Annotated in this window: 75 protein-coding genes (1 of these 75 only partly in view); 27 read left to right on the forward strand and 48 right to left on the reverse strand. The window is 70.2% G+C overall.

Annotation, left to right across the window (positions count from 1 at the left end; all coding sequences use genetic code 11):
* Window positions 1–546: the end of a transketolase-like TK C-terminal-containing protein gene (locus tag ABD156_RS23395; RefSeq protein ID WP_425546110.1), read on the forward strand. It extends 1,728 nt beyond the left edge of the window; 546 of the gene's 2,274 nt are visible here — the last part of the coding sequence; the start codon falls outside the window, past its left edge; its stop codon occupies window positions 544–546.
* A 41-nt stretch (window positions 547–587) separates the two neighbouring features.
* Here the strand turns inward: ABD156_RS23395 and ABD156_RS23400 are convergent, their stop codons facing one another.
* The 3 genes from ABD156_RS23400 to ABD156_RS23410 all read right to left on the reverse strand — a co-directional run bounded on the left by ABD156_RS23400 (window position 588) and on the right by ABD156_RS23410 (window position 3,841).
* Window positions 588–1,670, reverse strand: coding sequence for an alcohol dehydrogenase catalytic domain-containing protein (locus tag ABD156_RS23400; protein ID WP_344277395.1), 1,083 nt, complete (start codon window positions 1,668–1,670; stop codon window positions 588–590).
* Window positions 1,671–1,692: 22 nt separating this feature from the next.
* A complete protein-coding gene (locus ABD156_RS23405; RefSeq protein WP_344277398.1) occupies window positions 1,693–3,105 on the reverse strand; it encodes an aldehyde dehydrogenase family protein in 1,413 nt (470 codons plus the stop codon).
* A gap of 64 nt (window positions 3,106–3,169) precedes the next feature.
* The gene (locus tag ABD156_RS23410) at window positions 3,170–3,841 is read right to left on the reverse strand and encodes a GntR family transcriptional regulator (protein WP_344277400.1); all 672 of its coding nucleotides are present in this window, start codon (window positions 3,839–3,841) and stop codon (window positions 3,170–3,172) included.
* 183 nt (window positions 3,842–4,024) lie between these two features.
* Here ABD156_RS23410 and ABD156_RS23415 point away from each other — a divergent pair, with 183 nt between their 5' ends.
* Window positions 4,025–4,507 carry a hypothetical protein gene (locus ABD156_RS23415; protein WP_344277402.1) on the forward strand — a complete coding sequence of 161 codons (483 nt, stop codon included), beginning with the start codon at window positions 4,025–4,027 and terminating at the stop codon, window positions 4,505–4,507.
* Between the two features lie 1,240 nt (window positions 4,508–5,747).
* On the forward strand, window positions 5,748–6,662 hold the full coding sequence (locus tag ABD156_RS23420) for a trypsin-like serine peptidase (protein ID WP_344277404.1): 915 nt from the start codon (window positions 5,748–5,750) through the stop codon (window positions 6,660–6,662).
* 119 nt (window positions 6,663–6,781) lie between these two features.
* Here the strand turns inward: ABD156_RS23420 and ABD156_RS23425 are convergent, their stop codons facing one another.
* From ABD156_RS23425 to ABD156_RS23445, 5 genes are all read right to left on the reverse strand, one after another.
* A complete protein-coding gene (locus ABD156_RS23425; RefSeq protein ID WP_344277407.1) occupies window positions 6,782–7,342 on the reverse strand; it encodes a DUF3558 family protein in 561 nt (186 codons plus the stop codon).
* Between the two features lie 565 nt (window positions 7,343–7,907).
* Window positions 7,908–8,723: a hypothetical protein gene (locus ABD156_RS23430; protein WP_344277410.1), complete on the reverse strand. Its 816-nt coding sequence runs from the start codon at window positions 8,721–8,723 to the stop codon at window positions 7,908–7,910.
* Between the two features lie 95 nt (window positions 8,724–8,818).
* Window positions 8,819–10,345, reverse strand: coding sequence for a CehA/McbA family metallohydrolase (locus tag ABD156_RS23435; protein WP_344277412.1), 1,527 nt, complete (start codon window positions 10,343–10,345; stop codon window positions 8,819–8,821).
* A gap of 447 nt (window positions 10,346–10,792) precedes the next feature.
* On the reverse strand, window positions 10,793–11,593 hold the full coding sequence (locus ABD156_RS23440) for an alpha/beta fold hydrolase (RefSeq protein ID WP_344277415.1): 801 nt from the start codon (window positions 11,591–11,593) through the stop codon (window positions 10,793–10,795).
* 124 nt (window positions 11,594–11,717) lie between these two features.
* Window positions 11,718–11,879, reverse strand: coding sequence for a hypothetical protein (locus ABD156_RS23445; protein ID WP_167756662.1), 162 nt, complete (start codon window positions 11,877–11,879; stop codon window positions 11,718–11,720).
* Window positions 11,880–12,050: 171 nt separating this feature from the next.
* Between ABD156_RS23445 and ABD156_RS23450 the strand changes: the two genes are divergently transcribed.
* On the forward strand, window positions 12,051–12,572 hold the full coding sequence (locus ABD156_RS23450; RefSeq protein WP_344277419.1) for a 2'-5' RNA ligase family protein: 522 nt from the start codon (window positions 12,051–12,053) through the stop codon (window positions 12,570–12,572).
* Here ABD156_RS23450 and ABD156_RS23455 read toward each other — a convergent pair.
* The 3 genes from ABD156_RS23455 to ABD156_RS23465 are packed head-to-tail and all read right to left on the reverse strand — an operon-like array spanning window position 12,514 to window position 14,646.
* The gene (locus ABD156_RS23455; protein ID WP_344277422.1) at window positions 12,514–13,590 is read right to left on the reverse strand and encodes an MAB_1171c family putative transporter; all 1,077 of its coding nucleotides are present in this window, start codon (window positions 13,588–13,590) and stop codon (window positions 12,514–12,516) included. The genes ABD156_RS23450 and ABD156_RS23455 overlap by 59 nt on opposite strands.
* A 7-nt stretch (window positions 13,591–13,597) precedes the next feature.
* On the reverse strand, window positions 13,598–14,206 hold the full coding sequence (locus ABD156_RS23460; protein ID WP_344277425.1) for a hypothetical protein: 609 nt from the start codon (window positions 14,204–14,206) through the stop codon (window positions 13,598–13,600).
* On the reverse strand, window positions 14,203–14,646 hold the full coding sequence (locus ABD156_RS23465) for an XRE family transcriptional regulator (protein ID WP_344277428.1): 444 nt from the start codon (window positions 14,644–14,646) through the stop codon (window positions 14,203–14,205). Before ABD156_RS23465 ends, ABD156_RS23460 begins: the two co-directional genes overlap by 4 nt.
* A gap of 234 nt (window positions 14,647–14,880) precedes the next feature.
* On the opposite strand from ABD156_RS23465, the gene ABD156_RS23470 reads away from it, so the two are divergent.
* Complete coding sequence (locus ABD156_RS23470; RefSeq protein ID WP_344277431.1) at window positions 14,881–15,825, forward strand: NAD-dependent epimerase/dehydratase family protein; 945 nt, start codon at window positions 14,881–14,883, stop codon at window positions 15,823–15,825.
* The gene (locus ABD156_RS23475) at window positions 15,822–17,996 is read left to right on the forward strand and encodes a glycosyltransferase family 2 protein (protein ID WP_344277434.1); all 2,175 of its coding nucleotides are present in this window, start codon (window positions 15,822–15,824) and stop codon (window positions 17,994–17,996) included. Before ABD156_RS23470 ends, ABD156_RS23475 begins: the two co-directional genes overlap by 4 nt.
* Here the strand turns inward: ABD156_RS23475 and ABD156_RS23480 are convergent.
* A complete protein-coding gene (locus ABD156_RS23480; RefSeq protein ID WP_344277437.1) occupies window positions 17,926–18,432 on the reverse strand; it encodes a GtrA family protein in 507 nt (168 codons plus the stop codon). The two genes, ABD156_RS23475 and ABD156_RS23480, sit on opposite strands and share 71 nt — an antisense overlap.
* A gap of 186 nt (window positions 18,433–18,618) precedes the next feature.
* Here ABD156_RS23480 and ABD156_RS23485 point away from each other — a divergent pair, with 186 nt between their 5' ends.
* The 8 genes from ABD156_RS23485 to ABD156_RS23520 all read left to right on the forward strand — a co-directional run bounded on the left by ABD156_RS23485 (window position 18,619) and on the right by ABD156_RS23520 (window position 28,726).
* On the forward strand, window positions 18,619–19,776 hold the full coding sequence (locus ABD156_RS23485) for an NAD-dependent epimerase/dehydratase family protein (protein ID WP_344277440.1): 1,158 nt from the start codon (window positions 18,619–18,621) through the stop codon (window positions 19,774–19,776).
* A gap of 135 nt (window positions 19,777–19,911) precedes the next feature.
* Complete coding sequence (locus tag ABD156_RS23490) at window positions 19,912–21,225, forward strand: SWIM zinc finger family protein (RefSeq protein ID WP_344277443.1); 1,314 nt, start codon at window positions 19,912–19,914, stop codon at window positions 21,223–21,225.
* A gap of 70 nt (window positions 21,226–21,295) precedes the next feature.
* Window positions 21,296–22,738, forward strand: a complete 1,443-nt coding sequence (locus ABD156_RS23495; protein WP_344277446.1) for a DUF5691 domain-containing protein — start codon at window positions 21,296–21,298, stop codon at window positions 22,736–22,738.
* Window positions 22,735–23,820, forward strand: coding sequence for an ATP-binding protein (locus ABD156_RS23500; RefSeq protein ID WP_344277450.1), 1,086 nt, complete (start codon window positions 22,735–22,737; stop codon window positions 23,818–23,820). Before ABD156_RS23495 ends, ABD156_RS23500 begins: the two co-directional genes overlap by 4 nt.
* Entirely contained in the window at window positions 23,817–25,997 is a 2,181-nt protein-coding gene (locus ABD156_RS23505; RefSeq protein WP_344277453.1) for a DUF5682 family protein, read from the forward strand. Before ABD156_RS23500 ends, ABD156_RS23505 begins: the two co-directional genes overlap by 4 nt.
* Window positions 25,994–27,154, forward strand: coding sequence for a VWA domain-containing protein (locus ABD156_RS23510; protein WP_344277456.1), 1,161 nt, complete (start codon window positions 25,994–25,996; stop codon window positions 27,152–27,154). Before ABD156_RS23505 ends, ABD156_RS23510 begins: the two co-directional genes overlap by 4 nt.
* A gap of 86 nt (window positions 27,155–27,240) precedes the next feature.
* Complete coding sequence (locus ABD156_RS23515) at window positions 27,241–27,696, forward strand: helix-turn-helix transcriptional regulator (protein ID WP_344277459.1); 456 nt, start codon at window positions 27,241–27,243, stop codon at window positions 27,694–27,696.
* Between the two features lie 586 nt (window positions 27,697–28,282).
* On the forward strand, window positions 28,283–28,726 hold the full coding sequence (locus tag ABD156_RS23520) for a VOC family protein (protein WP_344277462.1): 444 nt from the start codon (window positions 28,283–28,285) through the stop codon (window positions 28,724–28,726).
* Window positions 28,727–29,457: 731 nt separating this feature from the next.
* On the opposite strand, the gene ABD156_RS23525 is transcribed toward ABD156_RS23520, so the two are convergent.
* From ABD156_RS23525 to ABD156_RS23550, 6 genes are all read right to left on the reverse strand, one after another.
* Window positions 29,458–30,924, reverse strand: coding sequence for a flavin-containing monooxygenase (locus ABD156_RS23525; RefSeq protein WP_344277639.1), 1,467 nt, complete (start codon window positions 30,922–30,924; stop codon window positions 29,458–29,460).
* Between the two features lie 106 nt (window positions 30,925–31,030).
* The gene (locus ABD156_RS23530) at window positions 31,031–33,349 is read right to left on the reverse strand and encodes a polysaccharide lyase 8 family protein (RefSeq protein WP_344277464.1); all 2,319 of its coding nucleotides are present in this window, start codon (window positions 33,347–33,349) and stop codon (window positions 31,031–31,033) included.
* A gap of 78 nt (window positions 33,350–33,427) precedes the next feature.
* Window positions 33,428–34,882: an aldehyde dehydrogenase (NADP(+)) gene (locus tag ABD156_RS23535; RefSeq protein WP_344277467.1), complete on the reverse strand. Its 1,455-nt coding sequence runs from the start codon at window positions 34,880–34,882 to the stop codon at window positions 33,428–33,430.
* Between the two features lie 649 nt (window positions 34,883–35,531).
* Window positions 35,532–36,674: a cupin domain-containing protein gene (locus ABD156_RS23540; protein WP_344277469.1), complete on the reverse strand. Its 1,143-nt coding sequence runs from the start codon at window positions 36,672–36,674 to the stop codon at window positions 35,532–35,534.
* 4 nt (window positions 36,675–36,678) lie between these two features.
* Window positions 36,679–37,935: a glucarate dehydratase family protein gene (locus ABD156_RS23545; RefSeq protein WP_344277471.1), complete on the reverse strand. Its 1,257-nt coding sequence runs from the start codon at window positions 37,933–37,935 to the stop codon at window positions 36,679–36,681.
* Window positions 37,935–38,867: a 5-dehydro-4-deoxyglucarate dehydratase gene (locus ABD156_RS23550; protein ID WP_344277474.1), complete on the reverse strand. Its 933-nt coding sequence runs from the start codon at window positions 38,865–38,867 to the stop codon at window positions 37,935–37,937. Before ABD156_RS23550 ends, ABD156_RS23545 begins: the two co-directional genes overlap by 1 nt.
* Before the next feature lie 129 nt (window positions 38,868–38,996).
* On the opposite strand from ABD156_RS23550, the gene ABD156_RS23555 reads away from it, so the two are divergent.
* The 5 genes from ABD156_RS23555 (at window position 38,997) to ABD156_RS23575 (ending at window position 45,365) form a co-directional block, all read left to right on the forward strand.
* Window positions 38,997–39,794, forward strand: a complete 798-nt coding sequence (locus ABD156_RS23555) for an IclR family transcriptional regulator (RefSeq protein ID WP_116199354.1) — start codon at window positions 38,997–38,999, stop codon at window positions 39,792–39,794.
* A gap of 84 nt (window positions 39,795–39,878) precedes the next feature.
* On the forward strand, window positions 39,879–40,703 hold the full coding sequence (locus ABD156_RS23560; protein WP_344277479.1) for an NAD-dependent epimerase/dehydratase family protein: 825 nt from the start codon (window positions 39,879–39,881) through the stop codon (window positions 40,701–40,703).
* 42 nt (window positions 40,704–40,745) lie between these two features.
* Entirely contained in the window at window positions 40,746–41,627 is an 882-nt protein-coding gene (locus ABD156_RS23565; RefSeq protein WP_344277484.1) for a helix-turn-helix domain-containing protein, read from the forward strand.
* A 94-nt stretch (window positions 41,628–41,721) separates the two neighbouring features.
* Complete coding sequence (locus ABD156_RS23570) at window positions 41,722–43,638, forward strand: maleylacetate reductase and hydroxyquinol 1,2-dioxygenase domain-containing protein (RefSeq protein WP_344277487.1); 1,917 nt, start codon at window positions 41,722–41,724, stop codon at window positions 43,636–43,638.
* A complete protein-coding gene (locus ABD156_RS23575; protein WP_344277490.1) occupies window positions 43,635–45,365 on the forward strand; it encodes an FAD-dependent oxidoreductase in 1,731 nt (576 codons plus the stop codon). Before ABD156_RS23570 ends, ABD156_RS23575 begins: the two co-directional genes overlap by 4 nt.
* A 1-nt stretch (window position 45,366) precedes the next feature.
* On the opposite strand, the gene ABD156_RS23580 is transcribed toward ABD156_RS23575, so the two are convergent.
* The 4 genes from ABD156_RS23580 to ABD156_RS23595 form a co-directional block, all read right to left on the reverse strand.
* Window positions 45,367–47,655 carry a glycosyl hydrolase family 95 catalytic domain-containing protein gene (locus tag ABD156_RS23580; RefSeq protein ID WP_344277493.1) on the reverse strand — a complete coding sequence of 763 codons (2,289 nt, stop codon included), beginning with the start codon at window positions 47,653–47,655 and terminating at the stop codon, window positions 45,367–45,369.
* A 20-nt stretch (window positions 47,656–47,675) separates the two neighbouring features.
* Window positions 47,676–49,973, reverse strand: coding sequence for a glycosyl hydrolase family 95 catalytic domain-containing protein (locus tag ABD156_RS23585; protein WP_344277642.1), 2,298 nt, complete (start codon window positions 49,971–49,973; stop codon window positions 47,676–47,678).
* A 297-nt stretch (window positions 49,974–50,270) separates the two neighbouring features.
* Window positions 50,271–50,852 carry a dihydrofolate reductase family protein gene (locus ABD156_RS23590; protein ID WP_344277496.1) on the reverse strand — a complete coding sequence of 194 codons (582 nt, stop codon included), beginning with the start codon at window positions 50,850–50,852 and terminating at the stop codon, window positions 50,271–50,273.
* Window positions 50,849–51,271 (reverse strand): VOC family protein, encoded by a 423-nt coding sequence (locus tag ABD156_RS23595; RefSeq protein ID WP_344277499.1) that lies wholly within the window; start codon window positions 51,269–51,271, stop codon window positions 50,849–50,851. Before ABD156_RS23595 ends, ABD156_RS23590 begins: the two co-directional genes overlap by 4 nt.
* Before the next feature lie 160 nt (window positions 51,272–51,431).
* Here ABD156_RS23595 and ABD156_RS23600 point away from each other — a divergent pair, with 160 nt between their 5' ends.
* Window positions 51,432–52,676 carry a glycosyltransferase gene (locus tag ABD156_RS23600; RefSeq protein WP_344277502.1) on the forward strand — a complete coding sequence of 415 codons (1,245 nt, stop codon included), beginning with the start codon at window positions 51,432–51,434 and terminating at the stop codon, window positions 52,674–52,676.
* Here ABD156_RS23600 and ABD156_RS23605 read toward each other — a convergent pair.
* The 5 genes from ABD156_RS23605 to cmk all read right to left on the reverse strand — a co-directional run bounded on the left by ABD156_RS23605 (window position 52,607) and on the right by cmk (window position 61,082).
* Window positions 52,607–53,968 (reverse strand): M1 family metallopeptidase, encoded by a 1,362-nt coding sequence (locus ABD156_RS23605; protein ID WP_377927579.1) that lies wholly within the window; start codon window positions 53,966–53,968, stop codon window positions 52,607–52,609. The genes ABD156_RS23600 and ABD156_RS23605 overlap by 70 nt on opposite strands.
* 76 nt (window positions 53,969–54,044) lie before the next feature.
* The gene (locus ABD156_RS23610; protein WP_344277507.1) at window positions 54,045–57,932 is read right to left on the reverse strand and encodes a Pls/PosA family non-ribosomal peptide synthetase; all 3,888 of its coding nucleotides are present in this window, start codon (window positions 57,930–57,932) and stop codon (window positions 54,045–54,047) included.
* Between the two features lie 273 nt (window positions 57,933–58,205).
* Window positions 58,206–59,687 carry a ribosome biogenesis GTPase Der gene (gene der, locus ABD156_RS23615; RefSeq protein ID WP_344277510.1) on the reverse strand — a complete coding sequence of 494 codons (1,482 nt, stop codon included), beginning with the start codon at window positions 59,685–59,687 and terminating at the stop codon, window positions 58,206–58,208.
* 16 nt (window positions 59,688–59,703) lie between these two features.
* Window positions 59,704–60,360, reverse strand: coding sequence for a lysophospholipid acyltransferase family protein (locus ABD156_RS23620; RefSeq protein ID WP_344277513.1), 657 nt, complete (start codon window positions 60,358–60,360; stop codon window positions 59,704–59,706).
* Window positions 60,357–61,082, reverse strand: coding sequence for a (d)CMP kinase (gene cmk / locus ABD156_RS23625; protein ID WP_344277645.1), 726 nt, complete (start codon window positions 61,080–61,082; stop codon window positions 60,357–60,359). Before cmk ends, ABD156_RS23620 begins: the two co-directional genes overlap by 4 nt.
* A gap of 196 nt (window positions 61,083–61,278) precedes the next feature.
* Here cmk and ABD156_RS23630 point away from each other — a divergent pair, with 196 nt between their 5' ends.
* Genes ABD156_RS23630 through ABD156_RS23640 form a run of 3 tightly spaced genes read left to right on the forward strand, consistent with a single transcriptional unit; the run spans window position 61,279 to window position 63,356 of the window.
* Window positions 61,279–61,647, forward strand: a complete 369-nt coding sequence (locus ABD156_RS23630) for a DUF4267 domain-containing protein (protein WP_344277516.1) — start codon at window positions 61,279–61,281, stop codon at window positions 61,645–61,647.
* Window positions 61,648–61,683: 36 nt separating this feature from the next.
* Complete coding sequence (locus ABD156_RS23635; protein ID WP_009079551.1) at window positions 61,684–62,166, forward strand: cation:proton antiporter regulatory subunit; 483 nt, start codon at window positions 61,684–61,686, stop codon at window positions 62,164–62,166.
* Window positions 62,166–63,356 carry a cation:proton antiporter gene (locus ABD156_RS23640; RefSeq protein WP_344277524.1) on the forward strand — a complete coding sequence of 397 codons (1,191 nt, stop codon included), beginning with the start codon at window positions 62,166–62,168 and terminating at the stop codon, window positions 63,354–63,356. Before ABD156_RS23635 ends, ABD156_RS23640 begins: the two co-directional genes overlap by 1 nt.
* A gap of 78 nt (window positions 63,357–63,434) precedes the next feature.
* Here ABD156_RS23640 and ABD156_RS23645 read toward each other — a convergent pair whose 3' ends face one another.
* The 9 genes from ABD156_RS23645 to pyrG all read right to left on the reverse strand — a co-directional run bounded on the left by ABD156_RS23645 (window position 63,435) and on the right by pyrG (window position 72,814).
* Window positions 63,435–65,336 carry a Xaa-Pro dipeptidyl-peptidase gene (locus tag ABD156_RS23645; RefSeq protein WP_344277527.1) on the reverse strand — a complete coding sequence of 634 codons (1,902 nt, stop codon included), beginning with the start codon at window positions 65,334–65,336 and terminating at the stop codon, window positions 63,435–63,437.
* An 88-nt stretch (window positions 65,337–65,424) separates the two neighbouring features.
* On the reverse strand, window positions 65,425–66,177 hold the full coding sequence (locus ABD156_RS23650; protein WP_182896874.1) for a pseudouridine synthase: 753 nt from the start codon (window positions 66,175–66,177) through the stop codon (window positions 65,425–65,427).
* The gene (gene scpB / locus ABD156_RS23655; protein ID WP_344277533.1) at window positions 66,167–66,958 is read right to left on the reverse strand and encodes an SMC-Scp complex subunit ScpB; all 792 of its coding nucleotides are present in this window, start codon (window positions 66,956–66,958) and stop codon (window positions 66,167–66,169) included. The genes ABD156_RS23650 and scpB overlap by 11 nt, the downstream gene beginning before the upstream one ends.
* Complete coding sequence (locus tag ABD156_RS23660) at window positions 66,955–67,935, reverse strand: segregation and condensation protein A (protein ID WP_344277536.1); 981 nt, start codon at window positions 67,933–67,935, stop codon at window positions 66,955–66,957. Before ABD156_RS23660 ends, scpB begins: the two co-directional genes overlap by 4 nt.
* Window positions 67,935–68,351 (reverse strand): cobyrinic acid a,c-diamide synthase, encoded by a 417-nt coding sequence (locus ABD156_RS23665; RefSeq protein WP_344277539.1) that lies wholly within the window; start codon window positions 68,349–68,351, stop codon window positions 67,935–67,937. The genes ABD156_RS23660 and ABD156_RS23665 overlap by 1 nt, the downstream gene beginning before the upstream one ends.
* Complete coding sequence (locus tag ABD156_RS23670; protein ID WP_344277542.1) at window positions 68,348–69,379, reverse strand: ParA family protein; 1,032 nt, start codon at window positions 69,377–69,379, stop codon at window positions 68,348–68,350. Before ABD156_RS23670 ends, ABD156_RS23665 begins: the two co-directional genes overlap by 4 nt.
* 132 nt (window positions 69,380–69,511) lie before the next feature.
* Window positions 69,512–70,444 carry a site-specific tyrosine recombinase XerD gene (gene xerD, locus ABD156_RS23675; protein WP_344277544.1) on the reverse strand — a complete coding sequence of 311 codons (933 nt, stop codon included), beginning with the start codon at window positions 70,442–70,444 and terminating at the stop codon, window positions 69,512–69,514.
* Window positions 70,445–70,484: 40 nt separating this feature from the next.
* Window positions 70,485–71,117, reverse strand: coding sequence for an NUDIX domain-containing protein (locus tag ABD156_RS23680; RefSeq protein ID WP_344277547.1), 633 nt, complete (start codon window positions 71,115–71,117; stop codon window positions 70,485–70,487).
* On the reverse strand, window positions 71,114–72,814 hold the full coding sequence (gene pyrG, locus ABD156_RS23685) for a CTP synthase (protein WP_344277550.1): 1,701 nt from the start codon (window positions 72,812–72,814) through the stop codon (window positions 71,114–71,116). Before pyrG ends, ABD156_RS23680 begins: the two co-directional genes overlap by 4 nt.
* 97 nt (window positions 72,815–72,911) lie before the next feature.
* Here pyrG and aroA point away from each other — a divergent pair, with 97 nt between their 5' ends.
* Window positions 72,912–74,198 carry a 3-phosphoshikimate 1-carboxyvinyltransferase gene (gene aroA, locus ABD156_RS23690; RefSeq protein ID WP_344277553.1) on the forward strand — a complete coding sequence of 429 codons (1,287 nt, stop codon included), beginning with the start codon at window positions 72,912–72,914 and terminating at the stop codon, window positions 74,196–74,198.
* Here aroA and ABD156_RS23695 read toward each other — a convergent pair.
* Both ABD156_RS23695 and ABD156_RS23700 read right to left on the reverse strand, forming a co-directional pair.
* Entirely contained in the window at window positions 74,191–75,066 is an 876-nt protein-coding gene (locus ABD156_RS23695; protein ID WP_344277556.1) for an alpha/beta fold hydrolase, read from the reverse strand. The two genes, aroA and ABD156_RS23695, sit on opposite strands and share 8 nt — an antisense overlap.
* Before the next feature lie 12 nt (window positions 75,067–75,078).
* Window positions 75,079–75,759 carry a GntR family transcriptional regulator gene (locus ABD156_RS23700; RefSeq protein ID WP_344277558.1) on the reverse strand — a complete coding sequence of 227 codons (681 nt, stop codon included), beginning with the start codon at window positions 75,757–75,759 and terminating at the stop codon, window positions 75,079–75,081.
* A 148-nt stretch (window positions 75,760–75,907) separates the two neighbouring features.
* On the opposite strand from ABD156_RS23700, the gene ABD156_RS23705 reads away from it, so the two are divergent.
* On the forward strand, window positions 75,908–77,335 hold the full coding sequence (locus ABD156_RS23705; protein WP_344277561.1) for an NCS1 family nucleobase:cation symporter-1: 1,428 nt from the start codon (window positions 75,908–75,910) through the stop codon (window positions 77,333–77,335).
* Window positions 77,335–78,045 (forward strand): aspartate/glutamate racemase family protein, encoded by a 711-nt coding sequence (locus tag ABD156_RS23710; protein ID WP_344277564.1) that lies wholly within the window; start codon window positions 77,335–77,337, stop codon window positions 78,043–78,045. Before ABD156_RS23705 ends, ABD156_RS23710 begins: the two co-directional genes overlap by 1 nt.
* A gap of 4 nt (window positions 78,046–78,049) precedes the next feature.
* On the opposite strand, the gene ABD156_RS23715 is transcribed toward ABD156_RS23710, so the two are convergent.
* The gene (locus ABD156_RS23715) at window positions 78,050–79,186 is read right to left on the reverse strand and encodes an acyltransferase (protein WP_344277567.1); all 1,137 of its coding nucleotides are present in this window, start codon (window positions 79,184–79,186) and stop codon (window positions 78,050–78,052) included.
* Window positions 79,187–79,579: 393 nt separating this feature from the next.
* On the opposite strand from ABD156_RS23715, the gene ABD156_RS23720 reads away from it, so the two are divergent.
* Window positions 79,580–81,472: a glycosyl hydrolase family 18 protein gene (locus ABD156_RS23720; RefSeq protein ID WP_344277570.1), complete on the forward strand. Its 1,893-nt coding sequence runs from the start codon at window positions 79,580–79,582 to the stop codon at window positions 81,470–81,472.
* A 215-nt stretch (window positions 81,473–81,687) separates the two neighbouring features.
* On the opposite strand, the gene ABD156_RS23725 is transcribed toward ABD156_RS23720, so the two are convergent.
* From ABD156_RS23725 to ABD156_RS23765, 9 genes are all read right to left on the reverse strand, one after another.
* Window positions 81,688–82,635 carry a copper transporter gene (locus ABD156_RS23725; protein ID WP_344277572.1) on the reverse strand — a complete coding sequence of 316 codons (948 nt, stop codon included), beginning with the start codon at window positions 82,633–82,635 and terminating at the stop codon, window positions 81,688–81,690.
* Window positions 82,632–83,816, reverse strand: a complete 1,185-nt coding sequence (gene steA, locus ABD156_RS23730) for a putative cytokinetic ring protein SteA (RefSeq protein WP_344277573.1) — start codon at window positions 83,814–83,816, stop codon at window positions 82,632–82,634. Before steA ends, ABD156_RS23725 begins: the two co-directional genes overlap by 4 nt.
* Before the next feature lie 102 nt (window positions 83,817–83,918).
* On the reverse strand, window positions 83,919–85,067 hold the full coding sequence (locus tag ABD156_RS23735; RefSeq protein WP_344277576.1) for a DUF1266 domain-containing protein: 1,149 nt from the start codon (window positions 85,065–85,067) through the stop codon (window positions 83,919–83,921).
* A gap of 10 nt (window positions 85,068–85,077) precedes the next feature.
* A complete protein-coding gene (recN, locus tag ABD156_RS23740; protein WP_344277577.1) occupies window positions 85,078–86,862 on the reverse strand; it encodes a DNA repair protein RecN in 1,785 nt (594 codons plus the stop codon).
* Between the two features lie 97 nt (window positions 86,863–86,959).
* The gene (locus tag ABD156_RS23745; protein WP_344277580.1) at window positions 86,960–87,889 is read right to left on the reverse strand and encodes an NAD kinase; all 930 of its coding nucleotides are present in this window, start codon (window positions 87,887–87,889) and stop codon (window positions 86,960–86,962) included.
* Window positions 87,886–88,704 carry a TlyA family RNA methyltransferase gene (locus tag ABD156_RS23750; RefSeq protein WP_344277583.1) on the reverse strand — a complete coding sequence of 273 codons (819 nt, stop codon included), beginning with the start codon at window positions 88,702–88,704 and terminating at the stop codon, window positions 87,886–87,888. The genes ABD156_RS23745 and ABD156_RS23750 overlap by 4 nt, the downstream gene beginning before the upstream one ends.
* A gap of 5 nt (window positions 88,705–88,709) precedes the next feature.
* Window positions 88,710–88,916: a hypothetical protein gene (locus ABD156_RS23755; RefSeq protein WP_009079580.1), complete on the reverse strand. Its 207-nt coding sequence runs from the start codon at window positions 88,914–88,916 to the stop codon at window positions 88,710–88,712.
* A 16-nt stretch (window positions 88,917–88,932) separates the two neighbouring features.
* Entirely contained in the window at window positions 88,933–89,910 is a 978-nt protein-coding gene (locus ABD156_RS23760) for an HAD-IIA family hydrolase (RefSeq protein ID WP_344277590.1), read from the reverse strand.
* Window positions 89,903–92,473: a hypothetical protein gene (locus ABD156_RS23765; RefSeq protein ID WP_344277593.1), complete on the reverse strand. Its 2,571-nt coding sequence runs from the start codon at window positions 92,471–92,473 to the stop codon at window positions 89,903–89,905. Before ABD156_RS23765 ends, ABD156_RS23760 begins: the two co-directional genes overlap by 8 nt.
* Between the last annotated feature and the right edge of the window lie 215 nt (window positions 92,474–92,688).

The raw sequence follows: 92,688 nt of genomic DNA on the forward strand, positions 1-92,688 counted from the left end.
GGCCGCCCCGACGGAACCTCCGCCTACCTGCGCCTTTCGACCCGTCCGGTGGACCAAAGCCTGGCCGCGGTGCCTGCCGACCCGGCCGCGCGGGAACGTCGCCGCCGCCAGGTCGTGGCCGGGGCGTACCCGATCCGCACCGCCGCGGTGGCGCGTCCGGACGTCACGCTGGTGACAATGGGCGCGATGGTCACCGAAGCGCTGGAGGCCGCCGACCGGCTCGACGCGCTGGGCAAGCACGCGGACGTGGTGTGCGTGACGAGCCCTGGTCTGCTGTTCCGCGCCGTGCAGGCGCGGGCGGGGCAGGATACGGCCGAGACGTGGATCCTGGAGTCGGCGCTGCCGTCCGAACGCTCCGCGCCGATGGTGACGGTCTTGGACGGGCACCCGCACACGCTGGCGTTCCTGGCGAACGTCCACCGCGTCCGGGCGTCGCACCTGGGCGTGACGCGGTTCGGGCAGTCCGGGGATCTGGAGAGCGTGTACCGGCACCACGGCATCGACACGGACAGCATCATTCAGGCGGCGCTGGACGTGGCGGACTGAGCGAAGACGGCCGGGGCCTTGGCGAGGTCTCGGCCGGTCCTTCAGTTCCCGATCCGGATCAGCGAACGAGCGCCCTGCCCCTGCCGCATCCGGTCGAACGCGTCGCCGACCTCGTCGAGCGAAATCCGGTGCGTCACCAGGGTTTCCAGATTCAGCGCGCCCGAACGGACCTCGTCGGCGAGAACCGGGATGTCGACGTCCGGGTCGGAAGCGCCGTAGACGGTGCTGGTGAGCGTTCGGGCGAAGTGGAAGATCTCCAGCGGGTTCAGCACCACCTGCTGGTCCTTCCGCCCGACGCCGACCACCGTGCAGTGCCCGCCGCGGCGCACCGAACTCCACGCGGCGCGAATGGTCGCGGCCGCGCCGACGCATTCGAAGGCGTAGTCCGCGCCGCGACCGTCGGTCAGCCCGCGGACCTGTTTGGCGAGTTTGTCGTCGCTCACCAGGAAATCCGTCGCACCGGCCGCGCGGGCGAGCGCTTCCTTCTCCGGCGACAGATCGGCCGCGATGATCTGCCCGGCCCCCGCCAGTTTCGCCCCGAGCACCACGCACAGCCCGATCCCGCCGAGACCGAGCACGAGCACGCTCTGTCCTTTTCGGACTTTTGCGGTGTTGCGCACCGCGCCGACCCCGGTCAGCACCGCGCAGCCCATCAACGCGGCCAGATCGAGCGGCACCCCGTCCGGCAGCGGCACGACGGATCGCCCGGGCACCACGGTCTCCTCGGCGAATCCGCCCACCCCGAGCAAGACGTTGAGCGGCCCGCCGTCCAGTTCCCCGCGCGGCAACGTGGTGACGCCTTCGATCGCCGAGCACAACCAGGGTTCCCCGGCCAGGCAGAACCAGCACTCCCGGCAGGCGGCGGCCCAGTTGAGCACCACCCGGTCCCCCGGCCGCACGTGCGCGACCTCGTCGCCGACCTCGGCCACGACGCCGGACGCCTCGTGTCCCGGCACGAACGGGTACTGCGGGCGCAGCGTCCCGTCCACCATGGACAGATCGGAATGGCACACCCCGGCGGCCGCGATCCGCACCCGCACGTCGCCTGGCCCGACCGGCGGCAGCACGATGTCGCACACCTCCGGACGGCCGCCTTGCTCGCGCACAACCACGGCTTTGACCACGGGTCTTCTCCTTTGGGTCGTGCTAGAGCTGGATGGATTTGAGCTCGGTGAACTCGTCGAGCGCGGCCCGGCCCATCTCGCGGCCGAGACCGGACTGCTTGTAGCCGCCGAACGGGGCGAGCGGGTTGAAAGCCCCGCCGTTCACGTCGATCTGCCCGGTCCGGACCTTGCGCGCGAAGGCCAGCGCCCGGTCCTGGTCGGCCGACCAGACCGCGCCGTGCAGGCCGTAGCGGGAGTTGTTCGCGATGCGCAGCGCGTCTTCCTCGTCGTCGAACGGGATGATCGACAGCACCGGGCCGAAGATCTCCTCCTGCGCGATCGTCGAATCCGGGTCAACGCCGGCGAAAACTGTCGGTGCGACGAAGTAGCCTGTGCCGGCAGGAGCTTCGGTCCCACCCGTCGCCAGAGTCGCACCCTCGGCGATGCCCTTTTCGATGTAGCCGCGCACCCGATCCCGTTGTGCTGCCGAGACAAGCGGGCCCAGCTTTGTCTTGGGGTCCAACGGATCACCCGTCGTGAATCCTTCGGCGAAGGTCTTCGCGAGCGCGACCGCTTCGTCGTGCTTCTCTCGCGGGACGAGCATGCGCGTCCACGCTGTGCAGGTCTGGCCGCCGTTGAGGAACGCGTTGGAGACGCCGACCTTGACCGCCGTCGCGAGGTCGGCGTCGTCGAGGATCACGTTGGCGGACTTGCCGCCCAGCTCCAACGTGACGCGCTTGACCGTGCGTGCCGCCACCTCAGCCACCCGGGTGCCGGCGCGCACCGAACCGGTGAACGACACGACGTCGACCTCCGGATGCGTCGCCAGCGCCTCGCCCACCACCGGCCCGTATCCGGTGACCAGATTGACCACACCAGGCGGAAAACCGGCCTCGTGGATCGCGTCGAACAGCTGGTACGCGCTCAGCGGCGCGACCTCGCTGGGCTTCACGACGACCGTGCAGCCCGCCGCCAGCGCCGGCGCGATCTTGCAGGTGATCTGGTGCAGCGGGTAATTCCACGGCGTGATCGCCGCGACGACGCCCGCCGGTTCGCGGACGATCAGCGAGTTGCCGACCTTCTCCTCCGGCTCGTCCTGGCCGAGCAGGTCGACGTATGTCTTCACGTCGGTCTGCGGCAGCGCGGCCTGGATCCGGGTCGCGATCCGCAACGGCGTGCCGACGTCCTTCGCGATCGTCTCGCCGATCTCGTCGGCTCGCTTCGCCAGCCCGTCGAGAAGTTTGCGCAGCAGCTCGGCGCGTTCCGCTCGGGTGGTTTCGGCCCACGCCGGAAACGCCTCGCGCGCCGCCCGGACCGCTCGGTCCACGTCGGCGGCCGTGCCCTCCGGGATGTGCGCCTGGACCTGCTCAGTGGCCGGGTTTTCCACCGGAATCGTCGCTTCCGAGCCCGAACGGACCCATCCGCCGCCGATGTACAGCACGTCGCGCTCAGCCACCGAGTCTCCTTCGATCTGGTGTTCTCTCCCTCTCGCCGGATTCTATAGAAAACGCCGCGGCTGTCTAGTGCGCCGCGAGGACGCCCTGTGCCGCAAGGAAATCGACCAGCAGGTCCCCCGCCTCGCGGATGTGCGCCGCCATCGCGTCCCGCGCCGCGTCCGGCTTGCGCTCGTTCAGGGCAGCGAGCACCCGATCGTGGTCGTCGCGCGCGAGAATCGGCCAGCCGGGAATGTCCGCATACGCCGAGAACGGCACGTACCTGAGCGTCAACGAGAGCATCCAGGTGAACTTCGGCGCGGCTGCCGTGTGATTGACCATGCGATGCAACGCGAAATCGGCCCGCTCGGTCGCGTCGAGGTCGCCGTCGCGGACGGTTTTCTCGATCTCGCGCTGGAGGTCGTCCAGCCGCGCCAGCCCCGCCGGGTCGAAGGCCTCCGCCGCGCGTGCGGCCAGCTCGCCGGAGACGTAGGCCTGCATCGCGTAGACGTCCACGACGTCGCGGCGCGTCACCGGGATCACCCGGAATCCGCGCCCTGGACGGAAATCCACCATGCCCTCGCCCGCGAGCGCCATCAACGCCTCGCGGACCGGGGTGGCGCTGACGCCGAGGCGTTCGGCCAGATGCTCCGTCCGCAGCCGCTCGCCGCCGCGGACCGCGCCGGTCAGGATCAGATCGCGCACCTGTTTGGCGACCCGCGGGCTCAGCCGTTCGCGCGCTTCTCCGGCCACTGTCACGAAAACTCCCCGCCAGCGTTCGATTTCCCGCTATCGTAGCCCTTGCTCGCGGATGTGACCCCGGTCACTTTTCGCTCCGGCGAGAACCTGCGGCGGGGGTCGCCTCGACTATCCGGACGAACCCCCTGCACCGGGGTGAACCGCACAGTGTCCTCAATGGACACTTCGAGGGAGGGAAACGGAATGTCAGTGAAGTCTTCGGTTCTGCGCCACGCCCGTCTGGCAGCAGGCACGGCACTCGCGGCGGCCGCCATCGCCGGAGGAACGATCGGCGTCGCCGCGGCGGCCACCGGCGATCATCCGGCGTCGCCCGTCGCCGCAGCCGCCGTGCCCGCCGCGGTTGCCGCCCAGCCGCCCGCCGAGCAGCCGCCGGAGGGAGCCAGGGCGACCGTGAAGATCGACCCGAACCCGGCCGCCCCCGGCGGTGACATCACGCTCACCGGCAACTGCGGCGGCGGCAAGGGCCTGAAGAAGGTGATCGGCGGATTCCCGGATCACCAGATTCTGAAGGACGTCAAGATCGTCGACGCGAACCCGGAAGCCTTCAAGGCAACAGCGAAAGTCACCACGAAGGTAGGCAACGGAGTCGGCCCGGTGATGGTCGACTGCGACGGCGAAGCAGGCGTGACCCTGCTGGTGACCCACACCCCGTCGGCGGGTGAGTAGCCGATGCCAGAAAAGATCCGCGGCACGAGGGTGACTCGGCTCAGTTCGGAGGCGATGTCCGGCTAAGTCGGTTTGACGCTCCCGGTTGTCGGTTCGACGCTGTTGCTCCGCCTCGGTGGCTCGGTCTCGGTCTCGACACTGCCGACTCGACGCAGAGAGATTCCGGCCAGGGCGCGGTTTCGTCTCCCGTGTGGGGACGACACTGTGGTCACGCGCTCGACGCCGACGTGCCGTCTCGACGCCGAGCCGGATCGCACCGTGACATCGGTGCCTCAGCGCCGAAGCGGTACCGCCGACTGGGCAAACCGCCCCGCCTAACGCGGGCGACCGCCAACGCGGGCCGGTCAGCAACGCAGGCTGGCAGGCAACGCAGGCCAGTCAGCAACGCACACCGGCGGGCAACGCAGGCCAGTCAGCAACCCGGGCCCGTCGGCAATCCGGCTCGGGAACAGCGCCGACGGCGACGGCTGCACCTGGCCACCGCCGACTCAACCGGTGACGTCGGGACCGAGCAGGTCACGCATCCCGAGTCGAGGGGTTGGCCATCCGGCCGGATGGCCAACCCCTGCCGGAGAGCCGCGCCGCCGATCGGGCAAGGCCACGGCCCAGCGCGAACCACAGCCAGGCCGCACCGGACGGATCGACCACCCCGCTGCACGGACGATCACCGACCGCGCTGCGCACGGTTCGCCGCGAGGGTCGCTGCCTCGGGCTGGCTATGTCCGGCTGTGTCCGGCTCGGCCCGGATCTGGCTGCGTTTCGCTCGACCCGGGTCCGGCGGCGTCTGGCTCGACCCGGGTCCGGCGGCGTCTGGCTCGACCCGGATCTGGCGGCGTCTGGCTCGACCCGGGTTTGGCTGCGTCGGGCTCGGCCCGGTCGCGTCAACCACCGAGCGGTCAGGTGCTCGGCGCGTCTGTCCGGGTGACGGCCCGCTGGCCGAACAGACCGCCAACACCGAAGATCGCTCGGCTCGGCGTAGCCCCGCAGGCAGTCCCGGCATCAGGCGGGCGACCGGCCAGTCCCCCAGGCTGGCCGGTCGCCCCTGCCTGCGGCAAAAGCACCCCGAGAGGAGACGTAACGACCCCGCGGCGCACCCGCTCACCCACCCCCGCCAGGGTGGAAAATTCCGGGCGCCTCAGATCGAATTCCCTGCTGTGAGGCGATGTGTAAGCGCTGTGAGGTTGCTGTGCATCCGGCCGCACGGGATGCCCGGCGGGCGTCGGCATGGTCATCTTGATGCGTGAGAGTCAACGTTTCCCGGACAGCGCTGATCGTCTGCGCGGCGGCCGCGATCGTCGCGACCGGCGGTGCCAACGCCGTCGTCGACACCGCTGACGTCACCGGCCCGGCGAGCCAGGCGAGCGGCACGGGCACCCCCGCCGTCTCGACCGGCGACGATTCGCACAGCACGGCGGCGACCACCTCGACCGGCGACGCCGGCACATCCCCCAGCACTTCCGCCACCGGCGACGCCAGCACGTCCCCCAGCACTTCCGCTTCCGGCGACACCGGCACGTCCCCCAGCGCCTCCGCGACCGCGACGGCGAGCCGCACCGTCGGCGCGTTGTTCTCCGGCGGCAACCACTTCTGCTCGGCCAGCGTCGTGCACAGCCCCGCCGGCGACCTGCTCCTCACCGCCGCGCACTGCGTCAGCGGCGACATCTCCGGCGTCACCTTCAAGCCCGGCTACCACGACGGCATCGCCCCGTACGGCACCTGGCAGGTCACCGCCGCGATCACCGCCGACGGGTGGAAGTCCTCGTCCGATCAGGACCTCGACTTCGCGTTCCTCAAGGTCGCCCAGCCCGGTTCCGCGAGCCTCGAAAGCCTCACCGGCGCCAACCAGCTCGGCACGAACCAGGGCTTCTCGCACACGATCACCCTCACCGGCTACCCCGACGGCACCGAACAACCAGTCGTCTGCACCGGCACCACGACCCAGTCCGACGCCTTCCAGCAACGCGTCGCCTGCCCCGGCTTCCCCGACGGCACCAGCGGCGGCCCGTGGGTCATCAACCAGGACCCGAACACCGGAACCGGCACCGTCATCGGCGCCATCGGCGGCTACCAAACCGGCGGCGCCACCCCGGACGTCTCCTACAGCGCCTACTTCGACGACGACATCGCCCAGCTCTACAACTCGGCGATCAGGTGAGTTAAGGCCACGAGCAGCTTTTACCCGCCGAGGGCGAAGCACCTGAAGATTCCGGCGCACAGCTCGGCACGGAGAAGACTCTCGTCGCCCCGAAGTAGCCCGGCGACGGACAGCCGCCGCTAGCCGGGGATTCTCGAGGCGGCGGCCTCCGCGATCCGTCTGGCGAACGCGCAGTTCTCGGTCTGATCCGGCGCGTCGGAAACCGGAGTCGAGTCCACGCTCAGGTGGGCCCGCGGGCGCAGATCCACCAGGACGTCGCAATTCATCGGTGCTAGCTGGAACGCGACCACCTTGGCGTCGCGCCCGTGGATCTGTTCCCGGCTCACCTCGACTTCGGTCGGGAACACGCTGTCTTTCGGGATGTCGGCGTCGTGGAAGGCGAGGTCCAACTCGGCGTCGTCGCCGGTCCACCGGCATCGGGCACGGCGGCTGCCGCCCATCTTGTACGGCCGGTCCCAAGCCTCGCCCGGACCAGCCAGGCCCAGGACCTGCTTGTCCGCGTCGGTCAGCAAGGCGCAGAGATCCGCGCCGGTGAAGTTCCTCGCGGACGGTGACATCGACACGCTGCCGGGCGGAGGCGTCGGGCTCGCCGCTCCGACGCTGTTTTCCGGGGAACCGCACGCCGCGAGCGACGCCAGAGCGGCCGCGGGAAGAAATCGCGCCGGTCGCGTTCTGTTCATTTTCTGCCTTCGACAGCGAATACCTGAACTGGCAATCCAGATGTCGTACTCGGCACCCATTCAACCACGTCGCCAAGACGATCTCTACCGCGTTGTGTGAAGAGCACTCGCCCCAGGATCCAGTTGGCGCAAGGACAAATTACCGGTGCACGAACGACGGCGTTCCGTCAAAGCGACGGAGGTAGCCCAGTCATTTTTCATTGCTGGAGAAATCGCCGCGATACCTGTGCTGCCCGACTGATTCAGCTACAGAAAGAATTGCAGACTGCGGATTCTACTGGCCTGGCGACGCGAGCCCGTGCGTGGCCGATACTGCGAGCGGGAAACGAAAGTACCGGGGCAGCGGACCCGTTCGCAGCGCAGTGCTCCTGCCGACAACGTCAATGGCCAGCGCTCGACGTCTGATGTGCGACCTGGCTGACGTTACCGTCGGCAATTGACCGTATACCGGTGGTTCGCGAGGTTCAGGAGTCGGGGCAGCCTTGAGTCCAGAGTGGTCGGACACTCAGCGGGCTGCCGACATCCGCACGACGTCCGCCGGACAGCTGGCGGTTCACCTCGCCGATCAGCCAGAGCTAGGCGGCGCGACCGGCGCCTGATGCAGCGAGAGATTCTGCCCGGCCTTCTCATCCGCGGCCCACGCCCCGGACTCCGCGGTCCACGTCTGACCGGCGAAGCTCACCCGGTCCACGCCCAGCTTCGCCGCACGAGCCACCAGCCAGCTCGCGATTCGCCAGCCCTCCGCGGCCGGGTGCGCGCCGCTCAACCGAGCAGTGCCGAGTTCCGCGTTCGCGACCGTCACCAGGTTCGCCGGCGGGTTCAGCGTCAGGTTGCGGCAGGTCAGCGCCGCCGGGTACTGGCCGGTCAGCGCGCCGGTCAGCGCGGTGGCTTCGTCTTCCCACTGGGCGTACGCGTCGGGGGCACCGGAACGCTGCACGGCCTGCGCCGCTTCGGTGATGGGAATCGTCTGCCAGTTGTCGAGTTTCGCTAGCTTCTTGTAGAACTCGGTCGCCGAATAGACCGGGTCCTGGAGCTGGTCGGGCGTGCCCCAGCCTTGGCTCGGGCGCTGCTGGAACAGGCCGATCGAATCCCGGTCGCCGCCGCTCAGGTTGCGGAGTTTCGACTCCTGCAGCGCGGTCGCGAGGGCGACCGTGACCGCGTGCGAGGGCAAGCCCTGCTTGACGCCGACGGCGGCGATGATCGCGGCGTTGTTCATGGGGTCCGGTTGCAGCGTGTACTGCGGTGCCGAAGCGTCGTTCGGTCCCTTCGGCAACGCGACAGTGCAGCCGGGGGTCTTCACCTCGTCGCTGCTCGAGAACATGACCACCACGACGACCACCGCCGCGAGGGCCACGACGACCGCAAGAATCGCCGCTCGCACGCCACACCCGCGCACCCCGTGCCCGCCCTTCCCCACTGCCCGCTCCGAGTGCACAGTCTGCCCGGACGTCCTGGCGGCGAGACGCTCGGGTCGGGTCAGCCGGCGTCGGGCGCGCCCAGGAAGATCGGGTTCGACAGGGCGACCATGGCGTTCGGCGTCGTGGTCTTCGGACCGCCCGACGGACGCCGCACCTCGACCCGGACCCAGCGGCTGTAGCGCGGGTACGTGGTCCACGTGACGGTCGCAGTGCCGGACTCCGGGACGGTCTCGCTGTGCTCCGGGCCGAGCTGGTCAAGGAAGGTCACGGTCGTGCCGGGCACGCCGCGAACGACCGCGCGCACCTCGATCGGCGTGCCGGTGCCCGCGACGAGCCGTCCGCCGATGCCCGCGGTGCGGCCTGCCCCGGAAACGGAGAAGTCGAGCTGCACATCCTTCGATTCGGCGAGCCAGGACCGGCCTGCCTTGAGCCCGGCGAGCAGTTCCGCCCGGCCTAGCCGGTCCGCCTGGACGACCGTGTGCGGGAGCGCGACGGTCTGGTCCGGGTTGTGCGCGTCGGAATCGCCGATCGCCGGGATGAACCGGCCGCCGCGCAGGAGGCCGTCCCAGTGCGTGACGCTCGCTTCGTCGTCCGCGGTCCACGGGCCGTTCCAGACCTCGACGAGGTCGGCGATCTCGTACGCGAATTCGTAGGTGCAGCCGAAGCAGTTCGCGAACGGGTGCGCCGCGGTGACCAGGCCGCCGGCCCGGTGCACCTGGTCGGTGAACCGGCGGAAGTCGCGCGGGTCGGACGCTCGGTAGCGCCAGTCGATCCACGTGCCGGCCGGGAGGCCGATCGCGGGCCAGTGCCCGGACCGCGTGGTGACCTCCTCGCCGTTCAGGATCAGCAGGTCGTCGGTCGCATAGTTGCCCCACACCAGCTGCGAGCTGGACGTGTTGTGGTCGGTGGACACGATGAAGTCCAGCCCGGCCGCCCGCGCGTCCGCGACCAGCTGCTCGGGCGTGCGCCTGCCGTCGGAATGGACGGTGTGCAGGTGGGAGTCGCCGCGGTACCAGGACCGGCCGCGGTCGCGCGCGGGCGCGGTCTCCGGAGCGGGGTTCGGCTGAAACGGCTTCGAGGTGTCGCGGCCGAACGTCAGCGTGATTTCGACGCGGTAGTTCAGGCCCTGCGGCGCGACCGTGTACGGGCCGAGGATGACGTGCCAGCGGCCGGGCGTGATCGGTCCGGCGAGGTACCCGGGCGTCGCTTCGGCGGCGCTGATCGAGAACCGGTCGCGGAAACCGCCGGACCAGCCGCGGAAGCCGCGGCGCGTGCCCAGTTCGTGTCCTTCCGGCCCGAACATCCCGATGTCGCAAGCATTCCCGCGCGTTCCGGCGGGCACCGACGGCTTGTCGTAGGAGTACACGACGTCGATCTGCTTCACGCCGCGCGGCACATCGACCGGGAGGTAGTACCAGTCCGGCACGTCCGGGCGGAAAGTGCCGGTAACCGTCTTCGTCTGCTGCCCGGCGCCGGGCGCGGGCTCGGCGAACGAGACGCCCGGCAGCATGCTCATCGCCGCACCCGCCGCCACGACGCCGCCGGCCCGGAACAGGTTGCGCCGGTTGAGTTCCCCAGTGGACATGCCTACCTCCGCAGCAAAGAAGTCGCGCCGACGCTAGCCGCCGGAGCAACCCCCATCAACGACGCTGCGGTGAACACTCGGTGCCTCACTTCGCGCGGCACCGGCGTCCGCAGCTCGCCGAGCCGCGTCTCGAGGGGAGCCGGGCGACCGGCGAAGCCGGATCACTTATCCCATAAGGAATAGTCGCGTGCCAACCCACGCGCTCCGCACATCAACCCACGCGCTCACCACCGAGCAACGCACCCGTGCGCTCACGGCCAAGCAACGCACCGCACGCTGACCAACGAGCAACGCACCGCGCGCTCACGGCCAAACAGCGCGTCGCGCGCTCACGGCCAAGCAGCGCGTCGCGCGCGCTCACCACCGAGCGGCGCACCATGCGCCCACCGCCAAGCAACGCACCGCACCCGCCGACGCAAGCCCGACCACCGCGAACCTCACCCCGCCTCACCGCACCGCACCACTCCCCTCCACGACCCGGTCCAGCCATTCCTCCACCAGCGCCTCGAACAACACCGGCTGCTCGAACTGCAGGTTGTGCCCCGCCCGGTCGAGCACCGCGTAACTGGCCCGCGGATAGTGCCCCAGCAACCCGTACAGCTCCGCGAATCCCGTAGACGAGTCCTGCCTCCCGCACACGATCAGCGCCGGTTTCCGGTACGCCGGACCGCTTTCCGGATCGACCGACAACGGCCAGCCCGCCAGCATCCGCTGCAGCGCGCTCCGGTCGGCGGCCGCCAGCCCGGGCGCGACGTCCGCGCGGAACCGCGCCAGCGTCTCCGCGGACTGGACCACCGCGATGTCCGCGTACTCCGCCGCCTCCTCCGGATCGAGACTCTCCAGCAGCTCCGGATCAGCGCGCAGCACCTCGTGGTCCGGCACGTCCCGCTCCAGCACCGGCACCGGACGCCCGACCGGGCACACCAGCGCCAGCCCGGCCACCTGCGCGGGCCGCGCACGCACCAGCCCCCGAGCCAGATAACCGCCGTACGACTCCCCTACCAGCAAGAACGGCTCGTCGCCGATCAGGTCGTCCACCAGGTCTGCCAGCGCGGCGACGAGGTCGTCCGACCCGCGCGCGGAGCCCGCGGGCGATTCGCCCATCCCGGGCAGATCCGGGTAGATCCGCCGGAATCCGGGCCGCCGCGCGAAGACCGGCTCGAGACAGCCGGTCATCAGGCGGTGGTCCGGCATCCAGCCGTGGACGGCCAGCACCGGCGTGCCGGAACCGTGTTCGACGTAATGCATCGTTCCCTCCCTGTTGCCGGACACCGTTGTACCGCACGGCACCGACAATTCCGGGAGACGGCGGCCGGGAGGAGGGCCGCGCCGGCCGCAGGACGCGCATATTCCGGGAGAATTCCCCGGAAAGTCAGCCGCGGGAGCTGATCAATTCTCTTTCGGGTGCCGGCCGCCCCGGAGCGGGACGGCGCGGAACACAAGCCAGCAGAAGGAAACCTGCCACGACGCCCAGGAGCACGTGGCCGGTGACGGCGCACAATCCGCACAATGCGGTCCATAGGACGATCTTCATCCACCGAGTGTAGGACCGCGAAGAATCGCCGACGGCGGACTTGGGGAAGACTTAGGGTTCGGTTAAGCAGAATTCCCCGGAAGAAGCACAAAGAAAGGGTTGCCTTTCCTTTCCGGCCCGCGAGGGGCCCTTCCGGCGCGGCGGCGGGGGCGGTCCGGCAGGATCGGGGCCGTGCCCACGCCCGGAACCAGCGCGCTCGTCGTCACGCTCCCGTCCGCCGCCGTCCTGCTCGAAACCGCCGCGGCCGTCGACCCCGGACTCGTCCGGCCCGGCCTTCCGCCGCACGTCACCGCGTTGTACCCGTTCCTGTCCGCCGACCGGCTCACCGAGCGGACCGACGCCGACGTCCGTCAGCTCGCCACCAGTTTTCCCGCGACAGAAGTGCAGCTGACCGACCTGGTCACCGCGCCTGGGTTCGTCGCCGCGGCCGCCCCCGCACTCCAGCCGCTCGCCGACGCCGTGTGCGATCACTGGCCCGAAGCGCCCCCGTACGGCGGCCGTTTCGGGGCGCACCCGCCAGCGCATCTCACGATCGCCCTCGGCGGCACCGACGACCAGCGCGCCGAGGTCGCCGAACGGGCGCGCGCCGCGCTGCCGATCACCGCCCGGGCGCACGCGCTGCACCTGGTCGTGCTCACGGAGCAGGGTTGGCAGCTCCGGCTGTCGGCTCCGCTCGGAACGCCTGCGCGATAGCCCGCAACCGGGCCACGTCAGCCGCGAAAGCCGTCTCACCAGACGGTTCCGCGGGCTCATCCGCCAATGTCGCGGCCGAACTGCGCAACACTTGCGCAGCCGCGTTCGGCGACAGCTCAGGCCCGACGCCGGACAGCAACAGTCCGTCGTTGATCTCGCTCATCATGGTCAACAGCCGCTCGCGGCCGGTCCCCGAAGAGTCGTCAAGGCGGACGACGTCCGGGTATCGCGAAGCCAGGTGCTCGCGAAGCGGCCGCAGCGCCGATCGCGTCCGCGCGTCGCGCACAGCCCGTCCCAACGCGGGCAACGCCGGCACCGTCAGCCCGACCACGATCAGCAGCACCGAAACCGCGGGGAAGCCGACCGCGAGCGTGCACCTCACAGTGGAAAACGCACCGCGGCACAGCTTCGTGACCGGATGTTCGGCAGTCAGATCGCTGATCAGATCGACGATCTTCCCGACCAGATAAGCGAAAGCGAACACACAAGCCACGAGCATGATGCCCAGCCCGGCCCGCAGCGCGCCCGTGCCCGCGCGCACCGCACCAGCTGACACCACAGCGATGTCTGCCACCGCGAAGCCCAGGTACAGCGTGTACACAGCGATGTACACGACCAGCGACGGATTAGACCGGTACAGCTCGTCGAAGAGCCCAACGCCCGTCGGCAGCCCGCGCGTCGCGAAGAATGACGCAGTAAGCACGACAAGCGCGACAATCAACGCCCCGAGCCGTGCGCGCCGTCGACGCTCTGCCACGCCACCGATCTCCGCGACAGTGACCTCGATGCCGTACGCGGCCACCATCGTCGCGAGGTTCGACAGCAGCCGCCCTAGGCTCGGGTACAGCTGGCTTTCGATCGCCTGCGCGCTGTCGGCGAGCAAGCACAACGCGACGCCGAGCGCGATCAAGCTGGTCGCCAGCCCCGCGCCCGCACCCGTCCGCCGCGCGCGCACCGCGCGCCAGATCCCGGCCGCGAGGGCGAGCAGGCCGACCCCGAAGAAAAGAACGTCGATCATCCGCGCACTACCCCAGCAGCGACGCGAAGCGCCGCGCGCGATCCGCGGCCGGGCCGGAAGCGCCTGGCCGCAACTGGGCGCCGTCCTCGGTGGCGGCACTCATCAGGAACACGGCAATGAGCTCCGCTTCGTACTCGTCGGAATTCGTGGTGACGCGGGTGAGCAGATGCGACAGCAGGTGCGCGCTGAGATCAGGCGCGACCGTCGCCGCTTCGGCGTCGGTGAGCACGCATTCGCCGCGGTGATCGCACAGCAGGTGCGCGATTTCGTGGGCGATGATGTGGTCCTGGTGCAACGACGACGTGCCCGCCGCGTATGCGATGAGGTCGAAGTCGTCATGCCGCTGCCACGCACCGGAGGGCTGGCCGGGCGCGTAGCCGACCGCGATCAGGTCGATGTCGCGGCCCCGGTGCCGTTCCAGCCGGTCGATCCACGCGTTCATCGACCACGGCCGCGGCGCGGGCACGTGCCGCAGCAGGTCGCGGACCCGGTCACGGGCGCGCACTCGCACGGTCGGGTCGATGTCCCCTCCCGAGGCGATCGGCGGCTGGACCAGCCTGGTGCACCAGGGGGTCCCCGGCGCTGCGGCCGTCGCCAGCATAGCCGCCCGGCTCACTCCGGCTTGCGTCCGCGCCGGGTGCGATCGCGTCCCTCGGTGTAGCTGTCGAGCTGGTCCATCAGTGCGGAAATGGTGCGCCGGTCGCGCTCGGAAAGCCGCATCGCGCGCTGCGCCAGGTCGCGGGCCTGGGTGTCGCGCCAGGCGACGACGTCGGCGACCTGCTCGTCGACCCGGCCGGCGACCTCGTCGTCGAAGAAGTAGGTGACGGGCACGCCGAAGAACCGCGCGAGCGCCTGGATGTGCGAGCGCTTCGGGTCGCGCCGGGCCCCGACGGCCAGCTGCTGCACGTGCGTGGCCGACATGCTGACGCCGGTGACGTCGGCGACGCCCTGGGCGATCTCGCGGTAGGAGTAGGGCTTGCGGTCCGGCGGGTGGACGGTCGCGATCAGGTGCGCCAGCCGCTGCGCGAAGCTGCGCTCCTGTTCCTGCTCGGCCATGTCGCCCCCACTGCCGTTCCGTCTCCGTAACAGCGTCCAGCATAACCGTCCCGAAAACTTGACACCAGCCGTCCCGTTCCGGCTACACTCCCCCCGCGCATCGTTTAGAAAACTAAACACCGGGATCCGCGTGCGGTCGCTGGGGGTGCCCGCACGCGGTCCCGCGCAAGGCGGTGCCTGTCCGAGCGAGGGACGCACAAGTGACGCACAGACTGCGGAGGTAGGTTGTGCGCCATGACACTCCCCGACAGTCCCGAAAGGACACCCGTCGTCGTCACCGGCGGCAGCGGCTTCATCGGCCGCGCTGTCGTGCGCGCGTTCCGTGAGCGCAGTTATCCGGTCACGGTCGTCGACCGCGTGCGCTACGAGACGACCGACGAGGGAGTGCGCGTCGTCGTCGGAGACTTGCGTGACGCCGAAACCCGCGAAGCAGCTGTCGAGGCAGGCGTCGGCGGGATCGTGCACCTTGCCGCGCTGACATCCGTGCTGAAGTCAGTAGAGCTGCCGCGCGACACGTACGCGGAGAACGTCGCAGTGACACAAGAACTTCTCGAACTGTGCCGCGTACGCGAAGTGCCGCGCTTCATTCTCGCGTCCACGAACGCAGTGATCGGCAACGTCGGCACAAACACCATCACGGTCGACCTGCCCACGAAGCCGCTTACGCCATACGGCGCGACGAAGGCGGCCTGCGAGATGCTGCTGTCGGGCTACGCGGGCGCGTACGGAATCACGACGTGCGCGTTGCGCTTCACCAACGTGTACGGGCCCGGCATGTCGCACAAAGACAGCTTCGTCCCGCGCATGATGCGCGCGGCGTTGAATAATGAAGGCGTGCGTGTGTACGGCACCGGTGAGCAGCGTCGCGACCTCGTGCATGTTGACGACGTCGTACGCGCGATCATGCTCGCGTACGAGAGCGGTTACACCGGCCGCGCGATCGTCGGCGCCGGACATTCGGTGTCAGTGCTGGAAATGGTCGAGACCGTGCGCGCGGTGACCGGGGCCGAGCTGCCGATCGAGCACGTGCCCGCGCCCGCCGGGGAGATGCCCGCGGTGGTCGTGGACGTGTCGGCGAGTGCGGAAACCATCGGCTACCAGCCGGAAATCACCCTAGCCGACGGTCTCGCCACCGCCTGGAAGTACTTCTCCGGCCTGGACCGGGCCGAGGCGCCGTGACCGGATTCCTCCGCCGCCACGCGTTTCTGCTGGTGCTCCTCGCCGCGGGAACCACGCTGCGGGTGCTGTCCTGGATCGCGTACCAGCCGGCGCTGCTGTACATCGATTCCTTCCGGTACCTGGACAATCTGCACGGCCTGCGCGCCGACGGGATCAACCCGGTCGGCTACGACCTGCTGCTGAAGCCGCTGTTCGCGGTCGGCGGGCTGTCCTTTGTCGCCGCCGTGCAGCACCTGGCCGGGCTGGCGATCGCGGTCGGGATCTACGCGCTGGCCCGGCGGCTCGGGGCGCGCAACTGGGTGAGCGCGCTGGCCGCCGCACCGCTGCTGCTCGACGCCTACCAGGTGCAGATCGAGCAGAACATCATGGCCGAGGTGCTGTTCGAGGCGCTGCTGTTCGGGCTGCTGTGGCTGGTGCTGGCCAAGGGAAAACCGAACTGGCGGCGGATCGCGCTGGCCGGGCTCGTGGTCGGATTCGGCGTGCTGGTGCGGCTGATCGGCGTCGCGATCGCCGCGCCGTTCCTGCTGTACGTCCTCGCCGCGGGCAGTGCTTGGCGTTCGTGGCGCGGGTGGCGCGACGCCGGGATCGGACTCCTCGGGATCCTCGTCGTGGTGGTGCCGTACGCGGCGCAAGTCAAGGCAGAGACCGGAAAATGGGGGCTGAGCGGGCCGTCCGGCAGCATGCTCTACGGCCGCACCGCCGCGGTCGCGGACTGCGCGAAACTCCAGCTCGACCCATCCGTGCGGCCGTTCTGCCCCACCGAACCGGTCGAGAACCGGCTGGTCGACAACTACACGCACGCCGATCTCGACCCGGCGTGGCCCGGTCCGCTGCCGCCCGGCGCGGACAAAGGCGCGCTGGCGCACGAATTCGCGATGACCACGCTCAAGGCGCAGTGGTGGGACGTCGCGACGTCGATCCTCGGCGACTTCGGGAAGAGCTTCCAGTTCACCCGCTACACCGCGGCCACCGACGTGCCGATCGACCGGTGGCAGTTCCAGCTGACCTACCCGCAGTTCGCCGATCCTGCCGCGCTCAAGGCGGTCACGCGGCAGTACGACGGAACGGATCCCAAGGTCGACGAGCCGATCGCGGTGTTCCTGCGCGACTACCAGATCAACGGCGGATTCGTGCCCGGGGCGGTGCTCGGGTTCTTCGCGCTGCTCGGCCTGTTGACCGTGCTGCGGCGCAAGAAGCCCCGCCACCCAGCTCGCAGCGGCGCGCTGTTCGCTGCTGGCACTGGATTGTTCCTGCTGTTCGCGTCCGCGGTGTTCGAGTTTTCCTGGCGCTACCAACTGCCTGCGCTCGTGCTGTTGCCGGTCGCCGGTGCGCTCGGGTTCACCACGCTCACTGTCGCAAGCCGTCGTCGCCTCGGCAGTTATCCCGACACTGTCGACGAAGGCGCGATCGCAGACTTCCACGACCGCTATCCCGGCGCGAAACTTTCCGAGCTGACGGTGGTGATCGCCGCGTACAACGAGGCCGGCGGTATCGGCCAGGTGCTGGAGAAGATGCCGGACGAATGTCTCGGGCTGCCAGTAGACGTCCTGGTGGTCGTAGACGGCGGTACGGACAACACTGCGGCCATCGCGGAAGACCATGGCGCGTACGTGTGCGTCGCGCCGACTAACCGCGGCCAGGGTGCCGCGCTGCGCCTCGGGTATCACCTCGCGGCCGAGAACGGCGCGAAGTACATCGTGACGACTGATGGCGACGGTCAGTACGACAACAGCGAAATGGCCGAACTCCTCGCGCCGCTTCTGGACGGCACGGCGGATTTCGTGACTGGCTCCCGGCGTTTGGGGCACGAAGAGGCCGACAGCCGGATGCGCTGGGTCGGCGTGCGCGTGTTCGCGTGGCTCGCGTCGGTGCTCACCTGGCGGCGGATCACCGACACGTCGTTCGGATTCCGTTCGCTGCGCGCGGAACTCGCGTGCGCGATCCCGCTGAACGAACCGCAGTACCAGTCGTCGGAACTGCTGCTGGGCGCGACCGCGCGAGGCGCGCGCGTGCTCGAACGGCCGATGAGCATGCGGCTGCGCAAGGCGGGCAAGAGCAAAAAGGGCGGCAGCGTCGTGTACGGCGCGAACTACGCGCGGGTCATGACAGGGACGTGGTGGCGGGGGTACGTGCTGCGCCGCGGTCGAAAACGAACCGGTCGAGCATCGTGAACTTGGCGACGAACACCAGCGCGTAGCTGAGCACGTACGCCGCGTCGAGCAACACGACCCACCAGAAGTGCGGCAGGTTCAGCGGCGCGAGCAGATGCCCGGCGAGCGTCGTGAGGCCGACCGAAGCGAGGCCGCCGAGCGAGATGACGAGGACGTAGGGCAGCAGCTCGCGGCCCACTTCCGGACGGCCGCGACGGCCCCACACCCAGCGCCGGGTGAGGAAGAAGTTCAGCACCGCACCGGCCGCGAACGCGCACGCGCTGGCCAGCCAGGGGGCTCCGTTCGCGGCGAGCACCGCGATCAGCGCGGCCTGGCTGAGCAGGGTCGCGGCCACCGAACTGGCGGCCGCGCGGACGAACCGGGCCAGGCCGCGACGGCGCGGCTTGGGCGATTCCTCCGTCGTGCGGGGGTTCGCCGGGTTGGTTACCGTCGTCATAGTCCCAGTCTCCCCTCGGGCCGCCGGCTCCGCCGCGCGACCCCCCGGCCCACAGCGGATTCACAGCTGACTGCCAGCCGAACATCAGCGGCGGGCGATTAGGTTCGGATCTGCCACCGCGACACCGGGCGTCGTGCACACGAAAGGCCGTGCCTGTCGCGAAAACGAAAGGAAAGGGTGCTCCGGATGCGAGTGCTGGTTCTCGGCGGTGACGGTTACCTAGGCTGGCCCACTGCGCTCCATTTGTCGGACAAAGGCCACGAAGTGGCTGTTCTGGACAACTTCGCGCGGCGGCAGTACGACGTCGAACTCGGAGCCGAGAGCCTCGTCCCGATCGAAGACCTGAGCACCCGCGCCGACGCGTGGCACGAGGTGTCCGGAAAGCGGATCGCGAGCTACGAAGGCGACCTGCTCGACGCGGAATTCCTGTTCGACGCGGTGCGCGATTTCCGTCCTTCCGCGATCGTGCATTTCGCCGAGCAGCGGTCCGCGCCGTATTCGATGATCGACCGCGAGCACGCGGTCTACACGCAGCACAACAACGTCGTCGGCAACCTCAATCTGCTGTACGCGATCGCCGAGATCGACCCGGACATCCACCTGGTCAAACTGGGCACGATGGGCGAGTACGGCACCCCGAACATCGACATCGAGGAAGGCTGGCTCGAGGTCGAGCACAACGGCCGCCGCGACCGGATGCTGTACCCGAAGAAACCGGGTTCGTTCTACCACCTGTCGAAGGTGCACGACTCGCACAACATCGAGTTCGCCTGCCGGATCTGGGACCTGCGCGCGACCGACCTCAACCAGGGCGTCGTCTACGGCCAGCAGACGCCGCAGACCGCGCTCGACCCCCGGCTGGCCACGCGGTTCGACTACGACGCGGTGTTCGGCACGGTGCTCAACCGGTTCGTCATCCAGGCCGTTCTGGGGCAGCCGCTCACGGTGTACGGCAAGGGCGGGCAGACGCGCGGCCTGATCGACATCCGCGACACCGTCGAATGCATCCGGCTGGCCGTGGAGAATCCGGCGGAGCGCGGCGAGTTCCGGGTGTTCAACCAGATGACCGAGAGCATGTCAGTGCGGGAGATCGCCGAACTCGTCGCCGACCGCTTCCCCGGGCCGGTGCAGATCGAGAACCTGGACAACCCGCGCGTCGAGCAGCCGGAGCACTACTACCACGTCAAGCACACCGGGCTGGTCGGGCTGGGGCTGGAGCCGCACCTGCTGTCGGACACGCTGATCGAGTCGATGTTCGACATCGTGGGCGCGAACAAGCACCGGGTGAACGACGAGCGGCTGCGTCCGACGGTGCGCTGGCGCGGGGCTGTCGAAGCGTCCTGACCTCGGGCTCGCGGGTGCTGGGGGTCGCCGCCCCGGCCTCGTTCCGCCGCCGTCGCGGAAATTGTCGGTGGCGGGTGGGATGCTCTTCGGGTCAGCCCTTGAGGGGGTCGGAACCGGAAGAGCGGCAAGGAAAACGTGGGGGACGAAGCAGCGGCGCGGTGGAGCCCGGAGCGGGTGCTCGAACTCGCGCCGGACGCCGCGTCGGCGAAAGCCGGGCGCGGGCAGGCGGCGCCGGCGAAGTGGTCGGACGCGGGCGCGTCGGGCCGCGCGCTCTGGGGTGCGTGCCAAGGCAGCGGGAAGCGGCCGTATCAAACGACGGTGGAAACGGCCGGGCCCGCGTTCCGGTGCACCTGCCCGAGCCGGAAGTTCCCGTGCAAGCACGCGCTGGGGTTGCTGCTGCTCTGGGCGGAGGGACAACTCCCCCGCGCGGAGGAGCCCGGATGGGTGCACCAATGGCTGGAAGAACGGGCCGCGCGAGCGGAGCGGGCCGAGAAGAAGACGGACGCGCCGAAGGATCTCGAAGCAGCGGCGAAACGGGCGCAGGAGCGGCTCGCACGCGTCACCGCCGGGGCCGCTGAGCTGCGCGGATGGCTCGCGGACCGGGTGTCCGCCGGGTTCGCGACCTTCGAACGCGGCGGTGCCGACGAGCTGTACACGGTCGCCTCGCGCATGGTCGACGCGCAAGCTCCCGGCCTGGCGAACGGCCTGCGCCGGGCCGCCACGCTGGTCGGCCGCGGCCGGGACTGGCCGGATCGGCTGCTGGCCGAGTTGTCGCTGGTGTACGTGCTGGCAGACGCGGCCAACCGGGTGGAGTCGCTGCCCGCCGGGCTCGCCGACACCGTCCGGACCCGGCTCGGGTTCTCGGTGAGCAACGCGCAGGTGCTCGAGTCGGGCGAGCGAGTGCCGGACCAGTGGCTGATCACCGGTGCGATCGATGAGGAGCAAGACTCGCTGCGCAGCAGGCGCACGTGGCTGCGAGGCAAACGCAGCGGCCGGGACGCGCTGGTGCTGTCGTTCGCGCCGCCCGGGCGTCCGCTGGACAGTTCGCTGCCGCCGGGGTTCGAGGTCGCGGGAGAACTGGTGTTCCACCCGGGCGCGGTGCCGCTGCGGGCGGTGTTCGACCATCGCGAGGAGCCCGTTTTCCCGGAAGCTGCGCCGGTTGGCGGCACTTGTGCTTCGGCACTCGCCGAGCATGCCGCGGCGCTCGCCGCCGACCCTTGGCTGGACCGGTGGCCAGTGGTGCTGTCCGACCTCCGCCCAGCTCGACACGGCGAAGGCTGGGCACTGTCCGATGTAGACGGTGCAGCGCTGCCGTTGGCTCCGACGGTGGATCCTTGGCCATTGCTGGCGCTCGCGGCTGAGCAGCCGGTGACGGTGGCCGCAGAGTGGACGACGGCGGGGTTGCGGCCGTTGAGCTGCTGGCACCGCGAGGGGATGGTGCGACTGTGACCACCTGGAACGACCCCGTCAGCCTCGCCGCCGTCCCTCTCAACCTGCCTCACAACCGGACGGTGCGCCCGTGACCACCTGGAACGACCTCGTCGGCACCGTCCTGCTCGGCACCCGCCGCAGAACCCTCGACCCCACCGCATTACCGCCCGGCGTAAGAGAAATCGCCGAACAACACACCGACCCCGCCGACCAAGCGCTTGTCGCCGCGGCGGCGTACACCGGTTATCGGCGCGCCGGTCAGCAACCGCTCACCGGTATCGAACCCGAACCCGCCGCAGCGGCGGACGACCGGCCGTTCATCCCGCCCGTGGCGCGAGCGCGGCTCGTGCACCTGCTGTCGGCCAACCGGCCCGAGCTGGTCGAGGAATGGCTCACCACGGTGGCAGGCAAGGGATTCCGCGTCCCGGCTGAGCGGCTGCCCGCGCTGGCCGACGCGGCACGGACCCGGGTGTCGCTGCGGGCGCCGCTCGCCACGGTCGCCGGGCCGGTCGGGGCGTGGCTCGGCGAGCGGAATCCGGAGTGGGCGTTCCTGGTCGCCGCCGCGGACGACACCAGCGACAACGCCTGGCAGTTCGGCACCGCCGCACGACGGCAGGCCTGGCTGGAGCGCGTGCTCGTCGCCGATCCCGCCCGCGCGCGGCAGACGCTCGCCGCGGCCTGGGGCAACGAACCGGCCGACGTCAGGGCGACGTTCCTCGCCCTGCTCGGCGAGCACCTCGCCGACGAGGACGAGCCGTTCGTCGAAGCCGCGCTCGGCGACCGGGCGGCCGGGGTTCGCGAGATCGCGCTGCGGCTGATCGGCCGGTACCCCGATTCCGCCTCCGGCGAGCGGATGATCGAACGGCTGCGGGCCTGCGTCACCGTGCGCAGCCGCGCGCTGCGGGCCGACGTCCTCGAATTCGCTCCGCCCGAGCCGGACGACGGCCTGATCCGCGACGGCATCCGCGTCCCCGCCGGCCCCGGGCAAGGCACTGCCCGGCTGCGCGCGATCATCGCCGCCACTCCCCTGCGGTTCTGGGCCGAGTACGGCAGCCCGGGCGAACTGGCCGGGATGCTCGTCGAAGGCCCGCCGCTGAACGTGGTGCGCGAAAGCTGGGCCACCGCCGCGCTCCGGCAACGCGACGAGCAGTGGGCGCAAGCCCTCGTGGAAGCCGAGCCGGGCGGGCGCAGCACCGCGGCGCTCATCGGCGTGCTGTCGCCCGAACAGCAGGCCGCCACGGTCGCGAAGCTGACTCGCGGGCTGCCGGTCGAAGCCCTCACCCGGCTCATCCTCGACCTGCCGCAGCCGTGGCCCGCCGCGCTCGGCACCGTGCTGCTCGATTGGGTCGCCGGACAACGCGATCATCGGCTCGTCGCGCACGCGGCCGCACTGATCGCGAAAGCCGTGCCGGTCCCCTGCCTCGGCCATCCGCTGGCCGAGATCCCGCTTCCCGGCGAGGCCGCCCCGTGGCGGCGCGCAGTCGCCGAAACCCTGTCCTTCCGCCGTGAAATGCACAAGGAGCTCGCATGACGTCCCCCGTCCTCCGGCCGCACGCCGAACAGGAATACGCCGGCGAACTGGCCGCTCTCGCCGCGGCCGACGACCGGGCGAAACCGCCGTCGTGGCGGCTTTCGCCGTGGGCGGTGGTCACCTACCTGCTCGGCGGGAAACTTGACGACGGCACCGAGATCAGCCCCAAGTACGTCGGCCCGCGGCGGCTGATCGAGGTCGCGGTCGCCACCCTCGCCACCGACCGCGCGCTGCTGCTTCTCGGCGTGCCGGGCACGGCGAAAACCTGGGTGTCCGAGCACCTCGCGGCGGCGATCAGCGGCGATTCCACACTGCTCGTCCAAGGCACCGCGGGCACCGCCGAGGAACAGATCCGCTACGGCTGGAACTACGCGCGGCTCATCGCCGAAGGGCCGAGCGACCAGGCGCTGGTCGAAAGCCCGGTCCTGCGCGCGATGCGGGACGGCAAGGTCGCGCGGCTCGAAGAGCTCACCCGTATCCCGGCAGACGTGCAGGACTCGCTGATCACCATCCTGTCCGAGAAGACGCTGCCGATCCCCGAGCTGGGCGCAGAAGTGCAGGCCCGGCCCGGGTTCACGCTGGTGGCCACGGCGAACAACCGGGACAAAGGCGTCAACGAACTGTCGAGCGCGCTCCGCCGGCGGTTCAACACAGTCGTGCTGCCGCTGCCGGACACCGCCGAGGCCGAGGTGGACATCGTCCGGCGGCGGGTCGGGCAGCTGGGGGCCGCGCTGTCGCTTCCCGCCGAAGCCGCCGATCTCGCCGAAATCCGCCGTGTGGTCACGGTTTTCCGCGAACTGCGCGCGGGTCGCACCGAAGACGGCCGCACCGCGGTGAAAACCCCGTCGGGCACGCTGTCGACGGCGGAAGCCATCAGCGTGCTCACCGGCGGTCTCGCGCTGGCGGCGCACTTCGGCGACGGCGTGCTGCGCGCGCAGGACGTCGCGGCCGGGATTCACGGTGCGGTCGTGAAGGATCCGGTGGCCGACAGCGCGATCTGGAGCGAGTACCTGGAAACCGTCGTGCGCGAGCGGGAAGGCTGGGCCGACTTCTACCGGGCAGGCCAGGAGATCGCCGGATGACCACTCATCTCCTCGGGATCCGGCACCACGGTCCCGGTTCGGCGCGGGCGGTGGCCGCCCGGCTCGCCGAACTGGAACCGGACGTGGTGCTGATCGAGGGACCGCCGGAGGCGGACCAGCTCGTCGATCTCGCCGCGGACGACGACATGCGGCCGCCGGTCGCGTTGCTGGCGTACGCCTCCGACGACGTGTCGCGCGCGGCGTTCTGGCCGTTCGCGGTGTTCAGCCCGGAATGGCAGGCGCTGCGGTACGCCGCCGCGGCAGGCGTTCCGGTGAAGTTCTGCGATCTCCCGGCAGCACACCAGTTCGCGCTCGGCGAGGAACGGACCGCGCCCCGCGCCGACCCGCTCGCGGAACTCGCCGCGGCGGGCGGATACGACGATCCGGAACGCTGGTGGGACGACTTCGTCGAGTCCCGCCGGGGCGACGAATCGCCGTTCGAGGTGATCGCCGACGCGATGACCGCGCTGCGCGAAGGCGACCGGCCGGACGATCCGCACGAGCAGCGGCGCGAGGCGTACATGCGGAACGTGCTGCGCAAAACACGGAAGGAAGGCTACGAACGGATCGCCGTGGTCTGCGGGGCCTGGCACGTGCCCGCGCTGGCCGATCCGCTGCCGCCCGCCTCCAAGGACCAGTCTGTCCTCAAAGGACTCCCGAAGCGCAAGGTCGTGTGCACGTGGGTGCCGTGGACGCACGGCAGGCTCGCGTCGGTCACCGGCTACGGCGCGGGCGTCCGCTCCCCCGGCTGGTATCACCATCTGTTCAGCACCGCCGACGACGTCACCACCCGGTGGCTCACCGCCGTCGCTGCAGTGCTGCGCGAGGAAGACCTGCCCGTCTCCACCGCGCACGTGATCGAGGCAGTGCGGCTGGCCGACACACTGGCCGCGCTGCGCGGACGGTCTTCAGCCGGGCTGGCCGAGGTCGACGCCGCCACCCGCGCCGTCCTGTGCGGAGGCGACGACGTCCAGGCCGACCTGGTCACCCGGCGGCTGGTGGTCGGCGAGCTGCTGGGCGAGGTCCCGGAGAGCGTTCCGCAAGCGCCGCTGGCCGCCGACCTGATCGCCACCGCCCGGCGGCTCCGGCTCAAACGCGAACCGCAAGCGCGCGAACTCGACCTGGACCTGCGCACCCCCGGCGGCCTGGACCGCTCGCGCCTGCTGCACCGCCTGCAGATCCTCGGCATCCCCTGGGGCGAGCCGGAACTGTCCTCGGTGCGGAACAAAGGCACCTTCCGCGAGACTTGGACCCTGTGCTGGGAACCAGGTTTCGAGGTCGACCTGGTCGCCGCCGCCGTTCACGGAACCACCGTGCCCGCCGCAGCCACCTCGGTCGTGCGCGAAACCGTCGCCGAGTCTCCCCCGCTCGCCGACATCACCGCCGCGGTAGAACGCTGTCTCCTGGCCGACCTAGGCGACGCTCTGCCTGAGACCCTCACTGCCCTGGACACCCGCGCCGCAGCCGACGCGGACGTCGCGCACCTCATGGCGGCCCTGCCCCCGCTCGCGCGGGCGACCCGCTACGGCGACGTCCGCGGCACCGACACCGCACGGCTGCGAGAAGTCGCCGACCGGATCCTCACCCGGGTCTGCGCCGGGCTTCCGCCCGCCGTGCACGGCATCGACGAGGAGGCCGCCGCACAGTTCTGCGAGCTGGTCGACGACGTCCACGAAGCCACCGACCTCCTGGGCGACGCTTCCCGGGACCGCTGGTTCACCGCGCTCGCCCGTCTCTCCGCTCGCGACTCGCTGCCGCCGCTGCTGGCAGGCCGCATCGTGCGTCTCCTGCACGACGCCGACCTGCTCGACGGCGCGGAAGTCGAACTCCGGCTGGGCCGCATGCTCACCCCCGGCATCACGCCGACGGACGGCGCGGCCTACGTCGAGGGCTTCTTCTCCGGCGGCGCACTTCTGCTGGTCCACGACGAACGCATGCTGCGCGTCGTCGACACCTGGCTGACCTCGATCCCACCTGAGGTCTTCACTGAGGTACTTCCCCTGCTGCGCCGCACTTTCGGCGCGTTCGCCGGTCCCGAGAAACGCGCGATCGGCGAACGCGCCGCCACCCTGTCCGGCACTCGCCGCGTCGAGTCGGCAGTCGCCGAAAACCTGGACGAAATCCGTGCCGCAGCCGCCCTGCCGGTCTTCGCCATCCTCCTGGGAGCCGCCCCGTGACCACCGATCCCGAACGCCTCCGCCGCTGGCGCCTGGTGCTGGGCGGAGATTCCGACGGCACCGGCCACGCACTGTCCGAAGGGGACACCGGCGTCGACAACGTGCTGGCCGCCCTCTACGACGAACGCCCCAAAAACCCGCGCAGCAGCGGCGACCGCAGCGGCGGCCTGCAAGCCTCCGCGCCGCGCGTCGCCCGCTGGCTGGGCGACATCCGGAAGTACTTCCCCGGCTCGGTAGTCCAAGTCATGCAACGCGACGCCGTAGACCGGCTCGGCATCACCCGGATGCTGCTGGAACCGGAACTGCTGAGCGCTGTGGAACCGGACGTCCACCTGGTCGGCACCCTGTTGTCCCTCAACAACGTTTTGCCGGAGGAGACGAAGGAAACCGCCCGCACTGTCGTGCGCAAGGTCGTCACGGAGTTGGAGGAACGCCTGGCCGAACGCACCCGAGCCGCAGTGCGCGGCGCACTGGACCGCGCGGCTCGCACGCAACGCCCCCGAGGCGCGGACATCGACTGGAACCGCACCGTCCGCCGGAACCTGAAGCACTACTCGCCCGAGCTGAAAACCATTGTGCCCGAACAGCTTTTCGGCTTCGGCCGCCGAGAGCACAGCGTCCGGCGCGACGTCATCCTGGCCGTCGACCAATCCGGCTCGATGGCAGAATCCGTGGTGTACTCAGGAGTCTTCGGCGCGGCCCTTGCCTCGATGCGGGCCTTGAGCACGAAATTCGTCGCCTTCGACACCGCGGTCGCCGATCTGTCCGATCACCTGGACGACCCCGTCGACGTCCTGTTCGGCACCCAGCTAGGGGGCGGCACCGACATCAACCGCGCATTGGCGTACTGCCAAGGGCTGGTTGAGCGCCCCGAACAGACGCTCCTGGTGCTGATCAGCGACCTGTACGAAGGCGGAGTGCGAGACGACCTGCTGCGCCGCGTCGCGGACCTCGTCGAGTCCGGGGTGCAAGTGGTCACGCTGCTGGCGCTGTCGGACTCCGGAGCTCCGTTCTACGACCACGAGAACGCGGCCGCGCTCACCGAACTGGGGGTGCCCGCCTTCGCCTGCACGCCGGACCTTTTCCCGGACCTGATGGCGGCCGCGCTCCGAAGGGAGGACCTGAGCCGCTGGGCGGCTTCGGCCACGGCCCAGTGACCCTGCTTGATCTGCGCCGACGGCGGACTCCGGCCTTCCCGGCCGGTCCGAGGCCGGTTCCCCGGCGGGTGTGTCACCATCGGGAAATGGGAACCACTCCCGGCCCGGCCCCCGCAGTCCCGCTTTCGCAGCTGCGGCAGTTGCGCCTGGCCAAGGACGCCATGGACCGGGACTGGGCCGAGCCCCTCGACTTGGACGCGATCGCCGCGCACGCCGGGTACTCGCGTTACCACTTCGTGCGCCTTTTCCGCACCGTGTACGGGCAGACGCCCGGGCAGTATCTGAGCCGCCGCCGGATTGAGCGCGCGGAGGATTTGCTGCGGACCGCCGACCTGTCGGTCACCGAAATCTGCACGCTGGTCGGGTTCAGCAGCCTCGGCTCCTTCTCCGCGAGCTTCAAGAAACACACCGGCCTGACCCCGAGCGAATACCGTGCCCGGCACGTCAGTCAGAGCTCGGCCCTCGTCCCCGGGTGCTACGCGCTCCTGTGGCACGGCGGGTTCAAAGGACTGGGGCAGGCAGCGAAACCGGATCTTGAGTGACGAACGGTCTTGGCCCCCGGCGCGTCGAGATCTCCCGGATGTCTTTTCGTCGCCGACACCTCGAGTGATCTCGGTTCCTGGTGCGGACAAATCTCGCCGCAGGTGCAACGACGGAGCCCTTGCTGGTCAAGGAATCAGGTCTTGTTCGCGCAATGGATCACCGCCGAGCGCGGCCGTGAACGGACAGCGCGACCGGCGCTTTGCCTGGAGGTCCAGCGGAACGTCGCGGCCCCCGCCCTGCCTTCAGGTCGAAGTGCCCTCGGCTCTCGGCCGTTTTCGGCTCGGGGACCCGGTGGAAACAGACCCTCGACCCTCGTCCTGCGGGATCGATGACCGACTCCGGGATATTCCCCGCGCCAGGCGGCGATTCTGGAACGCAACCATTTTCCGCGGATCGGAGCAGGCGATCGTCAACTGCAGCATCGTGTCCATGCCGGGAGGATTCCAGACAGGTCTGACAAAAATGCCGCTTCCGCGACCGCCCGGCGAGGACCGCAATTTTCGAGAAGCCGGACAGCCCCTTCGGTAGCTACTGTTGATCACAGAGAGCAGGCGAACAGCGCCTGCCGGGCACAAGGAGTCAGCTGTGATCAAGGGCCTGTCCATCGCCAACGTCTGGGTCCTCGACCATGACCGGGCCAAGGAGTTCTACGTCGACAAGCTGGGCCTGGAAGTCCGCACCGACATGACGATGGGCGACGGCGGGATGCGCTGGCTGACCGTCGGGGCCAAGGACCAGCCGGATCTCGAGATCACCCTGATGGTCCCGGACGCGCCGGCACTCGACCCGGAATCCGCCGAAGCGCTGAAGAAACTCGTCGCGAAAGGGGTGCTGGGAGCCGGGGTTTTCGGGACCGACGACATCCACGCGGACTACCAAACCCTGAAGGCTCGCGGAGTCGAGTTCGTGCAGGAGCCGCAAGAGCGGCCCTACGGCACCGAGGCCATCTTCCGCGACGATTCCGGCAACTGGTTTTCCTTTACCCAGCGGCGGGAAAACCTCGACCTCGACAAAGACTGGAGCTGCTGACGGACCGGGGCCCGCGATCAGACCGGAGCATTTCGCCGGAACCGCGGCGGCTTCCCCGGCCGGTCATTGCAGAAGCTGAGGTCGGGCCGGAAATTTCGGTGCGACTGCGGCGTTTCCCGGCCAGGGCAGCAGGAACGTTGCGCAGCTCCAGCCGGACGGTCTCGGCACGACCGCGACACTCTCACCGCCAGGCATCGGGAACCCCGACCAAGTCGGACAAGGCCGATCTCGACAGAACTACGAAGCTCTCCGCCAAGCCGCCGCACAAGCCAACCAGACCAGGACGAAAGGACATCGGCACGACCAGCGCGCTCCCCCGTCAGGTCGCTGGAAACGCCGAGCACCTCAGGCGTGAAGGATCTCGGCGTGACCGCCGCGGCTCCAGCTTGGTTAGCAGAGATGTCAACCAGACCAGGCCAGAGGACCTCGACCACGCCCGGCCAAACGATGGGCCATGGGCCAAGGGCCAGGGACCAAAGGCCAGGGGCCAGGGGCCAGGGGCCAGGGGCCAGGAGCCAGGGGCCAGGAGCCAAGGCCCAAGGGGCAGGGGCAGGGGCAGGGGCAGGGGCAGGGGCAGGGGCAGGGGCCAAGAGCAAAAGGTCAGGGACCATGGGCGAGGGACGGGGCCAGGAGCTCCGATCAGATCAGAACGGAAGGACCTCAACACGAACGCCGCGCCATCTCGTCAAGTCACGAAAGCCCAGCAGAACTGAAGTCAGGAAGGCAGGAGGTCAGGCACTCCGCCGCACAGCACGCTCGAACCGCAGCACCCCGTCGTCAACGCGGCTCAGTCGCAGGTCGGCCGCGTCCAGGACGTAGTTCTGGCGCATCAGCCATGGTCGTCGGCTGCCTTGCCGTGGGAGTACCGAGGCGGCGCGCGTCAGGTATCCCGACGTCAGGTCCATGATCGGCCGCCGCGTCGACTCCGGGATCGCCGGCGGGCGGGGGACGCAGGTGTCGAAACCGTTGCGGGACAGGTGGTTCAGCAATCGGCACACGTACCGCGAAACGAGGTCCGACCGCAGCGTCCAGGAGGCGTTCACGTAACCGAGGCACCACGCGAAGTTCGGCACCCCGCCGAGCATCATTCCCTTGTACACCAGCTGTTCCGACGGCTCGATCATCGCACCGTCCACGCTCAGTGCTATTCCGCCGAACGCGATCACCCGCAGGCCGGTCGCGGTGATGACTACGTCCGCGGGCAGCTTCGCGCCCGATTCCAGCGTGATGCCTTCGGGGGTGAAGCGGTCGATCCGGTCGGTGACGATGTCCGCTTTTCCGCTGCGGAGCGCTTCGAAGAAATCCGCACCGGGGGTCAGGCACAGCCGCTGGTCCCAGGGCTGGTAGCGGGGCGAGAAATGCGGATCTACCGGAATCGAAGGGGGCAATTGCTTCGCGGCCGCATCGCGCAAGAACGCTGCCGCGCGCTCGGGCTGTCGCCGGGAGAACTGGTAGAGCAGCGTCGTCACTAGCACGTTCTTCGCCCGAACGATGTGGTAGGCGAGGCGCGAAGAAAGGAATTTCCGCAGGCGGCGGGCGAGTGAATCCGTCCACGGCCGGGCCAGGACGTAGCTTGGCGAGCGCTGCAGCATCGTCACCGATTCCGCGTGCGAAGCCAGTTCCGGCACCAGGGTCACGGCGGTGGCGCCGCTGCCGATTACTACGACTCGCTTGCCGGAGAGGTCCAGGTCCTCCGGCCAGAACTGCGGGTGCACGATCTCGCCGCGGAACGCGTCGCGGCCCGGGAAATCGACGACGTGGCCGTTTTCGTAGCTGTAGTAGCCGCTGCACAGATACAGGAAAGAGCAGGTGTGCGTAACCACCTCGCCGTCGAGCGAAGCTTCTACCGTCCAGCGGGCCGCGGTTGACGACCAGGCTGCCCGGACGACCCGGTGGCCGAAGCGGATGTGCCGGGAAATCCCGTGGTGCGCGGCGGTTTCCCGGATGTACTCCAGGATCTCCGCGCCGGACGCGATGGCTTGTTCCTTGCGCCAGGGGCGGAACGGGTAGCCGAGCGTGAACATGTCCGAGTCGGAGCGCACGCCGGGGTACCGGAAGAGGTCCCAGGTTCCGCCGATCGTGTCCCGTGCTTCGAGGATGGCGTACGTCCGGCCCGGTGCCTGCTGCTGCAGCCGGCAGGCCGCGCCGATGCCGGACAGTCCGGCTCCGACGACCAGGACATCGAAATGCGCCACAATTCCTCCCCGATCGAGACAGCTCCGCCCACTTTACGGCCGGGGCCGGCTCAAGTGGGGCCCCGCCGGGCCAGGCCGGGAACCACCGGCCCGGCGGGGAAAACCGTGCTCACCGCAGGGGAACGACCTTGGTGGCGCCGAAGGTGTCCTTGAGCGGAACCTCCACGGTGCGCCGCCGCACCGTCACGCGGACGCTGTCCTGCAGCTGCGTCGGGTCGGAAACAGCGAGGCTGTCCCGGCCGAGCGCCACCGAAGCGGGTCCTGAGACGGATACTTCGTCCACGGTACCCGCACTGTAGAAGTTTGCGAGCAGTGTGTTATCCCACAGCCGCAAGGCCTGGACATCGGCCGTGTTGGCCCGGACGCGCCACGAGAGCGCGGACGCGACAGTCCCCACCACCGACGCGCCGGGCAGAACCGCGTACGCGTACTTCGCGTCCACAGGCTTCGCGCCGTGCTCGATCACCAACTTCTGGTACCGCCGCGTGTTCGGCGTCGTGGTGCCTTTCGTGTTGGCACCGGTGTCGACGTCGCGCCACGCGCCGATCCGGTCTTCGCGCAGGGCGGTGACCTCGGCGTTGTCGAGCAGGACATACCCGCCAACGCGGTCGAGGTGCAGCCAGCGCGGCCGGTGCAGTGCGGCCGAATCGCCGACCACGCGCGCGTCGGCCAGCAGCGTGCCGCGTCCGTTTTCGCCGAGGTTGCGGTTTTCGATCGTCGTCCGGACCGCTTGCCCGGACGTGTCGGTGATGCCCGCGCCGAGGCAGACAACGCCCGCAGGAGTGAAGAACCAGGACTTTCGAGCGGATAAAGAACCGTCTTCGGAGACGAAATCCATCGCGTACGCGCCGTGCCGGGCATCCCAGCGCACGCCGCCGACGTGCGCTTTCGTCGTCAACGGCGTCCCCGCCAGCGGTCCCGGCGGACCGGCCTTCGCAGTGGTGCCGGGCAGCAGCGCTGGATCGACGGTCGGCCAATAGGCGTCCGAGTAGTGGCCTTTCGCGTTGGGAAGGAACAGATACAGCACGCCGTCGCCGACGTGCCAGCCGTGCAGGTTCATCCCGTTGATCGACTCGTAGCGCGAGATCCGCGTGGAGCCGACGCCGAGCGACGCGGACCAGCCCTCGGTCACGTGCACCATCCGGTCCTGCTGGCCGAAGATCCGATGCGTCGCGACGATCGGCGTGGGCCGAACGGGTCCGGCGAGCATGTCCTGGGCGAACTCGATGCCCGGAGTCGCGACGAGATCCGGTCCCGGCGCGAACCGTTCGGGATCGGGGATTTCCAGGAACGGCGCGTACGTGCCTTCCTTGATCCACTTGGCGGCGAGGCCAGACAGCTCGGCCTTGACAGTGCCGTTCGCCGAGCGGGCGAGGACCAAAGTCGCGACGGTGAGCTGATGTCCGATGTCGTGCGCGGTTTCGCCTTGGCGAGACAGCATCCGCCCGCGCACCGGCTCCATCAGCGCGCCCGCGTAGACGAATGGCGCGAACGTGTCGCCGACCAGCGCGTACACCTTCTGCTTGAGGTCGTCCGTCAGCGCGTACTCGGTGTCTTCGGTGACGTGGATCGTCCCGGCGAGCGCGGTCAGCAGGACGATGCCGTAGTGCCCGGGGTACGGGATGGTGTCGTGCTGGATGAACGAGCCGTCGGCGTGGAAACCGTCGCCCGCCGCGCGATCCAGCTTCGCCAGGACGCTCGCCGCTCCCCCGCCGGCGACGTCGGTGATCGCGTCGATGCCGGTGCGGATCCACGCGGTGTCGCCGGTCAGCGCACCGGAAACGATGGAGATCAGCGCCTTGTCCGCACGGTTCGCGCCGGTTTCGACCACCTTTGGGTTGTTCGCGCGCAGATTCGGGTTTCCGACGAACCGCTTGACCGGGCTGACGTATCGCGCCAGCTCCTCGGCGGTCAGCTGGTCGGCGACCGTGACGAGGGTGTGCAGCAGGTAGTACGGCACGCCGATCTCGTAGGTGTACCAGTTCCCGATCTCGCCGACCTGCGGGTTGTACTGGCTGGCGTAGATCAGCTCCAGTGCCTTCTTGATCCCGTCGAGCACCTTCGGGTCGCCGGAAAGCGTGCCGCCGGGTGTCCCCCAGTCGACGGCGATCGCGCGCAGCCGGGCGTACATCGACGTGGTGTAGTCGCTGCCGGGGCCGAGTGGAAGATCCGTCCACAGTGGACCGTTTCCGGAGACCGTCATGCTGTCGTAGTAGGACTTCGCGACCCGGCCGAGGTTCTTCAGCGCGGCCGAGCGTTCCGGCGACGGGCGGTTGATGCCCGTCTGCAGCTCGCGGTAGCCCGCCACGATCTTCTTCAGAGGATCGGCGGATGATGCGGCGAAGGCCGGGCGCGCAGTGGCGGCGAGCGCGGCCGACGCGGCGGCGACGGCACCGCCACGCAGTGCGGTTCTGCGGTTCACGGGCATGACGGTGCCTCCCAGTGGGGTTGGGTGTGCGTGGCTCAGCCGGTGCTCACCTGCTGAGCCACGCACGAGGGGGTCTGCTCAGCGCGCTCCGTCGACCCGGCGCGGCAGCTGCCACGGGTTCGCTTCGCGCAGCGCTTCCGGCAGCAGCGCGTCCGGGAAGCTCTGCCACGCGACCGGGCGCAGGAAGCGTTCGATCGCGGCGGTGCCGACGGACGTCGTGGTCGGCGCGGTTGTCGCCGGGTACGGGCCGCCGTGCTGCTGCGCCCAGCTGACCGTGACGCCGGTCGGCCAGTCGTTCCACAGCAGCCGTCCGGCGAGCCGGGTCAGCGAAGGCAGCAGCGGACGCACGAAGTCGGCGTCGCTCTCCTCGCCCTGGACCGTCGCGGTGAGGCCGGGTTCGAGGCTGTCCAGCACCTCGGTCAGTTCCGCCTGGTCGGAGTAGGTGACGATCAGCGATGCCGGTCCGAAGTGTTCCTCGCGGACCGCCTCGCCGCCGGCCAGGAATTCCTTCGCGGTGGTCGCCAGCAGCGACGGCGTGAACGCGTCGCCGTCCTGTGCGCCTTCCACGACCGACTCGACGCCCGACACCGCACGCAGATCCGCCAGCTTCTGCGCGAAACCGGCTGCGATCCGGTCGTTCAGCATCTCCTGCTGAGCGACCGCGCTGACGGCCTCGCGCAGCGTGTCGTCCAACCCGTGTCCCTCAGGCAGGAACAGCAGGCCCGGCTTGGTGCAGAACTGGCCCGCGCCGAGGCTGAACGACCCCGCGTAGCCCTTCGCCACCGCTTCGCCGCGCGCGGCGACCGCACCCGGCGTGACGACGACCGGGTTGACGCTGCCCAGCTCGCCGTAGAACGGAATCGGCGTCGGCCGGGACACCGCGATGTCGAACAGCGCGCGCCCGCCTGGCACGGAACCGGTGAACGCGGCGGCGGAGATCCGCGGGTCCTTGAGTGCCGTGACGCCCTGCTCGACCCCGTGGATCACCGCGAACGCACCCTCCGGGGCACCCGCGTCGGTCAGCGCCTTGGCGACGATCTCGCCGGTCCGCGTCGAAAGTTCTTCGTGGCCCGGGTGCGCCTTGAGCACCACCGGGCAGCCGGACGCCAGCGCCGACGCCGTGTCGCCGCCCGCGACGCTGAACGCGAACGGGAAGTTGCTCGCGGCGAACACGAGCACCGGCCCGATCGGCACGAGCACCCGGCGCAGGTCCGGACGGGCGCCCATCGGCCAGGCCGGGTCAGCGTGGTCGACGGTCGCGCCCAGGAATTCGCCGTCCCGCAGCACGTCGCCGAACAGCCGCAGCTGGAACGTCGTGCGCGCGAGCTCGCCCTTCAACCGCGGCGCGGCCGGGAGGCGAGTTTCCTGATGCGCCAACGGAATCAGCTCTTCGGCGGCAGCGTCGAGCGCATCCGCGGCGGCGGCCAGCCAGCGCGCCCGCTCGGCAGGCGTGCTTTCGGCGAACGGCCGGGCGGCGGCCGCAGCGGCGGCCAGGACGCTTTCCAGTTCCGTGGCGGAAGTTTCGCGGCTCAATGGGTCTCCTCGTCAAACAGGTTTCAGGGGGCCGGGTGCGCGGCAGCGGCGTGCCGCTCGGCCCGATCAGCCGGAGTGCTTTCGACGAACCGTCGGGAGGCTGCCGCAGCCAGCACGCCTTCCCTTTCCGGGGCGGGAATTTCGCGGTTCAAAGCGTCTCCTCGTCAAACACGTTCAGGACACCGCGTGCACGGCAACGGCCAGCCACTCGCCCGATCCGGCTAACAGCCTGGCGGCTGCCAGCACGCTTTCCCGTTCCAGGGCAGAAGCTTCGCTACTCAGACCATCTCCTCGTCGAGCACGTTCAGGACACCGAGTGCGCGGCAACCGCCAGCTGCTCAGCCCTGCGGCTGCCACAGCCAGCACACCTCCCCATCCCGAGACAAGAGCTTCACGGCTCAACGCATCTCCACGTCAAACAATCCAGGACACCGGGTCCGCCGCAACGGCCAGCCACTCAACCCGACGACTGCCACAGCCAGCAAACCTCCCACCCCGAGACAGAAGCTTCACGACTCAGAACATCTCCTCGTCAAGCAAATCCAGGACACCGAGTCCGCAGCAACGGCCAGCCACTCAACCCGACGGCTCCCACAGCCAGCACACCTCCCACCCCGAGACAGAAGCATCACGACTCAACAAACAAGCTTCAAGACACCGAGTGCGCCGCAGCCGTGGCCGCGTGCAAGTCCGGCCAGCGCGCGGGACCGGCTAGGCCCAGGTGGTACAGGTGCAGTTCGGTCGCGCCGGCCTTGGCCAACTCGAGCACGTACGCCTCGATGTCCGGCACCGCGCTGGCCGCGACCGCGGTGATGTAGCTGCCGATCGCGACCCGTTCCGGCAACGCCTGCCGAGCGGCGGCAACCGCGTCGACGCTGCCCTGGCCGGGTGCCCAGTTCTGCAGCACGACCGTCTCGGCGTCGTCGGCGGCTGCCGGCGTCAGGCCGGGCAGTGCGCCGGTGACCCACGGGTCGAGTGCGCCGTGCAGCACGATCCGCGTGCCCGGTTCCAGCACGGCCAGAACTGCGGCGCGCAGCGCATCGGTCGACTGTTGCCGCCCAGACAGAAGCGTTTCCTTCAACTCAGCTGGAAGTCTACCCTCGACCACCGACAAATCCGCTGTAGCGATCAGCCGCTGAACCTCAGCACGCAAAGCTTCCCGGACATCAGACGGGTCGAAGCCGGTCCAGCCCTCCGCGCAAGCGTCGCAGCAGCAGATCGACAGCAGCCGCGCGGTGGCCGGAGCCCATACGCCGTCGGTCTTTTCGTGCTGGTGCTGGTGCACGCCGCCGAGCGGGCCGCACGCTTCCAGCAATACCGACGAAAGATCAAGTCCCGCAACGGATTCAGCGGTCAGCGTCGCCGCGTACTCGCGGACGGCGGGCTGTGCCGGGCACAAAGCCCACGGGTACGTCTCGCCGAAGCAGTTGCGCACGGCGTATTGCGGGAATTCGGTGCCCAGCTGCGAGTTATGCGTGAGCACGATCCACGCCGCGGCCGGGATTCCAGCCTCGTTGAGCCGTCTGACCGCGTCGCCGCCGCTGTCTTCCGAGGAGACCCAGTCCGGCGTGGCGGGGACGAGATCCGACCAGGCCTCCGCGCGCACCGGGCGGTAGAGCGCGGCCGTCCGCGCGACCACCGAAGTCTGCTCCGTCGACCACGGCGTCGCGGCCCGGGCGCTGTGGTAGGCCAGGGCCACCGCGACCTCGTCCACCCCAAGATCCTGCACCCGCTCGGCGAACGCCGTATCGCCGAGCACGTCCCACGGATACGCGTATCCGGTCACCTTCACCGGTTCACCACCTCGCCGTGTTCGGCTCGAAGCCGGGCGTGTACTTGCGCATGTACGTCACATCGTCCCGTTTGGTCAGTCCACATCGGACATAGTCCTCGTGCGCCCTGGCGAGCGCGTCCTGGTCCAGCGTGATCCCGAGCCCGGGCCGGTCCGGCACCGCCACCGCTCCGTCGGCAAAATCCAGCACGCCCGGTTCGATCACGTCGGCAGTCTTCCACGGCCAGTGCGTGTCGCAGGCATACGTCAGGTGCGGGGTCGCCGCCGCGACGTGCACCATCGCGGCGAGGCTGATGCCGAGGTGGCTGTTGGAGTGCATGGACAGCCCGACGCCGAAGCTCTCGCAGGCCACCGACAGCGCCTGGGTGTCGCGCATCCCGCCCCAGAAGTGGTGGTCGGACAGCAGAACGCCGATCGCGCGCGCCCGGAACGCGGGCTCCAGGTCGCCGAAGTTCACCACGCACATGTTGGTGGCCAACGGCATGCTCGCCTCGCGCGCAACCTCCGCCATGCCCTCGATACCTGGCGTCGGGTCTTCGAGATACTCCAGCACGCCGTCGAGTTCGGCGGCCACACGGACACTCGTCGAGGGCGTCCACGCCGCGTTCGGGTCGATGCGCAGCGGATGCCCGGGGAACGCCGAAGCGAGCGCGCGAATCCCCTCGATCTCCTCCTCTGGCGCGAAAACCCCGCCCTTGAGCTTGATCGAGCGGAACCCGTACTCGTCGACCATTCGCCGAGCCGAGCCGACCAGCGCTTCGGGGGTGAGGATGTCGCCCCAGCTGTCCTCATCCGCGCCAATGTGCGCGCCGTACTTGTAGAACAGGTACGCGGAGAAATCGACGGCGTCACGAGCCTTGCCGCCGAGCAGGTCGACAACGGGACGGCCGAGGTACTGTCCTTGCGCGTCCAGGCAGGCGACCTCGAACAGCGAGTACACGCTGGCGATCGTCTTGCGGATGGAGAACCCGCCGATCAGGCCGTGCTCGTCGGTCAGCACCGTGCCGGCCAGCGTCCGCGCGATGATCCGCTTCAGGCCCGGCAGGTCGAAGATGTCGTGTCCGGCCAGTTCCGGCAGCACCTTGCGCACCTCGCCGAGGAACGCCTCGTCGCCGTACGACTCGCCGAGGCCGACCACCCCGTCGTCGCACACCACCTGCACCACGCTGCGCAACGCGAACGGCTCGTGCACGCCCATCACGTTGAGCAGCGGCGCGTCCGCGAAGGCAACCGGGGTCAGCACCACGTCCCGGATCTTCATCAGAGGCCTTTCAGCACGGCGAAACCGTTCTCGACGACCTTGCCCAGCCGGTCGATCTGCTCGGCGGTCGGCTCGATCAGCGGCGGCCGGACGGTGCCGACCTTGTCGCCGCGCAGCCGGGCGGCGGCCTTCACCAGCGACACCGCGAAGCCAGGCGTCTCGTCGCGCAACGCCACCAGCGGCAGGTAGAACCCGGCGAGCAGCGCGTCCATCGTCGCGTTGTCTTCCTCCGCGAGCGCACGGTGGAAGCGGTGCGCGATCTCCGGCGCGAAGCAGTGCACCGCCGAGGAGTACCGCGCGACGCCAGCCGCCGCGTACGCCTTCGCGGACACCTCGGCGGTCGGCAAACCGTTGAAGAACAAGAAGTCCGCGGAACGCTGCGTGCCGAGCGCGCGGATGGTGGTGACGATCCGGGTCATCGCTTCGACGTCGCCGTAGCCGTCCTTGATCCCGACCACCGACGGGAGGTCCAGCAGTTTCGCCGCGGCCGGCGCGGTGAAGACACCCGTGCTGCGGTGGTAGACGATCACCGGCACCGAGGTGTCGCCGACCGCGTAACGCACGTAGTCGACCAGCCCCTCCTGCGGCCCGGTGACCAGGTACGGCGGAAGCAGCAGCACGCCGTCGGCGTTGCCCGCCTGTGCCGCCGCGACGCCCGCGCGCGCAGTGGCCGCGCCGCCGCCCGCGCCGACCCACACCGGCACTCGCCCACCAGCGACCTCGCGCGCCTTGGCCAGCAGCGCGGCGACCTCGTCGACCGACAGCGAGCTGAACTCCCCGGTGCCGCACGCGACGAACAGCGCGCCCGCACCGGCGGCGATGTGGCTCTCCACGTTCTCCGCGAACCCGTCGAGGTTGAGCTCGAGGTCTTCGGTGAAGGGGGTCAGCGGGAACGCCAGCAAGCCGTCCAGCTCGATTGCGGTCTGTGCCATCAGTTTCTGCTCCAATGTTCACATTCTTGAATGGAGTCTGTTATCGTGACTATGTTCACCCACAAGAACGCTGTTCGGGACGCTAATATGGCCGGACTCACAAGTCAACGGCCCGGTTGGAGGACGCGCATGGCGCAGAAGACAGACCCCGCCACCGCTCCCGCGGAGTCCGCGGGCGTGAAGTCGGCGCGGCGCGCCATCGACCTGATCGAGACGTTCGCCGCGAACGACGTGTGGCTGTCGCTGTCTGATCTCCATGCGCGCACCGGGTTCCCTCGCTCCAGTCTGCACGGACTCCTGCGCACCCTGCTGGACGCGGGCTGGCTGGAGGCCGACGCGAACTCCGCGCGCTACCGGCTCGGCGTGCGCGCGCTGATCTGCGGCACCGCGTACCTCGACCGCGACGCGATCGTCCCCTACGCCACCGAAGCGTTGGAGCGCATCCGCGAGAAGACCGGCTTCACCGCACATTTCGCGCGCCGCAACCGGACCGAGGTCGTCTACCTGGAGACGCGCGAGTCCCAGCACTCCACGCACCTGATCTCGCGCGTCGGCCGCACCCTGCCCACGCACGCGACCGCGCTGGGCAAGGCGTTGCTCGCCGAGCTGACCCACGAAGAGGTCGAGGCGCTCATGCCCGAGGAGCTGGTCGCGCTCACCCCGAACACCATCACCACGCTCGACGCGCTGCACGCCGACCTCGCGCGCACCCGGGAACGCGGGTACGCCGCCGAGATCGAAGAGGGCACCCTCGGCGTGCGCTGCGTGGCCGCGGTGATCCCGTACCGCATTCCCGGCACCGACGCGATGAGCTGCTCGATGCCGCTGGGCAAGGTCACCGATGCCGACGTCGAGCGCGTCGGCGAGCTGCTGGCCGAGACCACCGCCGAGCTCGGCCAGCAGCTGCGCCGCGCCGGAATCCGCTGACCGCCGCCACCCGTGCCCCTCGTGAGTGTTTACGCCGGTTAGCGCCGGCATAGGCACTCACGAGGCTTTCGTGAGAGGAAATCCATGCCAGACCAGCGTGTGCTGATCACCGGATCGGCCGGCGTCGTCGGCACCCTGATGCGGCCGCGGCTGCGCCGTGACGGCCGGGTGCTGCGGCTGCTCGACCTCGCCGAGCAGCCCGCCGCCGAGGACGGCGAAGCGGTCGAGATCGTGACCGGCTCGGTCACCGACCCCGAAGCGATGGCCGCGGCCTGCGCGGACGCGGACGCGTTGATCCACCTCGGCGGGCTCAGCCGCGAGGCGTCGTGGGACGCCACCCTCGACGTCAACATCAACGGCACGCACACCGTCCTCGAAGCCGCCCGTGAAGCCGGGATCCGCCGGGTCGTGCTCGCGTCGAGCAACCACGCCGTCGGATTCCGCCGCAACGCCGACGCGGGCGAGAGCGGGCTGCCCGCCGACTCCAGCACCCGCCCGGACACTTATTACGGCGTAAGCAAAGCGGCTATCGAAGCGCTGGGCAGCCTGTACGCGTCGCGGTTCGACATGGACGTGATCGTCATCCGCATCGGCTCGTGCTTCGAGACCCCGCTGCCGCTCGGCATCCGCGGGCTGACCAGCTGGTTGTCGCCGGACGACGGGGCGCGGCTGTTCGAGGCGTGCCTGAGCGCACCGTCGCCGGGCTACCGGATGATCTGGGGCGTCTCGGACAACACCCGCCGCGTCTACTCGCTCGCCGAGGCCGAGGCGCTGGGCTACAAGTCCCACGACAACGCCGAGGTCTACGCCGACCAGCTGGCCGACAAGCCCGCGCCGACCGGGGCAGCCGCCGAGTACATCGGCGGGCCGTTCTGCACCGCGCCGCTGGGCGTGTTCAACCCGCTCTGAGAGGTACCCTCGCCCACGGGGACCCTCGAAGAGGAGGACGCCGTGGGCGAGCTGGGGCCTGCCGACACGAACGGCATCCTTTCCCTGCCGTGGATCCGCCCCGAACGCACCAGCGCGGGTCTCGGCTGGGACCGGATCTACCTGTCCAAACAGCGCGAACAGCCGTATCGCGCGGAGTTCGGGCCCGCTCGCACGCACCAGCTGATCCTGCACCTGGCCGGTCCGGTCACCGTTCGCCGCGGCGTCGGGTCGCCCGGCGAACGCAGCCGGCGGATCCCGGCGGGCGGGCTCTTCCTCCAGCCGTCGCACCAGGAACTGTCGGTGGAACTCGGCGGCGAGCTGGACACGCTGCACGTGTACCTGCCGGATTCGGCGGTGCAGGAGGCCGCCGGATCGGACGCTCCGGTCCGGCTGGCCGACGAGCTCGGCAGTGTCGATCCGCTACTCGAACAGCTCGTTCTCGCGCTCGACGGCGTCGTGCGGGAGTGGGAGCCGGGCGCTCGCGCGTACGCGGATCAGCTCGGCGCACTGGTGGCCGCGCAGCTCGCGCGTCAGCACCGGTCTGGGCGGAGCGTTCCTGCAGCGCCGCGGTCGGTCGAGGCGCTGACGGACCGGCAATTCGCCCAGGTGCGCGAGCTGATGGACGAACGGCTGGCCGAACCGCTCGGGCTGGCTGAGCTGGCCGCGACGGCCGGGTTGAGCGTCAGCCGGTTCGCCCGCCGCTTCAAGGCACGCACCGGGCTGCCGCCGCATCGGTACCTGTTGCGGCTGCGCGTGGATCAAGCCGGATTGCTGCTGCGCACCGGTACCGAGCCGATTGCCGAGATCGCTGTGCGCTGCGGTTTCTCTCACCAGGAACACCTCACCCGAGTCCTGCGCGCCCACCTGGGCACGACGCCGGCCGCGCTTCGCCGGGACGGCTGACGCGCGCGTTTCGTGCAGCCCGCTCAGCACGTCTGTGCAGGCGCCAGGTCCTCGCCACCCGGATACTCGACGTACCCGCGTGGAAGGACCGTCGATGTTCACCTACACCGCCAACCCGGCCCGGGTCGTGTTCGGCAGCGGCACGCTCGCCGTCGTCCCCGACGAGGTGCAGCGGCTCGATGCCAGCCGGGTGCTGCTGGTGGCCGGAAAGTCCGCCGCCAAGGCGGCCGGCCAGACCGCCGACGCGCTCGGCCCGCTGCTCGCCGCCCGCTTCGGCGAGCCCGCCATGCACACCCCGGTCGATGTCACCGAACGCGCGCTCGCGCTGGTCGCCGAACACTCCGTGGATTGCGTGGTCGCGATCGGCGGCGGGTCGGCGACCGGGCTGGCCAAGGCGCTCGCGCTGCGCACCGACATCCCGCAGGTCATCGTGCCGACCACCTATGCCGGGTCCGAGATGACGCCGGTGGTCGGCCAGACCGAGCACGGCCGCAAGACCACCCAGTCGTCGCCGAAAGTGCTGCCCGAGGTGGTCGTCTACGACGTCGACCTCACCCTCGGCCTGCCCGTGCCGACCTCGCTGACCAGCGGCGTCAACGCGATGGCGCACGCGGTCGAGGCGCTCTACTCGGCGCAGGCGAACCCGATCGTCGACCAGTTCGCCCTGGAGGCGATCCGGTTGCTCGCCGCCGCGCTGCCGCGGATCGCCGCCGATCCGTCCGATGTGGACGCTCGGACGGACGCGTTGCGCGCCGCGTGGCTGGCCGGTTCGTGCCTCGGCTCGGTCGGGATGGGCTTGCACCACAAGCTGTGCCACACGCTCGGCGGCAGTTTCGGGTTGCCGCACGCCGAAACGCACACGATCGTCCTTCCGCACGCCATGGCGTACAACGCGCCGAACGCTGTCGACGCGATGCGGCGGATCGCCGAAGCGCTCGGTGCCCCGGACGCCCCGACGGCGGTGTTCGACCTGATCGCCAGCCTGCCGGTGCCGCATTCGCTGGCCGAAATCGGTCTGGCCGAAGGAGATCTCGCCAAGGCCGCCGAGCTGGCCACCGCCGCGCCGTATCCCAATCCGCGCGAGCTCACCCGGGACGGCATCGAAGACCTGTTGCGACACGCCTGGTCCGGCACCCGCCCAGCCCCGGCTGAAGGCACGCCGCCGGATCTGCGCGGGCTTACCCAGGAGGTCGTGGACAGTTTCGCTAGCACACCCGACCCTCGGTTGCGCGAACTGCTGTCCGAACTGGTCCGCACGCTGCATTCCTACGTCGTGCGCACCGATCTCACGCAGGAGGAGTGGGAGTACGCGATTAGCTTCCTGACCCGCACCGGGCAGATCAGCTCGGACACGCGGCAGGAATTCATTCTGCTCTCGGACACCCTCGGCGTTTCGAGCGTGGTCGACGTGCTCACGAATTCGCGCACGCCGGACACCACGCCGTCGGCGGTGCTAGGCCCGTTCTACGTCGAAGGCCCGCCGGAAACCGAGCAGGGCGCGGATCTCGCCGAAGGACTGCCGGGAACTCCACTGTGGACTGATGTCCAGGTGACCGAACCGGACGGAACCCCGGTGCCGGACGCCGTCGTGGACGTCTGGCAGTCCAATGAGGACGGTTTCTACGACGTCCAGCTGCCCGACCTGGACGGTCCGGTGCTGCGCGCCCGCTTCCGCACTGACGCCGAAGGCAGGCTGCGGTTCTGGACGATCGTGCCGTCGGCGTATCCGATCCCGGACGACGGACCGGTCGGCCAGATGCTCACCGCCGTCGAGCGGCATCCGTTCCGCGCGCCGCACGTGCACCTCATGATCGCCAAACCCGGCTACCGCACGCTCGTCACCCAGCTGTTCGTGCGCGGCGGCGACTACCTCGATTCGGACACCGTGTTCGGCGTGAAGGACGGCCTGATCGTCGACTTCGCCGAGCAGACCGGCCCCGCGCCGGACGGGCGCGAACCCTGGCGCCGCCTCGACTTCACCTTCCGCATCTCCCCGGGGAACCAGCAATGACCAGTTATGACACCGATGTCCTCGTGGTCGGCAGCGGCCCGGCGGGCGGTTCCGCCGCACTGCTGCTCGCGACCTACGGCGTGCGCACCGTTCTAGCGACCAAGTACGGCTGGACCGCGCACACGCCCCGCGCGCACATCACCAACCAGCGGACGATGGAGGTCCTGCGCGACCTCGGCATCGAAGACCAGGCGCTCGCGCAAGGCACTCCCCCGGAACTCATGGGCGACACCGTGCTGTGCACGTCGCTCGCCGGAGAAGAGATCGGCCGGATCGCCAGCTGGGGCACCGCCGACCGTTCCGCGACCGAGTACACGTCGGCGAGCCCGTGCCACATGATCGACCTGCCGCAGACTTATCTGGAACCGATCCTGGTCACGAACGCCGCCGCTCGCGGGGCGAAACTGCGCCTGGACACGGAATTCCTCGACTTCACCCAAGATTCCGACGGCGTGACCGCGCGGCTGCGGGACCGGGTTCGCGGCGACGAGTTCACCCTCCGCGCCCGCTACCTGATCGGCGCGGACGGCGCCCGCAGCCGCGTCGCCGAGCAGGCCGGGCTGCCGATCGACGGCCAGTCCGGCAAGGCCGGCAGCATGAACATCACCTTCACCGCGGACCTTTCCGAATACGTCGCGCACCGGCCGAGCGTGCTGTACTGGGTGATGCGGCCGGGCGCGCACCTCGGCGGCATCGGGATGGGTTTGGTCCGGATGGTCCGGCCGTGGAACGAATGGCTGCTGACTTGGGGTTACGACATCGCGCAGCCACCGCCTGAAGTGGACAGCGCGGAGGCGACGCGGATCGTCCGCGACCTCGTCGGAGATCCGGACCTGCCGGTGGAGATCACCTCGACGTCACTGTGGACGGTCAACCACAGCTATGCCACGCAGTACTCGTCCGGCCGCGTTTTCTGCGCGGGCGACGCGGTGCACCGGCATCCGCCGTCCAACGGGCTCGGGTCCAATACGTCGGTGCAGGACGCGTACAACCTGGCGTGGAAACTCGCGATGGTCGTCCGCGGCGAGGCGGGCGAAGGACTTCTCGACAGCTACAGCGCCGAGCGAGCGCCGGTCGGCAAGCAGATCGTGGACCGGGCGAACCTCAGCCGGGATCAGTTCGGGCCGATCTTCGCCGCGCTCGGCGTCGACGGCGACGCCGATTCGGACGCCATCACCGCGGGTCTCGCCGCTTGCACCGCCGCCACTGAGGACGGAGCGTTGCGGCGAAAGCAGTTGCAGGCAGCCATCGAACTGAAGAACTACGAGTTCAACGCGCACGGTGTGGAGATGGATCAGCGGTACGTCTCTTCGGCAGTCATCCCGGATGGCGCCGAGGTCGAGCCGGTCCGGGATCCTGAGCTGTACCACCGGCCCACGACCGCTCCCGGTGCGAAACTTCCGCACGTCTGGCTCGTCGGCTCCGACGGTCGCCGAGTATCCACATTGGATCTAGTCGGCCGCGGGCGGTGGACTGTCCTCACTGGACTCACCGGTGGCGCCTGGTGCGATGCCGCCGCGAAAGCCGGGGCAGACCTCGGACTGGACCTGGGGGTCGTCACCGTCGGTTCGCCCGAGGCCCGCGATTCCTACGGAGACTGGGCGCGGATCAGCGGTATCGAGGAAGAAGGCTGCCTCCTGATCCGGCCGGACGGCTACGTCGCCTGGCGCCAACCCGCTGCCGGGAACGGGTTGGCGGAGGCGCTCCGCAGTCTCCTCGACCGCTAGTTCACGGCATCCCCCACGGATCGCTCGCCCCGCCCGGCGCGACCGGCCGGATCGTGAAGTCCGGCCGGTCGCCGCGGCGGTACACATATGCGTCCTGACCGCGGCCAAGGTCAATCTGGACGTCCCCATTGGACAACCGCCGCCAGCGTCGCGGACGGCCATAAGCGTCCGTCACCGTCAAGTCGCCCTCGATTCCTGGCCGCAGCACACAAGGTGCGCCAGCCTCGCTGTGCACCTTGAGCCAGCGAGTCTTCCCGCCGGATCGGGAAGCGCTGAGCAGGAACGCGCCTTCGGTACGGAAGTCGCGCAGCGCGATGTCACCCCACGCGTCCGGGACCGCCGGGAACAGCCGGATGACGCCGCCCCAGCTCTGCACCAGCATGTCCTGCATGGATTTCGCCGCCGACAACGGCGTTTCGATGACTGGACCGGATTCCTTGTACATCGTGTTCGGCTGGATGTAACGCTTCTGCAGTTCGCCGAGGTAATACGCGGCTTTCTCGCCACGAAGCATCTGCGCGGAGATCGACGCCGCGCCGGTGAAGGTGTAGCCCTGCAACGCTCCCTCGAAGCCGACCCAGTGATCGAGCGAGGTTTCGATGATCTCGCGATGCTCCGGCTGTTCCCAGGTGATCTCGTAAAGCGGGTAGATCTGCAGCAGATGCGAGTAATGCCGGTGCGATTTGGCGAACGGGACGCCCGCGCCGATCATGTAGCCGTTCTCGTCGGCTGGATAGTCGGTGAGCGTGGCGAGCACCTGCTGCCACTTCCCCGCCAGCGGATCGGCGATGCGCAATTCGCGCGCGGTGTCCAGCAACGTCTTGCAGCCCCAACGGATCAGGGCGAGGTCGTAGTTGGTGTCCGGCGCGTTCACGCCGTACTCGGGCGAGAAGGTCGCCGGGAGATGCAGCCGTCCGTCCGGGCCTGGGGCGAGGAAATGCAGGTAGTAGTTGATTGCCTTGCGCAGCAACGGGAACAGAGTGTCGCGCAGCAGCTGGCGGTCCATGGTGTGCCGATAGGTCAGCCAGACGTTGTGCAGTGCCCAGGTGAGGTTGCCGACCTCGGGCGTCGGCGTGTCCTGGCCGGGAATGCCGACCGGGTAGCCGCTCGTGGAGTCGGCGAGGCCGTTGAGCAGCGTCATGTCGGTGGTGCGCGGGATGCCCGCGGAATCGGCCTGGTACGGCTTCGCGACCTGGCTGGTCAGGCGATCCCGGTATTTGCCGAGGGCGTAGCTGACCGCGTCGAGTTCGAGGTGATTGGAGCCCTGGATGAGCCAGTACTCCAGTTGCACGTTGAGGTTCCACCACGTCGCGGGCCACGGCGTGTTTTCCAGCCACGGGCCGGAAGTCGCCATCACCGGCGCTTCCCTCCGCGCGGCTGACGCCACTTTGTACAGCTGGATCCAGTAGAAACTCTGCAGCCGGGTGTCCGGAATGGACAGGAAACTGCGCCGGTAGTAATCGTGCCACCAACGGCGGTGGTCCCAGGTCAACACGTCCAGCGCACTCGCGCGCCGCACCGTGTGCAACGCCCGGGCCGCCGAGGTCTTCTCCGGATGCGACCAGGCGACCGACGTGTACAACGTCTGCGCGCTGCCCCTGGTCACCTCACGCCAAGCCGTCACGTGCTCGCCGCCCGCCAGCAGTGGCTGTACCGCAAGACGCGCGTCGCCCGCCTGCTGCAACTGGACCGGCGGATTCTCCGCGTATCCGTCTGGCGGCGGCTTCTTCCACACCGGATCAGCTCGCGGGCTGATCGCCTTCGCCGGATGGAACACCCACTGGAACCCGCGTTCGCCCTCCGACGGCCGCACCTCCACTGCCAGCAGCGACTGTCCGGTGTGGACGATCGCGCGCAGCTCCAGGCTGCCCGCCGCGGTCGTGATGGTGCCGGTCAGTTCGGCGTTCCAGACGTCGAGCCGCCAGTCGAGACCGGTGATCGCGCCGACCGGTTCGAGGGTGAAGTACCCGATCGGCAGCCGCGCCAGGCCGAACAGCGACCCGAACTGCGGCCGATGGTCCTGCACCTGGCTGTGCTGGACGTTGAAGCGGACCGCGTTGCGACCGGGTTCGGCGTAGATGCCGGAGCCGAGGAAACCGTTGCCCAGAAACGGTCCTTCGTACCAGGTCTTCGGCATCCGCCGCCAGCGAAGGTCAGCGGTCGCCAGGAAACCCGCCCAGTCGACGCTGTCGCCGCTCATCTCCGCCGAACTGGCCGGGGACAGCCCGACCGCTCCGGCGGCGATCCCCGCGAGGGCTCCGCCGAGCACTGTCCGGCGCGAGATGTCCATGTCCGCCAACCTCCTCGTTTCTAGTCAGGCAAACCCCAGGCCGGAACAGCGCCCAGCGAAGGAACGTCACGCGGCCCGAAGTCCGGCCGGGCACCGCGCGGGGTGACAGTGAGCGTGCCGCCCCGCCGCAACTCCACCGTGATCCGTCTTGGCCCCACTGCCCGCCACGACAACCGCCGCCCCCACTGATCACGCACGTCAATCTCGCCGTCGATACCGTGGTCCAGCACCAACGGAGCACCCGCTTCGCTGCGCACCCGCACAAACTCCGTCGCTCCCCGCCGCCGCGACGCGTCCACCAGGAACGCGCCCTCGGTGCGCAGCCCGGCGATCGACGCGTCCGGCCACTTCGCCGACACCGACGGGAACGCCTTCACCACTCCCCCGGAACCCTGCAGCACCATGTCCACAACGGACTGTGCGGCGGTGATCGGGCTTTCGATCGCGAAGTTCGAGCCCTCCCGGTACATCGTGTTCGCGGTCAGTTCGGTGTCCGCGACGATGTTCCGGTCGAGGAAAAACTTCAGGTACCGCAACGCTTCCTCGGGCTGGTCCATCACCGAGTTCATCGACGACGCGGCCGCGTAGCTGTAGCCGTGCCAGGCCGATTGGTCCGCCGACCAATGCCGGAAGGTGCGCGTCATGATGTCCCGGTCGGCGGGACGCTCCCAGTTCCGTTCCCGCAGCGGGTACAGCCAGAGCAGATGCGAGAAGTGCCGGTGCGAATCAGCGAGCCGGACACCGTCGCCGATCAGCACCCCGTCGGCCGGATCCTCGTGGTACGGAACGAGTTTCGTCGCGATCTCCTGCCACATCGGCACCCGAGAGTCGTTCAGCCGCAGAATCCGCGCGGAGTCGACCAGTGTCGTCGCGGCCCAGCGGATCAACGACAGGTCATAGGTGCAGTCGGACGCGTCGGCGTACTCCGGCGATCGCGTGAGCGGCAGGTGCAGGAGCCCGTCGGGTCCGGTGAACAGGAAGTGCCGGTAGAAGTTGAGCGCCTTCGCGAGCGTCGGGTACAGCACGTCGCGCAGCACCGACTGGTCGAGGTGATGCCGGTAGGCGAGCCAGACATTGTGCAAGCCCCACAACAGGTTCCCGGTCTGGTCCGTTTTGGACGTCGTCCCCGGAACCCCGACCGTCCGGACGCCGCCCGGCCGCAGCCGCCAGTCCCCCGGATGCGAAAGCGCGTACGTGTCTCCGTCCCGATAGGCCGGCGGTACGGACACCTCCAGATTCGCGTGATCGCGGCGGAACGTCTCGGTGACCGCGTCCAGTTCGGGGTGGTTGGTGCTGTTCACGATCGGATAGGTGACCTGGACGTTGAGATTCCACCACACCGCCGTCCAACTGTTGCCGACCTCCGGGAACCACGGCCCCCATTCGGCGGTGACCGGGCCGTCCTTGCGGGTCGCCGAGGCGATCTTGTAGAGCTGGATCCAGTAGAACCGCTGGACCTGCTTGTCCGGCACGGACACGAAACTGCGCTGATGGAAGCTGTTCCACCAGCGGCGATGCCAGGCGAGCAGCAGATCCGGGTCCGTCGCGAGCGTCCGCCCGACCAGCGACACGGCGTCGCGGGTGTGGGTGGAACGCGGGAAGGAATACGCGACCGTCGCCGCGAACAACCGCTTCGTGCCGACTCGCTTCTCCCGCCACGCCGTCGTATACCCGCCGCCGGCGGTCAGGGGCTGCGCACAATACCCGTTGGCCCGCTCGGGTTCGGGGTTCGCGGTGTACTCCGGCGGCTTGCGCACCGTGCGGGTGGTCGCCGACACCAGCGGTGCGAAACCCCAGGTCGCCCCGGATTCGCCCGCGCTCGGATCGAGCGAGACGAGCAGCACGCCAAGATCGTTGTGCACCACCGCGGAAAACGCGACCTGCCCGCGCGTGGTGGTGATGGTGCCGCCGAGTTCGGCGTTGTACAGGTCAAGCGTCCAGTCGACGCCGGTGATCGCTCCGGCGAAGGTGAGCGTGACCGCGCCGATCGGCAGCCGCGACAGCCCGATACCCGCTTCCCATTGGTTGCGCTGGTCCTGGACCTGGGTGTGGCTGAGCATGAACTTCAGCACCTGCGGCGTTTGCCCGGCGTAGGCCTGCACGCCGAGGTAACCGTTGGCCAGGAACGGCGCTTCCTGCCAGTTCTTCGGCAACCGCCGCCAGCGCATCCGGGCATCCATGGCGACGTCCCGATGCGGATTGCTGCGCTGCGCGGCCAACCCGGGTGGCGCACCCTGCGCCCACAGCCCGCCGAAGGCCGCCGCTCCGGCGGCGATGGACACGGATCGAAGCACCGTCCGCCGCGACACCCCGACCATGACGTCCTCCGGATTCATATTACGTTTCGCCCTCGCTGGCGCGGGGTGAGCGGAATATATCCAGACAGAGCAGGCGAAAGCCAGGGTTGTTCACCCGGAAAGCCGCACAGACATCCGATGACTGGGATCCGACTGGTGCGCGTTCAGCTACGTGAAAACTTCAGCACCGTCGACGCCGCATCTCCGCGGTACGCATGGGCCAGTTTCGCCTTGTGCCCAACGGTCAGGCGCTGCCCGGCCTGTGGCTGGCCAGGCAGCGTCTCGCCGATGGTCGCGACCAGTGCCGCGGAGTCCGGATCACCGGGCACGATGGACTACGCGGTACCGCAGATGTGTCACACCGCGGCCTTCGAGCCGCCGCACGGGCTCCAGTTCGACGCGGTCGAGCCCGGTCGGCTCGAACAGCCGCCGTCCCCCGCCCAGCAGCACCGGGACGAGGTGCAATTCCAGCTCGTCGAGTTGTCCCGCGGCCAGCAGAGCCTGTGCCGCACCCGCGCCGTGGACCAGCACGGCCCGGTTCCCTGCCTTGTCCCTGGCCTCGTCGGCACACGCGTCCACATCGGTGTAGAACTTCGCGCTGCCCGGCGGCTCGTCGGCCGGGTCGGCGCGGTGGGTGAGCACATGGATCGGGACGCCGTCGTGGTGGTCGCCGTGCCATCGCTTGGCCAGCTCGAACGTGCGGCGTCCGGACACCACCGCACCGGTCGCCGAGGCCTCCGCGTACACCTGCCCGTTGACCCCCTCGGACATCCGGTCGTCGAGCCAGTCGAACAGCCGCCCGCCGTCGCGGCCGAGTTCCTGGCCCGGCCGGTCGTCCGGCCCGGCGATGTACCCGTCGACCGACATGGACATGTACAGCCGCAGCGGCGTCCTGCTCATTCTCCCGCCCCTTTCTCCGGGCAGTCGGCGGCGGTCATGCCGTCGGGGTGGCCTGCTGGCCATTGGACGAGTTCGATCGGGCGGCCGTCCGGGTCGGCGACGAACGCCGTCTTCATGCCCCGGCCGTGGTCCCGCACCGGGCCGACCGGCTCGATCAGGCGGCCGGCCAGCACGTCGAGCGTGTCGGCCATCGACTCGACCCGCACGACAAGGTGGCTCACGTCGGTGCCGTGTTCGACCGGATCGCCGTCGTGCACCAGCTCGACGGCGACGAACTCGTCGCCGGGAAGCTTGAGCATGGTCAGCTGCCCGATCGGCGTCTCGGGCACCGTGCCGACCACCTCGTAGCCGATCGCCGCGTAGAACTCCAGCGACCGAGGGAGATCGGTCACCCGCAGTCCGATGTGCAGTGTCCTCATTCCGGTGTCTCCTTCGCGTGGGCATCCCTCTTGCCCATGCGTCGATCGCGCGACACCGGATTCGACAACCGGGTGGGAAATCAGGAACGGGCCTGCTGTTCGGACCCGTGGAGATCAACGCCCGCGATACGCTGGAGGCACCGCCGATCGGAGGGGCTCGATGCGCGTTCTGCTCACGACCCAGCCCGGGCACGGGCATTTCGATCCGATGGTCCCCTACGCCGCGGCGTTCCGCCGGGCCGGGCACGAGGTGCGGGTCGCGAGCAGCGCCGCGTTCGCCGGTGCGGTCAAGGCCGCCGGGTTCGGCTTCACCGCTGTCGGCGAGAACTTCACCTGGGAGAAGGTGGATGCGACCTTCCCCGAATTCGTCGAGTTCGCCCGCCGGGGTCAAGGTTTGGAGTACGCGAACGAAATCAGCTGGACGCGCTGGAATCCGGCCGCGGCCCGCGATCTGCTGGCGTCGTTCGAGACATGGCGGCCGGACGTGCTGATCCGCGAGTTCGCGGAGAACGGGGCCACGCTCGCCGGCCAGGTCGCGGGCATTCCGGTGATTTGCGCGTCGTGGTCGGCCCTTCCTGCCGACGCGCGAAGCTGGGGAACGGTGATCGACTGGCCGCGGACGCTCGACCGCTACCGGACGGCGGCGAAGACCTTCGGCCTCGAACTCGACGACGCCGAGACAGTGTGGAAGCAGCAGCTGACGCTTACCGGACTGCCCCCGTCGTGGTTCGCCGGAGCCGAGAAGGACACGACTCTGCGGCACTTCCGCCTGCCGTTGGCCAATCAGCCGGACGGGCCGGGTCCGGCGTGGCTGGACGCGCTCGGCCGCGACCGTCCGCTCGTCTACGCGACGCTCGGGACTGTCTTCAACCGCAGCCGCAAACCGCGGCAGGCGGTGATCGACGGGCTAGCCGGGCTCGACGCGGATGTCCTGCTGACGGTCGGAAACACCGTTGACCCGGACACGGTCGGCCCGGTCCCGCCCACGATGCGCGTCGAACGTTTCGTACCGCAGGCGTACGCGTTGGCCAAAGCGTCGCTCGTGGTGAGCCACGCCGGTCTGGGCACAATGCTCGGCGCGATCTACCGGGGCGTGCCGATGGTGTCCCTCGTCCTCGGCGCGGAACATCCCCTCAACGCCGCGAGCGCGGCGGCGGCCGGGCTGACAATCCCGCTCAGCGGGGACGACATCAACGCCGATCAGGTTGCCGCCGCGGCGCGGCAGGCGTTGCACGATCCCGCGCGCCGGGCCGCGTCCGAAGCCGTCCGGCAGGAGTGCGAGCGCATGGAAGCCGTCGACGGCGTTGTCCCGCTCGTCGAAAGCTACGCGCGGTCTCAGAGCGGCGGCAGCTCCACCCGCTCCAGCCAAGCAGCGAAAAACTCCCGCAACGACCGCCCCGCATAAGACTCCGCCAGCGAGACGAACTCCTCCGTCGTCACCGCGGCATGCCGGTTCTCCACCGCCCATGCCTTCACCAGCGCGAAAAACGCCGGATCGCCGATTTCCCCGCGCAGCGCGTGCAGCGTCAGCCCGCCGCGCTTGTACACCCGCTCGTCGAACATCCGCGCCACACCGGGATCACCGATCGTCACGTCCGCCGGCTTCGCCCGCACCCGCGCGTACCACGCCCGGGCCAATGCCTCCGCCGATTCGCCGCCGGACCGTTCCGACCACAGCCACTCGGTGTAGGTCGCGAAGCCCTCGTTGAGCCAAATGTGTTGCCAGTCCGCGACAGTCAGGCTGTTGCCGAACCACTGGTGCGCGAGTTCGTGCACCACGAGCCGCTCGTGGGTGCGCTTGCCGTCCACATGGTTGGCCCCGAAGATCGCCATTCCCTGCGCCTCGATCGGGTCGTCGAGGTCGTCGTCGGTCACGACCACCACGTATTCGCCGAACGGATACGGCCCGAACCAGTCCTCCAGCGCGTCCATCATCCGGCCCTGGCGGCCGAAGTCGCGCGCGAACGCCCGCCGCAGCCTCGGCGGCACCGCGGCGCGCTGCACGACGCCGCCCGAGCGGTCTGCGGTCAGCTCCGGAACCCAGGCGCCGTCGGACAATTCGAGGTCTTCGTAGCGGCCGATCTGGACGCTCATCAGGTACGTCGAGGTCGGCTCCGGCCGTTCGAACACCCACTTCGTGGTGCTCGCCGACTGGTAGCGCGACACGAGATTCCCCGTCGCCGCAACAAGATACGGCGACGACGTGGCAACCGCGATCCGGTAGCTGGCCTTGTCCGCCGGATGGTCGTTGCACGGGAACCACGACGGCGCGCCCACCGGCTGGCTCGCCACCAGCGCGCCGTCGGTCAGCTCGTCCCAGCCGATGTCGCCCCACCGGCTGCCGACCGGCTTCGGGTTGCCCGCGTAGCGGATCTCCACCTCGAACTCGGTCCCGGCCGGGATCGACCGCGCCGGTTTGACCTGCAGCTTCAGCCCGCGCCGCACGTACTTCGCCGGTTTGCCCTCAACCAGCACGCGCGACACCCGGAACTCGCCGAAGTCGAGCGTCAGCCGCGAAAGCGCCTGGGTGGCTTCACAGGTGAGCACCGCCGTGGCGGACAACCTGTTCGGACCAATGCGGTAGTCGAGATCGAGGTCGTAGTGCCGGACCCGGTAGCCGCCGTTCCCGTGCGCGGGGAGGTACCCGTCGCCCGAGGTCTCCGCTCCGGGCGCGGCCGTTTTCCCGTTCACCCGCACCGAAACCCGCTTTCGCCCGCCGCCCTGATCTTTTCCAGGATGAGGCGCCGGGACGGGGTCCGCAACGCTTCCGCCCTCACCGCCGCCAGGCCGAGATCGGATTGCCGAGCCAGCGGCTGTCGGCGGGCACCGCGTCGCCGCGCGTCACGAGCGAGCCCGGGCCCACCGTGGTGCGCGCGCCGATGCTCGCGCCCGGCAGCACGATCCCGTGCGGGCCGAGCGTCGCGCCCTCTTCGAGCGTCACCCGCGACATGGTCATGATCCGGTCGTGGAACAGGTGCGTCTGCACCACGCAGCCGCGGTTGATCGTCGCGCCGTCGCCGAGGGAGACCAGGTCGGACTCGGGCAGCCAGTAGGTGTCGAGCCACACGCCGCGGCCGATCTTGACGCCCATCGTGCGCAGCCATGCGGGCAGCAGCGGCGTGCCACCGAGCGACCCGATCAGCCACGGCACCGCGAGCGCCTCGACGAACGTGTCGGCCAGCTCGTTGCGCCACACGAACGAACTCCACAGCGGATGGTCGATCTCGCGGAACTTGCCCACCAGCAGCCACTTCGCCGCGGTCGCGGTGAGCGCCGCGACGATCCCGGCGGCCAGCAGCACCGGCCCGGCCAGCAGCGCGGCGGCCCAGAAACCGCCCCAGGCCGCGAGCGCCAGCAGCGCGAACGCGACGCCGACGGTCAGCGCGACCGCGCACATCACCGGCAGGATCCGGCACAGCTCGACCAGCGCCCGCGCCGCCTTGAGGTGCAGCGGCGGCGTGTAGGTGCGGCTGGTGTCGCTCTCCTCCACCGCGCGGCGCACCGGCAGCGGCGGCATGCCCAGGTACGACGAGCCCTTCTTCGCCTTCGCCGGCGTCGAGGACAGCACCCCGACCAGCCCGCGCTTCGGCACCGAACGGCCCGGCGCGGTCATCCCCGAGTTGCCGAGGAACGCCTGCTTGCCGATCCGCGCCGGGGCGGCGTGCAGCCAGCCGTGGCCCAGTTCGTAGGTGGCGACCATGGTGTCGTCGGCCAGGAACGCGCCACTGTCCACTTTGGTCATCTTCGGCAGCGCGAGGACGGTGGACGCCTCGACGTTGCGGCCGACCTTCGCGCCGAGCAGCCGCAGCCACACCGGCGTGAACAGGCTGGCGTACAACGGGAACAGGCCTTCGCGGGCCATCCCCATCAGCCGCTCGGTGGCCCAGACCTGCCACGCGACGCGGCCGTGCACCGGGTGGTAGCCCTCGACCATGCCGACGCCCAGCGCGCGGACACCGGCCAGCACGAGCAGCGCGTACGTCAGGAAGTACGCGATCGTCGCGACCGGCACGAACAGCAACGCCTGGCCCAGCGCGGCGCTCAAGCTTGAGGTGCCGGCGACCGCATACCCGATCACCGCGACACCGGGAAGCGCTGCGATCCCGGGCAGCAGCCCGAGGAACACCGAGGTCGCGCCATACACCGAGGCCCAGAACCGCGAGCGCGGCGGACGGCTCGACGGCCACTTCAGCGCGTCCTTGACGTCCGAGCGCACGGCGGGCGAACCGGCCCAGCGCTGGCCGGCCGGAACCGCGCCGCGCACGGTCGAACCGGCGGCGATCTCCGCGCCCTTGCCGATCCGGGCGCCGGGGAACAGCGTACTGCGCGCGCCGACCCGGGCCTCGGCCCCGATCCGCATCTTGCCGATGTGCACGACGTCGCCGTCGACCCAGTGGCCGGACAGGTCGACCTCGGGCTCCACCGCCGCGCCGCGGCCCAGCTTGAGGAAACCGGTGACCGGCGGCGGCGAGTGCAGGTCGACGTCCTTGCCGATGCGCGCGCCGAGCGCCTTCGCGTACGTCGTCATCCACGACGCACCCGCGACGCTGTCCGCGCCGCTGAACTCAGCCAGCTTCTCGGCCGTCCACAGTCGCAAGTGGACACTGCCGCCGCGCGGATACGTGCCGGGGCGCACCCCGGACAGCAGCACGCGCGCGCCGCCCGCGGCGATGGCGATCCGGCCCGCCGGGGTGAACAGCACGAGCCAGGCGAGCACCAGCCACGCCCAGTTCAGCGTCGGCGCCCAGGAAACGCCCAGCAGCGCCAGCACGTTCGAGCAGGCGGCGGCGAGCGTGGTCCAGCGCAGCCCGACGAGGCCCATCAGCGGGACCATCAGCAGCGACTGCACGAGCCCGGCACGGCGCGGCGTCGGCGCGATCTCGCGGCGCTCGGTCTCCTCGCCGCTCAGCGCGTCCAGCTTCGCGGCCAGCGCGCCGAGCTTCGGGTTCTGGTAGATGTCGCTGACCGACACCTCGGGGTGGCGGGTGCGGATGCGCGCGATCAGCTGCGCCGCGGTGAGGCTGCCGCCGCCGTTGGTGAAGAAATCGGCGTTGGCGTTGCTCACCGACACGCCGAGGATTTCGCTCCAGCCTTCGGCGAGCCACGCCTCGGTCGGCGAAAGCCCGGCCGCGCTCGCGTCCACAGTGGACAGCGGCCACGGCAGCGCGTTGCGGTCGACCTTGCCGGACGTGCGGGTCGGCAGGTCCTCGATCGTCGCGAGCAGCGGCACCAGCGCGGCGGGCAGCTGCGCGCGCAGCCGGGTGGCGGCGTCGTCGGTGTCGAGGGTTTCGCCGTCCTCGGGGACGATGTAGCCGACCAGAACCTGGTTGCCCGCCTTGGTGCGGCGCACGGCCGCGGCCGCGCCGCGCACGCCGGGCAGCGCCTGCAGCGCCGCGTCGACCTCGCCCAGCTCGATCCGGCGGCCGCCGAGCTTGATCTGCTCGTCGAGCCTGCCGAGGAACAGCAGGCCTTCCGGCTCCGCGCGGACCATGTCGCCGCTGCGGTAGGCGCGCTCCCAGCCCATCGACGGCAGCGGCGCGAACTTCTGCGCGTCCTTCTCCGCGTCGAGGTAGCGGGCCAGCCCGGCGCCGCCGATGACCAGCTCGCCGGTCTCGCCCATGGCGACCGGCTCGCCCTCTTCGTTCACCACGACGAGCTGCCAGCCGACCAGCGGCAGCCCGATCCGCACCGGGCCCTCGCCGGTCATCTGCGCGGCGCAGGCGACGACGGTCGCCTCGGTGGGGCCGTAGGTGTTCCACACTTCGCGGCCTTCAACGGCCACGCGCTCGGCCAGCTCCGGCGGGCAGGCTTCGCCGCCGAAGATGAGCAGGCGGACGTCTTCCAGCGCGTCCGCCGGCCACAGCGCGGCCAGCGTCGGGACCGTCGACACGACAGTGATGCCCTGCGCGACGAGCCACGGGCCCAGGTCGACACCGGTGCGCACCAGCGCGCGCGGCGCGGGCACCAGGCAGGCGCCGTGCCGCCAGGCCAGCCACATCTCTTCGCAGGAGGCGTCGAACGCGACGCTCAGCCCGGCCAGCACCCGGTCGCCGGGGCCGATCGGCTCGTCGGTCAGGAAAAGCTGCGCTTCGGCGTCCACGAAGGCCGCCGCCGAGGCGTGCGTGACCGCGACGCCCTTCGGCTTGCCGGTGGAGCCGGAGGTGAAGATGATCCACGCGTCGTCGGCCGGACCGGGCTGGCCGGTGGCGCCGCTCGGGGTCCCGGCAGCGGTGATCTCGCCGTCGGTGGCGATCGCCGCGACGCCGGCCTCGCCGAACACCAGCTCAGCGCGCTCGTCGGGGTCGTCCGCGTCGACCGGCACGTAGGCCGCGCCGACCGACAGGGTCGCCAGGATCGCGACGTACAGCTCGGCGGTGCCGGACGAGATCCGGATGCCGACGCGGTCGCCCAGGCCGACGCCGTGTTCCCGCAGCTTGCGGGCGTACGCGTCGATCTCTTCCGTCAGCCGGCGGTAGCTCAGCGGGCCGGTGCCGTCGTCGAGCGCGGCGGCGTTCGGGTGCTTCTCCGCGGTGGCGGTGAGGATGTCCAGGAGGGTGCGCTCGGCGGCCGGGGCGGCGGTCTCGAACAGAGCGGGCGAGAGCGCGGCCTCGACGGCGAGAGTCAGGGCTTCGGTGCTGCCGGAATCGGCGGTCAGCGTCACCGGGCCACCTCGGCGGCCGGGCGCGTTCCGGTATTCCGGAACGAACGGGACAGGGTCGAACTCTGGGCGCGCAAGCCCATCACTCACCTTTCGCGAGCGTCATTCGGGCTTGCCGTCCGAATGAGGCGCCCGTAGCGACCGTCCACCTTACGCGGCAATCAAGCCCAGGTCGCGTCAGGGTAACGGCCGCGTGTCGGACGTCACCAAGCGCAGGTCCGGCAAGGGAATCCCCGGGAATCGAATTCGCCGGGAATTCCCTTGCCGGGAAAGAAATCAGCGGTTGCGGGCCGCTTTTCCGCCCGCCTTCGGCTTCTGCTTCTTTTCGCGGACGCGCACATTCACCCGGACGGGACTTCCCGCGAAGCCGAACTGCTCGCGGAATTTCCGCTCGATGAACCGGCGGTACCCGGCCTCGAGGAACCCGGTGGTGAACAGCACCAGCGTCGGCGGACGGATGCCCGCTTGCGTCGCGAACAGCACCTTCGGCTGCTTGCCGCCGCGCACCGGCGGCGGCGTGGCCGCGACGAGGTCGGACAGCCAGCCGTTGAGCTGACCGGTCGAGACGCGCTGGTCCCACGACGACAGCGCCGTGCGCAGGGCGGGCGCGAGCTTGCGCACCGCGCGCCCGGTGAGCGCGGAGACGTTGACCTTCTCCGCCCACGGCACCCGCACGAGGCCGCGGTCCAGCTCGCGCACCATCGCGTACCGGCGGTCCTCGTCGACCAGGTCCCACTTGTTGAACACGAGCACGCACGCGCGGCCCGCCTCGACCACCATCGTCAGCACCCGCAGGTCCTGTTCGGTCAGCGGTTCGGAGGCGTCCAGCAGCACGAGCGCGACCTCGGCCGCGTCGATCGCGGTCTTGGTGCGCAGCGAGGCATAGTACTCCGCGCCGTCGGCGAAGTTGACGCGTTTGCGCAGGCCCGCGGTGTCCACGAACCGCCAGACCTCGCCGTCCAGCTCGACCAGCGAGTCGACCGGGTCGACCGTGGTGCCCGCGACCGAGTCGACCACCGAGCGCTGCTCGCCGGAAATCCGGTTGAGCAGGCTGGACTTGCCGACGTTCGGCTTCCCGACCAGCGCGACGCGGCGCGGCCCGGCGGTCACCGTGCCCGCTTCGCGCGGCGCCTCGGGCAGCGCGGCCATGATGGCGTCGAGCAGGTCTCCCGAGCTGCGCCCGTGCAGCGCGCTGACCGGGTACGGCTCGCCGAGGCCCAGCGACCACAGCGACGCGGTGTCGGCCAGCAGCCGGTCGTCGTCCACCTTGTTCGCGGCCAGCAGCACCGGCTTCTTCGAGCGGCGCAGCACGCGCGCGACAGCCTCGTCGGTGGCGGTGGCCCCGACCGTCGCGTCGACCACCAGCAGCACCGCGTCCGCGGTCTGCATGGCCATCTCGGCCTGCGTCGCGACCGAGGCCTGCAGGCCGGTGGCGTCGGGCTCCCAGCCGCCGGTGTCGACGAGCGTGAACCGCCGCCCGGCCCAGAACGCGTCGTAGGCGACGCGGTCGCGCGTCACGCCCGGCACGTCCTGCACCACCGCTTCCCGGCGGCCGAGGATGCGGTTGACCAGCGTGGACTTGCCCACGTTCGGCCTGCCGACCACGGCGAGCACCGGCTGCGCGGCGGCCGCCCGGCCGTCGGCTTCCTCGGCCTCGATCTGCGCGTCGAGCGCGGCGAACTCGGACTCGTCCGACCAGCTTCCGTCGACTTCGCCGAGACCGTCCACCGCGCTGTCGGCGGCGTCAAACCCTGTCATCGTTTCCCAACTTCACCTACGGCGTGGCGAACCCGTGTTCGCCGCGCCAGTCGTCCAAAGCCTGCACGAGCGCCGCGAGCTGCGCGCGGAGCTCTTCGGTGCCCTGGTCCAGGCCCTTGCGGCCCGGACCGACCTTCATCGCGAACGGCTCCCCGAAGAGGACGTCCACGCGCGGGCGCCAGCGACGCTTGCCGTCGGCCGGCTTGCGCGTCCCGCGGATCGCGATCGGCAGCACAGTGGCTCCCGAAGCGCGCACGAGCCACGCCGCGCCGCGCTCGGCGGCCCCGACGTCGCCCTCGCCGCGAGTGCCCTCCGGGAAGATCCCGACCGCCCCGCCCGCCTTGAGCACCCCGACCGCCGTGGTCAGCGGCGTCCTGTCGATCTCGCCCCGGCGGACCGGGATCTGGCCGATCGCCCGCAGGAACCAGCCTCCGATCCCGGTGAACAGCTCGGCCTTGGCCAAGAACGCGCTGCGCCGCGGAAGCATTCCGATCACCAGCTGCGGATCGGCGTTCGAGCTGTGGTTCGCGATCACCACGAGCGGGCCGTCCGCGGGCGTCCGGTCGCGGCCGTGCACCCGGATCCGGAAGGCCGGACGCAGATAATACCGGCCCGCCGTGCGCCCGATGTCGAGCAGGAGGCCGTTCGCCCCCTCGGGGAGGGCGCCGCTCACCGGCTGACCCCGGCCTCGGCCGCGGCCGGTTCGGCCGGGCAGTCGCCCAGCAGGCCCCGGCCGCGGGCGAGTTCGGCCAGCGCGACGATCACCTGGTCGATAGTCAGCTCGGAGGTGTCCACCTGGACCGCGTCTCCGGCCGCGCGCAGCGGCGAGGCGGCGCGGGTGGAGTCGATCCGGTCGCGGCGCTCCACCGATTCGCGGGCGGACTCGACGCTGGAAGCGCGGCCAGCCGCGGAGTCCTGGGTGTTCCGCCGCGCGGCGCGGACCTCGGCCGAGGCGGTCAGGTAGATCTTGAGCGGCGAGTCCGGCGCGACCGTGGTGCCGATGTCCCGGCCCTCGACGACGATCCCGCCGTCGTCCTCGATCGCGTCGGCGATGATCCGGCGCTGGCGGGCGACGAGCACCTCGCGCACCTGCGGCACCGCCGACACCGGCGACACCGCGCCGGTCACCTCGGGACCGCGGATCTCGGCCGCCACGTCCTCGCCGTGCAGGCGCACGTCCGGCCGCTCCGGGTCGGTGCCGAGCGCGAAGTCGACGTCGTGCGCGAGCGCGCCGATCGCGTGTTCGTCGGCGAGGTCGATCCCGGCCCGCAGCACAGCCAGCGTGACGACGCGGTACATCGCTCCGGTGTCGAGGTAGCGGGCGCTCAGCCGCCGGGCGAGCTTGCGCGCGACCGTGGTCTTGCCGGTTCCCGACGGGCCGTCCAGCGCGACCACCCCACGTAGGGCTCCCGTCACCGATGTTCTCCTCACGTTCGTCCCGCACTCCCGGTCCGGTTCATTCTGCCCGTAGCCGGTCCCGGCACCTCAGGCGGTGTCCGCGGCGCGTTTTCAGTCGACGCTAGACAATCTAGCGTCGCTAAGTTAGCGTTGCACTTGTTCCTAGCAATGCTAACTCCCTGGAGAATCCCCCATGCTGATCACCGCCTACATCCTCGCCGCCATCCCCGTCCTCGGGATCATCTACGTCGGCTTCACCTACCTGTTCGCTCCGGCGAAGACCGCCGCGACGTTCGGCCTGCGGGAGATCCCGACCGGCTCGACGGCGTTCTTCGAGATCAAAGGCGACCGCGACCTCGGCACCGGGCTGATGCTCGGCGTGGCGATGCTGGCGGGCAGCCCGCAGCTGGTCGGCTGGCTGCTGCTGGCCGCGACCGTCATGCCGGTCTGCGACATGCTGATCATCCTGCGGCACAAGGGCAAAAAGGGGATGGCCTACGGAGTGCACGGCGCGACCGCCGCGTTGATGGCCGTGACAGCGGTGCTGTTCCTGCTGGGCTGAACTCCGCGAATCGGACAATGAGTTACCGTGGCTGACGTGAACGTCGAAGTCACCCCTCTTCCCGGAATCGGTGTCCGCAAGGACTTCGCCACCCGCGCGGGACGCCGCATCGGCGTCGTCACCCAGCGGGACGGCAAGATCGAGCTGATCGTCTCCAAATCAGACGATCCGGACGCCTGCCTCGCGTCGCTGCCGCTGACCGCGGACGAGGCCGGCGCCCTCTCGAACCTGCTCGGTGCGCCGCAGCTGGTGGCGCAGCTGAACGAGGAGCACCGCGAACTGCCGGGCATCAACACGAAGCAGCTGCCGATCACCGCGGACAGCCCGTTCGACGGCCGTTCGCTCGGCGACACCGCGATGCGCACGCGCACCAGCGTCTCGATCGTCGCGGTGATGCGGGCGGGCCAGGTGCACCCGTCGCCGACGCCGGACTTCCTCTTCACCGCGGGCGACCTGCTCGTCGTGGTCGGCACGTCCGAGGGCCTGGAAGCCGCCGCCAAGATCCTCAAGCACGGCTGATGGATCACACCGCACTCTCCCTGGTCGAACTCGGCGCGGTCTTCTTCGTGCTCGGCGCGCTCGGCAGGCTCGCCGGCCGGATCGGCCTCTCCCCCATCCCCCTGTACCTCCTCGGCGGCCTGTGCTTCGGCTCCGGCGGCCTGATCCCGCTCGCCGACATCGGCGATTTCGCCCACCTCGCCAGCGAAATCGGCGTGGTGCTGCTGCTTCTGCTGCTCGGCCTGGAGTACTCCGCGGCCGAACTGTTCACCGGCATGCGGCGGTCCTGGACCGCCGGGCTGGTGGACATCGTGCTCAACGCCGCCCCCGGCGCGGCGGTCGCGCTGATCCTGGGCTGGGGCCCGATCGGCGCGTTCGTTATGGCGGGCGTCACGTACATCTCGTCGTCCGGCATCATCGCGAAGGTCCTCGGCGACCTCGGCCGGCTCGGCAACCGGGAAACGCCGGTGGTGCTGTCGATCCTCGTGTTCGAGGACCTCGTGATGGCGCTGTACCTGCCGATCCTCACCGCGATCCTCGGCGGCGTCAGCCTGCTCGGCGGGCTCGAGGCGGTCGGCATCTCGCTGCTGGTGATCACCGTGGTGCTGGTGATCGCGCTCAAGTTCGGCCGCTACGTCTCGGCGCTGGTGGACAGCGACGACCGGGAAGTTTTCCTGCTCAAGATCCTCGGCGCGGCGCTGCTGGTGGCCGGGATCGCGTCGGCGCTGCAGGTGTCCGCGGCGGTGGGCGCGTTCCTGTTGGGCATCGCGGTGTCCGGGTCGACCGCGCACAACGCGACCCGGTTACTGGAGCCGCTGCGGGACCTGTTCGCGGCGATGTTCTTCGTGGTGTTCGGACTGAACACCAATCCGGCGTCGATCCCGCCGGTGCTCGGCTGGGCCGCGGTGCTCGCGGTGGTGACGACGCTGACGAAGGTGGCCACCGGATGGTGGGCCGCGCGAAGGCAGAAGATCGGCCGCTTGGGCCGGGCCCGTGCCGGAGCGGCTTTGGTTGCGCGGGGCGAGTTCTCGATCGTCATCGCCGGGCTAGCGGTCACTGCTGGCGCAGTGGACGGCGAACTAGCCGCGCTCGCTACGGCTTATGTGCTGCTGATGGCGATCCTCGGCCCGACCGCGGCGCGAGTGGTCGAGCCGATCGCGAAAGCCTTGCAGCGCAAGGCAGCCGCGAAAGAAACCGTCACCGCCAGCTGACGTCGTAACTGGGCGGATGGTCCGTGAAGGGCTCCTTGAGGGAATCAGATTCCCTCAAGGAGCCCTTCACGGACTTTGTCAGCGCAGGTCGAAGTGCGCGGCAGCCGGAACGTGCGCCAGCGGACCCGCCGAGGTGGCCTCGGTCCACGGGCGCGCCGGAACCGCACCGACCAGCGGAACCCGGGCCGAGGTCTTGGCCAGATCGATGGTCAGCTTCGGCGGATTCGCGGGCGCGGTGACGAAACCGTTGTCCGTCCCGCCGATCACCAGCGCCAGCCGGTGCCCGGCCGGGACGACGTGGTCCGTGCTCGCGAGCCGGAACGTCATCGTGTACGCCTTGCCCGGCGTCAGCTTCGCTTCCCGGCTCAGGGACTGGTAGTTCGCCAGGTCCGCCCAGCCGCGGCTGATGATCGTGTAGTCCACCTTCTTGGTGTCCGCGCTGGTCACCTTGTAGCAAGCGCTGTCGCCATCCGTGCTCGAACCCCAGCACGTGCGGTCCGTGCCGGTCACGATTCCCTCGCCAGGGCCCGAGAAGTTGCGGATCGTCGCCGGGCCGTAGTCCACCAGCATCGCCGACAGCCGCGCGGTCGAGGTGCTCGGCGTCGCCGTCACGGTGATCGACGAGGTGCCCGAGACCTGCACCGGCGAGGTGAGCGCAGCGGTGCTGTAGAGGACGCGGTTCGCCGACGTAGCCGACGGATTCGCCGCCCACTCGTTCTCCCCCGCCTGCGGGTTGTCGGTGAACGACGCGGTGCCTCGGCTGCCGGCGGTGCCGAGCGTGCCGACGCCTGGCGTACGGCCCGGCTGCGGACGCAGGACCGTGGCCTGCGTGCCCGGCGCCGGGTAGGTCGCTTCGTTCGCCCACTGGTCCGGCTGCCGCTCGACGGTCGCCATCGGTTCCTTCTCGATGCCGTTGTCGATGCCCATCAGGTAGTGGTCGAACCACCGGTGCAGGGTGTCGACCCACTCGGTGCGCCGGTAGTCGAACGGGTCGACGTGACCGGTCTGCGCGAGCCAGATCTTGCGCTGCACGCCCTTCGCGGCGAGCGCGTCCCACCATTGGCCGTAGTTGATCGGCATGACGTTCAGGTCGTTCACACCGTGCGAGATGAACACGCTGGCGCGCACGTTCTTCGCGTTCGCCACGTAGTCGCGCTCCGCCCACAGCGGACCGTAGTCGCCGTTCTCGGTCGCGCCCTCGGCGAGTTTCCGGTTCTGCGCCGAACAATCCTGGCCGCCGTTGCGCCGCTCGACGGTCTGCGCGAGGCCGTCCGGGTTGAAGCCGAACGAGGCGCCGTCCGAGCGGTAGTAGTCGTACCAGGAGCTGATCGCGGAGATCGGCACGATGGTCTTGAGCCCCTCGACGCCGGTCGAGGCGACGCCGTTGGCGATGGTGCCGTCGTAGGACTTGCCGATCATCCCGACGCCGCCGTCGCTCCAGTCCGCCGACATCTTCGTGCCGCCGGTTTTCGCGGTGTAGCCGGTCGCGCGGCCGTTCAGCCAGTCGACGACCTTCTTCGCCGACTGGACGTCCGAGTTGCCGCCGACGTCGACGCACCCGGTCGACCGGTTGGTGCCCGCCAGGTCCACGAGCACCGTCGCGTACCCGCGCGGCACGAAGTAGTTGTCGTAGAACAGCGGGAAACCGACCGGGCGGCCCTGCGCGTCGTAGGTCTTGAACTGGGTTTCGTTGCCGCGCCCCACCGAGGAGTAGTACGGGCTGGCGTCCATGATCACCGGGATCTTCTTGCCCGCCTCGGCCGGTTCCTTCGGCCGCACGATGTCCGCGGCGACCCGGTCCGGGACGCCGTCCCCGTCGCCGTCCCGGCCGAGGTCCACCCACACCGTTTCCCGGATCGCCCCGGCGTAGTCGTACTGCGGTTCGCTCGCGGTTCTCGCCGGGGCGGCCGTCGCGGCCGCCGGCACCACCACTCCTGCGGCCAGCACCGCGGCGGCGCACAGCCCTGTCAGCACACGCATTCCCGTCGCCCTCCAGAGTCGTCGTCGGGTGCCGACAACTCAACCGGGGCGCCGGTGCCCGGCATCAGGGCCGAAAGTGGGGAACCGGTCAGAGTCCCACGGTGCGGTACAGCGTGCCGACCTCGCCGCGGTTCAGCCTGCGGATCGTGCCCTGGCGCTGGTTGCCGAGCTGCACGTCGCCGACCGCGGTGCGCACGAGCTTGCGGACCGGGTGCCCGGTGGCCGCCATCAGCCTGCGCACGATGTGCTTGCGGCCCTCGTGGATCACCAGCTCGATCATGCTGCGCCCGGAGTGCATGTCCTTGACCCGGAACTGGTCGACCTTCACGATCCCGTCCGGCAGCTCCCAGCCCGCGCGCAGCTCCTTGCCCAGCCCGCGCGGCACCAGGCCCTCGACCTCCGCGAAGTAGGTCTTGAGCACCCGGTAGGACGGGTGCATCAGCCGGTGCCCGAGGTCGCCGTCGTTGGTCAGCAGCAGCAGGCCCTCGGTGTTCTCGTCGAGCCGCCCGACGTGCACGACGCCCGGGGTCTCCTCCCACCGGCCGCGCAGGTAGTCGCCGACGCACGGGCGGCCCCGGTCGTCCGACATCGTGGAGTGCACGCCCTTGGGCTTGTTGAACGCGAGGTACACGAGGTCGTCGCGGAGGTTGACCCGCGTGCCGTCGACGTGGATCACCGCCTCGTCCGGGTGCACGCGGCGGCCCAGCTCGGTGACGACCTCGCCGTCCACCTCCACCCGGCCGGCCGCGATCAGGTCCTCGGCCGCCCGGCGCGACGCCACGCCGGCCTGCGACAGGACCTTCTGCAGGCGGATGCCGTCGGGGTGTTCGTCAGATGTCATCGATGGTGTCCACTTCGGGTAGCAGCGGAGCGATCGGGGGAAGGTCGTTCAGCGACGACAGCCCCAGTCGCTCCAGGAACAGCTCGGTCGTCACGTACAGCGTGCCCGTGGTCTCCGGGTCGGTGCCCATCTCCTCGATGAGCCCCCGCGCCAGCAGGGTCCGGATCACGCCGTCCACGTTCACCCCGCGCACCGCGGCGACCCGGGCCCGGGTGACCGGCTGCCGGTACGCGATCACGGCGAGGCTCTCCAGCGCGGCCCTGGTCAGCTTCGACCGCTGGCCGTCCAGCAGGAGCTTCTCCACGAACGGGGCGTAGGTGTCCCTAGTGTAGAACCGCCACCCTTCGCCCACGCGCCGCAGGTCGATCCCGCTCGCGCGCTCGGTGAACTTCTGCGCCATCGTGCGCAGCGCGACGGTCACCCTGGCGACCGGCTGCTGCAGCGTTTCGGCGAGGGAATCCTCCGCGATCGGCGAATCCACCACGAGCAGGAGCGCTTCGAGGGCGGCTTCGAGCGCCTCGTCGCTCTCTACGTTGGGCAGGCCGCTGTCTACGGAGACCAAGCCTTCGTCGTCGGCTGGCTCGGCTTCCGGCGCGGCATCGGGGGTGCCGTCAGCTTCCGGTGCGGCTTCAGCGGTTTCCGGCTCGGCTTCGGGCTCCGGCTCGACGGCGTCGGCGGACTCCGCCTCGGGCTCGTTTTCCGGCTGCGGCGCGGTTTCCGATTCCGTTTCCTCGGACTCCTCGGCCTGGCCGACCGGCGCGCGGTCGTCTTCGGTGCTCACCCGTATTCCTCCTCCTCGGCCGCCGCGCGGTCGTGCTCGGCGGCGGCGGACGCCTCGGCCACGCTGCCGCCGGTCCAGCGGACGTGCAGTTCCGCCAGTGCCTCCAGCTGGTCGAACTGCACCGACGATTCGCGGTACAGCTCCAGCAGCGCGAGGAACCGGGCCACGACCTCCACCGTGTGCTCGCAGTCCGAGGTCAGTTCCTTGAACGTCGCCTGCCCGGCCTCGGCGAGCTTCAGCCGGAGCAGCGCGGCGTGCTCGCGCACCGACACGCGTCCCATGTGGATGTGCGCGATCGACACCTGCGGCGGCGGTTTCGGCCGGAACACCGCGACCGCGATCTCCGCGAACCGCTCCGGCGTGACGCCCAGCATCACCTCCGGCAGCAGCCCGAGGTACCGCTCTTCCAGCGCCACCGACCTCGGGTACCGCCGCAGCGCGCCCTCTTCCAGCTCGCCGAACAGCGCGGCCACCTGCTTGTACGCGCGGTACTGCAGCATCCGCGCGAACAGCACGTCGCGGGCTTCCAGCAGGGCCAGGTCGTCTTCGTTCTCGACCTCGGCCGCGGGCAGCAGCCGCGCCGCCTTGAGGTCGAGCAGGGTCGCCGCGATCACCAGGAATTCGGTGGTCTCGTCGAGGTTCCAGTCCGGGCCGAGCGCGCGGGTGTAGGCGATGAAGTCGTCGGTGACCGTGTGCAGGGCGACCTCGGTGACGTCCAGCTGGTGCTGCGAGATCAGCTGCAGCAGCAGGTCGAACGGGCCCTCGAAGTTCTGCAGCCGCACCTTGAACTTCGAGGCGTTCTCGTCGGCGGCGGCGTATCCCTCGGGGATGGTCCCGCCGTGCACCGTCTCGTGCTCGGCCGGAGCTGCCTCGGGGGCCTCCGGAGCAGCGGTCTCCTCCGGAACCTCCGCGGCCGCAGCGCTATCCGAGACTGCCGCTTCCGGCTCCGGCAGCTCGGCCGATGCCGGTTCGTCCATCAGCCCTCGGTTCCGCCGTCCTCAGCGTCCGACCGCAATCGCTGCACCAGCACGGATTCCTCGCCGCGCTGGTCGAAGTCGGCGAGCAGCACGGCGACCGCTTCGCGGACCAGCCTGCCGCGGTCGACGACCAGCTCGTGCTTGGCGCGGAGGTTCAGCCGGGCCTGCTCCATCGCGAGCAGTTCCTCGCCGGAGACGTAGACGGTGATCTTCGCGTCGTGCTTGGTGCGCCCGGATCCGCTGCGCGCCGCGTTGCGGGCCAGCTGGTCGGTGTCCGCCGGAGCGCTCGGTTTGCTGCGCGGGGCCACCGGTTCCGCCGGAGCGGGCACGGAGGGGCGTTCGAGTGCGGGGGTCGCCGGGCTGGAGGTGAGGCGGAAGAGTTCCGACGCTCCGGGCAGGGAAGCGCGCCTGCTCACCGAGCGATCACCTCGCGGGCCAGCGCGCGGTAAGCCGCGGCGCCGGCGGATTTGGGGGCCCAGGTCGTGATGGGCTCGCCCGCGACCGTCGTCTCGGGGAACCGCACGGTGCGGTTGATCACCGTGTCGAACACGGTGTCGCCGAATGCCTCGACCACGCGAGCCATGACCTCCTTCGAGTGCAGGGTTCTCGGGTCGTACATCGTGGCGAGAATCCCCGTGATGTCCAGTTTGGGGTTGAGGCGTTCCTGCACCTTCTCGATCGTGTCGATCAGGAGCGCGACGCCTCGCAGACTGAAGAACTCGCACTCCAGGGGGATGATCACACCGTCCGCGGCGGTCAATGCGTTCACCGTCAACAGGCCGAGCGAGGGCTGGCAGTCGACAAGAACATAGTCGTAGTCGTTCATCACCGGACGAAGGACCCGTAACAACGTGTGCTCGCGCCCTACCTCTGCGACGAGCTGGACCTCCGCCGCGGACAGGTCGATGTTGCTCGGCAGCAGGTCAACGCCGTCGACGCGGGTTTTGCGGAGCACGTCCTCGATCTGCACCGAGCGCTCCATGATGACGTTGTAGACCGTCTGGTCCAGTTCGTGCGGCTGAATGCCGAGCCCGACCGACAGCGCGCCCTGGGGGTCGAAGTCGACCAGCAGCACGCGGCGGCCGCATTCGGCGAGCGCGGCGCCGAGGTTGATCGTGGACGTGGTCTTGCCGACCCCGCCCTTCTGGTTGCACATCGCGAGCACCTGCGCCGGGCCGTGCCGCTCCAGCGGCGGCGGCTCGGGGATCTCGCGCAGCGGCCGCCCGGTCGGCCCGATCCCGCTCTCCGCGCGCTCCTTCGCCCGCATCCGGGCGCGTTCGGCGCGGGTCAGCGGCCGTTCCGGCTCGTCGCCCTCGTGGTCCGCCGGGGTGGCGATCCGCGCGTGCTCGAGATTCGCCGCGGCCGAACCGGAGGTCCCGGCGGACCCGGCTGGCCCGGCTGGCGCTGCCGGGTCCTCCGGCTGGTTCGGGGTCGGTGTCGACATGGCGCGAAAGCTCCTTGTTCGGCGGGGTCTGGCGCAGCCTATGCGGATTTCCGGAGCACCGGCAAAGCGCCGCGCCGGGCCGCACGGGCCGAGTCACCGCAGCGTGGGAAGGCTCTAGGACCGCTCGAGCGTTCAGCCGAGCGCGCGCGGATGCGCGGTGGCGTAGACCTCTCGGAGCGTCGTCACCGTGACGAGCGTGTACACCTGGGTCGTGGTCACCGACGCGTGGCCGAGCAGTTCCTGCACCACGCGGACGTCCGCACCGCCTTCGAGCAGGTGGGTCGCGAACGAATGGCGCAGGGTGTGCGGCGAGACCGCGGCGGTGATCCCGGCTCGCTCGGCGGTGTCTTTGAGCACCTGCCACGCGCTCTGCCGGGAGAGCCGGCTGCCGCGGGCGTTCAGGAAGATCGCCGAGGTGCCGCGTCCGTTCGCGGCGAGCGCCGGACGGGCGCGGACCAGGTACGCGTCGAGTGCTTCCAGCGCGGGACGGCCGATCGGCACCAGCCGTTGCTTGCCGCCCTTGCCGTCGAGCAGGACGGTGCGCTCGGTGTCGTCCACGTCGTCCACATCGAGCCCGACCGCCTCGGAAATCCGCGCTCCGGTCGAGTACAGGAGCTCCAGCAGCGCGCGGTCGCGCAAGGCGCGTTCCCCGTCCGGCGGCGGAGTGTCGAGCAGCTTGAGGACATCCGCGACCGGCAACGCCTTGGGCAGCCGTTTCGCCGCGGCCGGCGGACGGACGTCGCGCGCCGGGTCGTGCTCGGTGAGACCGTCCGCGTGCGCGAACTTGTGCAGCCCCCGCACCGCGACCAGCGCTCGCGCGGCCGACGACGCGGCCAGCGGCTGATGTTCCTCGTCGCCCTCGCGCAGCGCGGCGCCGAACGACGTGACGTGCGCGGGCGTTACCTCGGCCAGCCGCGCGACCCCCGCCGCTGCCAGATGGGCGGCGTAGCGGCGGAGGTCGCGGGAGTAGCTGTCGAGGGTGTTGCGGGCGGTGCCGCGCTCGACGACGAGGTGGTCGAGGTACGTGGCGATCGCGCCCCGCACCTCGACACCCGCATCATCCACGCCGACACTCTAGGACGGCGCACCGACAGAACCGGGAAATTCAGCCCTCGGCCAGTCGGCGAGCGAACCGGGACGGCCGGTCCTGCCACGGCGCGTCGGCCGGGCGCGTCTTCGCCGCCCCGGTCAACACCGCGTGCGCCGACAGCACTCCCGAGACAGTCGCCCCGTTGACCAGCTCGCCGGAAAGAGCCATCCGGACCGCCTCGGCGAGCGGGAACTTCCGCACCACCAGGTCGGCCTCCTCCTCGCCGAGCACGTCACGGTCCACTTCGGACAGATCGCGCGCGAGGAAGACGCGCACCACCTCGTCGGTGAACCCGGGCGAGGCCGCGACGTCGACCAGCGTGTCCCAGCTGCCCGCGGCCAGCCCGGCCTCCTCGGCCAGCTCGCGCCGGGCCGCGTCGACCGGGTCCTCCCCCGGCTTGTCGATCAGCCCGGCGGGCAGCTCCCACAGCCTGCGCCCGAGCGGATGCCGGTACTGGTGCACGAGCGTGACGTTGTCCTCGCTGTCCAGCGCCGCGATCACCACCGCGCCGAGGTGTTCGACCACCTCGCGCTTGGCGGTGCCGCCGCCGGGCATCACGACGTCGTCGACCCGGAGGCCGACGACGCGTCCCACGTGGACGACCGTGCTGCCGGCCACGGAGAACTCGTGCGTGCCGGGCGCGCTCACCGAGCCGCCACGGGCGTCTCGGGCAGTTCGACCGGGAGCCGCTCGGCGACCTTGCGGTCCACGACCGCCTTCACGAACGCGCTGAACAGCGGGTGCGGCCGGGTCGGGCGGCTCTTCAGTTCGGGGTGCGCCTGGGTGCCCACGAAGAACGGGTGCACGTCCGCGGGCAGCTCGACGAACTCGACCAGGCGGTCGTCCGGCGAGGTGCCGGAGAACACGAGACCCGCGTCGCCGATCTGCTTGCGGTAGGCGTTGTTCACCTCGTAGCGGTGGCGGTGGCGCTCGGACACCTCGCCCGCGCCGTACGCCTTGGCCACCTGCGAACCCGCCTTGAGCTTCGCCGGGTACGCGCCGAGCCGCATCGTGCCGCCCATGTCGCGCTCGCCCGCGACGACGTCGCGCTGGTCGGCCATGGTCGAGATCACCGGGTGCTTGGTGTCTTCGTCGAACTCGGCCGAGTTCGCGTCCTCGATGCCCGCCAGGTTCCGGGCGCTCTCGATGACCATGCACTGCAGGCCGAGGCACAGCCCGAGCAGCGGCACGCCGTGCGTGCGCGCGTACTGGATCGCGCCGACCTTGCCCTCGATGCCGCGGATGCCGAACCCGCCCGGGATCAGCACACCGTCCACATCGGACAGCACGGAGGCCGCGCCGGATTCGGTCTGCGCGTCGTCCGAGGCGACCCAGACGATCTCGACCTTGGCGCGGTGCGCGAACCCGCCCGCGCGCAGCGCCTCGGTGACCGAGAGGTACGCGTCCGGCAGGTCGATGTACTTGCCCACCACCGCGACCCGGACGATCTCGCTCGGGTTGTGCACGCGGTCGAGCAGGTCGCCCCACACCGTCCAGTCGACGTCGCGGAACGGCAGGCCCAGCCGGCGCACCACGTAGGCGTCGAGCGCCTCGCCGTGCAGCACCTTCGGGATGTCGTAGATCGAGCGCGCGTCCGGGCAGGCGATGACCGCCTCGGTGTCGACGTCGCACATCAGGCCGATCTTGCGCTTGAGGTCGTCCGGGATCTCCCGGTCCGCCCGGCACACCAGCGCGTCCGGCTGGATGCCGATGTTGCGCAGCGCGGCGACCGAGTGCTGGGTCGGCTTGGTCTTGAGCTCGCCCGACGGCGCGAGGTAGGGCACCAGCGACACGTGCAGGAAGAAGCAGTTCTCCCGGCCGACGTCGTGGCGCACCTGGCGGCACGCCTCGAGGAACGGCAGCGACTCGATGTCGCCGACCGTGCCGCCGACCTCGGTGATCACCACGTCCGGCGCGACGCCGTTCTCGTCCGGCCCGGCCGCGGCGGTGATCCGCGCCTTGATCTCGTCGGTGATGTGCGGAATCACCTGGACGGTGTCGCCGAGGTACTCGCCGCGGCGTTCCTTGGCGATCACCTCCGAGTACACCTGTCCGGTGGTGACGTTCGCCTTGCCGTCGAGAGAGCGGTCGAGGAAGCGCTCGTAGTGCCCGATGTCGAGATCGGTCTCGGCGCCGTCGTCGGTGACGAACACCTCGCCGTGCTGGAACGGGTTCATCGTCCCGGGGTCGACATTGAGGTACGGGTCGAGCTTCTGCATCGTCACGCGAAGCCCGCGCGAAGTGAGCAGCTGTCCGAGGCTGGACGCCGTCAGACCCTTACCCAGAGAGGAGGCAACGCCTCCGGTGACAAAGACATACTTGGTAGCCCGCGACTGAAGTCCCACGGGCCGCCAGCATATCCCACTCCGGCCAGATCGCTCGCCGACGCCTCTTCCCGGCGCGGCGGAATCGGTTCACCCGCGCCGCGCTAGGCTTCGCGGCGTGCCGAACCTCCGCGATGACCACTGGACCGCCCCGGTCGCGGGCGCCTCTCTGGACGCCGCGGTGCGCGTCCCCGGATCGAAGTCGATCACCAACCGGGCCTACGTGCTCGCCGCGCTCGCGAGCGCGCCCACCCGGGTGCGCCACCCGCTCGATTCGCGCGACACCCGGCTGATGCTCGGCGCGCTCGCCTCGCTGGGCGCGCGGTCGGAAGAGACCATCGACGGCTTCCTGGTGCACCCGCTCGGCACCATCAGCGGACGCGGCGACGAGGCTGAGGTCGTCCTCGGCAACGCGGGCACCGTGGCGCGGTTCACCCCGGCGCTCGCCACGCTCGGCGACGCCTCGGTGCAGTTCGACGGCGACGACGCGATCCGCCGCCGTCCGATCGACCCGCTGCTGGCCGCGCTGCGCAAGCTCGGCGCGCGGATCGACGACGGCGGACGCGGCGCGCCGCCGTTCACCGTGCACGGCACCGGCGGGCTGCGCGGCGGCCGGGTGGACCTCGATTCGTCGGCCTCCAGCCAGTTCCTGTCCGCGCTGCTGCTCGCCGGCCCGGCGTTCGAACAGGGCGTGACGGTGCGGCTGGTCGGCGGCGCCCCGCCGAGCGAACCGCACATCGCGATGACGCTGGACATGCTGCGCCGGTTCGGGGCCACTGTGGACCGTACCGGCACGGAATTCCATGTGGAGCCGGCGAAACTGTCGTGCCCGGAGTACGTCGTGGAGCCGGATCTGTCCACCGCGGCCCCGTTCGTGGCCGCCGCGGTGGTCGGCGGCGGGACGGTCCGCGTGCAGGGCTGGCCGAAGCAGACCACGCAGCCGGGCGACTGGCTGCGCGGCCTGGTGACCGAACTGGGCGCGAAGGCGACCCTGGACGACACCGGCCTGTCCGTCACCGGCGGCGGCGCGTTCCGCGGCATCGACCTCGACCTGCACGAGGTCGGCGAACTGACCCCGGTGATCGCGGCGATGCTGTGCTTCGCCGAGAGCCCGTCGAGCATCACCGGCGTCGCGCACCTGCGCGGCCACGAGACCGACCGGCTCACCGCGCTGGCCACCGAACTGTCCGGCCTCGGCGCGGGCGTCACCGAGCTTGAAGACGGCCTGGAAATCACCCCGGCCCCGATGCACGGCGGCGTTTTCCACACTTACGAGGACCACCGGCTGGTGATGGCCGCCGCGGTGCTCGGCCTGCGCGTGCCCGGTGTGCTGGTCGAGAACCCGGACACGGTCGGCAAGACGTTCCCGAAGTTCGTCGAGACCTGGACCGACGCCGTCAGCTGAGCATCCGGCGGATTTCATCGGCGACCACCTCGGGTTCGGTGATGGGCACCAGATGCCCGGACTTCTCCGCGATCCGATGCCGCCCATGCGGCGAAACCCGTTGCGCGTGCGCGGCATTCGCCTGCGCGCGCACCGCGGCGTTCATGCCGTCGCCAGCACGCCCGCCGGACACGACTGTCACCGAGTAGTCGCCCGGCGCAGGCGGGTTTGCCCGCCAGGTTGCCAACTCGTCGAGGAACGTCCGCGCCTGCTCGGTCTGCGTGCGCAACACCTGCGGCGTAAAGCCTTCGCGCGCCAGATCGCGCCGGACGTCTTCGGGAGCCGCCCGTAACATCGGGCGGTACAAGAACTTCAGCAACCCGGTCGCCGCGAGGACCCGGCCAGCGCGCAGAAAAGCCCGCTCGGCACTGCGGAATCGGGGCGAGAACAGGACATCCGCCGCTTCGTCGGTCGGGTCGACCAGGACGAGACCCGCGATTTTCGCCGAGGTCCGGGACGCGGCGAGCCGCACGATCGGTCCCCCGGCGCTGTGCCCGACGAGCGCGTACGGTCCCGGCCCGAAGTGGCTCAGCACGTCCACGAGGTCGTCGGCCATCCGGTCCAGCGTCCGCCCGGAAGGATCCGGCGCGCTGCGGCCGAGCCCGGAGCGGTCGTAGACCACCGCCCGCGCGAACGCGCCGACCCGCGGCTGCACAAGCCCCCACGAAGACCGGCCCGCACCCGCCCCGGCCTCGAACACGACCGTCGGACCGGAGCCGGGACCGGGCAGCACCATCGCGTACAGCCGTCGTCCGTCCTTTGTGGACACCCACTCTGGCTCGCCCTGCACGTGCGCCACCAGTGACCCCCAGTTCGAAGTTAGGGTCACCTTACTAGAGAGTCAGCCCGCCGGGCGCTCGTCCTGCTCGTCGTCCCCGAAAAGGTCGCGCAACGTCACCACACGGTTGACCCGCACGTGCTCTGCCGCGTACTCGCGCGCCCGCTCCACGTCGCCGGACCCGATCGCTTCCACCAGACGGCGGTGCTCGTCGAGCAGTTCGTCCCAGTGCTCGTTCTGGCTGGTCAGCCACCGCAGCTGGCCTTCGAGCGGATGCAGCATCGTGGTGAGCAGCCGGTTTCCCGCGACGGCGACGATCTCGTCGTGCAGCCTGCTGTTGACCTCGGAGATCCGCGCGCCGTCGCCACCCTGAGTGACCCGCGCCGACTCGGCGAGCAGCCGCTCCAGCCGCCGCATCTCCGGTTTTCCGGCCCGTTCCGCGGCGCGCGCGGCGGCGAGGCTTTCCAGCGCCTCCCGGACGTCGAACAGCTCCTCGACGTCCACCCGCGCCAGCTGCCGCACCACCACCCGCCGAGGCGAGGGCACGACCACGAACCCCTCGGATTCGAGGCTGCGGATCGCCTCGCGCACCGGCACCCGCGACACCCCGAGATCCTCGGCCAGTTCGCGCTCGACCAGCCGGTCCCCCGGCCGCAGCCGCCCGGTCAGGATCCGCTCGCGCAGCTCGTCGAGCACCCGGGCCCGCGTCGCCGCCAGCGGCTGCCGATCCTCCGTGGCGCCCACCTGTCCCCCTCTCCGCACCGACGCCGGCCGGCATCGGACATCGCCGAGTTTATCGGGAAGGGGGTTGACTCAGCAGCCGCGCGGAGCGATATTTGGGATCCCAAGTTTGGGATACCAAAGCTGCCGGCACGTCGACCGGAGGTCTGCAATGACGCACGCCCCGTCCACCGAAACCAGCGCGACCAGCACAATCGAACCCGACCCCCGGCTGTGGAACGAGGACCTCGCGCCCGCCAAGGAGCGCCGCTGGAAGGTGTACGACATCTTCGCGCTCTGGATGTCGGACGTGCACAACCTCGGCAACTACACCTTCGCCGCCGGGCTGTTCGTGCTCGGGCTGTCGGCCTGGCAGGTGTTCACCGCGCTGCTGTTCGGGTTCGTGATCATCTTCTTCGGGATGAACCTGATGGGCCGGATCGGGCAGCGCACCGGCGTCCCGTTCCCGGTGGTGGCGCGGATCAGCTTCGGCACCTTCGGCGCGAACCTCCCCGCGCTGATCCGCGCGGTGATCGCGATCTTCTGGTACGGCATCCAGACCTATCTCGCCAGCGTCGCCATCACACTGCTCGTGCTGGTCATCGACCCCGGCCTGAAACCGTTGACCGAGCACAGTTTCCTCGGCCTGCACGCGCTCGGCTGGATGTGTTTCGTGGCGCTGTGGCTGGTGCAGGCGTTCGTGCTGACCCGCGGCATGGAGGCGGTGCGGAAGTTCCAGGACTGGTGCGGCCCGCTGATCTGGGTCGTGATGATCGCGCTCGCGGTCTGGATCCTCGCCGCGAGCCACTGGCACATTTCGTTCACCAGCAGCCCCCGGCACCTGTCCGGCGGCGAGCAGGTGCGGCAGTGGTTCGGCGCGGCCGGGCTGATCCTGTCCACCTACGGCACGCTGATGCTCAACTTCTGCGATTTCTCCCGCAACGCCCCGGACCAGAAAACGGTGCGGCGCGGCAACTTCTGGGGCCTCCCGGTGAACTCGACGGCGTTCGCGCTGCTGTCGGTGATCGTCACCGCCGGCAGCCTGCAGGTGTTCGGCGAGGCGATCACCGACCCGGCAGAACTGCTCGCCAAGGTGCACAACACGCCGGTGCTGATCATCGGCGCGCTGACCTTCGCCATCGCCACCATGGGCGTCAACATCGTCGCGAACTTCGTCTCCCCCGCCTACGACCTGGCCAACATCTGGCCGAAGCGGATCTCGTTCACCGTCGGCGGGATGATCAGCGCCGTCGCCGCGCTGTGCGTGCTGCCGTGGAAGCTCTACTCGTCGCCGGTGGTGGTCAACTACTTCCTCGGCGGGCTCGGCGCGTTCCTCGGGCCGCTGTTCGGGATCATGATCGTCGACTACTACCTGATCCGCCGCGGCAAGGTCGACGTCGAGCAGCTGTTCGTGCGCGACGGCAAGTACCCCAAGGTGAATCCGCGCGCGATGGCCGCGTTCTTCCCGTGCGCCGTGCTGTCCGCGGTGATCGCGCTGGTGCCGTTCTTCGCGCCGGCCGCGCCGTACTCCTGGTTCCTCGGCACCGCCAGCGCCGGATTGCTCTACTACGCCGTTTCGTACCGCCAGCGGAGGGCTTGATGCGGATCCTCGTCACCAACTGCAACACCACCGAGGCCATGACGAAGGAGATCGAGACCGGAGCGCGGGCCGCGGCCAGCCCCGGCACCGAAATCGTCGCTCTGACGCCGAAGTGGGGCCCGGAATCGGCCGAGGGCTGGCTGGACAGCTTCCTGTCCGCGGCCGCGGTGCTGGACCTGTTGCGCACCACCGAGGAATCGTTCGACGCGGTCGTCCTCGCCGGTTTCGGCGAGCACGGCCGCGAGGGCGCGCGGGAGCTGCTGGACGTGCCGGTGGTCGACATCACCGAGGCCGCGGCGCATCTCGCCGGGCTGCTCGGCCGCCGGTACGGAGTGGTGACGACGCTGGACCGCACGTGCGGGCTGATCGAGGACAGCCTGCATTCGGCGGGCGTGGACCGGAACTGCGTCGCGGTCGTCGGCACCGGGCTGAGCGTGCTGGAGCTGCGCGACGAGGACCGGACCGAATCGGCCCTCCTCACCGCGGGTCTGCGGGCGCGCGACGCCGGAGCCGAGGTGCTCGTGCTCGGCTGCGCCGGGATGACCGGGCTGGACCGCAAGATGTCGGCGATGCTCGACGTCCCGGTGGTCGACGGCGTCGCCGCCGCGGTCCGGCTCGCGGAATCCCTGGTGGCGCTGGGATTGCGCACCAGCCGGGCCGGGTCCTACGCCCGTCCGCTCGACAAACACCGGACCTGGCCCGGCGAATGACCGCTCAGGCGCGCACCGGCACCCGGGCGCGCCCGGTCAGCGCCTTGCTCCACGGCAGCCGCCGCAGCACCTCGACGATGCCGAAGGTCAGCGCGATCGTCGCCGGGTAGGCCACCAGCGTCGTCCACGGCGCGCCGAACCGGTCGCCGACGTACACGAACAGCGGGTCCAGCAAGGCGATCGCGATCGGGTGGGTCAGGAACACCGCGAACGACCGGTTCACCGCCCAGGACACGAACCGCCCGCCGCGCTGCCTGCTCTCCGCCCAGCGCGCGCCCGCCAGGTAGATCCCGGCGATCGCCGCGACGAACCACGGGATCAGGTACGGGCGGAAGGCGTCCGACGCCATCTCCGGCCACTCTCCGAAGTGGACACTCACGAAGTAGCCGGTTTCCGCGATCACGAGCCCGCCCGCCATCGCCAGCAGCACCCAGCGCGAATGCGTGCGCAGCCAGGCGTGCACCGCCTCGAAGTGCAGCGCCGCGGCGGTGCCGAGCAGCATGTAGAACTGGTACACGATGAAAGTCGCGAAGAACTGGCTGACGAAGCCGTAGCCCAGCACGGCGGGCGGGTAGCTCATGAAAATCGCCACCGCCGCCTGGATCGTGCCGGAGACCGCCAGCACCGTCCACGGACGGCGGCGGATCAGGTCGAACAGCTTGGCCAGCAACGGGAAGAGCAGGTACACCTGCAGCGTCACCAGCATGAAATACATGTGGTACCAGGCGTTCCCGGTGAGCAGGTCGAGCCCGAGCGTGCGCAGCTGCGCGCCGACCGACCCGAACGGCTGATCCGAGGTGATCAGCGAATAAACCCGGTAGATGACCGTCCACACCACGTAGGGCACCGCGACCAGAGGAAACCGCTTGCGCCAGAACTTCCCGGCCAGCACCGGACGGTCCCGGTAGCCCAGCACGAGCACGAACGCGGTCAGCGCGAAGAACGCCTCGCGGGTCAGGTGCAGCGGCGTCTGGATCGCGTCGGCGACGACGTCCTGCTGGAACGTCGTGGAGCCGATCACGTGGATGAGGATGACCAGCGCGAACGTGACGACGCGGTACAAATCGAGCTGCCGCAGGTGCGTCGGCCTGGCGGGCGCCGGCTCGTCCGCACGGACGAGCGGGATCTCGGTAGTGGTCATCGTTCGGCCGTGCTCCCGGGGTCGTTGGCGCTCATGGTGCCAGGCTCTCGTGCGCAGCTGTGAGCCACCCATGATCTTCCTGAGACTCGCCTGATGCCGCGCGGAACGGGTGTCGGGTCAGCCACACCCGTACGGGTGAACCGGCGCCACCCCGCGGCACCGGACCACTCGCCCCGCTTGGAACAGGCCGTTCGTCGGGCGTTTCCGGACACTTCACCACAAATCGCCCCGGCCGGGAAATTGGTCTAGTCCACAGTATTGACTCCGGCTGTGCCCTGGTTCACATTCGAATGCGGGCCGGCCCCCGCTCCTGCAGTGATCACCCGTTGTCCGACGCTTGCCGCGCATTCCGGTGCGGCGGGCGGACTTCGCTTGTGCGAGGGAGAAACGCTTATGCCCCACCGGACCTTGAGACCGCTGGCCGTGGCCTGCGCCGCCGTGGCCGCCGTGGTCGTGGCCGGTCTCACCATCCTGGCCCGGCCCGCCCCGGCCACCGCGACGCCCGCGCCCTCCTCGGGAGGGATGCGCATCGCCTACTTCGACCAATGGAGCATCTACCAGAACGCCTACTACCTCAAGAACGTCGACAAGATCGCCGACAACATCGACTACCTGCTCTACGACTTCGAGAACATCGACCCGAACAACCTCACCTGCTTCGAGACCACGAAAGCGACGACCCCGGACCCGGGCGGCGAGGACGACCCGAACGCCGGCGACGGCGCGGGCGACCAGTTCGCCGACTACCAGAAGTCGTTCGGCTCGGACATCAGCGTCGACGGTTCCGCCGACACCTACAACATGCCGATCGTCGGCAACTTCCACCAGCTGCAGGAACTCAAGGCCCGGCACCCGAACCTGAAGGTGCTGCTGTCGCTCGGCGGCTGGACGTATTCGAAGTACTTCTCCGACGCGGCGGCGAGCGACGCCTCGCGCAAGAAGTTCGTCAGCTCCTGCATCGACATGTTCATCAAGGGCAACATCCCGAACGCGGGCGGCTTCGGCGGCCCCGGCACCGCCGCGAACATCTTCGACGGGTTCGACATCGACTGGGAGTACCCGGCGCACCCCGGCGGCCACACGGGCAACCACTACAGCCCGAACGACACCCAGAACTTCACCTCGCTGCTCGCCGAGTTCCGCAGCCAGATGGACGCGCTGGGCAAGCACTACGCGCTGTCGGCCGCCCTGCCCGGCGGCCAGGACAAGATCGCGAAGATCCAGACCGACAAGATCCACCAGTACATGGACTTCGCGGACCCGATGACCTACGACATGCACGGCGCGTGGGACAAGACCGGTCCGACGAACTTCCAGGACCCGCTCTACCCCTCGGCGAACGATCCGTCGCCGACCATCCCGCCGGGTACTGAGAAATACACCATCGATCAGGTGATGAAGGCGTACACGCAAGGCGATCCGGCGTACGGCATCCCCGGCGGGTTCCCGGCTTCGAAGCTGACCTTGGGCATTCCGTTCTACTATCGCGGCTGGACCGGCGTTCCCGCGGGCTCGAACCACGGGCTGTACCAGACAGCGACCGGTCCGTCCGCGCCGCATCCGTTGAGCGGCAACGTGCCCGGCGTCGCGATGTACAAGGAACTCTCCGGCGTGGTCGACAATCCGTCGACGACGTTCTGGGACCCGGCAACGCAATCCGCGTGGTTCTACGACGGGACGAGCTTCTACGGCGGTTCGTCGAAACAGTCGATCAAGGCACGCACCGATTACATCCATTGCAACGGCCTCGGCGGCGCGATGATGTTCTCGCTGTACGACCTCGACCCTGATTCGACGCTGTTCCACGCCGTCGTGGACGGGCTCGCCGCGCCGACGGAGGGCTGTTCCGGCCCGCCGCCGACCACCCCGACGACGCCCACCACGCCGACCACGCCCACGACCCCGACCACTCCGACGACCCCGACGACGCCCACTACGCCGACCACTCCCACGACTCCGCCGGGCGGCCAGTGCACGGCGGCGGCCTGGGACTCCGGCAAGGTGTACAACGGCGGCGCGGTCGTGTCGTACAACAACCACACCTGGACGGCGAAGTGGTGGACGCAGGGCGAGCAGCCCGGCAGCGCCGACGTGTGGACGGACAACGGAGCCTGCTCCGGCGGCGGCGGTCCGACGACCGCGTGCCCGGCGGCGTGGAACACCTCCCAGTCCTACAACGCGGGAGCGGTGGTGTCCTTCAACGGCCACCGCTGGTCCGCCAAGTGGTGGACGCGAGGCGAACAGCCAGGCAGCGCGGCGGTCTGGGCTGACAACGGCACCTGCTGACCCCGCAGCAGGCGCATGAATAACGGCGGCGGTACCGGCTTTCCCTACCCCGAAGGGATTCCGGTGCCGCCGCCGGCTCTTGTCCGCGGGACGCCGCCGGGATCCGCCCGATCGCGGCAGGCGCACAAAGTCGGCGGCGGTACCGGATTCCCCCACCCTCGAAGGGAATCCAGCACCGCCGCCGACTCTTGTGCGGGAGGCGAAAAGTCTCTCGTTCAGTTCCCCGACGTGGCCACGCCCGGCGCGATCGCCTGCGCGTTGCCCGCGATGCCGTAACGCCCCGAACCGCCGTTGAGCTGTTCCTGCAACGCCAACACCGTCGCGACCCGGCCTGCCGCCGAATCCGCGTTGTCCACAGTGGACAGAATCGACGTCGCCGACGTGTCCGCGCGCACGACGCCGATCGGACCGGAGCCCTCGGCCGAACCCGGGTCGCCGGCCAGCACCGTGCCCGCGCCGGAACGGTCCATCTGCGCCGCGAACCGCGCGATCGTCGCCGCCCGGTCCCCCGCGCCGTCGCCGGTCTCCTGGGCGCCGGTCAGCACGATCGCCAGCTGCGCGGGCTGCACGCCCTGGCTCGGCTTCACGAAACCGCCGTCGGTCAGCCCGCCGAGCGCGGCGGCCAGTTCGTCGCCGCTCGACTGCGGTTTCGCGCTCGCCTTGTCCAGCAGCAGCGTCGAGCCGAGCAGCGCGCCGGCGAGCGTGCCGGAGTCGCCCGCGGTCGGGAACTTCGCCCCGGCCGGCTGCAGCCGCGTGACGACGTCGCGCAACTGGTCGGCCTTCGCCGGGTCGGTGAACGCGCTGGTGAGCTGCAGTTCGCCGGTCACCGAGGCACCGGACTGGCCCACGAGCTTCTTGAGCGCGTCGCGGTCGGCCGGGCGCGCGTCCTGCGTGGTGACGATGACGACGCTGCGCTTGTCGAGCGCGCCCGCGACGACCTTCGGGCCCATGGTCCCGGCGAACGCGTCCGCGTCGGACAGCCGCGCGTTGAGCGCGTTGCGCTGCGCCTGGAGATCCGACACCTGCGTGCCGAGGTCTTTCTTCTGGTCCGAAAGCCCGGACAGCAGCGAACCGTTGAGCGCGGTCGAGCCCAGCACCACGCCGACGGCCAGCGCCAGGAAGCACGCGGTGATGGAAACGATGTGGTACCGCAGGGAAATCACGTGAAGAGACCCTTCACCCAGGCGACGAACGTGGACCAGGTGTGCTGGATCCACTCGAGGTAGACGGAGCCGACGTCGGAGACCAGCAGCGCGGCCACGACGACGACGATGGCGGCGAGGACGAGCAGCGCGACCGCGCCGAGCGACACCCGGCTGCGGTGCAGCGTCGCGACGGCCTTGCCGTCGACCAGCTTCGTGCCGAGCTTGAGCCGCGTGAGGAACGTGGACGGGTTCGACCCGGACCGGCCGTGGTCGAGGAATTCCCGCAGCGTGGCCTGGAACCCGACGGTGACGACGAGGCTCGCGCCGTGCGCGTCGGCCAGCAGCAGGGCGAGGTCCTCGGCGTTGCCGGTCGCGGGGAAGGTGACCGCGCCGATGCCGAGGTCCTGGATCCGCTCGACGCCCGGCGCGTGCCCGTCCGGCTGCGCGGGGACGACGACCTCGCCGCCGCTGCGCAGCGTCGCGGTGCCGATCCCGGTCGGGTCGCCGACCATGACGTCGGGCTGGTAGCCCTGCGCGCGCAAGGTGTCCGCGCCGGCGTCGACGCCGATCAGCACCGGCCGGTGCTCGCCGATGTACTTCTTGAGCTTCTTGAGGTCCTCGGCGTGCCCGGTCCCCGCGGCGACCACCAGCACGTGCCGGTCGCGCACTGGGACCTTCAGCTCCGGCACGCCGACGCCGTCGAGGATCAGCGTCCGCTCGCGGCGGAGGAACTCGATCGTGTTGGCGGAGAAGGCTTCCAGCTGGGTCGACATCCCGGCCTTGGCCTCGATCATCTGGTCGGCGACGCTTTCCGGGGTCTGCTCGACCCCGGTCGCCAGCTGCCGCTCCCCCAGGTAGACCGCGCCCTCGTGCACGCGCAGTTTCGTGCCGTCCTTGACGGTGCGCAGCAGTTCGCCGCCCACCGAGTCGATCAGCGGAATGCCCGCCGCCACCAGGATTTCCGGGCCGAGGTTGGGGAACCGGCCGGAAATCGACGGCGAGGCGTTCACCACCGCGGCGACCTCGGCGGCGACCAGCGCGTCGGCGGTGGCCCGGTCGAGGTCGAGCTGGTCGAGCACGACAATGTCGCCGGCGCTGACCCGGCGCAGCAGCTCCCGCGTGCGCCGGTCGACCCGCGCGACACCGATGACGCCGGGAAGGGCTTCGTGGTTCCGCGCGAGAAGACCAGTGAGCTTCATGTGGCTGATGGTGACAAATTTGTGCCTGGGGACGGAGCCGACGCGCCGAAGCGGACATGACTCGTTGTGGTGAGCCATGTCGCGCGGGGCGCGGAGCCGGGGTTAACTGTGCGGTCCGCCCGCTCCGAAATCGAGGTTGGACCAGGGGCTCGCGGGATCGTTCAGCAGCCGGTGGCGGACCCGGGCGGCCGAGACGTACTCCGGCCCGAATTCCTCGCCGTCGAGCGCGAGCAGCCTGCCCAGCACGTAACCGGTGGACAATTCCGCCCACGATTCGTGGTAGCGGCGGGCGATCGCGCCTGCCTCCAGCACCATCAATTCCGCGGTGAGCGCGTCGCAATAGCCGACTGCCAAACCCCAGCGGGCCAGTTCGACCGCGCGGCCGACGTCCCAGCCGATGATGCTGTCCACCACGCCGTCCGGAGCGAGCAGGCCGTCGGCGCGGAACCGCTGTTCGTATCGGACGATCCGGCGCACCGCGTCGACGAGCGGTTCGGCCTGGTCCTCGGCGTCGTTGTCGGCGCACCACTGCCGGACGAGCTCGACCCAGCCGTAGACGTCCAGCGCCAGCCCGCTGCGGGCGCGCAGCACGAGCACGAGATTTCCGGTGGTGAGCTGGTAGGAATCGCCGAGCAGCCGGTCCATCGCGGCCCGCCAGCTGGCCGCGTCCGCGACGCCCCACCAGTCGCGCAGGCCGCGGACTTCGGCGACGTAATCGTGGTAGCGCGCGTCGAGGACGTTCCACGGTTCGGCCGACAGCACCGCCTGGTGCGCGCCGCACGCGAGCGCGTGCGCGACCGGACCGTCGAGAAGCCCGTACCTGGCCGTGTAAAGCCGTTCGACCTGCTGCTCGACCGCGGTGACCCGGTGCGGGTTCGCGTCGACCCACGGCAGCACGGCGTTCGCGCCCACGCGCCATTCGGCGAGCGTGCCGCGGTTGAACACGACCTGTTCCTCGTGGCCGAGACCGTGCGTGGCCCAGTCGAGGTCGCCGCTGAGAAACACCACGTCGGCACCGAAATCCGGCAGTGCGCCGCGGGTGAACACCTGCAGCGACGGTTCGCCGCCGTGCGCGCAGCAGGCTTTCGCGGGCGACCAGGTCCGCTCCTGCGCGAGCCGCTCCGCCTCGTCCCGGTGGATCGGCACGAAGAGCTCCTCGTCGCCGAGGAGTTCGAGGAAGCGGTCGAGATCGTCCTCCCGCCGCGCGCGGGCGAGTTCGGCTTCGACGTCGGCCAGCGTGGCCCAGGTCATGGAATCGGCCTCAGCCCTTCTTCGCGCGCTTGCGCTTCGCGCCGGTGTTCTTCGCCTTGTCTTTCTCCGCGGTGGCAAGCAATTCCTCGGCGTGCGCGCGGCCGGTCTCGGTGCCGTCCATGCCCGCGAGCATCCGCGCCAGCTCGCGCACCCGGTCGCTCTGGTCGAGCGTCTTCACGCCGCTGCGCGTGACGCCGCCGCTGGTTCCCTTGTCCACCACCAAATGCTGGTCCGCGAACGCGGCGACCTGCGGAAGGTGCGTGACCACCAGGACCTGGTGGGTGCGCGCGAGCCGCGCCAGCCGCCGTCCGATCTCCACCGCGGCCCGGCCGCCGACCCCGGCGTCGACCTCGTCGAACACCAGCGTCTGCACGGTGTCCGCGTGCGCCAGCACCACCTCGATCGCGAGCATCACGCGCGACAGCTCACCGCCCGAGGCGGCCTTGTGCACCGGCAGCGGCGGCGCGCCGTTGTGCGCCCGCAGCAGCAGTTCCACCTCGTCGACGCCGTCCGGGCCCGCGTGCACCGCGTGTCCGTCGATCGCGAGCGCCTGCCGGTCGCCGTGCTCGGCCGGACGCTGTTCGACGGTGATCTCGAGCTCCGCCTGCCCCATCGCGAGACCGGACAGCTCCTTGGTGATCGCCGTGGCGAGTTCAGCGGCCGCCTTGCCCCGCGCGGCGGAAACCTCGGTGGCGTGCGCGACCAGCTGCACGGCCAGCTCGTCGCGGCGCAATGCCAGCCCGGCCAACGCCTCTTCGGAAGTGTCCATCGATTCGAGCCGGCGCCGCGCGTCCTCGGCCCACGCCAGCACTCCGTCGACATCCGCGGCGTACTTGCGGGTGAGCCGTTTGAGATCGGCCTGGCGCGAGAGCACCTTCTCCAGCAGCGCCGGGTCCGCGTCCAGGTTCTCGACGTAGCTGCCCAGCTCCGCGCCGACGTCGCTCAGCAGCGTGGAGGCCTCCTCCAGCCGCGGCACGAGGTCGCGCAGCGCGGAATCCTCCGCCGACACCAGCCGCCGCACCGCCTCGCCGACCAGGCCCAGCGCCCCCGGTGCGTCCGGGTCGCCGTCTTGCGAGCCGGACACCGCCGCGTGCGATTCGGTGGCCATCGCGCGCAGTTCGTCGACCGCGGCGAGCCGCTTGATCTGCTCGGTGAGCTCGACGTCCTCGCCCGGCTCGGGCGCGACCGCGTCGATCTCGTTCAGCCCGTGCTTGAGCAGGTCCGCCTGCTGCGCCATCTCGCGGGAGCGGTTGGAGCGCTCGCTCAGCTCGGTGAGCACGGCCAGCCATTCCTCGCGGACCTGGCGGTACCGCGCGAGCGGACCGCCGACGTCCTCGCCGGCGAACCGGTCGATCACCGCGCGCTGCTCGGCCGGGCGCAGCAACCGCAGCTGGTCGTTCTGCCCGTGCACGGCGATCACCTGCTCGGACAGCTCGGCCAGCACCCCGACCGGCACCGACCGGCCGCCGAGGTGCGCCCGCGAGCGGCCGTCGGCCGCGACCGTGCGCAGCGCGATGACGCTGCCGTCCTCGTCGACGTCGGCCCCCGAATCGGTGACGATGCGGGCGGCCGCGTCGTCCTTGCCCACGGTGAACCGGCCCTCGACGAATGCCTTCAGCATCCCGTTCCGGACCTTCGACGCCTCGGCCCGTCCGCCCGAAAGCAGATGCAGCCCGGTGACGACCATGGTTTTGCCCGCACCCGTCTCACCGGTCACCACGGTGAAGCCCGCGTGCAGTTCCAGCAGGGCTTCCTCGATGACTCCGAGGCCCTGGATGCGCATCTCGGCCAGCACGACGCATACGGTAGCGGCCCGCACCGACGTTCTGTGCGTCCGAGGTCCGCTAACTCTTCTTTTCGCTGGTCGAACACTTGTGCGGGCGCGTCGCGAATCAGCTGCCTGGGCGCTCCCCGCCGCGCCGGTCGCGCCAGCTGCGCACCGGCAGGCCGAACTTGTACACCAGCCGGTCGGTGAACACGCCGTCCCACAGCCGCACCAGCCGCACCGGCTGCCTGCCGCACACGACGCGCACCAGCGCTCCCGGCGGAAGGTCGAACGACCGCAGCCCGTCGCAGGTCAGCGCGGCTTTCGGGCCGGTCGGGTCGATGCCGACGGTGATCACCGACTCGGGCGAGACGACCAGCGGCCGGGAGAACATCGCGTGCGCGTTGCTCGGCACGACGAGCAAGGCCTCGACGTCCGGCCACAGCACCGGCCCGCCCGCGGAGAAGGCGTACGCGGTTGAGCCGGTCGGCGTCGCGCACAGCACGCCGTCGCAGCCGAAGGACGACACCGGGCGGCCGTCGACCTCGATCAGCGCGTCGAGCACCCGCTCGCGGCTGAACTTCTCGACGCTGGCCTCGTTGAGCGCCCAGGTCCGGTAGATCTCCGCGCCGTCTGCGGTGACCGTGACGTCGACCGTCATCCGGTCCTCGACGTGGTACTCGCGGTCGACCACACGCTGCACGGCGTCGGCGAGCGCGTCCGAATCGGCTTCGGCGAGGAAGCCGACGCGGCCGAGGTTGACGCCGAGCACCGGAACCTCGGCCGGACGGGCGAGTTCCGCCGCGCGCAGCAGGGTTCCGTCGCCGCCGAGCACGAACACGAGCTCGGCTCCCTCGGCCGGATTGTGCTCGGGCGCGACCACGGTGCACGGCTTGGCCATGCAGCCGTCCGGGTCGATCAACTGGAGAACGTCCTCGTCGAGCACGCGAAGCCGGATCCCGGCCTTCGCGAATCGCTGGGACACCTCGCGGGCGGCCTCCCGGGTGGTGTCCCGGTCGGGGTGCACCACGAGGAGCACTTCACGTTCGGCGGTCACTGAGGTCCTTCCTGGACTGCGGCGCGAACCAGCCGCTCGGCATCGTCGACGCCGGTGTCTTCGGCCTCCGTTTTGCGGAGCCACACAAAGTATTCGACGTTCCCGGACGGCCCCGGCAACGGACTCGCGACCACCCCGCGCAGCGACAGGCCGAGCTTCGCGGCCTCGGCGAGCACGCCCAGCACGGATTCGACGCGCAGCTCGGGATCGCGGACCACGCCGCCGCTGCCGAGCCGGTCCTTGCCGACCTCGAACTGCGGTTTGACCATCGGCACCAGATCCGCGCCGTCGCGGGCGCAGTCGGCGAGCGCGGGCAGCACGAGCTTGAGCGAGATGAAGGAAAGGTCGCCGACGACGAGATCGACCTGGCCGCCGAGGACGTCCGGCGTCAGATTGCGGACGTTCGTGCGGTCGAGAACCACGACGCGATCGTCGGTCTGCAGCTTCCACACGAGAAGCCCGCGCCCGACGTCCGCGGCGATGACCTTGTCCGCGCCGCCCCGCAGCAAGACATCCGTGAACCCGCCAGTGGAGGCGCCCGCGTCAAGACAACGGCGGCCTTCGACGGTCAGCCCTTCCGGGCCGAAACGCTCAAGCGCGCCAAGGAGTTTGTGCGCGCCGCGCGACGCCCAGCCCGGGTCGTCCTCGTCCTTCACGACGATCGGCGCGTCGTTTTCCACGCCGGTAGCGGGTTTCGTGGCGACCATGCCGCGCACGGTGACCTTGCCGCCGGTGATCAGCGCGGAGGCTTGCTCGCGGGAGCGGGCGAGTCCGCGCCGCACGAGTTCCGCGTCGAGCCTGGCCCGTTTGGCCACGCCGGTCAGACCTTGTCGATGCTGGACAGGGCCACGGTCAGCTCGGTGTGCACGGCCTCGAAGCGGTCCACGTGCTCGGCGGGCGGCAGCGTGTCGAGGTCGTCGAGCCCGGCGACGGCCTCGTCGATGCCCGCCCGCGGGTCAGTCTGCTGCGGGCCGGGTCCGGGGATCGGCGGGGGTCCGGGAACCGGCCGCGGAACGTTCGGGTGCACAGGCCCAAACTACCAGTCAGGCGAGCCCGAGCCCGCTCACTGCCGCCGCGGCCGCGTCGCCTTCCGCGCGCACCCGGGTCGCCCCGGTGCGCCACGCCGAATCGCACAGCGCGCGCAGCAGGTCGAGCTTGTCCCCTTCGCCGCGAACGGTCAGCACCTCGTTTTCGCTGATTTCCCAGCCGGACCGCTTCCCGACGCGCAATTCGTCCGCCGGCTGCGCGAGCGCGGTGAGATCCGCACCCAGATGAGTGGGCCGTTCCGCCGGAATCGCGGTGAGCAGCGTCGCCGGAGTCGCGATGCCGGTGAGGACGCACAGCGAATCGAGACCCGCCGCGACCGCACCCGCGATGTCGGTGTCGAGCCGGTCCCCGACCACCAGCGGACGCTTCGCCTTAGCCGAGCGCGCAGCCGTCTCGAACAACAACGGCTCCGGCTTCCCCGCGACAACCGGTTCCGCGCCGGTAGCGATCTTCAGCGCCCCGACCATGGATCCGTTGCCCGGCATCAGCCCGCGCTCAGTGGGCAGCGTGGTGTCGGTGTTCGTGGCGACCCACAGCCCGCCCGCCCGGATCACGATGCTCGCCTCGGCGAGGTCCGCCCATCCGGTCTCCGGCGAATGTCCTTGCACCACAGCGGAAACGTCGTCGCCCGCGGTCCGCACCGGCTCGAGTCCGACCGCGGAGATCTGGTCGCCGAGCGAGGCCGTGCCGACGATGAGCACCTTCGCTCCGGCGGGCAGCCGGTCCCGCAGGAGCGCGGCTGCCGCCTGAGCGCTTGTGTGCACCTCTTCGGTGTCCGCGGTGATGCCGAGGTCCCGGAGGTGCTCGGCGACCGCGGACGGGGCCTTTGACGCGTTGTTGGTCACGAACCGGACCGCCGTGCCCTGCTCGCGCACGGCGGCCACGGTTTCCGCGGCCCCGTCGATCACCCGCGGCCCGTGGTACACGGTGCCGTCGAGATCGAACAGCAGCGCGTCGTAGGCCACGTCAGTCATCCGATCCGGCCGGCTCGCCCGGCTCGTTCGGCTCGGTTGCCTCGGCCGGTTCGTTCGCCTCGTTCGACGCGTTCGCGAGATCCGCGGCGCGCTCGGCGGCGTCGGTCTCGTCCTCGGCGTCGGCCTCAGCGGCGTTCAGGAACCACTGCACGGCCTCTTCCTTGCGCCCGGCCGCCTCGAGGTTGTCGGCGTAGGCGTAGAACAGGCGCGCGCTCCACGGGTCGCGCTTGGCCGCCGCGAGGTCCGGCCCCTGCAGGGACACGACCGCCGCGTCCAGCTGCCCGAGGTCGCGCCGCGCACCCGCCGCGACGATCGCCAGCTCGACCTGGGTCGCCTTGGTGAGCCGTTCCTTGTCGGTCTCCTTGGCGAGGTCCAGCGCGCGCTCCGGACGGCCCAGCGCGCGCTCGGCGTCCGCGATGATCGCGATGTGCTCGTCGCTGCGCGTCATCCGCCGGACGGCGCGCAGTTCGGACAGCGCTTCCTGCCAGTTGCCCGCGTGGTAGGCGACCAGCCCGAGCCCTTCGCGCACGATCGGCACCCGCGACGCCTTGGTCTTCGCATACCGGGCGTGCTCGAGCGCGGCCTCCGGGTCGCTGTCGACCAGCCCGCCCGCGGCGACCAGGTGCTTCCCGACGGTCTCGGCGAGTCCCTTGGGCAGGGTCCGCAGCTCGCGGCGGACTTCTTCGTCGAGATCGGAGAACTCGATGTCTTCGGGCAGCTCCGGCGCTTCGAGCAGCTCGCGGGCGAGGGCGGCGTCCTGCTCCTCGACAGTCACCGGCCGCTTCGTGCGGGGACGGTCGTCCCTGCGGTCGCGACGGTCACCGCGATCTCCACGGTTGTCACGGCCGCCACGGTCGCTGCGGTTGTCGCGCTCCCGACGGTCCTGCCGCTCGCCCCGGTCCTCGCGGTTGTCGCGCTCGTCCGAGTCGCGCCGCTCCTGGCCCTCAGCAGCCTCGGCCTTCTCGACGCGGTCCACCGAACCCGACTCGGCACCCGAGCCCGCAGTCACCTCGTCGACCACCGCCGATTCCCCGGCCGCGGCCGACGCGGTCTCCTCGACCTCGTCGCGACGCCCCCGGACACCGTCGTCCTGACGGTCCTTGCGGAAACCGCCGTCGCGCTGGTCCTTCCGGAACCCGCCGGAGTCGCCGTCCCGATCACGCCGGAACCCGCCCTGCCGATCGTCCCGGCGGTCCCCGCCAGGCCGCTTGCCGCCGGACCGTTCGCCCCGGTAGCCGCCCTCGTCACGCCGGTCACTGCGGAACCCACCGGAACGGTCGTCCCGACGATCCCCGCCGCGGTAACCGCCCTCGTCACGCCGCTCATCGCGGAACCCGCCCGAACGGTCGTCCCGACGATCTCCGCGGTAACCGCCTTCATCGCGCCGGTCGTTGCGGAACCCGCCCGGCCGGTCGTCCCGCCGGTTGTCGCGGAACCCGCCGGAACGGTCGTCCCGCCGGTTGTCGCCGCGGTAGCCGCCTTCGTCACGCCGGTCGCTGCGGAACCCGCCCGAACGGTTGTCCCGGTCGTTGCGGAACCCGCGTTCGTCGCGCCGGTCCCCCCGGTTCCCGCCGGAGCGATCGTCACGGAATCCACCGGAACTCCGGCTCCCGCCACGGAATCCGCCGTCGCGCGGACCGCGGTCGTCCCGGTCCCGGTACCCGCCGGGCTTGCCGCCCCGGTCGTCCCGGAATCCGCCCGGCTTGCTGCCCCAGTCGTCCCGGAATCCGCCCGGCTTGCTGCCCCGGTCGTCGCGGAAGCCGCCGCGCGCATCGCGATCGCCGGGCTTGCCGCCGCGGTTGTCGCGGTCGCCGTAGCCGCCGCGCCGGTCGTTGTCGCGCCGGTCGTTGTCGCGGAATCCGCCGGGCCCGCGCCGATCGTCGCGGAAACCGCCGCCCTGGGAGTCCTTGCCGCGATATCCGCCCGGACCACGCCGGTCGTCGCCGCCCGAGTACCCGCCGCGACGGTCGTCGCCACCGCGCCGGTCGTCGTTCCAGCGCCCGCCGGAGCGCTCCCCGTAAGACGACTTGCCCTGCGGACGCCCGCGGTCGCCGTAGGAGGATTTCCCTTCCGGACGGCCCGAACGATCGCCGTAAGACTTGCCGGGCCCGCCGGAGCGCTCGCCGTACGAGGAACGGCCCTCGGAACGGTTGCCGTAGGACGAGCGTCCCTCCGGACGCCCGGAGCGCTCGCCGTAGGAGGACTTGCCGCCGGGTCCGCCGGAGCGGTCGCCGTACGACTTGCCCTGCGGACGGTCGAAGTCGCGCTTGCCGCGAGGGCGGAAGTCGCGGTCGTCGTCGCGTTTGCCGGCGTATCCGCCGCGCTGTTCGCGGGGACCGTCGCCATGGCCGGGGCGCCCGGCGAAGCCGCCGGTACCGCGTGCGCCGCGGTCGTCCCGGCGGGGCCGGCCCTGGTGGGCGTTGTCCCGCCCGCCGCGGTCCTGCCGCGCGCCGCGCCGGTCTCCCCGGGGCGCGTCGGACCGTCCGCCGCGGGAGTCCTGGTCGCGGCGTCCCGACCGACCGGACCCCTCATCCGCTGAGTCACGTCGACCGAACTCGGACACCTGGCCTCCTGCCATAGACAACTCTGGAATTCTGAGGACGGCCCCCGCTACGAGGGCCGATTGACTATCCTACGGGCCCGTTCGGAGCAACCTCGCGCGGGCGGACCCTGAGGCCGGCCGGCGCCCTGCTCGAGCGGACGCGAACATGAATCTGGGCCCCGGGAGAACCGCTGCGGGTTCTCGACCGGGGCCCAGACTGTTTGGTTAAGTTCGGC

It is taken from the genome of Amycolatopsis albidoflavus, assembly GCF_039525725.1.
GTDB classification, from domain to species: Bacteria; Actinomycetota; Actinomycetes; order Mycobacteriales; family Pseudonocardiaceae; genus Amycolatopsis; species Amycolatopsis albidoflava.

Excerpts from the sequence above, each read along its gene's own strand:
- ABD156_RS23480 (WP_344277437.1), bottom strand. The coding sequence starts at position 18,432 with ATGACGACGGTAACCAACCCGGCGAACCCCCGCACGACGGAGGAATCG.
- ABD156_RS23585 (WP_344277642.1), bottom strand. The coding sequence starts at position 49,973 with ATGGTCGGGGTGTCGCGGCGGACGGTGCTTCGATCCGTGTCCATCGCC.
- ABD156_RS23560 (WP_344277479.1), top strand. The coding sequence starts at position 39,879 with ATGCCAGACCAGCGTGTGCTGATCACCGGATCGGCCGGCGTCGTCGGC.
- ABD156_RS23440 (WP_344277415.1), bottom strand. The coding sequence starts at position 11,593 with ATGCATTACGTCGAACACGGTTCCGGCACGCCGGTGCTGGCCGTCCAC.
- ABD156_RS23445 (WP_167756662.1), bottom strand. The coding sequence starts at position 11,879 with ATGAAGATCGTCCTATGGACCGCATTGTGCGGATTGTGCGCCGTCACC.
- ABD156_RS23735 (WP_344277576.1), bottom strand. The coding sequence starts at position 85,067 with ATGACCTGGGCCACGCTGGCCGACGTCGAAGCCGAACTCGCCCGCGCG.
- ABD156_RS23660 (WP_344277536.1), bottom strand. The coding sequence starts at position 67,935 with ATGGACGAACCGGCATCGGCCGAGCTGCCGGAGCCGGAAGCGGCAGTC.
- ABD156_RS23630 (WP_344277516.1), top strand. The coding sequence starts at position 61,279 with ATGCTGATCACCGCCTACATCCTCGCCGCCATCCCCGTCCTCGGGATC.
- ABD156_RS23575 (WP_344277490.1), top strand. The coding sequence starts at position 43,635 with ATGACCAGTTATGACACCGATGTCCTCGTGGTCGGCAGCGGCCCGGCG.
- ABD156_RS23505 (WP_344277453.1), top strand. The coding sequence starts at position 23,817 with ATGACCACTCATCTCCTCGGGATCCGGCACCACGGTCCCGGTTCGGCG.
- ABD156_RS23650 (WP_182896874.1), bottom strand. The coding sequence starts at position 66,177 with ATGACATCTGACGAACACCCCGACGGCATCCGCCTGCAGAAGGTCCTG.
- ABD156_RS23760 (WP_344277590.1), bottom strand. The coding sequence starts at position 89,910 with ATGACTGACGTGGCCTACGACGCGCTGCTGTTCGATCTCGACGGCACC.
- ABD156_RS23455 (WP_344277422.1), bottom strand. The coding sequence starts at position 13,590 with ATGATCGACGTTCTTTTCTTCGGGGTCGGCCTGCTCGCCCTCGCGGCC.
- steA (WP_344277573.1), bottom strand. The coding sequence starts at position 83,816 with ATGAAGCTCACTGGTCTTCTCGCGCGGAACCACGAAGCCCTTCCCGGC.
- ABD156_RS23500 (WP_344277450.1), top strand. The coding sequence starts at position 22,735 with ATGACGTCCCCCGTCCTCCGGCCGCACGCCGAACAGGAATACGCCGGC.
- ABD156_RS23470 (WP_344277431.1), top strand. The coding sequence starts at position 14,881 with ATGACACTCCCCGACAGTCCCGAAAGGACACCCGTCGTCGTCACCGGC.
- ABD156_RS23415 (WP_344277402.1), top strand. The coding sequence starts at position 4,025 with ATGTCAGTGAAGTCTTCGGTTCTGCGCCACGCCCGTCTGGCAGCAGGC.
- ABD156_RS23570 (WP_344277487.1), top strand. The coding sequence starts at position 41,722 with ATGTTCACCTACACCGCCAACCCGGCCCGGGTCGTGTTCGGCAGCGGC.
- ABD156_RS23670 (WP_344277542.1), bottom strand. The coding sequence starts at position 69,379 with ATGTCGACACCGACCCCGAACCAGCCGGAGGACCCGGCAGCGCCAGCC.
- ABD156_RS23595 (WP_344277499.1), bottom strand. The coding sequence starts at position 51,271 with ATGAGGACACTGCACATCGGACTGCGGGTGACCGATCTCCCTCGGTCG.
- ABD156_RS23600 (WP_344277502.1), top strand. The coding sequence starts at position 51,432 with ATGCGCGTTCTGCTCACGACCCAGCCCGGGCACGGGCATTTCGATCCG.
- ABD156_RS23545 (WP_344277471.1), bottom strand. The coding sequence starts at position 37,935 with ATGAAGATCCGGGACGTGGTGCTGACCCCGGTTGCCTTCGCGGACGCG.
- ABD156_RS23555 (WP_116199354.1), top strand. The coding sequence starts at position 38,997 with ATGGCGCAGAAGACAGACCCCGCCACCGCTCCCGCGGAGTCCGCGGGC.
- ABD156_RS23580 (WP_344277493.1), bottom strand. The coding sequence starts at position 47,655 with ATGGACATCTCGCGCCGGACAGTGCTCGGCGGAGCCCTCGCGGGGATC.
- der (WP_344277510.1), bottom strand. The coding sequence starts at position 59,687 with ATGACAGGGTTTGACGCCGCCGACAGCGCGGTGGACGGTCTCGGCGAA.
- ABD156_RS23435 (WP_344277412.1), bottom strand. The coding sequence starts at position 10,345 with ATGTCCACTGGGGAACTCAACCGGCGCAACCTGTTCCGGGCCGGCGGC.
- ABD156_RS23530 (WP_344277464.1), bottom strand. The coding sequence starts at position 33,349 with ATGCCCGTGAACCGCAGAACCGCACTGCGTGGCGGTGCCGTCGCCGCC.
- ABD156_RS23515 (WP_344277459.1), top strand. The coding sequence starts at position 27,241 with ATGGGAACCACTCCCGGCCCGGCCCCCGCAGTCCCGCTTTCGCAGCTG.
- ABD156_RS23705 (WP_344277561.1), top strand. The coding sequence starts at position 75,908 with ATGACGCACGCCCCGTCCACCGAAACCAGCGCGACCAGCACAATCGAA.
- ABD156_RS23640 (WP_344277524.1), top strand. The coding sequence starts at position 62,166 with ATGGATCACACCGCACTCTCCCTGGTCGAACTCGGCGCGGTCTTCTTC.
- ABD156_RS23465 (WP_344277428.1), bottom strand. The coding sequence starts at position 14,646 with ATGGCCGAGCAGGAACAGGAGCGCAGCTTCGCGCAGCGGCTGGCGCAC.
- ABD156_RS23715 (WP_344277567.1), bottom strand. The coding sequence starts at position 79,186 with ATGACCACTACCGAGATCCCGCTCGTCCGTGCGGACGAGCCGGCGCCC.
- ABD156_RS23645 (WP_344277527.1), bottom strand. The coding sequence starts at position 65,336 with ATGCGTGTGCTGACAGGGCTGTGCGCCGCCGCGGTGCTGGCCGCAGGA.
- ABD156_RS23720 (WP_344277570.1), top strand. The coding sequence starts at position 79,580 with ATGCCCCACCGGACCTTGAGACCGCTGGCCGTGGCCTGCGCCGCCGTG.
- ABD156_RS23425 (WP_344277407.1), bottom strand. The coding sequence starts at position 7,342 with ATGAACAGAACGCGACCGGCGCGATTTCTTCCCGCGGCCGCTCTGGCG.
- ABD156_RS23590 (WP_344277496.1), bottom strand. The coding sequence starts at position 50,852 with ATGAGCAGGACGCCGCTGCGGCTGTACATGTCCATGTCGGTCGACGGG.
- ABD156_RS23485 (WP_344277440.1), top strand. The coding sequence starts at position 18,619 with ATGCGAGTGCTGGTTCTCGGCGGTGACGGTTACCTAGGCTGGCCCACT.
- ABD156_RS23710 (WP_344277564.1), top strand. The coding sequence starts at position 77,335 with ATGCGGATCCTCGTCACCAACTGCAACACCACCGAGGCCATGACGAAG.
- ABD156_RS23550 (WP_344277474.1), bottom strand. The coding sequence starts at position 38,867 with ATGGCACAGACCGCAATCGAGCTGGACGGCTTGCTGGCGTTCCCGCTG.